Here is a 109,831-nt window from a genome sequence, read left to right on the forward strand (position 1 = left end):
GACCGCCACCGCGAGCACGGAGGCGCCGCGGCGCGCCAGTTCCGCCCCGGCCCACAGGCCGTCCCCGCCGTTGTTGCCGGTCCCGGCGAGCACCACCACGCGCGCTCCGGCGACCCGTCCGCGGCGCCCGCGCAGGCGCTGCGCGCCGACGAGGGCCAGCCCGTGGGCGGCGCGGCGCATCAGCGCGGGGCCCTCCCCTCGGTCGAGGAAGGGCGTCTCGGCGGCGCGCACCTGCTCCCCGGTCCAGGCGGCGATCATGCCGGTCCCCCGTCCCCGGTGCGCTCGGCGATGACCATGGCCATCGCGATCCCGCCGTCGTGCGTCATGGTGAGGTGCCACCGGTCGATGCCCTGCCGGCGGGCCTCCTCCGCCACCGTCCCCTCGGTGCACAGCACCGGGGCGCCGGAGGGGTCCTTCTCGATCCAGCAGTGCTGCCAGATCATGCCGGGCGGGGCCTTGAGCGCCTTCGCCGCCGCCTCCTTGGCGGCGAAGCGCGCGGCGAGCGACCGGACGTGCAGGTCCCGCTCCAGCGGGGTGAACAGCCGGGCCACGAGGCCGGGGGTGCGGGCGATCTGCTCCTCGAAGCGGGCGATGTCCACCACGTCGATGCCGGTGCCGATGATCATGCTCCCCAGCCTAACGACCGCCGGCCCGCCGCCCGGGAGGATCCGGGGCGGCGGGCCGGCGGTGGCGCGGGCGCGGACTACTCGACGGTCACCGACTTCGCGAGGTTGCGGGGCTGGTCGACGTCGTAGCCCTTGGCCGTGGCCAGCTCGCACGCGAAGATCTGCAGCGGGACGGTGGTCAGCAGCGGCTGGAGCAGCACCGGGGACTGCGGCACGCGGAAGATGTGGTTGGCGTAGTCGGCGACGGCCTCGTCCCCCTCCTCCGCGATGACGATGGTCACGGCCCCGCGGGCGCGGATCTCCTGGATGTTGGAGACGACCTTCGCGTGCAGGGAGTCCCGGCCGCGCGGGGAGGGGACGATGACGAACACCGGCTGGCCCTCCTCGATGAGGGCGATCGGCCCGTGCTTGAGCTCGCCGGCGGCGAAGCCCTCGGCGTGGATGTACGCGATCTCCTTGAGCTTGAGCGCGCCCTCGAGGGCCACCGGGAAGCCGACGTGGCGGCCCAGGAAGAGCACCGACGCGGCGTCCTTCATCGACTGCGCGAGCGCCTTGATCCCGGCCTGCGCGTCGATGACCTGCTGGATCTTGGCCGGCATGGCCTCGAGCTCAGCGAGGATCTCCCCGATCTCGTCCTTGTACTTGTTGCCGCGCAGCTGGGCCAGGTAGAGGCCCAGGAGGTAGGCGGCGGTGATCTGGGCCAGGAACGCCTTGGTCGAGGCGACCGCGATCTCGGGGCCGGCGTGCGTGTAGAGCGCGGCGTCGGCCTCGCGCGGGATCGTGGAGCCGTTCGTGTTGCAGATCGCCACGACCTTGGCCCCCTGCTCCTGGGCGTGCCGGACCGCCATGAGGGTGTCCATGGTCTCGCCGGACTGGGAGAGGGCGACCACCAGGGTGCGCTCGTTGACGATCGGGTCCCGGTAGCGGAACTCGTGCGCGAGCTCGACCTCGGTGGGGATCCGGCACCAGTGCTCGATCGCGTAGCGGGCGACCTGCCCCGCGTAGGCGGCCGTCCCGCAGGCGACGACGACGATCTTGTCCACGGCGCGGAGCACCGCCTCGTCGATCTTGAGCTCGTCGAGGATCAGGTTGCCGTCCGGGTCGGTGCGGCCCATGAGGGTCTGCTCCACCGCGGCGGGCTGCTCGTTGATCTCCTTCTCCATGAAGGACGGGAAGCCGCCCTTCTCCGCGGCGGCCGCGTCCCACAGCACCCGGAAGGGCTTGCCCTCGGCGCGGTGGCCGTGGAAGTCGGTGATCTCGTAGTCGTCGGCCGTGATGGACACGACCTGGTCCTGGCCCAGCTCCACGGCGTTGCGCGTGTAGTCGATGAACCCGGAGACGTCCGAGCCGAGGAAGTTCTCGCCCTCGCCCAGCCCGAGCACCAGCGGGGAGTTGCGCCGGGCCGCGACGACGCGCCCGGGGTGGTCGACGTGCACGGCGAGGAGCGTGAACGCGCCCTCCAGCCGGCGGCAGGCGACCTGCATGGCCGCGGTGAGGTCCTGGTCGCCGAGGTCGTTGTAGGTGTCGGCCAGGAGCACCGCGGCGACCTCGGTGTCGGTCTCCGAGACGAACGAGTGGCCCTTCTCGACGAGCTCGCGCTTGATCTCGGCGAAGTTCTCGATGATGCCGTTGTGGATCACGGCGAGCCGGCCGCCGTCCACGACGTGCGGGTGGGCGTTCACGTCCGACGGTCCGCCGTGGGTGGCCCAGCGGGTGTGCCCGATGCCGGTCGTGGAGCGGGGCAGCGGGCTGTCGCGCAGCTCCTGCTCGAGGTTCAGCAGCTTGCCGGCCTTCTTGCGGAAGCCGACGGTGCCGTCCGAGACCACGGCGACGCCCGCGGAGTCGTAGCCGCGGTACTCGAGGCGCCGGAGGCCCTCGACGAGGACGTCCAGGGCGTCGTGCCCGGAGCCGGTGCCGCGCTCGTCCGTCCGCTGGGGGGAGGGGCCCACATATCCAACAATTCCACACATGCGTTTCACAGTACCGCATGGATCTCGCCCGGCCGGGCGTGCGGGACCGGACGGGCCGGGCCGTGTTCCCGTCTCTTCTGGGGACACGGCCCGACCCGTCTGTGGGCCCTTCCGTGGGGGTCGGTCAGCCCCGCCGCTCCTGGGCGGCGTCGGCCACCAGGTCCTCGAGCGGCGGGAAGAGCGGGTGCTCGGGGCTCAGCCCCGTGATCTCCCGGACGGCGTCGGCCGCGGTCAGCGTGTCGAGGATCTCGCCCAGCCGGACGGCCTCCGGGTCCTCGGCCGGGTCGAAGCGCAGGGCGGCCGCCACGGCCGCGAGCAGCCCGTCGGTGCCCAGGCCCCGCTCGGCCAGCTCCGCGGCCGGGCCCACGAACCGCTCGTGCCGGCCGAGCTTGCGCAGCGGGGCGCGGCCGACGCGCTCGACGGTGTCCGGGAGGTGCTCGTTGGCGAAGCGGTCGAGGATCTTCGCGACGTACCGTCCGTGCTCCTGCTCGTCGAACCCGTGCTTCGCGACGAGCAGCGCCTGGGTCTCCGCGAGCGCCGCGGCGACCCGCTCCCGGATCCCGGGGTCGGCGATCGCCTCCGCGATGCGGTGCCGGCCGGCGCGGTAGCCGAAGTACGCGCACGCGGCGTGGCCGGTGTTGACCGTGAACAGCTTCCGCTCGATGTAGGGCACGAGGTCGTCGACGTACGTGGCCCCCTCGATGACCGGCTCCTGTCCCGCGAACGGGGTGCGGTCGATGACCCACTCGTGGAACTGCTCCACCACCACGTCGAGCCCGCCGCCGTCCTGCTGGGGCACGATCCGGTCGACGGCGGTGTTGGCGAACACCGCCCGCCGCTCGAGGTCCTCCCCGGCGTACTCGGCGCGGACCGCCTCGGCGAGCAGGTCCGTCGCGGACAGGGCGTTCTCGCACGCCATGACCGCCACGGGGGCGGCGCCGTCCGGGCGCGCCGCGATCCCGCGCGCCACGAGGGGCGCCACGAACCTGAGGATGTGCGCGCCCACGGCCGTGGTGACCACGTCCGCCGTGGCGATCTCCTCGACCACGGCCTCCGGGTCGTCCGCCGAGTTGACCGCCCGGTAGCCCTCGACGACCGTGTCCCGGGAGCCGGCGCCGACCTCGTGCACCGTGTAGCTGGGGGTCGACGCCAGCGCGTCGATCAGCGGGGCCGCCACGTCGGCGAACACGACCTCGTAGCCCGAGCGGTGCATGAGCAGGCCGACGAAGCCCCGGCCGATGTTGCCCGCTCCGAAGTGCACGCACTTCATCAGTCGTTCACCTTCCCCAGCAGGTCGAGCACGTCGTCGGAGGTCCTCGCCTCGTCCAGCTGGCGCACCTTCTCCTTGTTGCCGAAGATCTTCGCGACCCGGGACAGGATCGCGAGGTGCTCGTTGTCCTTGCCGGCGATGCCGATCACCCAGGTGACGGGCTTGCCGTTCCAGTCCAGGCCCTCGGGGTAGCGCACGACCGACAGGGCCGAGTGGTTGATGCTGTCCTTCGCCTGGTTGGTGCCGTGCGGGATGGCGAGACCGTTGCCCATGAACGTGGACACCGACTCCTCGCGCTCGTGCATGGAGGCCACGTACTCGTCGGTCACGGCGCCGGCCGCCACGAGCAGGCCACCGGCCTCGTCGATGGCCTGCGCGGCGTTCACCGCGCCGCCGTCCATCACGATCCGGTCCTTGGTGAGGATGGACTCCCCGGAGCTCCCGGCGTCCTCCTCCGCCACGGTGTCACCGCCCGCCGCCGCGCCGCCCGCCGCGCCACCGCCGCCCGCGGGGACGGTGGCGCTGTTGCGCTGCTGCACGGCCTCGACGATCTCGTCGTAGCGGGGGCTGCCCATGAAGTTGTCGACGGTCACCACCGAGGCGCTGGGCACCTTCGGCCTCGCCCGGGTGGCCAGGTCCTGGTGGGTGACCACGATGTCGAAGTCGTCGGTGAGGTTGGCGATCGCCGCGTTGGTGACCTTGACGTCGCCGAAGCCGGCCGCCTTGACCTTGTTCCGCAGCACCGAGGCACCCATCGCGGAGGAGCCCATGCCGGCGTCGCACGCGAACACGATGTGCTGCACCGGCCCGCCGTCGCCGAGCGCACGGGCGTCCGTCCCGCCGGTGTCCGCGCCGCCGCTGGTGCCGACGATCGCGGAGGACACGGAGGACTTCTTGCCCTTCATCCCCTCCATCCGGGAGGTCGCCTCGGTGAGGTCGCCCTCGCCCTTGTCCTTGGAGGCCTTGAGGATGATCGAGGCCACGAAGAAGGACACCGCGGTCGCGGCCGTGACCGCGATCGCCACCCCCACGTAGCTGTCCGTGGTGGCCTGGGCGAACACCGCGATGATCGAGCCCGGCGCGGCCGGGGCGCGCAGGCCGGCGTCGAACAGGGTCAGGGTGAAGATGCCGGTCATGCCGCCGGCGATCGCGGCCAGGATCAGCGCCGGCTTCATCAGCACGTACGGGAAGTAGATCTCGTGGATGCCGCCCACGAAGTGGATCAGCGCCGCGCCGGGGGCCGAGGCGCGGGCCGCGCCGCGGCCGAAGACCGTGTAGGCGAGCAGGATGCCCAGGCCGGGGCCGGGGTTGGCCTCGAGCAGGAAGAGGACGGACTTGCCCTGCTCCAGGGCCTGGGCGGTGCCCAGCGGGGTGAGGATGCCGTGGTTGATCGCGTTGTTGAGGAACAGCACCTTCGCGGGCTCGATCAGGATCGAGGTCAGCGGCAGCAGCCCCCGGTTCACCAGGAAGTCCACCGCCGAGGCGGCCGCGTTGGAGAAGGCCAGCACGGCGGGGCCGATCAGGAAGAAGCCGAAGATGGCCATGGCCGCGGCCAGGATGCCGGCCGAGAAGTTGTTCACGAGCATCTCGAAGCCGGGCTTGATCTTCCCGTCCCAGATGCTGTCGACCTTCTTCATCACCCACGCGGTGAGCGGGCCCATGAGCATCGCGCCGATGAACATGGGGATGTCGGTGCCCACGATCACCCCCATGGTGGCGATCGCCCCGACCACGCCGCCGCGCACGTCGTAGACCATCCGCCCGCCCGTGTAGGCGATGAGCAGCGGGAGCAGGTACGTGATCATCGGGCCCACCAGGCCCGTGTACGGCTCCCCCTCCGCGTTCTCGCCGAACCCGCCCAGCGGGCCGAACGGGGTGAAGCCCGCCTCGATGAAGAATGCCGTGATCAGTCCCCAGGCGATGAAGGCCCCGATGTTGGGCATGATCATCCCCGACAGGAACGTGCCGAAGCGCTGGACGTGCGCGCGGGCGGCGGTCGACCGGCCGCCCGCCGGTGCTGTGGTCTCTGAGGTCGTTGCCGTCGCCATGGTGCTGTCCTGACTCTCGAACGAGGTGGTGCTCCTCCGGCGGAGCGCCCGCGCGGCGTGCTGCTGTGATGCATGTCACAGCCGATGCCGGGTCGAGGTCAAATCTACACCCGGGTACCACGCCTGTCTCCCGTTCGCCGCGGCCGTCCGGAGGCGGTCTAGACTGTGGTCGATGACCGCATCTACGCTGAGCGACCGCGCCTCGCCCTTCGTGGAGCTCGACCGGCAGACCTGGTCGAGGCTCTCCCACGAGATCGACGTCCCCCTCACCTCCCGGGAGATCGAGAACCTGCGCGGCCTCGGCGACCGGCTCGACGTCGCGGAGGTGCGTGAGGTGTACCTCCCCCTCTCGCGGCTGCTGACCCTCTACGACGAGTCCTCGAACCGGCTCAACGCCTCGACCAACGCGTTCCTCGGCGAGGAGCACGCCCGGACCCCGTTCGTGATCGGCATCGCCGGGTCCGTGGCCGCCGGCAAGTCCACCACCGCCCGGCTCCTGCGCGAGCTGCTGTCCCGGTGGCCGTCCACCCCCCACGTGCAGCTCATCACCACGGACGGGTTCCTGTACCCCAACGCGGAGCTGCAGCGCCGCGGGCTCATGGACCGCAAGGGGTTCCCGGAGTCCTACGACCGCCGCGCCCTGCTGCGCTTCGTCGCGAAGATCAAGTCGGGCGCCCCGGAGGTGCGGGCCCCCAAGTACTCGCACCACAGCTACGACATCCTGCCCGGCGAGGAGGTCGTGGTGACCCGCCCGGACGTGGTCATCATCGAGGGGCTCAACGTCCTGGCCCCCGCCAAGGTGGGCCCCGGGGACCGGGCCGCGCTGGCGCTGAGCGACTTCTTCGACTTCTCCATCTACGTGGACGCCCGGCCCGCGGACATCGAACGGTGGTACGTGGAGCGCTTCCAGGCCCTGCGCTCCTCGGCCTTCGCCGACCCCGGGTCCTACTTCCACCGCTACGCGGACCTCTCCGACGAGGGGGCGGTGGCCACCGCCACCGGCATCTGGCGGCGGATCAACGAGCCGAACCTGATCGAGAACGTGCAGCCGACGCGCGGCCGCGCCCGGCTGATCCTCTCCAAGGACTCCGACCACTCCATCCGGCGCGTGCTGCTGCGCAAGAACTGATGGACGTCCCACGCGCCGGCGCCCTCCTGCTGGCCGCCGCGCTGCTCGTGACCGGGTGCGCGCCGGAGCCCGGGGGCGCTCCGCCGCCCTCGCCGGAGCCCGCCGGCACCACGTCGGCGCCGGCTGCGCCCCCTGCTCCGGCTCCCTCTGCTCCAGCACCTCCCTCCGCTCCGGCGCCCCCGTCCGGTCCGGCGACGACGGCACCGGGCTCCGCCCCGACCGCCGACCCGGACCCCGGCCCCGGCGCCGGCCCCGATGTGGGCCCCGACCCCGACGTGGACCTCGACGATCCCGCCTCGCCGGGCGTGGTCGTCAACAAGCAGCGTCCCCTGGACCCGGAGGACTGGGCCCCCGCCGCCCTCGTGGACGTCGAGGGGGAGCTCCTGCGCCCCGAGGCGGCCAGTGCGGTGCGCGGCATGCTCGCCGCGGCGCGGGCGGACGGCGTGCCGATCCGGATCGTGTCGGGCTACCGCTCCCACGCCGAGCAGTCCGCCACCTACGCCGGCTGGGTCGCGCAGAAGGGCCGCGAGGCCGCCGACACGGTCTCGGCCCGGCCCGGCCACTCCGAGCACCAGACGGGCCTGGCCGTGGACGTCGGCGACGGCTCCGGGTGCGACCTGCGCGTGTGCTTCGACGCGACGCCCACCGCCGCCTGGGTGGCCGAGCACGGGCCGGCGCACGGCTTCGTGGTCCGCTACCCGTGGGGCGAGCACGGCACCACCGGCTACTGGTACGAGCCGTGGCACCTGCGCTACCTCGGCCCCGAGCGGGCACAGGAGCTGGTGGACTCGGGCGCCGCGACGCTCGAGGAGTTCTCCGGGCTCCCTCCGGCCCCGGACTACGGGCCGGCAGCGGCAGGCTGACCCGGACGCTGCGGCCGGCACCGCGGCGGCGGGCGCCGGCGGCCGTGCATCCCCGGTGCTCCTGTCCATGGCCGGTCCGGCTACCCTGTGGGCATGCTCAAAGGTTTCAAGGAATTCGTTCTGAAGGGCAACGTGCTGGACCTGGCCGTCGCCGTGATCGTCGGCGCGGCCTTCGCCCAGGTCGTCAACGCCATGGTCGAGGCGGTGCTGATGCCGCTCATCTCCGCGCTGGTCGGCTCGCCCAACTTCGACTCGTTCGCCGTGCTGACCGTCAACGGCAACGACATCAGGTTCGGCGTGCTGCTCACCGCGCTCGTGAACTTCCTGCTCGTGGCCGCCGCCGTGTACTTCGCGATCGTGCTGCCCATGAACAAGATGATCGAGGCCCGCAACCGCCGCCTCGGGATCGACCCGGCCGAGGAGGAGGCCGACGCCCAGGTGCAGCTGCTCACCGAGATCCGCGACGCCCTGCGCCAGCGCACCTGACCCCCGCCCCGGCAACGGCCGGAGGCCCGCACCGTGGACACGGTGCGGGCCTCCGGCAGGGGCGGCTCAGACGGTCAGGGCCAGCTCGCGCTCCACCACGGCGGCGAGGAACTCCGTCTCGGCCCGGGCGATCTCCTCGGAGGCGGCCTCGACCATCACGCGGACCACGGGCTCGGTCCCCGAGGGCCGCAGCAGCACGCGGCCCGTCTCGCCGAGGCGCTGCTCGACCTCCGCGACGGCCGCCTGCACGCCGGGGTTGGAGCCCACCGCGGCGCGGTCCACGCCGCGCACGTTGAGCAGCACCTGCGGCAGCCGCGTCATGACGCGGGCCAGCTCCGCGAGCGGCGTCCGGGTCTGGGCCACGCGCGAGGCCAGCATCAGCCCGGTCAGCAGCCCGTCACCGGTGGTGGCGAAGTCGGACATGATGACGTGGCCGGACTGCTCACCGCCGAGGTTGTACCCGTGCTCGGTCATCGTCTCGAGGACGTAGCGGTCCCCCACGGCGGTCTCCCGCACGTCGATCCCGGCCGAGCGCAGCGCCAGCTTGAGGCCGAGGTTGCTCATCACGGTGGCCACGAGCGTGTCGTCCACGAGCCGGCCCGCGTCCTTCAGCGCCAGGGCGAGGATCGCCATGATCTGGTCCCCGTCCACCTCCCGGCCGCCGGCGTCCACGGCGAGGCAGCGGTCGGCGTCGCCGTCGTGCGCGATCCCGAGATCGGCGCCGAGCTCGACGACGGCCCGCTGGAGGGGCTCCAGGTGGGTCGAGCCGCAGCCGTCGTTGATGTTCAGGCCGTCGGGCTCCGCACCGATGACGTGCACCTCGGCGCCCGCGCCGCGGAACGCGTCCGGGGAGACCCCGCTGGCGGCGCCGTTGGCGCAGTCCAGGACCACGCGCATTCCCTCGAGCCGGTGCGGGATCGCCCCCACCAGGTGCAGGACGTAGCGGTCCTCCGCGTCCGTGAGCAGGTGGATGCGCCCGACCCCGGCGCCCGTGGGGCGCCGGAAGTCGCCGGACTCGAAGACCCGCTGGATCTCGTCCTCGACCCGGTCGGGCAGCTTCCGCCCGCCGTGGGCCAGGAACTTGATCCCGTTGTCGGGGGCCGGGTTGTGCGAGGCGGAGATCATCACGCCGAAGTCGGCGTCGAGGTCCGCCACGAGGTAGGCCAGCGCGGGGGTGGGCAGGACACCGGCGTCGTGGACGTCCACGCCCGACCCGGCCAGGCCCGCGGTGACGGCCGCGCTGATGAACTCGCCGCTGGCGCGCCCGTCCCGCGCGACGACCGCTGTGGGACGCCGCCCCTCGCGTGCGTGGCCGTGGCCGAGCACGATCGCGGCGGCCTGGGCCAGGTCCAGGGTCATGTTGGCTGTGAGGAGGTCGTTCGCGAGTCCGCGCACGCCGTCCGTTCCGAATAATCTAGACATCGCCCCCCATCCTACGTTCCCCGCGCCCCGGACAGCGGCAGGCGGGCAGTAACGAACGGACCCCGTCCGACACCGGCGTGCACCGGGTCGGACGGGGTCCGTGGGGCCGAGGGCGGGCCGGGAGGCCCCCCGATCAGCGCTTCGAGTACTGCGGAGCCTTGCGGGCCTTCTTGAGACCGGCCTTCTTGCGCTCGATGACGCGCGGGTCGCGCGTCAGGAAACCGGCCTTCTTGAGGGTCGGGCGGTTGTTCTCCAGGTCGATCTCGTTCAGCGCGCGCGCCACGCCATGGCGCAGGGCACCGGCCTGACCGGAGGGGCCACCGCCGTGGATGCGGGCGATGACGTCGTAGGCGCCCTCGAGCTCGAGCACCTTGAAGGGGTCGTTGACCTCCTGCTGGTGCAGCTTGTTCGGGAAGTAGTTCTCCAGGGTGCGGCCGTTCACGGTCCACTGGCCGGAGCCGGGGACGACGCGCACACGGGCGACGGCCTCCTTGCGGCGGCCGACGGCCTGGCCGGAGACGGTCAGGGCCGGGCGCTCGGCGGCGACCTCGGTCTCCTCGGCGGGGGCGGACTCGGAGGTGTAGCTGCTCAGCTGCTCCTCGCCGTCCACGATGTTCTGCTCTTCAGTATTCTGAGCCACGATTGTCCTCGCTAGTTTCTGTCGTAGGCCCGATTACTGGGCAACCTGGGTGAACTCGAAGGTCTGCGGCTGCTGGGCACCGTGCGGGTGCTCCGGGCCGGCGTAGACCTTGAGCTTGGACATCTGCTGGTCGGCCAGCTTGTTCTTCGGGAGCATGCCACGGATGGCCTTCTCCACGGCGCGGACCGGGTGCTTCTCCAGCAGCTCGGCGTAGGAGCTGGACTTGAGGCCGCCCGGGTAGCCGGAGTGGCGGTAGGCCCGCTTCTTCTCGAGCTTGGAGCCGGTCAGGGCCACCTTCTCGGCGTTGATGATGATGACGAAATCACCGGCGTCCACGTGGGGAGCAAAGGTCGGCTTGTGCTTTCCGCGCAGCAGCGTTGCGGTCTGGCTGGCAAGACGACCCAGGACGACGTCGGTGGCATCGATGACGTGCCACTGGCGCTGGATGTCACCGGGCTTCGGGGTGTACGTACGCACGTTAGTTTGCCTTCGTTCGGGTTATCTCGGTGGCGCTAGTTGGGATCACGCCGTTTCTCGGTGTGCCGTCCGGGGCTCGGGTGAGGGCCGAGCTGCATCCGGTGCCCGAGACCCCGGTGCACCGGACCGCCATGCGTCCTGCAACTGGACAGCGGATCCGGGTACACGTGAACCGAGGCGGGACACGCACAACAGCACCCCACGGTACCGGATGCGGCGGCCAAAGACCACTCGGGCCATACACCCGGAGGATGCGGCGGTCAATCTCCCCGCGGGCGGCCGGGGCGGTCCGCCGGCACCGGCCCGTCACCGTGGGGATCACCGCGCGGACCACCGTGGGGACCGCCGAGGGGGTCGCGCAGCGCCCGGGTGCGCGCGGCCCGCTCCCCCAGGACGGCGTCCCCGGGATAGCGGACCTCCTCGAGCACGAGGGCGTGCGCCGGGGCCATCAGCACCCGGGCGTCCCGGACCCGCTCCGCCAGCCGGCGGCCCAGCCAGTCCGGGTCCTCGCGGCCCGCGCCCACGCGCGCGGCCGCGCCCACGACCGAGCGGACCATGTGGTGGCAGAACGCGTCCGCCTCGATGCCCAGCACCACGAGCCCGTCCCGGTCCCGCTCGACGGACACGTCGAGGACCTCCCGCACCGTGGTGGCGCCCTCGCGCGGGCGGCAGAAGGACAGGAAGTCGTGCAGCCCCACGAGCTCCCGCACCGCCCCGGCCATGACGGGGACGTCGAGCACGTCCTTCGACCACCACGTCAGGTGCCGGGTCAGCGGGTCCCGGCCCGCCGCGCCGTCGTCGATCCGGTAGCTGTAGCGGCGGGAGACGGCGGAGAAGCGGGCGTCGAAGCCGCCCGGGGCGGCGCCCGCGCGGCGGACGACCACCGCGCCCGGGCACTCCGGCAGGCCCAGCTCGCGGCGGCCGCGGCCCAGGACGTGCGTCAGCGCGCCGCTCAGGCGGCGCTCGAGCGCGAGTCCCGGATCCTCGTCCCGGCCGCGGGCGAGAGCGGTCCACTCCGCCGGCGCCAGGTCCAGGTGAACCACCTGGCCGCGCGCGTGCACGCCCGTGTCCGTCCGGCCGGCCACCACGACGCGCACGTCGCGGCGGACCAGCACGGCCAGGGCGTCCTCCAGGGCCCCCTGGACGGTCGGCAGACCCGGTTGGCGGGCCCATCCGGAGAACGGCGCGCCGTCGTAGGCCAGGTCGATCCGCACGCGCACGGGGGGCTCGGACGGGCTCATGCTCAGCTCCTGGAGAGGTGTGGTCAGGGGGTCGGCGGGCACGACGACGCCGCCGGGGACCAGGTCCCCGGCGGCGTCACGGTGTCGGTCCGGACGGAGTCCGGTCAGCGCAGCTTCTGTGCGGCGGCGCCACCGGCCGGCTGGAAGCCGGCGGCCTCGGCGTTGGCCGGCGAGTCGAACCAGATCTCGGCGGTGGTCCCCGCGTACCAGCGCGAGCCGGGCACGTGGTACTTCATCGAGTTCTTGTTGCCCTTGACCTCGAAGCCCTCGGGGGCCTCGCCGGACTCGAGCGGGGCGTGCGAGCCGGGGAACTCCGCGTCGGTGTTCTCGGCGGCGACCTCGGCGGCCTGCTCGGAGCCGACCTCGGGGGCCTGCTCGTCGGCGGGGATCTCCTCGGCGGCGACGTCACCGGCGGTGGCGTCCGCCGGGGTGTCGACCGGGGCCGCGGGGGCCGGGGCGGCCTTCTCGGTGGCGCGCTCGGCCTCGGCGACGGTGGCCTTGGTCGCGACGGGCTCCATCACGAGCTCGATGACCGCCATGGGGGCGTTGTCGCCCTTGCGGTTGCCGATCTTCGTGATCCGGGTGTAGCCGCCGTTGCGGTCCTCCATCGCCGAGGCGATGGTCGTGAACAGCTCGTGCACCACGGACTTGTCGGTCAGCTGCGCCAGCACGCGACGACGGGCCGCCAGGTCACCGCGCTTGGCGAAGGTGATCAGGCGCTCGGCGTAGGGACGCATCCGCTTCGCCTTCGTCACGGTGGTGGTGATGCGCTTGTGCTCGAACAGCTGCTGCGACAGGTTCGCCAGCATCAGGCGCTCGTGCGCGGGTCCGCCTCCGAGGCGGGGTCCCTTGGTGGGAGTAGGCATGGTTGTTGATCTCCTGGAAGTCTGTCCCGGCCCGGGCGGGCACCCGTCGGGACGTCAGCGGGAAGGACTAGTGGTCGTCGTCGTCGAACGGGTTCTCGTCGTCGATCGCGGCGGCGCGAGCGGCGAGGTCGAAACCGGGGGGCGAGTCCTTGAGGGACAGCCCGAGGTCGACGAGCTTGGCCTTGACCTCGTCGATCGACTTGGCGCCGAAGTTGCGGATGTCCATCAGGTCCGCCTCGGAACGGCCCACGAGCTCACCCACGGTGTGGATGCCCTCGCGCTTGAGGCAGTTGTAGGACCGCACGGTGAGCTCGAGGTCCTCGATGGGCAGCGCCATGTCGGCGGCCATCGCGGCGTCGGTCGGCGAGGGCCCGATCTCGATGCCCTCGGCGGCCGTGTTGAGCTCCCGGGCGAGACCGAACAGCTCGACCAGGGTGGTGCCGGCGGAGGCCACGGCGTCACGCGGGGTGATGGCCTCCTTGGTCTCCACGTCCAGGACCAGCTTGTCGAAGTCGGTGCGCTGCTCCACGCGGGTGGCCTCCACGCGGAAGGTCACCTTCAGGACGGGCGAGTAGATCGAGTCGACCGGGATGCGCCCGATCTCCGCGTCCCCGGCCTTGTTCTGGGCGGCCGAGACGTACCCGCGCCCGCGCTCGATGGTCAGCTCGAGCTCGAGCTGGCCCTTCGCGTTGAGGGTCGCGATGTGCAGGTCCGGGTTGTGGATCTCCACCCCGGCCGGCGCCGTGATGTCCGCGGCGGTGACGACGCCGGGCCCCTGCTTGCGCAGGTAGGCGACGACGGGCTCGTCCTGCTCCGAGGAGACGGCGAGCTTCTTGATGTTGAGAATGACCTCGGAGACGTCCTCCTTGACGCCCTCCACGGTGGAGAACTCGTGGAGCACCCCGTCGAGCCGGATGCTGGTCACGGCCGCACCGGGGATCGAGGACAGGAGGGTGCGGCGGAGGGAGTTGCCGAGGGTGTAGCCGAAGCCGGGCTCGAGCGGTTCGATCACGAAGCGGGACCGGTTGTCGGCCACGACCTCTTCAGAGAGGGTGGGGCGCTGTGCGATGAGCACTGATGTTTCCTTTCAGCGGGCATCCGCTATATGACGCGCGCAAATGGTGGAAAACAGTTGATGGGTGCGGACCGGTGCCCGGTCCGTTGTCGGCACGCGCACCGGGACCCCGCGGGGTCCCGGTGGGCGTGCTCACATCAGACGCGGCGGCGCTTCGGCGGGCGGCAACCGTTGTGCGCGCTCGGGGTGACGTCCGAGATGGAGCCGACCTCGAGGCCGGTGGCCTGCAGGGAGCGGATGGCGGTCTCGCGCCCGGAGCCGGGGCCCTTGACGAACACGTCGACCTTGCGCATGCCGTGCTCCTGCGCGCGCTTCGCGGCGGCCTCGGCGGCCATCTGGGCCGCGAAGGGGGTGGACTTGCGAGAGCCCTTGAAACCCATCTCGCCGGCGGACGACCAGGACAGGACGGCGCCGGAGGGGTCGGTGATGGTGACGATGGTGTTGTTGAACGTCGACTTGATGTGGGCCTGGCCCTGGGTGACGTTCTTCTTGTCCTTGCGACGAGGCTTGCGGGCAGCCGTCGCTCGAGTCTTCGGGGGCATGGAGATCTCCTACAAAGTTTTGAAGAGCGGTGAAGAGTGGTGGTGGGCCGCTCGGGGGACCGTGCGGTCCTGGCGCGCGAGCGGCAGCGGGCTACTTCTTCTTGCCGGCAACCGTGCGCTTCGGACCCTTGCGGGTGCGGGCGTTGGTCTTGGTGCGCTGACCGTGCACCGGCAGGCCGCGGCGGTGCCGGATGCCCTGGTAGCTGCCGATCTCGACCTTGCGGCGGATGTCGGCGGCCACCTCGCGGCGGAGGTCACCCTCAACCTTGTAGTTGTCCTCGATGTAGTCGCGCAGCTCCACGAGCTGGGCATCGGTGAGCTCGCGCACGCGCAGGTTGCCCGAGATGCCGGTGGCGTCCAGGGTGGCCAGCGCGCGGGTGCGTCCCACGCCGTAGATGTAGGTGAGCGCGATCTCCAACCGCTTCTCACGGGGAAGGTCGACGCCTGCGAGACGAGCCATATCGGCGGTTCTCCTTGTGGTGTTCCAGAGGTCTGGAGCATCGCTGCCCGGTCGGGGACGTCATGTCCGTCCGCCGGTCCCCGGCCTCTGTACCGGGGGCACCCGCCTGGATCTCTCCGGTCGGGAGCGGTGCCTTTGTCGATCCACTTGCGTGGGGTGGTCGGGGCCTGTCAGCCCTGACGCTGTTTGTGGCGCGGGTTCTCGCAGATCACCATGACCCGCCCGTTGCGGCGGATCACCTTGCACTTGTCGCAGATCGGCTTCACGCTCGGTTGGACCTTCATCGCATTCCTTCGCGTCGTTCTCTCGAGTGGTGTGCGGCCCGGACGGCCGCCGGTCCTACTTGTAGCGGTAGACGATACGACCGCGAGTGAGGTCGTACGGGCTCAGCTCCACCACCACGCGGTCCTCGGGGAGGATCCGGATGTAGTGCTGTCGCATCTTCCCGGAGATGTGGGCGAGGACCAGGTGACCGTTGTTCAGCTCAACGCGGAACATCGCGTTGGGCAGAGCCTCGACCACAGTGCCTTCGATCTCGATGACTCCGTCTTTCTTGGCCATATCCTCCGCTAACTTCAGGTGCCCCCCGCCGGGGCGGCGGGCAGGGTTTCGGGTGTACATCGTCGTTAAACGCCGCGGCGGACCCGTACGCGTGCACCATCACCGTTCGTGGTGCACGGTGAGGGTCGGCGCGGTCCGATGAGTGCGGAATCGCTGGAGCACAGACAACCAACAGGACACTCTACGGGATCGGGGGCGCCTCCCGCAACGCGGGAGGCGCCCCCGGACCCTCGACCGGTCCGCGCGCGGTCCGGCGGACCGGGGACGACGACGCTCAGACTGTCGCGGCGAGCTGCCCGCAGGCCCCGTCGATGTCGGAGCCCCGGGTGTCCCGCACGGTGGTGGGGATGCCGTGGGCGCGCAGGCGCTCCACGAAGTTCTGCTCCACGCCGGGCCGCGAGGCGGTCCACTTGGAGCCGGGGGTCGGGTTGAGCGGGATGGGGTTCACGTGCACCCACCCCCCGCCGCGGGCGTTGAGCTTCTCCCCGAGGAGGTCGGCCCGCCACCCGTGGTCGTTGATGTCGCGGATCAGGGCGTACTCGATCGAGACCCGCCGACCGGTGGCCTGGTAGTACTCGTAGGCGGCGTCGAGGGCCTCGTCGACCTTCCAGCGGGTGTTGATCGGGATGAGCTCGTCCCGCAGCTCGTCGTCGGGGGCGTGCAGGGACAGCGCCAGGGTGACCGGCAGCTTCTCCTGCGTGAACTTCCGGATGCCGGGCACCAGGCCCACCGTGGACATGGTGATCCCGCGGGCCGAGATGCCGAGGCCCTCCGGGGACGGGTCGATGAGGCGGTGGATGGCGCCGATGGACGCCTTGTAGTTGGCCAGGGCCTCCCCCATGCCCATGAAGACGATGTTCGAGACCCGCAGGGGCTCCTGCTCGGCCCGGCCGACCCGGCCGCCGCGGAGCATCCGCGCCCCCTGCACGACCTGTTCGACCATCTCCGCGGTCGAGAGGTTGCGGGTCAGGCCCGCCTGCCCGGTGGCGCAGAAGGGGCAGTTCATGCCGCAGCCGGCCTGGGAGGAAATGCACATGGTCACCCGGTGGGTGTAGCGCATGAGCACGGACTCCACGGTGGCCCCGTCGAAGCACCGGTGGACGTTCTTGACGGTGGCGCCCTGGTCGGCCTCGAGGGTCCGCACGCTCGTCAGCAGCGGCGGCAGGGCCTGGGCCACGAGCTCCTCCCGCCCGGCCGCGGGCAGGTCGGTCATGTCCTCCGGTGCGGTGGCGAACCGGTCGAAGTAGTGCCGGGAGAGCTGGCCCGCGCGGAAGGGCTGGTGCCCGAGCTCGGCGAGGAACTGCCGGCGGCCCGCCATGTCGAAGTCGGCGAGGTGGCGCGGGGGCTTGCCGCGGCGCGGCGCGGCGAAGGTCAGCTGACCGGGCCGCGGCTTCACGGTGAGTTCGACGGGCGTCCTGGTCGTGGTGCTCTGCTGCGGCTGCTGGGCCACGGTGTTCTCCTCGCGGTGTCGCGGGTCCTGGGTGGTCGGGGGCTGCCGGCTCACGGCAGGTCCTCGGGGATCGGGACGGGGCGCACGCCGAGGGGCTCGAGCTCCGAGGCCCCGCCGTCCTCGGCCGTGAGCACCCAGACGCCGTCGGCGTGCAGCGCCACGGAGTGCTCCCACTGGCTGGAGCGGGCCCCGTCGGTGGTGACCACGGTCCACTCGTCGTCGAGCACGCGGGTGCCGATCCCGCCGCGCACGAGCATCGGCTCGATGGCCAGCGCCATCCCGGCGCGCAGGCGGGGCCCGCGGTCGGTGCTGCGGAAGTTGAGGACGTCGGGGGCCATGTGCATCTTGGAGCCGATCCCGTGGCCCACGTACTCCTCGAGGATCCCGAAGCGGTGCCCGGAGACCTTCCGCACGTAGTCCTCCACGGCCCCGCCGATGTCGCCGACGTGCGTGCCGGTGGCCGCCGCCGCGATGCCGTGCCACATGGCGTTGCGGGTGACGTCGGAGAGCTCGGCGTCGGCGGGGTGGGGGCGGCCCAGCAGCACGGTGCGCGCCGAGTCCCCGTGCCAGCCCTCGACGATCGCCCCGCCGTCCACGGAGAGGATGTCCCCCTCCTGCAGCACCTGCTCCCCGGGGATGCCGTGGACCACGACCTCGTTGACGGACACGCACACCGCGGCGGGATAGCCGAAGTAGCCGAGGAAGTTGGAGCTCGCCCCGTGCTCGTCGAGGACGGAGCGGAAGACGGCGTCGAGGGACGCGGTGGTCGCGCCGGGGACGGCGGCCGCCACGGCGGCGTCGAGGGCGCGCGAGGTCACCACCCCGGCGCGCTGCATGGCGCGCAGCTGGGCGTTGGTCTTGTACTCGATCCGGCGGCGGCCGAACATGCGGTCTTCCTTCCGAGCCGCTCCCCCGGTCGGGGAGCTCGCGGCTGTCGTGGGTTAAACGTGAGACCCCCGGGGGTGTCCGGGGGTGTCACGGCGTCGGTGGTGCGGGACGGTGCGTCAGGACAGCGCTGTCATGATCCGCTGGGAGACCTCGTCGACGGTCCCCAGGCCGTCGACCTCACGGACGATGCCGCGCCGGTCGTAGACGTCGACGACCGCGGCGGTCTCCGCGTCGTACACGTCCAGGCGGTGCCGGATGACCGCTTCCGTGTCGTCGGTGCGCCCCTCCTTCTGGGCGCGCCCGAGGAGCCGCTGCACGAGCTCGTCGCGGTCGGCGGTCAGCTTCAGCACGACGTCGAGCTCCTGTCCGAGCTCGGCGAGGATCGCGTCGAGCTCGTCCACCTGGGCGGCGTTGCGCGGGTAGCCGTCGAGCAGGAAGCCGTCGGCCGTGTCCGTCTCGGCGAGGCGGTCGCGCACCATCCGGTTGGTCACCGAGTCCGGGACGAGGTCGCCGGCGTCGATGTAGCTCTTGGCCTCCTCGCCCAGCGCGGTCCGGCCCTTGATGTTGGCCCGGAAGATGTCCCCGGTGGAGATCGCCGGGATGCCGAGCTGCTCCGAGACGCGCACGGCCTGCGTGCCCTTGCCTGCGCCGGGGGGGCCGATGATGAGCATGCGGGTCATGAAGTCTCCTTGCGGTCGGTGGTGGCTGCGGTGACAGTCTATCGGGACGGCCCCGGCGCCCCGGCGCGGGGCGCTGGACGTCAGCGCAGCAGGCCCTCGTAGTTGCGCTGCTGCAGCTGGGCCTCGATCTGCTTCACCGTGTCCAGGCCCACGCCCACCATGATCAGCAGCGACGGCCCGCCGAAGGGGAAGTTCTGGTTCGCGTCGATCAGCACGAGCGCCACGAGGGGGATCATCGACACGATGCCCAGGTACAGGGCGCCCGGGAACGTGATCCGGCTGAGCACGTACGCGAGGTACTTCTCGGTGGGCCGGCCCGCGCGGATCCCCGGGATGAAGCCGCCGTAGCGCTTCATGTTGTTGGAGACCTCCTCCGGGTTGAAGGTGATCGACACGTAGAAGTACGTGAAGAACACGATCATCAGGAAGTACATCACCATGTAGACGGGGTGGTCGCCGGTGACGAGGTAGGTGTTGATCCAGTTGACCCAGCCGGGGATGTCCGTCCCGTCGTCCGGCATCCCGAACTGGGAGAGCATGCCGGGGAGCATCAGCATCGAGGACGCGAAGATGATGGGGATGACGCCGGCCATGTTGACCTTGAGCGGGATGTAGGTGGTGGTGCCGCCGATCGTGCGCCGGCCCACCATCCGCTTCGCGTACTGCACGGGCACGCGGCGCTGGGACTGCTCCACGAACACCACGCAGGTGATCACCACGAGACCCACGGCCAGCACCGAGAGGAACACGCCCCAGCCCCGGGTGCGCAGGATCTCGCCCAGCGCGGAGGGGAAGGTCGCGGCGATGGAGGTGAAGATGAGCAGCGACATGCCGTTGCCCACGCCCTTCTCCGTGATCCGCTCCCCCAGCCACATGATGATCGCCGTGCCCGCGGTCATCGTGATGATGATGATCAGCACGGTCAGCCAGGTGTCGTCGGGGATGATCGGCAGGGGGCAGTCCCCCAGCAGCGCCCCGGACCGGGCGAGCGAGACCACCGTGGTGGCGTTGAGCAGCGCGAGGCCGATGGTGAGGTAGCGGGTGTACTGGGTCAGCTGCGTCTGTCCCTGCGCGCCCTCCTCGTGCAGCTCCTGGAAGCGCGGGATGACCACGCGCAGCAGCTGCACGATGATGCTCGCGGTGATGTACGGCATCACGCCCAGGGCGAAGACCGACAGCTGCAGCAGGGCGCCGCCGCTGAAGAGGTTCACCATGTCGTACACGCCGCCCGTGGTGGTCCCCAGGGCCAGGCACTGCTGCACGTTGCCGTAGTCGACGCCCGGCGCCGGGATGAACGTGCCCAGGCGGTAGAGCACGATGAGGGCGAGGGTGAACCCCAGCTTGCGTCGCAGGTCGGGGGTTCGCAACGCCCGTCCGAAAGCGCTGAGCACATGTCCTCCTAGAGACTGGGTCCGACCGGCATCCGGTGACGGGGGGTGGTGGGGCGGGAGCTCGGTCCTGGGTCCGCGCACAGGGGCGCGGAGGACTCCGGCAAGTCTAACGAACGCGTCGCGCCCGGGACTCACCCGGGGCGCGCGCCGACGCGGCGGGTACGCCCCGCCGACGGATCAGGCCCCGCCCACGCTCGCGTGGACGGGGCCTGATCCGTGGGTGCCGCGGGGCCGGGCGTGCGCCCGGCCCCGCGGCCCGCGCTCACAGCGCGGTGGTGCTGCCGCCGGCGGCGGCGATCTTCTCCGCGGCGGAGCCCGAGAAGGCGTGCGCCTTGACGTCGACCGCGACCGCGATCTCGCCGGAGCCCAGCACCTTGACGGGCTGGTTCTTGCGGACCGCGCCGCGGGCCACGAGCGACTCGACGGTCACCTCGCCGCCCTCCGGGAAGAGCTCGGTGAGCTTGTCCAGGTTGACGACCTGGTACTCCACGCGGAACGGGTTCTTGAACCCGCGCAGCTTGGGCAGGCGCATGTGCAGCGGCAGCTGCCCGCCCGCGAAGCCCGCCTTGACCTGGTACCGGGCACTGGTGCCCTTGGTGCCGCGGCCGGCGGTCTTGCCCTTGGAGCCCTCACCGCGACCCACGCGGGTCTTGGCGGTCTTCGCGCCCGGGGCGGGACGCAGGTGGTGCACCTTGAGGGCGTGCACCTTCTCGTTGCTCTGAGCGGTGTTCTCAGCAGTGTTCTCTGCCATGGTTACTTGGCCTCCTCGACCTTGACCAGGTGGGCGACGGTGTTGACCATGCCCGCGGTCACGCCGTCGGCCTTGCGGACCACGACGTTGCCCGGCCGCTTGAGGCCGAGGGACCGCAGGGTGTTCCGCATGTTCTGCTTCTGGCCGACCACCGACCGGACCTGCGTGATGCGCAGCTCCGTGCCGTCGGGCTGGATACGCTTGCCGGACATCAGGCACCTGCCTTCTGGATCGAGCGCAGCAACGGACCGGGGACGACCTCGTCGATCGGCAGCCCACGACGGGCCGCGACGGCCGCCGGCTCCTCGAGCTGGCGGAGCGCCTCGATGGTTGCGTGCACGATGTTGATCTGGTTCGACGAGCCGAGGGACTTCGACAGCACGTCGTGGATGCCGGCGCACTCGAGCACGGCGCGGACCGGGCCACCGGCAATCACACCGGTACCGGGGGTCGCCGGGCGCAGCATGACGACGCCGGCAGCGGCCTCGCCCTGCACGCGGTGCGGGATCGTGCGGTCCTCGATGCGCGGGACGCGGAAGAAGTTCTTCTTCGCCTCCTCGACGCCCTTCGAGATCGCCGCCGGCACCTCCTTGGCCTTGCCGTAGCCGACGCCGACCATGCCGTTGCCGTCGCCGACGACGACGAGGGCGGTGAAGCTGAAGCGACGACCGCCCTTGACGACCTTGGAGACACGGTTGATGGTCACGACGCGCTCGAGGAACTTGTCCTTCTCCTCGTCGCGGCCGCCGCGGCCACCACGGCCGCCGCGCTCACCGCGACCGCCGCGCTCACCGCGACCGCCGCGCTCGCCACGGCCGCCGCGGTCGCCGCGGGAGTCCTGGGAGCGGGTGGTCTCGGTGGTCTGCTGGGCCCCGGTCGCCTCCGTGGAGGCAGTGCTCGCTTCGCTCACCTGGGTTTCCTTCTCGTTGTTCTGCTCGCTCACAGTGCCAGACCTCCTTCGCGGGCGCCGTCGGCGACAGCCGCCACGCGACCGTGGTACTTGTTGCCGCCGCGGTCGAACACGACGGCCTCGACACCGGCGGCCTTGGCGCGCTCGGCCACGAGCTCACCCACGCGCTTGGCCTTCGCGGTCTTGTCCGCGTCGGCGCCGCGCAGGTCGGCCTCCATGGTGGACGCCGAGGCGACGGTGACACCCTGGGTGTCGTCGACGACCTGGACGAACACGTGGCGGGCCGAACGGTTGACGACCAGGCGCGGGCGCGCGGCCGTGCCGGCCAGGTGCTTGCGCACCCGGACGTGGCGGCGGGTGCGGGCGGCGGCCTTGGACTTGCCCTTGATCTTCAGAGCCATGATTACTTACCAGCCTTTCCGGCCTTGCGGCGGATCTGCTCGCCGGCGTACCGCACGCCCTTGCCCTTGTAGGGCTCGGGGGCGCGGAGCTTGCGGATCTTCGCGGCGACCTCGCCGACCTGCTGCTTGTCGATGCCGTTGACCGAGAGCTTGTTGACGCCCTCGACGGCGAACGAGATGCCCTCCGGGGCCTTGAAGGTGATCGGGTGGCTGTAGCCGAGGGCGAACTCGAGGTCCTGGCCCTTGGCCTGCACGCGGTAACCGGTGCCCACGATCTCGATGCCCTTGGAGTAGCCCTGGGTGACGCCCTGGATCATGTTGGCGATCAGGGTGCGGGTGAGGCCGTGCAGCGAGCGGGACTCGCGCTCGTCGTCGGGTCGGGTGACGGTGAGGGTGCTGTCCTCGAGCGCGACGGTGATCGGGCTGGCAACGGTGTGCTGCAGCTCGCCCTTGGCGCCCTTGACGGAGACGACGTTGCCGTCGACGTTGATCTCCACACCGGCCGGCACAGAGATGGGGAGACGTCCGATACGTGACATGTTCTCTTCCTTTCTGTTCCGGGTTACCAGACGTACGCGAGGACTTCGCCGCCCACGCCCTTCTTCGCGGCCTGCTTGTCGGTCAGCAGCCCGGAAGAGGTGGACAGGATGGCGATGCCCAGGCCGCCCAGGACCTTGGGGAGGTTGGTGGACTTGGCGTACACGCGCAGGCCCGGCTTGGAGATGCGCCGGACGCCCGCGATGGAGCGCTCCCGGTTGGGGCCGAACTTCAGGGAGAGCGTCAGGGTCTTGCCGACCTCGGCCGCCTCCTCCTTGTAGTCCGCGATGTAGCCCTCGGCCTTGAGGATGTCCGCCACGCGGGCCTTGAGCTTCGAGTACGGCATGCTCACGGAGTCGTGGTAGGCGGAGTTGGCGTTGCGCAGACGCGTCAGCATGTCCGCGACAGGATCTGTCATTGTCATTTTGGGGGCACGTGCCCTTCCTCGTCCCGGTTTCCGCAGCCGTCAGCGCCCGTGGGCGCCCGGTGCGGACCTGGAACGTAGCGAGATTAGTTGGTCTTGAAGGGGAAGCCGAGCGCCTTCAGGAGCGCGCGACCCTCGTCGTCGGTCTTCGCGGTGGTGACCACCGTGATGTCCATGCCGCGGACCCGGTCGATGCGGTCCTGGTCGATCTCGTGGAACATGGACTGCTCGGTGAGGCCGAAGGTGTAGTTGCCGTTGCCGTCGAACTGGCGGTCGGACAGACCGCGGAAGTCGCGGATGCGCGGCAGGGCCAGGGTCACCAGGCGGTCGAGGAACTCCCACATGCGGTCGCCGCGCAGCGTGGTGTGCGCGCCGATCGGCATGCCCTCGCGGAGCTTGAACTGCGCGATGGACTTCTTCGCACGGGTCACGAGCGGCTTCTGGCCCGTGATGGCGGTGAGGTCGCGGACGGCGCCGTCGATGAGCTTCGAGTCCTTCGCGGCGTCGCCGACGCCCATGTTCACGACGACCTTGACGACGCGCGGGATCTCCATGACGTTGCCGTAGCCGAACTGCTCCTGCAGCGCGGGGACGACGGTCTCCTGGTACTTGTCCTTGAAGCGCGGGGACACGCTGATCTCGGTGGTTTCGGTCATCACAGGTCCTTGCCGGTGCTCTTGGAGACGCGGACGCGGACGGTCTTCTGGCGTCCGTCGCGCTCCACGGTCTCGGTGCGGTAGCCGACGCGGGTCGGCTTCTTGGTCTCCGGGTCCACGAGCGCCACGTTGGACACGTGGATCGGGGCCTCGACCTTGTCGATGCCGCCGGCCTCACCCTGCATGGAGGCCTTGCGGTGGCGGGTGATCACGTTGATGCCCTCCACGACCACGCGGGAGGTCTCGGGGATCACGCGCAGGACCTTGCCCTGCTTGCCCTTGTTGTCCTTGCTGCCGGAGATGACCTGCACCAGGTCGCCGGTCTTGATCTTGAAATTCGCCATGGTCAGAGCACCTCCGGGGCCAGCGAGATGATCTTCATGAACTTCTTGTCGCGCAGCTCGCGGCCCACGGGGCCGAAGATGCGGGTACCACGGGGGTCACCGTCGTTCTTCAGGATCACTGCGGCGTTCTCGTCGAACTTGATGTAGGAGCCGTCCGGACGACGGCGCTCCTTCTTGGTGCGGACGATGACGGCCTTGACCACGTCGCCCTTCTTCACGTTGCCGCCCGGGATCGCGTCCTTGACGGTGGCGACGATGATGTCGCCGATGCCTGCGTAACGACGTCCGGATCCACCGAGAACACGGATGGTGAGGATTTCCTTCGCACCCGTGTTGTCGGCGACCTTCAGTCGCGACTCCTGCTGAATCACTGATTACTCCTGTCGTCTCGCCGGTTCCAACACCGATCGAGAGCACGGTGCGGGCCTTGCGGAACAGCTTGTCGGATGATGTGCCCTCCCCCGGCGTCGCACGCCGGACCGGGCCAGCCCTCCATGCCAGGAGCATCTGAACCCGCCACCAGGTGGCACGGGGGCGCCCTGCACGCGGTCATTATGCGCTGGCACGAAGAGCTGTGGGTCGTACGGGCAAAGAAATCCGCCCATACAAGCTCACCAGCCTAGCACAGCCGGGAGGCCGTCCGTGCGGGGCGGTGAACGGGCGACGGCCCGTCCCTCGCGCGGAGGGACGGGCCGTCGCGGCCGTGGCCGGCTCTAGCGAGCTCGGGTCACTTGGCCTTCTCGAGGATCTCCACGATCCGCCACCGCTTGGTGGCGGACAGCGGGCGGGTCTCGGAGATCAGGACGAGGTCGCCGACGCCGGCGGTGTTCTGCTCGTCGTGGGCCTTGACCTTCGAGGAACGGCGCATGACCTTGCCGTACAGCGAGTGTTTGACGTTGTCCTGCAGCTGGACGACGACGGTCTTGTCCATCTTGTCGGAGACCACGTAGCCGCGACGGCTCTTGCGGTCACCGCGGTCGTCGGCCTGCTCGGCCCCGTTGTTGATCTGCTCGGTCACTTGGCGTCCTCCTCGGAGGTGGTCTCGGCGGTGGTCTCGGCGGAGCCCGCCTGGGGCCGGATGCCGAGCTCGCGCTCGCGCAGCACCGTGTAGATGCGCGCGATGTCGCGCTTGACCGCCTTGAGGCGGCCGTTGTTCTCGAGCTGACCGGTTGCGGACTGGAAGCGGAGGTTGAACAGCTCCTCCTTGGCCTTGCGCAGCGCCTCACCCAGAGAGTCCTTGTCGAGGGCCGCGAGGTTCTCGATGCTCAGATCCTTGGATCCAACAGCCATTCTCATTCACCACCTTCGCGACGCACGATGCGTGCCTTCATCGGGAGCTTGTGGATCGCCAGGCGCAGGGCCTCGCGGGCGACCTCTTCGGAGACACCGGAGAGCTCGAACATCACGCGCCCGGGCTTGACGTTGGCGACCCACCATTCGGGGGAGCCCTTGCCGGAGCCCATGCGGGTCTCGGCGGGCTTCTTGGTCAGGGGGCGGTCCGGGTAGATGTTGATCCAGACCTTGCCGCCACGCTTGATGTGGCGGGTCATGGCGATACGCGCGGCCTCGATCTGACGGTTCGTCACGTAGGCCGGCGTGAGCGCCTGGATGCCCCACTCGCCGAAGGCGACGGTGGTGCCGCCCTTGGCAGCGCCCGACCGCTTCGGGTGGTGCTGCTTGCGGAACTTCACACGACGTGGGATGAGCATTTACTTACCACCCTCTGCGTTGGTCGCTCCCGCGGCCGGAGCCGGGGAGGCGGCGGAGTCGTTGCGCTCACGGCGTCCGCCACGGTCGTTACGGTCGGGACGACGACGGTCGCCGCCGCCGCCTCCACGACGCTCGCCCGGACCGCCGCGACGGTCACGGTCGCCGCCGCGGCCGCGCGAGGGAGCGGCGGCCTGCTGGGCCGCCAGTTCCTTCGCGGTCAGGTCGCCCTTGTAGATCCAGACCTTCACGCCGATGCGGCCGAAGGTGGTCTTGGCCTCGAAGAAGCCGTAGTCGATGTTCGCGCGCAGGGTGTGCAGGGGCACACGGCCTTCGCGGTAGAACTCCGAGCGGCTCATCTCGGCGCCGCCGAGGCGGCCGGCGCACTGGATGCGGATGCCCTTCGCGCCGGCGCGCTGCGCCGACTGGATGGCCTTCTTCATGGCGCGGCGGAAGGCCACGCGGGAGGCGAGCTGCTCGGCGACGCCCTGGGCGACCAGCTGGGCGTCCACCTCGGGGTTCTTGACCTCGAGGATGTTCAGCTGGATCTGCTTGCCGGTGAGCTTCTCGAGCTCGCCGCGGATGCGGTCGGCCTCGGCGCCGCGGCGGCCGATGACGATGCCGGGGCGGGCGGTGTGGATGTCCACGCGCACGCGGTCCCGGGTCCGCTCGATCTCGACCTTGGAGATGCCGGCCCGCTCCATGCCCGTGGACATGAGCTTGCGGATCTTGATGTCCTCACGGACGTAGTCCTTGTAGCGCTGGCCCTCCTTGGTGGAGTCCGCGTACCAGTGCGACACGTGGTCGGTGGTGATGCCCAGCCGGAACCCGTGCGGGTTGATCTTCTGTCCCACTTAGCGGACCTCCTCGCTGTCAGGGCTCGCCACGATCACGGTGATGTGGCTCGTGCGCTTGTTGATGCGGTAGGCGCGGCCCTGGGCGCGCGGCTGGAACCGCTTCATGGTCGGACCCTCGTCGACGAAGGCCTCGCTCACCACGAGCTCCTCCTCCTTGAACGGCAGGCCGTCGCGGTCCGCCAGCTGGCGCGCGTTGGCGACCGCCGACTGGAGGACCTTGAACACCGGCTCCGAAGCGCCCTGGGGGGCGAACTTCAGAATCGCCAGAGCCTCATTCGCCTGTTGGCCACGAATCAGGTTGACGACGCGCCGGGCCTTCATAGGCGTCACGCGGATGTAGCGCGCAGATGCCTTGGCTTCCATTGCTTTCCTTCTCTCGTCTTCTCGAAGTGCTCACGCTGCGGGATCCCGGAGGATCAGCGGCGCTTGCCCTTCTTGTCGTCCTTCACATGGCCGCGGAAGGTCCGCGTGGGGGCGAACTCGCCGAGCTTGTGCCCGACCATCGACTCGGTGATGAACACGGGGATGTGCTTGCGTCCGTCGTGCACGGCGATCGTGTGCCCGAGCATGTCGGGGACGATCATCGAGCGGCGGGACCACGTCTTGATGACGTTCTTGGTGCCCTTGTCGTTCTCCTTGGCGACCTTCAGGTAAAGGTGCTGATCGACGAAAGGGCCCTTCTTCAGGCTGCGTGGCATGTGTCAGGCTCCTTAGCGCTTGTTCTTGCCGGTACGACGACGGCGGACGATGAGCTTGTCGCTCTCCTTGTTGGGGCGGCGGGTGCGACCCTCGGGCTTGCCGTTCGGGTTGACCGGGTGACGGCCACCGGAGGTCTTGCCCTCGCCACCACCGTGCGGGTGGTCGACGGGGTTCATGACCACACCGCGGACGGTCGGGCGGACGCCCTTCCAGCGGTTGCGGCCGGCCTTGCCCCAGTTGATGTTCGACTGCTCGGCGTTGCCGACCTCGCCGACCGTCGCGCGGCAGCGCACGTCGACGTTGCGGATCTCGCCGGAGGGCAGGCGGAGCTGGCCGTACTTGCCCTCCTTGGCCACGAGCTGCACGGACGCGCCGGCGGAGCGGGCGAGCTTGGCGCCGCCGCCCGGACGGAGCTCGACGGCGTGGATCACGGTGCCGACGGGGATGTTGCGCAGCGGCAGGTTGTTGCCGGGCTTGATGTCGGCGCCGGGGCCCGACTCGACGACGTCGCCCTGGGACAGCTTGTTCGGCGCGATGATGTAGCGCTTGGAGCCGTCCACGAAGTGCAGCAGCGCGATGCGCGCCGTGCGGTTCGGGTCGTACTCGATGTGCGCGACCTTGGCGTCGACGCCGTCCTTGTCGTGGCGACGGAAGTCGATGACGCGGTACTGGCGCTTGTGCCCGCCACCCTTGTGCCGGGTGGTGATGCGGCCGGTGTTGTTCCGCCCGCCCTTCTTGGGCAGCGGCCGGACCAGCGACTTCTCGGGGGTCGTGCGCGTGATTTCTGCGAAGTCGGCAACGGAGGAGCCGCGACGGCCCGGGGTTGTCGGCTTGTGCTTACGGATAGCCATGTGTCAGTTCCTCGTTAAAGTGGTCTCCGCTCAGGCGAGCGGACCGCCGAAGATGTCGATGGTGCCTTCCTTCAGGGTCACAACGGCACGCTTGGTGCCCTTGCGCTGACCCCAGCCGAAGCGCGTGCGCTTCCGCTTCCCGGCACGGTTGATGGTGTTCACGGACTCGACCTTGACGCCGAAGATCTGCTCCACGGCGTACTTGATCTGCGTCTTGTTCGAGTCGGCCGCCACGAAGAACGTGTAGCGGCCCTCGTCGATGAGCCCGTAGGACTTCTCCGAGACGACCGGCGCGATGATGACGTCCCGGGGATCCTTGATGGTGGTCGCGCTCACTTGGCGTCCTCCTGCTTCTTCTTGCTGGCGGCCGCCACGAAGGACTCGAACGCGTCCTTCGTGAAGACCACGTCGTCGGAGACCAGCACGTCGTAGGTGTTGAGCTGGTCGGCGTAGACGGTGTGGACGTCGGCGAGGTTGCGCACCGACAGCGCGGACACGTCGTCCGAGCGGTGCAGGACGACCAGCAGGTTCTTGCGGTCGGAGAGTCCGCGCAGCGTCGCCTGGGCGGCCTTCGTGTTGGGGACGGTGCCCTCGACGACGGCCTCCACGACGTGGATGCGGTTGTTGCGCGCCCGGTCCGAGAGGGCTCCGCGCAGGGCGGCGGCCTTCATCTTCTTGGGGGTGCGCTGGCTGTAGTCGCGCGGGGTCGGGCCGTGCACCACGCCGCCACCGGTCATGTGCGGGGCGCGGATGGAGCCCTGGCGGGCGCGGCCGGTGCCCTTCTGCTTGAAGGGCTTGCGGCCGGCACCGGAGACCTCGGCGCGGTTCTTGGTCTTGTGCGTGCCCTGGCGGGCAGCGGCCAGCTGAGCGACGACGACCTGGTGCAGCAGGGGCACGTTGGTCTGGACGTCGAAGATCTCGGCGGGCAGTTCGACGTTGACGGTCTGAGTTGCCATGGTGTGATCAGGCTCCCTTCACTGCGGTGCGGACGAGGACGACCGAACCCTTGGGGCCCGGCAGGGCACCCTTGATGAGCAGCAGGGAGTTCTCGGCGTCCACGGCGTGAACGGTGAGGTTCTGCGTCGTGTGACGGACGGCGCCCATGCGGCCCGCCATGCGCATGCCCTTGAACACGCGAGCGGGGTAGGACGCGCCGCCGATGGATCCCGGCTTGCGGTGGTTCTTGTGGGCACCGTGGGAGGCGCCGACGCCGGAGAAGCCGTGGCGCTTCATGACACCGGCCGTGCCCTTGCCCTTGGTCTTGCCGATCACGTCGACCTTCTGGCCGGCCTCGAAGAGCTCGACGGAGAGCTCCTGGCCCAGCTCGTAGGTGTCGGCGTCGGCCGTGCGCAGCTCCACGACGTGGCGGCGCGGCGTCACGCCGGCCTTCTCGAAGTGGCCGGCCAGCGGCTGGGTGACCTTGCGGGGGTCGATCGCACCGAACCCGATCTGCACGGCCGAGTAGCCGTCCCGGTCCTGGTTGCGCAGCTGGGTCACGACGTTGGAGTCCGCCTTGACGACGGTCACCGGCACGAACTTCCCGTTCTCGTCCCAGACCTGGGTCATGCCGAGCTTCGTGCCCAGCAGGCCCTTCACCTGGCGTTCGAAAGTGGTAGTCATTGGGATGCGATCCTCTTTACAGCTTGATTTCGATGTTCACGTCAGCCGGCAGGTCGAGGCGCATGAGCGAGTCGACGGCCTTCGGCGTGGGGTCGATGATGTCGATCAGCCGCTTGTGCGTGCGCATCTCGAAGTGCTCACGGCTGTCCTTGTACTTGTGCGGCGAGCGGATGACGCAGTACACGTTCTTCTCCGTGGGCAGCGGCACGGGGCCGACCACCGTGGCGCCTGCGCGCGTCACCGTCTCAACGATCTTCCGGGCCGAGACGTCGATGACCTCGTGGTCGTACGACTTCAGCCGGATGCGGATTTTCTGTCCCGCCATGGCGTCGTGACTCTCTTTCTTGTACGAACTTCCCTGTGACGGAGCCTGGGGACTCCTTGTGCATGGCGCCACCTGTGTGGGCGCCCCTCCACGCAGACTGAATCCGGAAGGATCCGGGTTCCTCACCCTGCTGGAGCTCCGACCCCCGAACTCGGGCGTGTCGCCTCGTGCAGAGCACGAGGGCGCACCGGGTCCGTTCCTCGGGGTGGGCTGTATGTGGTCCGTGCGTGGCAGCTTCGGCGAGCTGCTGGCCCCCGGTTCTGCTTCGGAACCCGATGGTGTCCTGGGGTCTGCCGGTTCGAACCGTTGAGAGCACGCTTCGGCGCTTGAACAACGTCCTCCATCCTGCCAGAGATGGCGGACCGGTGCAAACGCACGGCCGCGCCCTCCGGGACCGGGTCCGTGCGGAACCGTGCCGGAACCGTGAGGCTTCCGCAACCCCGGCCGGCGCCCGCGGCCGTATCCTGGCCGCGTCCGCACACCGACGTCCGCAGGAGATGGGTCCCATGCTGTCCACCGCGAGGCTGATCGCGATCGTTCCCGTCCGGGAGCTCGACCGCGCCCGGCAGTTCTACCAGGAGACGCTGGGCCTCTCCCCCGGCCCCGAGCTCGAGGCCGACAGCGTCCTGCTCAGCGAGGACGGGCACACCGGTCTGCAGCTGCTCCTGCGTCCGGACGCCCCGGCGTCGGAGCTGACGCAGGCCAGCTTCGAGGTCGACGACGTCGAGGCCGCGGTGCGCGAGCTCGAGGGCCGGGGCGTGCACTTCGAGGACTACGACCTGCCCGGCCTGCGGACCGTGGACCACGTCGTGACCGCCGACGGGATGAAGGCGGCGTGGTTCACCGACTCCGAGGGCAACGTCCTCTGCCTGCACCAGCTCACCGGCTGAGCCCGGCCGCGCCGGGCCCGGGACGCGCGGAACCCCCCGCCGCTCGTGCGAGCGACGGGGGGTTCCGTGCAGATCGAGCAGTCCGTGGACTACTTGATGATCTTGGTGACGCGGCCGGAGCCCACGGTGCGGCCACCCTCGCGGATGGCGAAGCCGAGGCCCTCCTCCATGGCGATCGGCTGGATCAGCGCGACCGTCATCTCGGTGTTGTCGCCCGGCATGACCATCTCGGTGCCCTCGGGCAGCGTGATGACGCCGGTGACGTCGGTGGTCCGGAAGTAGAACTGCGGACGGTAGTTCGAGTAGAACGGGTTGTGACGGCCGCCCTCCTCCTTGGAGAGGATGTAGACGTTCGCCTCGAAGTCGGTGTGCGGGGTGATGGAACCCGGCTTGCACACGACCTGACCGCGCTCGACGTCGTCACGCTTGAGACCGCGCAGCAGCAGGCCGCAGTTCTCGCCCGCCATGGCCTCGTCCATCTGCTTGTGGAACATCTCGATGCCGGTGACCGTGGTCTTCTGGACCGGGCGGATGCCGACGATCTCGACCTCGGAGTTGATCGGCAGCGTGCCACGCTCGGCACGGCCGGTCACCACGGTGCCGCGGCCGGTGATGGTGAAGACGTCCTCGATCGGCATGAGGAACGGCTTGTCCATGTCGCGGATGGGGTCGGGGACGTTCTCGTCCACGGCCTCCATGAGCTCCTCGACCTTGGCGACCCACTCGGGGTCGCCCTCGAGGGCCTTCAGCGCCGAGACGCGGACGACCGGCGCGTTGTCGCCGTCGAAGCCCTGGTCGGAGAGGAGCTCGCGCACCTCCATCTCGACGAGGTCCAGCAGCTCCTCGTCGTCGACCATGTCGGACTTGTTCAGGGCCACCAGCAGGTAGGGCACGCCCACCTGGCGGGCGAGCAGCACGTGCTCGCGGGTCTGGGCCATGGGGCCGTCCGTGGCGGCGACCACGAGGATGGCGCCGTCCATCTGCGCCGCACCGGTGATCATGTTCTTGACGTAGTCGGCGTGGCCCGGGGCGTCCACGTGAGCGTAGTGACGCTTCTCCGTCTGGTACTCGATGTGCGCGATGTTGATGGTGATGCCGCGCTGCTTCTCCTCCGGGGCGGAGTCGATGGCGCCGAAGTCGCGCTGCTCGTTGAGGTCCGGGTACTTGTCGTGCAGGACCTTCGAGATGGCAGCGGTGAGCGTCGTCTTGCCGTGGTCGACGTGGCCGATGGTGCCGATGTTGACGTGCGGCTTGGTGCGCTCGAACTTGGCCTTCGCCATGGTTGTTCCTCCTAGAACATTTGTCGAAACTTGCTCAGCACTTCCCCACCGTGTGTTGTTCGGGGGGAGCTTGAGGCACTCAGCAGTACTGAAACCTCTGCAAGTCTACTTTGGCTGTACGTGTTTGATGAAATTCCCGGCCGGGGCCGAGGGGTGGTGCCTACTCGCCGCGGTTCTTCTGGACGATCTCCTCGGCGACGGCCTTGGGAACCTCCGAGTAGCTGTCGAACTGCATCGAGTACACGGCGCGGCCCTGGGTCTTGGACCGGAGGTCACCGATGTAGCCGAACATCTCGGACAGCGGGACGAGGGCCTTGACCAGCTTGACGCCGGACACGTCCTCCATGGACTGGATCTGGCCACGGCGTGAGTTCAGGTCGCCGATGACCTCGCCCATGTACTCCTCGGGCGTGCGGACCTCGACGGCCATCAGCGGCTCGAGCAGGACGGGCTGGGCCCGGCGGGCGCCCTCCTTGAAGACCATGGAGCCGGCGATCTTGAACGCCATCTCGGAGGAGTCGACGTCGTGGTAGGCGCCGTCGAGCAGCGTGGCCTTGACGCCCACCATCGGGTACCCGGCGAGGATGCCCAGGCGCATCGCGTCCTGGATGCCGGCGTCCACGGAGGGGATGTACTCGCGCGGGACGCGGCCGCCGGTGACCTTGTTGTCGAACTCGTAGAGCTCCTCGGCGTCCAGCGGGATCGGCTCGAACGCCACCTGCACCTTGGCGAACTGGCCGGAGCCGCCGGTCTGCTTCTTGTGCGTGTAGTCGACCTTGTCGACGGCCTTCTTGATGGTCTCGCGGTAGGCCACCTGGGGCTTGCCGACGTTGGCCTCGACGCGGAACTCGCGCTTCATGCGGTCCACCAGGATGTCCAGGTGGAGCTCGCCCATGCCGCCGATCTCGGTCTGGCCGGTCTCCTCGTTGAGGGACACGGTGAACGTGGGGTCCTCGGCCGAGAGCTTCTGGATCGCGGTGGAGAGCTTCTCCTGGTCGCCCTTGGTCTTCGGCTCGATGGCCACGGAGATCACGGGGGCCGGGAAGGTCATGGACTCGAGCACGATCGGCTCCTGCGGGGAGCACAGGGTGTCGCCCGTGGTGGTGTCCTTGAGCCCGATGGCCGCGTAGATGTGGCCGGCCCGGATCTCGTCGACCGGGTTCTCCTTGTTGGAGTGCATCTGGAACAGCTTGCCGATGCGCTCCTTCTTGCCCTTGGTCGAGTTGAGGACCTGCTCGCCGTTGACGGCCTTGCCGGAGTACACGCGGATGTAGGTCAGCTGCCCGTAGAACGGGTGCGAGGCGACCTTGAACGCGAGCGCCGAGAACGGGGCGCTGTAGTCGACGGGGCGGGAGAGGATCTCCTCCTCGTCGTTGAGCGCGTGGCCCTCGACGTTCGGGACGTCCAGCGGGGACGGCAGGAAGTCGATGACGGCGTCGAGCATCGGCTGCACGCCGCGGTTCTTGAACGCGGAGCCGCAGAGCACGGGGTACGCCTCGGAGTTGATGGTCAGCTTCCGGATGCCGGCCTTCAGCTCCTCGAGGGTGAGCTCCTCGCCGCCCAGGTACTTCTCCATGAGCTCGTCGTCGGCCTCGGCGACGGACTCGACCAGCTGGTTGCGGTACTCCTCCGCCCGCTCCTGCAGATCGGCGGGGATCTCCTCGATCTCGTACTTGGCGCCCAGGGAGACGTCGCCCTTGGAGTCGCCCGGCCAGACGAAGGCCTTCATGGTGAGCAGGTCGACCACGCCGGTGAACTCGGACTCGGCGCCGATCGGCAGCTGCATGACCAGCGGCTTGGCACCGAGGCGGTTGATGATGGTGTCGACGGTGAAGTAGAAGTCGGCGCCCAGCTTGTCCATCTTGTTGACGAAGCAGATGCGGGGGACGTCGTACTTGTCGGCCTGGCGCCAGACCGTCTCCGACTGGGGCTCGACGCCCTCCTTGCCGTCGAAGACCGCGACGGCGCCGTCGAGCACGCGCAGGGAGCGCTCGACCTCGACCGTGAAGTCCACGTGGCCGGGGGTGTCGATGATGTTGATCTGGTTGTCGTGCCAGTAGCAGGACGTCGCGGCGGACGTGATCGTGATGCCGCGCTCCTGCTCCTGCGCCATCCAGTCCATGGTGGAGGCACCATCGTGGGTCTCGCCGAGCTTGTGGGAGATACCGGTGTAGAACAGGATGCGTTCGGTGGTGGTGGTCTTACCGGCATCGATGTGCGCCATGATGCCGATGTTGCGGACCTTCTTGAGGTCGGTAAGCACGTCAAGTGCCACGGTGATTCCCTTTCGGAGATGGTGCCGGCGGCCTGCCGGCCCTGGTGGGGCCGACAGGCCTGGAAGATTCTACCAGCGGTAGTGGGCGAAGGCCTTGTTGGACTCCGCCATCTTGTGGGTGTCCTCGCGGCGCTTCACGGCGGCACCGAGACCGTTGGACGCGTCCAGGATCTCGTTCTGCAGACGCTCGGTCATGGTGTTCTCACGACGGATCTTCGAGTAGCCGACGAGCCAGCGCAGGGACAGCGCCTGGGCGCGGCCCGGCTTGACCTCGACGGGCACCTGGTAGGTGGCGCCGCCGACGCGGCGGGACTTCACCTCGAGGGCCGGCTTGACGTTCTCCAGGGCCTTCTTGAGGGTGGCGACGGGATCGGCACCGGACTTGGCCCGGACGCCCTCGAGGGCGCCGTAGACGATGCGCTCGGCGGTGGACTTCTTGCCGTCCTGGAGGACCTTGTTGATCAGCTGCGTGACGACCGGGGAGCTGTAGACCGGATCGACGACGAGCGGGCGCTTGGGAGCGGGACCCTTACGAGGCATTACTTCTTCTCCTTCTTGGCGCCGTAACGGGAACGGGCCTGCTGGCGGCCCTTGACACCCTGGGTGTCGAGCGCGCCGCGGACGATCTTGTAGCGGACACCGGGGAGGTCCTTCACGCGACCACCGCGGACGAGCACGATGGAGTGCTCCTGGAGGTTGTGGCCCTCACCGGGGATGTAGGCCGTGACCTCGACGCCGCCGTTGAGCTTCACGCGGGCGACCTTGCGCAGCGCGGAGTTCGGCTTCTTGGGCGTGGTGGTGTACACGCGGGTGCACACACCGCGCTTCATGGGGCTGCCCTTGAGTGCGGGCGCCTTGGTCTTGACGACCTTCGGGGTCCGGCCCTTGCGGACCAGCTGCTGGATTGTAGGCACAGTGTCTCCTGATCGGACGGGACGCGTCAGCGGCCCGCTGGGTGTTCGGCTCCCCCGCTCCCGGCCGGGGCCTGGTGCGGGTGCGGCGCCTGTCGTGGGCCCGGCGGGCGGGCACCACGGTCGCCGCGCCGAAGGTAGCTGGGCAGACGAAAAGGATGGCATTTTGGTACACACCGCGTACCAGAGGACCGAGTCCGTTCTGCCATGATTTCTTCGGCCTCCAGGGGCGGCGGGCGCCGAGGGATGACCGTTCAATTCCTCGACAGCCTATCAGACCCCGGGCGCGCGGGAAAACGCGGGCCCGGGTCCGCGTGCTCAGCGGCCGGTCGCGGCGAGGTCGGCGGAGATCCTCCGGGCGCACTCGAGCAGGGGCGGAACGACGTCGTCCACCGGGTCCCCGGCGCTCGCGCCGGGCATGCCCACGCGCATGGAGACGTTCACGGCGGCGACCACGCGGCCGGTGCCGTCGGTCACGGGGGCGGCGACCGAGCGCAGCCCGACCTCGAGCTCCTGGTCCACGAGGGCCCATCCCTGGGCGCGGACCCGCCGCAGGTCCGCCTCGAGGGCCGCACGGTCGGTGAGGGTGTGCTCGGTCAGGGCCTCGAGGCGCGCCGTGCGGAAGTACCCGGCGAGCTGCTCCGGCTCCAGCGCGGCGAGCAGGACCCGGCCCATGGAGGTGGCGTGGGCGGGGAACCGCGTGCCCACGGCGATGGCCACGGTCATGATCCGGTGCGTGGAGACGCGGGCGACGTAGACGATGTCGGAGCCGTCCAGCACGGAGGCGGAGGTCGACTCCTCGACCCGCGCCGAGAGCGTCTCGAGGTGCGGGGCGGCCAGGGCCGGCAGCGACTGCGAGGAGAGGTAGGAGTAGCCGAGCTGGAGGACCGTGGGGGTGAGCTCGAAGAGGCGTCCGTCCGTGCGGACGTAGCCCAGCTCCTCGAGCGTGAGCAGGAACCGGCGCGCGGTGGCGCGGGTGAGCCCGGTGCGCCGGGCCACGTCGCTGAGGGTCATCCGGGGGTGCCGGGCGTCGAAGGCCGTGATCACGCCGAGCCCGCGTGCCAGCGACTGCACGAACTGTCCCGGGGTGCCCCGCTCCCCCGCCGGGACGGTGGGGTCCTGCTCGGTCATCGGTGGCCTCCTGTGGGACTGGTCCGGGGGCGCGGCGGCCGGTGCCGGCCGTCGCGCCCCCGGGGGCGGTGCGGTGCTCAGCGGGCGGGCCGCAGCGGGACGTCGACGATCTGCTGGAGCTCCTCGAAGCTCGTCCCGAAGGTCTCACGCACCGAGACGCCGTCCTCCTCGATGAGGAACACGGCCTGGTCGGTGTAGATCCGGGAGACGCAGCCCACGCCGGTGAGCGGCATGGTGCACTGCTCGACGAGCTTCGACTGCCCCTTCTTGGTCTGCAGGGACATCATCACGAACGTCATCTTCGCACCCGTGGCCAGGTCCATGGCCCCGCCCACCGCGGGGATCGCGTCCGGCTTGCCCGTGTGCCAGTTGGCGAGGTTGCCCTTCCGGTCCACCTGGAACGCGCCGAGCACGCAGCAGTCGAGGTGCCCGCCGCGCATCATGGCGAAGGAGTCCGCGTGGTGGAAGTACGAGCAGCCCGGGGTCTCGAGCACGGGGATCTTGCCGGCGTTGATGAGGTCGGGGTCGACCTCGTCGCCGTGGGCCTCGGGGCCCATGCCGAGCATGCCGTTCTCGGTGTGCAGCGTGACGTCGTCCTCGGCGCTCAGATAGTTGGAGACCAGGGTCGGCTGGCCGATGCCGAGGTTGACGTAGGAGCCGGCGGGGATGTCGCGGGCCACCACGCGGGCCAGCTCCTCCGGGGCGAGCGGGGTCTCGGACGTCCTGGGCACGGTGTCCACGGTGTTCTCGCTCATCTCAGAGCTCCTCTCGGGGGTCGGTCTGGGCGGGGTCGGCGATCCGCACGACGGTGTCCACGTAGATGCCCGGGGTCACGACGGCCTCGGGATCCAGCCCGCCGCGCTCCACGACCTCCGCGACCTGCACGATGGAGGTGGTGGCGGCGGCGGCCATGACGGGGCCGAAGTTGCGAGCCGTCTTGCGGTAGACGAGGTTGCCCGCCCGGTCCGCGACGTGCGCCTTGGTCAGGGAGAAGTCGGCCTTGATGGGGTGCTCCAGGATGTAGTGGCGGCCGTCGATCTCGCGGGCCTCCTTGCCCTCGGCGAGCGGGGTGCCGTAGCCGGTGGGGGTGAAGAACGCCCCGATGCCGGCGCCGGCGGCGCGGATGCGCTCGGCGAGGTTGCCCTGCGGGACGACCTCGAGCTCGATCTGCCCGGCCCGGTACTTCTCGTCGAAGTGCCAGGAGTCGGACTGGCGCGGGAAGGAGCAGATGATCCTCCGGACGCGTCCGAGCTGGATCAGCCGGGCCAGGCCCACGTCGCCGTTGCCGGCGTTGTTGTTCACGACCGTCAGGTCGGTGGCGCCGTGGTCGATCAGCGCGTCGATGAGCTCGACGGGCTGTCCGGCCACGCCGAAGCCGCCGATCATGACGGTCGCGCCGTCGTGGATCGGGGCCACGGCCTGCGCGCAGCTGTCTGCGATGTTCAGCATGCGATGTGCCTCTCTTCGGTGGTCTGGACGGGTCTCAGGCGTTGGGGTTCTCGAGCACGACGGCGAGGCCCTGGCCCACGCCGATGCAGATGGCCGCGACGCCCCAGCGCTGCCCGGAGGCCTGCAGGGACTTCGCGAGCGTGCCGAGGATGCGGGTGCCGGAGGCCCCGAGGGGGTGGCCGATGGCGATGGCGCCGCCGTGCCGGTTGACGATCCCGGGGTCGATCCCCCAGGCGTCGACGCACGCCAGGGACTGGGCGGCGAAGGCCTCGTTGAGCTCGACGGCGGCGACGTCGTCCCAGCCGATCCCGGCGCGCCGCAGGGCGAGGTTCGCGGCCTCGACCGGGGCGAAGCCGAAGAACTGCGGCTCGTTGGCGGCGGCGCCGCGGCCGGCGATGCGGGCGAGGGGCTGCAGGCCGGTCAGTTCGGCGGCCTTCTCGGAGCCCAGCAGGGCGGCGGAGGCGCCGTCGTTGAGGGGCGAGGCGTTGCCGGCGGTGACGGTGCCGCCCTGCTCCGCCGGGCGGAAGACGGTCCTGAGCCCGCCCAGCTTCTCGACGGTCGAGGACGCGCGGACGGACTCGTCCTGGGTCAGCTCGGTGCCGGGGACCTGGACGGTGAGGTCCGTGTAGAAGCCCTCGTCCCAGGCCTGCTGGGTGAGCTGGTGGGAGCGGAACGCGAACTCGTCCATGCGGTCGCGGGTGATGCCGTGCCGCTCGGCGAGCTGCTCGGTGGCCTCCCCCAGGGAGACGGTCCACTCGGGATTCATCCTCCGGTTGACGAGGCGCCAGCCCAGCGTGGTGGAGGCCAGCGTCAGGTCGCCGGCGGGATAGGGCTTCTCCGTCTTCGGGAGCACCCAGGGGGCCCGGCTCATGGACTCGACGCCGCCGACGAGCATGAGGTCGGCCTCGCCCGCGTTGATCTGCCGGGACGCGATGATGGCGGCGTCCAGGGAGGACCCGCACAGGCGGTTGACGGTGGTGCCGGGGATCTCGACGGGCAGGCCGGCCAGCAGCGTGCCCATGCGGGCCACGTTGCGGTTCTCCTCGCCGGCGCCGTTGGCGTTGCCGAGCACGACCTCGTCGATCGCGGCGGGGTCCAGCGCGGACGCGCGCCGGACCTGCTCGCCGATCACCAGGGCGGCCAGGTCGTCGGGGCGGACGCCCGCCAGCGCGCCGCCGAAGCGGCCGAAGGGGGTCCGCACGGCGTCGTAGATGTAGGCCTCGGTCATGGTGTTCCTCACTTGCGTCGTTGCTCGTCGGTCACGGGGTCTCGGGGTCACAGGGTCTCGGGGTGTCCGGGCTGGCGGGGCGTGGGCCGTGCCGCGCGCCGGCCTCAGGCGCCCTCGGCGTCGAGGGCGTCGAGGACCTGCTTCGCGTGCTTGAAGGCGTTGTTGGCCGAGGGCACGGAGAGGTAGATCGCCGACTGCAGCAGGATCTCCTTGATCTCGTCGCGCTCCAGTCCGTTGCGCAGGGCGGCTCGCACGTGCATCTCGAACTCCTCCCAGTGCCCGGCGGCGATCAGCGCGGTCAGGGTGACGGCGCTGCGCATCCGCCGGTCCAGTCCCGGCCGGGTCCAGATCTCGCCCCACGCGTAGCGGGAGATGAAGTCCTGGAACTCGCCGGTGAAGGCGTCCTTGCCGGCCTCGGCGCGGTCCACGTGGGCGTCGGAGAGCACCTCGCGGCGCACCGCCATGCCGTCCGCGTGCGCCTCCTGCTCGGTGCGCCGGGGGTTGCTGCTCATGCTCGTGCTCCTCGGGGGTCGTGGGAGGCGTGGGGGCCGTGGGAGGCGTGGGGGCCGTGGGAGGCGTGGGGGTCCTGGGAATCGTGGGAGGGCTGCGTCCCGAAGTGCTCGTCCAGCAGCCGCGCCACCTGCTGCGGGGCCTCGGCGGGCACCAGGTGGCCGGCGTCCTGGACGACGACGAGGCGCCCGCCGGTCGCCTCCGCGAGGTCCGCCGCCGACTCCGGCGGCGTCGCGACGTCGTGCGCGCCGACCACGGCGAGCACGGGCACGGTCGCGGCGGCGAGGTCCGCACGCGTGTCGAAGGCGGCCAGGGCCTCGCACGCCCGGGCGTAGGAGAACCGGTCCGCGTCCTGGAGGTCGTGCAGCAGCTCCGTGGTGGTGACCGCGTCCCGCTCGATGAATCCCGGGGCGAACCACCGCTGGGCGGAGCCCACGACCTGGGTGGGGGTGCCGGCCGCGGCCACGAGCCGGGCGCGCTCCGCCCAGGGACCGGGCTCCCCCACCCGGGCGGCGGTGCCCAGGAGGGCGATGGCGCGGAGCCGGTCCGGGGCGTCGAAGAGCAGCTGCTGCCCCACGCACCCGCCGATCGAGCACCCCGCGTAGAAGAACGGTCGTTCGATGTCGGTCCCGGCGGCCGCTCGGTAGCGGTCCACGGCCGCCAGCACCCCCTGCGCGAGCTCGGCGACGGTGAACGGGTCGCCGGTGGGCGCGGAGGCCCCGTGCCCGGGCAGGTCCCAGCCCAGGACCCGGACGTCGCCCGCGAGCCGCCGGGCCATGCCGGACCACAGCGAGGTCACGGACGTGCCGAGCGAGGGGCCGAGCACGAGGAGCGGGGCCTGCGCGGACGGCACCGGCCGGTCGGCGAACTCGACGAGGGTGAGGACGGGGACGGTCATGCGGTGCTCCTGGCGCTGGTCCCGGCCGGTGCGCCGGTGGTGGTCGAAGGATCGTTCGCGGACCGGTGGTGGTGCTCGAGCACCCGGTCGATCAGCAGGTCGTTGGCGCCGAGGTAGCCGGCGGGGTCGAGCAGCCCGGTCACGACGCCCCGGTCCACGCGGGTGCCGTCCGCCAGCACCGTGCCCGCGGCGAGGCCCAGGAGGGCGTCGATCATGCCCTGCCGGTCGGTCGCGTGCTCGCGCACGACCGCCTGGACCCGCTGCTTGCCCGTGGCGCCGTCGGCGGCGGGCGGCAGCAGCGGCGCGAGGACCGCGCTGATCCGCTCGGCGAGCACGGCGGGCCCGGAGGCGTCCAGGTTGGCCCGCATCCGGGCGGTGTCCACGGTGAGGCCCGCCGTGAGCTCGGCCGCGTGCGACGACGCCGCGACGGCGAGCCGGGCGAGCTCCCGCAGCGCCGGCCACTCCGTGTGCCAGGCGCCGTCGGGGCGCTCGTCGACGTACTGGGAGGCGGCGAGGTGGAGCTGGGCCACGAGCTGCGGCGCGGTCAGGGCGGTGCGCCGGATCAGCACCGAGAGCACCGGGTTCTGCTTCTGCGGCATCGCGGAGGACACGCCGCGTCCCTCGGCGGCCGGTTCGCGCAGCTCGCCGAGCTCGGGACGGGAGAGCAGCAGGACGTCGTTGGCGATCCGGCCCAGGGCCGCGCAGACGGCCCCGAGGGTCTCGGCGGTGCGCAGGACCGGTCGCCTGCTGGTGTGCCACACGTGCGGCGGCATGCCCAGCCCGAGCTCGTCGGCCCAGCGGCGGGCGAGCTCGACGGCCTGCTCCGCGGCGTCGGGGGCGCCCGGGAAGAGCGCGAGGCTCCCGGCGAGGGTGCCGGCGGCCCCGCCGAAGGACACCGGCAGCCGGGCGAGCCCGGCCAGGTCCTCCTCGAGGTCCTGCAGCCCGGCGAGCCAGCCGGCGGCCTTGAGGCCGAAGGTGGTGGGCAGCGCGTGCTGCGTCAGGGTGCGGGCGGCCTGGACGGTGCCGCGGTGGGTCTGCACCAGCCGGGCCAGGGCGTCCGCGGTGCCGGACAGCTGCCGCGCCAAGGGGACGGCGGCGCGCCGGGCCACGAGCATCATGGCGGTGTCCATGACGTCCTGGCTGGTCAGACCGCGGTGCACGAAGCGCACGGCGTCGGGATCGAGCTCCCCCAGCCGGCGCCGGTAGTCGGCGAGGAGCGGGATGACCGGGTTGCCGCCGCCCTCGGCGCGCAGGGCGATGTCCGCGGCGTCGTAGTCGCCCGCCCGGGCGGCCGCACGGGCGGCCTCGGCGGCGCCGCGCGGGGCGAGCCCGGCGTCCGCCTGCGCGGCGACCCAGGCCGCCTCGACGTCGAGCAGCGCCTGGAGCACCGCGGCGTCGTCGGTGTGCGCGTCCCCCCGGTGGGCCCCGGGGCTGAGCAGCCCGGTGTCGCTCATGCGCGTCCTCCTGAGGGGTTCGTCCGGTCGTGCGTCGTGGGGTGTGGTGCGGGCGCCGTGCGGGAGCCCCGGCCGGTGCGTCCGGTGCTCCCGCACGGGCCGGTCACTGCTCGAGGTTGGGGTACGTGAGGAAGACGGTCTCGTCCTCCCCCTGCATCCGGATGTCGAAGCGCAGGGAGCCGTCGGCCTCGCGCTCGGCGATCAGCGTGCGGCGCCGGTCCTCGGGCAGGGAGCCCAGGAGCGGGTCGCCCGCCAGCGCCTCGGCGTCCTCCGGCAGGTAGATGCGGGTGAACAGCCGGTTGAGCAGGCCGCGGGCGAAGATCGTCAGCGTGATGAACGGCGCCTTGCCGGGCTCGGTCGGGCCCGGGTCGACGGTGGTGAAGGTGTAGTGGCCCTCGTTGTCGACGGACGCGCGGCCGAAGCCGGTGAAGGTGTAGCCGTCGCGCACCAGCGAGCCGGTCGCGGTGGGGACCTTCCCGTTGCCGTCGGCCTGCCAGATCTCGAGCATCGCGTCCGGCACGTGCTCGCCGTGGCCGTCGGTGACCGTGCCGTGCAGGCGCACCGCCTGCGGGTGCCCGAGCGGCACGAGCAGCTCGCCCTTGTCGTAGGGCAGCGCGTAGCCGAAGAAGGGGCCGATGGTCTGGCCGGGGGTGGCCGGGAGCGCAGGTGTAGCCGGGGTCTCAGACATTGGAGTCGCCTTCCGTCCAGGTGCGGTTCGAGCCGCTGAGCACGATGTCCCACGTGTAGCCGAGCAGCCACTCGTGCTCGGAGGCGTCGTGGTCGTACTCGGCCACGAGCCGCTGGCGGGCCTTCGGGTCCACGATGGACTGGAAGATCGGGTCCAGCGCGAACAGCGGGTCGGAGGGGAAGTACATCTGGGTGATCATCCGCTGGGTGAAGTCCGTGCCGAACAGCGAGAAGTGCACGTGCGCGGGCCGCCAGGCGTTGTGGTGGTTCTTCCAGGGGTACGGCCCGGGCTTGATGGTGACGAACTCGTAGGAGCCGTCGTCACCGGTCAGGCACCGTCCCACGCCCGTGAAGTTCGGGTCGATGGGCGCGGGGTGCTGGTCGCGCTTGTGGATGTAGCGCCCGGCCGCGTTGGCCTGCCAGATCTCCACGAGCTGGTTCCGCACGGGCCGGCCGTCGCCGTCGAGAACCCGGCCGCGGATCTTGATCCGCTCGCCGATGGGCTCCCCGCCCGACTGGATGGTCAGGTCCGACTCGAGCCGGTGCACGTCCCGCTCGCCGAAGGCGGGCGCGTGCAGCTCGATGGTCTCGGGGTCCGCGTGGTGCAGGTCCTTGGTGGGGTGCCGCAGGATCGAGCTGCGGTAGGGCGCGTAGTCCAGTCGCGGCTGCGTCTCGGTGCGCCCCGACGCCGTGTAGTCCTCACTGATCCGCGCCATCTCGCGGTCGAGGTCGGACTGCGTGTCCGCCGCGTCGTCGGGTCCCTTCGGGGTGAGGTGCACGAAGGACTCCTCCGGCCCCTGGTCCTGGTCGGTCATGGTTCAACTCCTTTGTCGCGAGGTGGCTGCCGCACCGGTGGGCGTCGCGCCCGCGGTGGTCGGTGCCTCCGCGGAGAACTCTGCCGAGGCTAGCGCAATCGGTGCAGCATTCGCACATGTGTTCGTTGTGCGAACTTATTGTGGGGTCACAGTCGGCGGACCCGGTGGTCAGCGGTCGTCGGGCCAGCCCGTGTAGGACTCCGCGAAGTAGGCGGCCCCGCGCTCGGAGCCGGTGATCGCCGTGAACTCGCCGTGCCGGCGCTTCTGGTGGAAGGGGTTCTCCCCCGGCTGGGTGTGCATGAGCTGGGTGGCCCAGTAGGAGAAGTTCTGCGCCTTCCACACGCGCTCGAGCGCCGTGGCCGAGTACCCGGCCAGCCCGGTGCCGTCGCCGGAGCGGAAGAACTCCACGAGCGCCGGGGCGAGCACGCGGACGTCGCAGAACGCGAGGTTCAGGCCCTTGGCCCCGGTCGGGGGCACGGTGTGGCCGGCGTCGCCCACGAGGAACAGGTTGCCGTGGCGCAGGGGCTCACAGACGTAGGAGCGGAACTTCAGCACCGTCTTGTCGAAGATGGGCCCCTCCTGGAGCCGGAGGCCGTCGGGGCCCTCGACGCGGCGCTGGAGCTCGGCCCAGATCCGCTCGTCGTCCCAGTCGTCGACGTCCTCCTCCGGGTCGCACTGGAAGTACATGCGCTGGACGGTGTCGCTGCGCTGGGAGACGAGGGCGAAGCCGTGCTCGGAGTTCGCGTAGATGAGCTCCGGGGCGCTCGGCGGGGCCTCGGCGAGGATCCCGAACCAGGCGAAGGGGTACTCGATGAAGTTGTCCGTGCGCTCCTGCTCGGGGATCGCGCGGCGGCAGATGCTCTGCGAACCGTCGGCGCCCACGAGCATCTCGCAGCGGATCTCGAAGTCCTCGCCCGCGGCGTCGGTGAAGCGGATCGCCGGCCGGTCGGTGGTCAGGTCCAGGACCTCCGTGTCGGTGACCGACCAGCGGACGTCCCCGCCGTCGCGCTCCCGGGCGTCGGCCAGGTCCAGGAACACCTCGTTCTGCGGATAGAGCCACACGGACTCGCCGACGAGCTTCTTGAAGTCGATGCGGTGGCTCTCGCCCTGGAAGCGCAGCACGGTGCCCTCGTGCTCGTGACCCTCCGTGAGCACCCGCCCGTCGACCCCCTCGTCGACCAGCATCCGCACGGTCGGGGCCTCGAGGATGCCGGCCCGGTGGGTCGCGTGGATGGTGTCCTTGTCGCGCTTCTCGACGACGATGCTGTCGATGCCGGCACGGCCGAGCAGGTGGGCCAGCATCAGCCCGGCCGGGCCGCCGCCGACGATGCCGACCTGTGTGCTGAGAACGGTGCGCTGTGCGCTCATGAGTGCTCCTGGTGATACGACGGGAATCGTGACCAGTCTCCCAGCGGCCTGTGGTCGGCACCACAGACGTCCCGTTGAACGGGACGGGGGCAACGGCGGGCGCGGCGTGCGGCTCAGCGGGAGGCGTCCCGCAGCGTCCGGCGGATGCCGTGCGCGGCGGTGTGCAGCGCCTGGACGATCGCCCCGGCCCGCGCGGCGGGATCGCCCGCGGGGGTGATGACGCCCAGGCCCGCCACCACCTGGTCGCCGCGCCCCCGCACGGGCACGGCGATGCCCGCCGTGCCCGCCTCGAGATAGCCGGTCTGCAGGGCGTGGCCCGCGCCGCGGATCCGCTCGAGCTCCGCGGCCAGCACCCCGGGGTCCGTCGGGGAGAGCTCGGTGAACGCGGCGAGGGGGCCCTGCAGGTACTCCTCCCGGTACTCCTGCGGGGCGTGCGCGAGCAGGACGAGACCCGTGGCCGAGAGGTGCAGGGGCAGCCGGCCCGCCACCTCCGACCGGACGGGCACCGCCCGGGGGTGCGAGAGCCGTTCCACGAGCAGCACCTCGCGGCCCTCCACGATGCCGAGCTGCACGTGCTGGCGCAGGACCGCGTGGATGTCCCCCATGAACGGGCGGGCGGCGCGCGCCAGCCCGAGCTCGCGCGAGGAGCGGTTGGCCAGCTCCCACAGCCGGGTGCCGACCACGTAGTGCCCGCCCTCCACCCGCTCGAGCCAGCCCTGGCGGGCCATGTCCCGGGCCAGCCGGTGCGCCGTGGCGGTGGGCAGGCCGGTGAGGGCGGCGATCCGGCCCCCCGTCAGCCGGGAGTTCTCGGCGGTGAACGCCGCGAGGATCCGGTCCGCCCGCTCGAGCACGGACTCCCCGGTGGGTGAGTTCGCCATGGTTCCTCCTGAGGCCCCTTCCTGGTCCCTGGTCGTGCGTCGTGGCCGCCCGTCATGGTCCTGCGTCGTGGTGGTGCTTCATGGTGCTGCGGCGTGGTGTGGTGCGGCGTGGCCGCGCGTCGTGGCCCGCCGTGGATACGGCGGCAGCCCCGCCCCGGAAGACGCGTCTTCCGGAGCGGGGCTGCCGTGGTGATCACGAGCGTGATCTCGTCCTCGGGGGACGCCGACCTCAGTTGGAGCCGAAGTCGTAGTCGTCCAGCGGGATCGCCTGGAACTCGGCGGGCGAGGAGTTCTCCTCCGCGTAGCTGAAGTCCGAGAACGAGCCCGGCTCCGTGAACAGCGAGGCCTTCGCCTCGTCCGTCGGCTCCACGTCGATGTTGTTGTACCGCGCGAGCCCGGTGCCGGCCGGGATCAGCTTGCCGATGATCACGTTCTCCTTGAGGCCCACCAGCGGGTCGGACTTGCCCTCCATGGCCGCCTGCGTGAGCACGCGGGTGGTCTCCTGGAAGGACGCGGCCGACAGCCACGAGTCGGTGGCCAGCGAGGCCTTCGTGATGCCCATCAGCTCCGGCCGGCCGGCGGCCGGACGGTTGCTCTCGGCCACGGCCCTGCGGTTGGCCTCCAGGAAGCGGACGTTCTCGACGAGCTCGCCCGGCAGCAGGTCGGTCTCGCCGGACTCGATGATCGTCACGCGCCGCAGCATCTGCCGCACGATGACCTCCACGTGCTTGTCGTGGATGCCCACGCCCTGGGAGCGGTACACGCGCTGCACCTCGTCCACGAGGTGCTTCTGCGCCTGCCGCGGACCGCGGATGCGCAGCACCTCCTTGGGGTCGACGGCGCCCGAGACCAGCTGCTGGCCGACCTCGACGTGGTCGCCCTCGGTCACGAGCAGCTTGGCGCGGCGCAGCACCGGGTACCCGATCGCCTCGTCCCCGTTGTCCGGGGTCACGACGAGCTTGAGGGCCTTCTCGGTGTCCTCGATGCTGACCCGCCCGGCGACCTCCGAGATCGGCGCGACACCCTTGGGCGTGCGGGCCTCGAAGAGCTCCTGGATACGGGGCAGACCCTGGGTGATGTCGCCGTCCGAGGACGCCACGCCACCCGTGTGGAAGGTGCGCATCGTGAGCTGCGTGCCCGGCTCGCCGATCGACTGCGCGGCGATGATGCCCACGGCCTCGCCGATGTCCACGAGCTGGTTGGAGGCCAGCGAGCGGCCGTAGCACGCCGCGCACACGCCCACCGCCGACTCGCAGGTCAGCACGGAGCGCACGCGCACCGTGTCGGCCCCGCCGGCGAAGAGGGCGCTGATGAGCTGGTCGGAGAGGTCCGTGCCGGCCTCGGCCAGGATCTCGCCGTTGGCGTCCACCACGTCCACCGCGAGCACGCGGCCGTGCACGGTGTTCTCGATGTCCTCGTGCAGCACGCGGGCACCGGTCTCCTGCACGTCGGCGAGCGGCAGGTTCAGGCCGCGCTCCGTCATGCAGTCCGCCTCCCGCACGATGACGTCCTGGGAGACGTCCACGAGACGACGGGTCAGGTAGCCCGAGTTCGCCGTGCGCAGCGCGGTGTCGGCCAGGCCCTTGCGGGCGCCGTGGGTCGCGATGAAGTACTCCAGCACCGACAGGCCCTCGCGGTAGGAGGACTTGATCGGGCGGGGCATGATCTCGCCCTTGGGGTTGGACACGAGCCCGCGGATGCCGGCGATCTGGCGGACCTGCATCCAGTTGCCTCGGGCACCGGAGGACACCATGCGGTTGATGGTGTTCAGCGGGGAGAGGTTCGCCTGCATGGCCTGGGCGACCTCGTCCGTGGCCTTGGTCCAGATGTCGATGAGCTCCGAGCGGCGCTCGTCGTCGTCGATCAGACCGCGGTCGTACTGGCCCTGGATCTTCGCGGCCTGCGCCTCGTAGCCCTCCATGATGGCGGGCTTCTCCGGCGGGGTCGCGATGTCCGAGATCGCCACGGTCACGCCCGAGCGGGCCGCCCAGTGGAACCCGGCGTCCTTGAGCTCGTCCAGCGTGTGCGCCACGGTCACCATCGGGTACCGCTCCGCGAGATCGTTGACCAGCGCGGACAGGTGCTTCTTGTCCGCGACGGCCTCGTCCCAGGGGTAGTCCTCGGGCAGCGTCTCGTTGAACAGCACGCGGCCCAGCGTGGTCTGCACGAGCACGGGCTGACCGGGCTCCCAGCCCTCGGGGGCCTCCCAGCCCTCGAACGGCACGAAGTCGTCCAGCTCGATCCGGCACAGCGCGTTCAGGTGCAGCTTCCCGGCGTCGTGGGCCATGATCGCCTCGGCCACCGAGGAGAACGAGCGGCCCTCCCCCTCCTCGCCCTCGCGGACGGTCGTGAGGTGGTACAGCCCGATGATCATGTCCTGGGAGGGCAGGGCGATCGGCTTGCCGTCCGAGGGCTTCAGGATGTTGTTCGAGGACAGCATCAGGATGCGCGCCTCGGCCTGGGCCTCCGGGGACAGGGGCAGGTGCACCGCCATCTGGTCGCCGTCGAAGTCGGCGTTGAACGCGCCGCACACGAGCGGGTGGAGCTGGATGGCCTTGCCCTCGACGAGCTGCGGCTCGAACGCCTGGATGCCCAGACGGTGCAGGGTGGGCGCACGGTTGAGCAGCACGGGGTGCTCCGTGATGACCTCCTCGAGCACGTCCCACACCTGGGGGCGGTAGCGCTCGACCATGCGCTTGGCCGACTTGATGTTCTGCGCGTGGTTGAGGTCCACGAGCCGCTTCATCACGAACGGCTTGAACAGCTCCAGCGCCATCTGCTTGGGCAGACCGCACTGGTGCAGCTTCAGCTGCGGGCCCACCACGATGACCGAGCGGCCGGAGTAGTCGACGCGCTTGCCGAGCAGGTTCTGCCGGAACCGGCCCTGCTTGCCCTTGAGCATGTCGGACAGCGACTTCAGCGCACGGTTGCCCGGCCCGGTGACCGGGCGGCCGCGGCGGCCGTTGTCGAACAGCGAGTCCACGGCCTCCTGCAGCATCCGCTTCTCGTTGTTGACGATGATCTCCGGGGCGCCCAGGTCCAGCAGGCGCTTGAGCCGGTTGTTGCGGTTGATCACGCGCCGGTAGAGGTCGTTGAGGTCCGACGTGGCGAAGCGGCCGCCGTCGAGCTGGACCATCGGCCGCAGCTCCGGCGGGATCACCGGGACGGCGTCCAGGACCATGCCCAGCGGGGAGTTGTCCGTCGTCAGGAACGCGTTGACGACCTTGAGCCGCTTCAGGGCACGGGTCTTGCGCTGGCCCTTGCCGGTGGCGATGGTCTCCCGCAGGGACTCGGCCTCGGCCTCGAGGTCGAAGGTCTCGAGGCGCTTCTTGATCGCCTCGGCGCCCATCGAGCCCTCGAAGTACATGCCGTAGCGGTCCACCATGACGCGGTAGAGCGCCTCGTCGCCCTCGAGGTCGTTGACCTTGAGGTTCTTGAAGCGGTCCCAGACCTGCTCGAGCCGGTCGATCTCCAGGTTGGCGCGCTTGCGCACGTTGGCCATCTGGCGGTCGGCGGAGTCGCGGAGCTTGCGCTTCTCCGCGGCCTTGCCGCCCTCCTCCTCGACCCGGCCGAGCTCGGTCTCCAGGTCACGGGCGATCGCGGCGATGTCGGAGTCGCGGGTGGACTCCATCTGCGCCTTCTCGCGGTCCACGGCCGCCTGCAGGTTCGGCAGGTCGTCGTGGCGAGCGTCCTCGTCCACCGACGTGATCATGTACGCCGCGAAGTAGATGACCTTCTCCAGGTCCTTCGGGGCGAGGTCCAGCAGGTAGCCCAGCCGCGAGGGGACGCCCTTGAAGTACCAGATGTGGGTCACAGGAGCGGCGAGCTCGATGTGGCCCATGCGCTCACGGCGCACCTTGGCCCGGGTGACCTCCACGCCGCAGCGCTCGCAGATGATGCCCTTGTAGCGCACGCGCTTGTACTTGCCGCAGTAGCACTCCCAGTCCCGGGTGGGACCGAAGATCTTCTCGCAGAACAGGCCGTCCTTCTCGGGCTTGAGCGTGCGGTAGTTGATGGTCTCCGGCTTCTTGACCTCGCCGTAGGACCAGGTCCGGATGTCCTCCGCGGTCGCAAGACCGATCCGCATGAGGCCTAGTGAAGATTCGTTGGACATGAGGGTCCTTTATCTCTTTCTCTGGAAAAGTTGACGTCTCGTCGGGTGGAACGAGGGGGATCAGACCTCTTCGACCGAGCTGGGCTCGGAGTGCGAGAGATCGATGCCCAGTTCCTCGGCCGCCCGGAAGACCTCGTCATCCGAATCGCGCATCTCGATGGTGTTGCCGTCCGCCGAGAGCACCTCGACGTTCAGGCACAGCGACTGCATCTCCTTGATGAGGACCTTGAAGGACTCGGGGACACCCGGCTCCGGGATGTTCTCGCCCTTCACGATGGCCTCGTAGACCTTCACGCGCCCGTGGACGTCGTCGGACTTGACCGTCAGCAGCTCCTGCAGCGTGTAGGCGGCGCCGTACGCCTCGAGCGCCCAGACCTCCATCTCGCCGAAGCGCTGACCGCCGAACTGCGCCTTACCGCCCAGCGGCTGCTGGGTGATCATGGAGTACGGACCGGTCGAGCGCGCGTGGATCTTGTCGTCCACGAGGTGGTGCAGCTTCAGGATGTACTGGTAGCCCACCGACACCGGGTCCGGGAACGGCTCGCCGGAGCGGCCGTCGAACAGCCGGGCCTTGCCGGACCGGTCGATCAGGCGCACGCCGTCGCGCGTCGGGTTGGTGTGGTCGAGGAGGTCGAAGATCTCCTCCTCGCGCGCGCCGTCGAACACCGGGGTGGCGACGTTGGTGGGGCCGGACTGCTTCGGGAAGTTCGGCAGCCGGTCGAGCCACTCGGGGTCGCCCTCGATGTTCCAGCCCTGCTTGGCGAGCCAGCCGGTGTGCACCTCGAGGACCTGCCCGAGGTTCATGCGGCCGGGCACGCCCAGCGGGTTGAGGATGATGTCCACGGGGGTCCCGTCCTCGAGGAACGGCATGTCCTCCAGCGGCAGGATCTTCGAGATGACGCCCTTGTTGCCGTGGCGGCCGGCGAGCTTGTCGCCGTCCGTGATCTTGCGCTTCTGCGCCACGTACACCCGGACCACCTGGTTGACGCCCGCGGGCAGGTCGTCGTCCTCGTCGTCGCGGTCGAAGACGCGCACGCCGATGACGGTGCCGGACTCGCCGTGGGGCACCTTCAGGGACGTGTCGCGCACCTCGCGGGACTTCTCCCCGAAGATCGCGCGCAGCAGGCGCTCCTCAGGGGTCAGCTCGGTCTCGCCCTTCGGGGTGACCTTGCCCACGAGGATGTCGCCGGCCTGGACCTCCGCGCCGATGTGGATGATGCCGCGCTCGTCGAGGGCGGACAGCACCTCCTCGGACACGTTCGGGATGTCCCGGGTGATCTCCTCGGCGCCCAGCTTCGTGTCGCGGGCGTCGATCTCGTGCTCCTCGATGTGGATCGAGGTGAGCACGTCCTCCGAGACCATGCGCTGGGAGAGGATGATCGCGTCCTCGTAGTTGAGGCCCTCCCAGGACATGTAGGCGACCAGCAGGTTCTTGCCCAGGGCCAGCTCGCCCTGGTCCGTCGAGGGGCCGTCGGCGATGACCGAGCGCTCCTCGACGCGCTCGCCCTCGGACACGATGACCCGCTGGTTGTACGTGTTGCCCGGGTTCGAGCGCGTGAACTTGTTGATCGGGTAGACCGTGGTCGTCCCGTCGTCGTTGAGCACGCGCACGAGGTTCGCCGAGACCTCCTCGACCACGCCCGCCTTGCGCGCCAGCACGGAGTCGCCGGCGTCCAGGGCCGCGTAGCGCTCCATGCCGGTGCCCACGAGCGGGGCCTCGGACTCGAGCAGCGGCACGGCCTGGCGCTGCATGTTGGCGCCCATGAGCGCACGGTTGGCGTCGTCGTGCTCGAGGTACGGGATGAGGGCGGTCGCCACGGACACCATCTGGCGCGGGGACACGTCCATGAACTGCACGGCGGTCGGGTCGACCAGCACGGCCTCGCCCGAGCCGTCGGCGGCGCGCGCGAGCACGGCGTCCTCGGCGAACCGGTTGTCCAGGTTCAGCGGGGCGTTGGCCTGGGCGATCGTGACGCCGCGCTCGTCGTCGGCGGTGAGGTACTCGACGTCGTCGGTCACGAGGCCGTCGACGACCTTGCGGTACGGCGTCTCGATGAAGCCGAACGGGTTGATCCGCCCGTAGGTCGCCAGCGAGCCGATGAGGCCGATGTTGGAGCCCTCAGGGGTCTCGATGGGGCACATGCGGCCGTAGTGCGACGGGTGGACGTCACGGACCTCCATGCCGGCGCGGTCGCGGGAGAGACCCCCGGGGCCGAGCGCGGACAGGCGGCGCTTGTGGGTCAGGCCCGCGAGCGGGTTGTTCTGGTCCATGAACTGCGAGAGCTGCGAGGTGCCGAAGAACTCCTTGATCGCCGCCACGACGGGACGGATGTTGATCAGGGTCTGCGGGGTGATCGCCTCGACGTCCTGGGTGGTCATGCGCTCGCGCACCACGCGCTCCATCCGGGACAGGCCGGTGCGGATCTGGTTCTCGATCAGCTCGCCCACCGCGCGGATGCGCCGGTTGCCGAAGTGGTCGATGTCGTCGACGTCCACGACGACCTCGCGGGGCTCGCCGTCGCGCACGCCCTTCATGGTGCCGCCGCCGGCGTGCAGGGTCACGAGGTAGCGGATCATCGCGACGATGTCGTCGACCGAGAGCACGGACGCGTCCTCGTCCTCGAACGCCTTGTCGAGGCCGAGCTTGCGGTTGATCTTGTAGCGGCCCACCTTCGCGAGGTCGTAGCGCTTGGAGTTGAAGTACATGTTGTCCAGCAGCGCCTGCGCGGCGTCGACCGTGGGCGGCTCCCCCGGGCGCAGCTTGCGGTAGATGTCCAGCAGCGCGTCCTCGCGGGACTCGACGGTGTCCTTCTCGAGGGTCGCCCGGATGGAGTCGAACTCCCCGAACTCCTCGAGGATGCGGGACTCGCTCCAGCCGAGGGCCTTGAGCAGCACGGTCACCGACTGCTTGCGCTTGCGGTCGAGGCGCACGCCCACCTGGTCGCGCTTGTCGATCTCGAGCTCGAACCAGGCGCCGCGGGACGGGATGATCTTCGCGGAGTAGATGTCCTTGTCCGAGGTGCGGTCCTGGCCGCGCTCGAAGTACGCGCCCGGCGAGCGGACGAGCTGGGAGACGACGACACGCTCGGTGCCGTTGATGACGAAGGTGCCCTTCTCGGTCATCAGCGGGAAGTCGCCCATGAACACGGTCTGCTGCTTGATCTCGCCCGTGTTGTTGTTCATGAACTCGGCCTTGACGTACAGGGGCGCCGAGTAGGTGGCGTCCCGGTCCTTGCACTCGTCCATGGTGTACTTCGGGTCGTAGAACTCCGGCTCCGAGAAGGACAGGGACATGGTGCCCTGGAAGTCCTCGATCGGGGAGATCTCCTCGAAGATGTCGGACAGGCCGGAGGTGCGGGCGATGCCCTGCTCCCCGGTCTCGATGGCCTGCTGGACGCGGGCCTGCCACCGCTCGTTGCCCACGAGACGGTCGAAGCTGTCCGTCTGGAGGGCCAGCAGGTTCGGCACGTCCAGCGGTTCATGGATCTTGGCGAAGGAGATGCGGCGCGGGACGTCCCCGTCGGCCGGTCGGTTAGCGGTTACGTTCGAATCGGTGCTCGAGGCGACCAAGATGGATTCCTTCCACAGACCTGCAGTTGAATCGCGCAGTTCCCGAATCGGGGATACGGGTGTGCGAGGGCCAGCGGACTGACGATGCTGGTTCGCTCCCCGGGGGCGCCCACCGCTATATGAAGGCACGCAGAATGAGGGACAACGCAAAGATCCAGCATAGGCCCGAACCGCGACTCTGTCCACACGAGCGGTGGACGCGGACGTCCACCGCTCGTAGGATGGGAAATTTCGTGTGCCGGGTCTCAGGGCCCCTGGGGGCGCCCGGCCCACGGACTCAGCGGCCGGCCTCCACGGTGCCGCTCGCCACGGTCTCGGCGGCGGGCTCCGGGCCGGCCGCCGCGAACGCCTCGATCGGCGGGCAGCTGCAGACGAGGTTGCGGTCACCGGCGGCGTTCTCCACCCGGCCCACGGGCGGCCAGTACTTGGCCAGGCGCAGCTCGGGCAGCGGGTAGGCGGCCCGGGACCGGGGGTAGGCCCGGTGCCACTCGTCGGCCGTGAGCACCTCCGCGGTGTGCGGGGCGTGGCGCAGGACGGAGTCCTCGAGCGCCACCTCCCCCTCCGCCACGGCGGTCATCTCCGCGTGGATCGCGCGCATCGCGGCCACGAACCGGTCCAGCTCCGCGAGGTTCTCGGACTCCGTGGGCTCGACCATCAGCGTGCCCGCGACGGGGAACGCGAGGGTGGGCGCGTGGAAGCCGTAGTCGACGAGCCGCTTGCACACGTCCTCCGCGGTCACCCCGGAGGCCTTCGTGAGCGCGCGGAGGTCGAGGATGCACTCGTGGGCCACGAACCCGCCGGGGCCGGTGTAGAGGGTCGGGAAGACGTCGGCGAGCCGGGCGGAGACGTAGTTCGCGCTGAGGATCGCGGTGCGCGACGACGCCGTGAGCCCCTCCGCGCCGGTCATGGCGATGTACATCCAGGAGATCGGCAGCACCCCGGCCGAGCCGTAGCGGGCCTGGGACACGGGGAAGGAGTCCTCCCCGCCGTCCACGTCGCCGGGGTCCCCGGGCAGGAACGGCACGAGGTGCTCCGCGACGGCCACGGGCCCCACGCCCGGCCCCCCGCCGCCGTGCGGGATGCAGAAGGTCTTGTGCAGGTTCAGGTGGGAGACGTCCCCGCCGAAGCGGCCCGGCCGGGCGAGGCCCATGAGGGCGTTGAGGTTGGCGCCGTCCACGTAGACCTGGCCCCCCGCGTCGTGCACGGCGGCGCACACGGCGGTGATCTGCTCCTCGAACACGCCGTGCGTCGAGGGGTAGGTGACCATGATGCCCGCGAGCTCCTCCCCCACGGTCCGGATCTTCGCGGCGAGGTCCTCCATGTCCACGGAGCCGTCCCCGGCGGTGGCCACGACCACGACCTTGAGGTCGGCGAGCACGGCGGAGGCGGCGTTGGTGCCGTGGGCCGAGGAGGGGATGAGGATCGTCGTGCGCTGCCGGTCGCCCCGGGAGAGGTGGTAGCGGCGGATCGCGAGCAGCCCGGCGAGCTCGCCCTGGGACCCCGCGTTGGGCTGGACAGAGACCGCGGCGTAGCCGGTGATCTCCGTGAGCCAGGACTCGAGCTGGGCGATGAGCTCGCGCCAGCCGAGGGTCTGGTCCTCGGGGGCCAGCGGGTGGACCGAGGCGAACTCGGGCCAGCTGATGGGCTCCATCTCCGCGGCGGCGTTGAGCTTCATGGTGCAGGAGCCGAGCGGGATCATGGTCCGGTCGAGGGCCAGGTCCTTGTCCGCGAGGGAGCGCAGCCAGCGCATCATCGCGGTCTCCGAGCGGTGCAGGGTGAACACCGGGTGGGTCAGGTAGGAGTCGGTGCGCAGCAGCTCGGCCGGGAGCTCCCAGGCGGCGCCCGCGCCGCCGCCCTCCGTGGCCGCCGCGCCGAAGGCGGCGAGCACGGCGTCCACGTCCCGCTCGTCGTGGGGCTCCCCCACCGACACGGACACGTGGTCGGCGTCGGCCCGGCGCACGTTGATCCCGCGCTCCGCGGCCGCCGCCACGACGGCGTCGGCGCGGCCGGGGACCTCGGCCAGCACGGTGTCGAAGAACCGGTCGTGCACCACGCGGACGCCGGCGGCGGCGAGCCCGGCGGCCAGGCGTGCCGCCAGCCCGTGCACTCGCTCGGCGATGGCGCGCAGCCCCTCCGGGCCGTGGTAGGCGGCGTAGGCCCCGGCCACGATGGCCAGCAGCGCCTGGGCGGTGCAGATGTTGGAGGTGGCCTTCTCCCGGCGGATGTGCTGCTCGCGGGTCTGCAGGGCCAGCCGGTAGGCGGGCCGGCCGGAGGAGTCGGTCGAGACGCCCACCAGGCGGCCCGGCAGGTTCCGCTCGAGACCCTTGCGGCAGGCCAGGAACGCGGCGTGGGGGCCGCCGAAGAACAGGGGCACCCCGAAGCGCTGGGCGGAGCCCACGGCGATGTCCGCCCCCTGCTCCCCGGGGGAGCGCAGCAGCGTCAGGGCCAGCAGATCGGTGGCCACGGCCACGAGCGCACCCCGCGCGTGCGCCTCCTCGGCGGTCCCGGCGAGGGGGACGACCTCCCCGTCGACGCCCACCTGGGTCAGGACGACGCCGAAGAGGTCGCCCTCGGGCAGCCCCTCGGCGAGGTCGGCGACGACCAGCTCGATGCCCACGGCGCGGCAGCGCCCGCCCAGCACGGCGAGGGTCTGCGGGAGCGTCCGGGAGTCCACGACGACGCGCCGGCTCGTGGCCTTCCGGTTGGCCCGGCGCATCATGAGCACGGCCTCGGCCACCGCCGTGGCCTCGTCCAGGAGGGAGGCGTTCGCCAGGTCGAGACCGGTGAGGTCCATGACGGCGTTCTGGAACGTCAGCAGCGCCTCGAGGCGCCCCTGGGAGATCTCGGGCTGGTACGGGGTGTAGGAGGTGTACCAGGCGGGGTTCTCGAGGATGTTGCGGCGCAGCGCCGGCGGGGTGACGGTGTCCGCGTAGCCCTGCCCGATCATCTGGGTCATCACGCGGTTCTTCGCGGCGACCCGGCGCAGGGCCGTGAGCGCCTCGTGCTCCGACATCGGGGCGGGCAGCCGCAGGGGTTCGTGCGAGGCGATGCCGGCGGGGACCGCGCGGGCGACGAGCTCGTCGAGATCGGCGGCGCCGACGGCCTGGAGCATGCTCCGGGTCTCGGCGGCGTCCGGTCCGAGGTGGCGTGGCAGGAAGGACAAGGTCAGCTCCTCGTGGTTCGAGGCCCCGTGGGGCCCGTCCGACCTCCCCGCTCTGTCCCTGACCTGAGAGTTTTCACCGGCCGCTGCGGGCCGGCCTGCACCGTCGGTGGCCTCCCGTCCGGGCCGGTGGCGGGGCCGGAGGACCTCTTCAGAGTGGCCTGCTCGCAGCGGTACTGGGGCCTGAGAGATTCCCGGGGAGGATTTGCTCCTTCGGCGCCGCCCGCCGCCCGGGACGCGGACGACGTCGGACTCTCCCGCTGCGCGTGGGCGGCCGATGTGGTTGTCCCTCCAGTCTCCCACAGACCGGCCGGGCACGGCACGAGGCCCCGGACGCCGTGCGTCCGGGGCCTCGCAGGAGCGTTCGCGGAAGGAACGCGTCCGGGGTCCTACTTGAGGGTGACGGTGGCGCCGGCGCCCTCGAGGGCCTCCTTGGCCTTGTCCGCGGCCTCCTTGTTGGCGCCCTCGAGGACGGCCTTGGGGGCCGAGTCCACGAGGTCCTTGGCCTCCTTGAGGCCGAGGGAGGTCAGCGCGCGGACCTCCTTGATGACCTGGATCTTCTTCTCGCCGGCGGCCTCGAGGACGACGTCGAATTCGGTCTGCTCCTCGGCCTCCTCGGCGGCGGCGGCCGGAGCGGCGGCACCGGCGACGGCCACGGGGGCGGCGGCGGTGACGTCGAAGGTCTCCTCGAAGGCCTTCACGAACTCGGAGAGCTCGATGAGGGAGAGCTCCTTGAACGCGTCGATCAGTTCAGCGGTGGTGAGCTTGGCCATGGTTGTGGCTCCTTTTCGATGGTGTGCCCCGGCCGGGTTCGTCGGCGCGGGACGGTCTGGTTCCGTGGTGAGAATGTGCCTCGCGGCGGGGATGCTGGTCAGGCGTCCTGCTCCTCGACCTTGGCGCGCAGCGCCTCGGCCGTGCGGACGGTCTTCGACAGCGGCGCCTGGAACAGGGCCGCGGCCTGGGACAGGGCCGCCTGGGCGGCACCGGCCACCTTGGCCAGCAGCACCTCGCGGGACTCGAGGTCCGCGAGCTGCTTGATCTCCGCGTCGCTGAGGGCCTTGCCCTCGAGGTAACCGCCCTTGACGACGAGCTGCGGGTTCGTCTTGGCGAAGTCACGCAGGCTCTTGGCGGCCTCGACGGGATCCCCCGAGATGAAGGCGATCGCGCTCGGGCCGGCGAGCTGGCCGTCGAACGCGTCGATGCCCAGCTCCTTGGCCGCGATCGCGGTCAGCGTGTTCTTCACCACGGCGTATTCGGCGTTCTCACCGAGCGCGCGGCGCAGCTCCTTGAGCTGGGCCACGGTGAGGCCGCGGTACTCAGTCAGGACAGCGGCGTCCGAGTTGGAGAAGAGTTCCTTCAACTCGGCGACCGCGGCTGCCTTTTCCGGGTTCGCCATGGTACTCCTTCCGGTCTTCGATGCCGGTCGCTGCCGGAAGGGCCCGGGCACAGAAAAAGCCCCGCGCAGATGCCCGGGGCTCGGCGTCGCGGCCCGTGCAGGACGGGACGTGCTCGCTGTGCTGGTTCACCTGCGCTGGCGGTTCCTGGCGGAACTCTTACGGCTGCTCCTCCGTGGCGCACGCTCCGAAACGGGACGAACGGGCAGGAGGGACAACGACCGGCGGTCTTTGGTACCACTTACCGTACCCGAGGGCCCGGCCGCGGCCAAATCGGGGTCGGGCCCTCGGGAGCGGCCCCGGGGGCGGCGGCTCAGGCGGCGGGGAACTCGCGGGCCCACACGCCGCTGCGCCCGGCCACGCGGAAGCCCAGCCGCGCGTTGACCCGGCTCATCCGGTCGTCGCCGCTGTGGCTCCAGGAGTAGACCGTGCGCACGCTCGGCGCGAGCCGCTCGAGCTGCTGCAGGTTCGCCAGCTTCAGCCGGGTGGCGAGCCACCGGCGGCGGTGCTCGCGCAGGACCACGGTCTCGTCCTGCATCCCGATCGGCGGCTCCTCCCCCGCCAGGACGATCTCGGTCATCCCGACGAGCCGCCCGGTGGGCTCGTGCTCGGCGACGGCCACGAGCGACAGGTTGCCCGCCTCGGCGCGCAGCTGATCGGTCCGCCGCACGCGCTCGGCGTCCCAGGGCTCGGGCTCGGCGGCGGCCACGGGGGCCAGGAAGGAGTCGGTCGCCATGCGCGAGTGCAGGGCCGCGAGCTCGTCGAGCCGGTCCTCGGGGGCCGGGCCGCTCCAGAGGTGGATCCGGTACGGCTCCGGCGCCGGCGAGGCCTCGACCTCGCGCAGCAGGGCCTCGACCCGCTCGGGCGGCAGCGGGACGTCGAGCACCCCGAAGTCGCTCACCGACTCGAGCCGGTAGCCGGCGCTGAGGGCGAAGCGGGTCTGCCGGTTGGACACGGGCAGCCGGCCCGAGCCGTCCGCGGCGTCCACCCACTCGACCATCCCGGGCGTGATCACCGGGAAGACCCCGGTGACGCTGCCGTCGCCCTGGATCTCCTCGGGCCCGGGGTGCTCGGTCTGGATCCGCAGGTGCCGGCGGGACTCCCCGACGGCGAGCTGCTCGGCGGCGGCCAGCAGCTCGGTGCCGGTGCCCTGGGAGGTGACGTCGGGGTCCACGTCGATGGTGATGTGGGCGGAGTCGGTGAGGCTGACCAGGGGCATCCGGACCTCGGCCCGTCCCGTGAGCCGGTCCTGCGCCCACGCGAGCAGCACGACCACGCGCTCGAAGGGGTCGAGCAGGTCCCGGTAGAGCTCCTGCGCGTCACCGGTGAGGTCCGAGATCCCCCACACGTGCTGCCGGGACCGGCGCACGAGCTCCGCGACACGGCCCAGCAGCTCCTGGGCGGCGTCGTCGAACTCGTCGGGGATGCGCATCTGCTCGATGCGCACTGGGGGGTGCTCGCTCACGTGGGGGATCTCCGTTCCGTGGGCGCCGGCGGACGCCCGTCGGCTGCTGGGTCGTGGGAGGGGTGGTCCCGGAGGACGGGAAGGGGCCCGGCCGCATCGGCCGGGCCCCCACACGTCGGAGCCCGCGGGCTCCGGTGCACGGCGTCAGGCGCCGACGACGACCTCGGTGGCGTTCGGGTCGACCGGGATGCCCGGTCCGAACGTGGTCGAGACGGTCGCCTTCGTGATGTAGCGGCCCTTCGACGCGGAGGGCTTCAGGCGCAGGATCTCCTCGAGGGCTGCGCCGTAGTTCTCCGCGAGCTTCTGCACGTCGAAGGACGTCTTGCCCACGATGAAGTGCAGGTTCGAGTGCTTGTCGACGCGGAAGTCGATCTTGCCGCCCTTGATGTCGTTGACGGCCTTGGTCACGTCCATGGTGACGGTGCCGGTCTTGGGGTTCGGCATCAGGTTGCGGGGACCGAGGACCTTGCCGAGCCGGCCGACCTTGCCCATCATGTCCGGGGTCGCCACGGCGGCGTCGAAGTCGGTCCAGCCGCCCTGGATGCGGGCGATCAGGTCGTCGGAGCCGACGTGGTCCGCCCCGGCCTCCTCGGCGGCGGCGGCCTTGTCGCCGGTCGCGAAGACGACGACGCGCGCGGTCTTGCCGGTGCCGTTGGGCAGGTTCACGGTGCCGCGGACCATCTGGTCGGCCTTGCGGGGGTCGACGCCGAGGCGGAGGACGACCTCCACGGTGGAGTCGGTCTTCGCGGTGTCGAGCTCCTTGGCCAGGGCCACGGCCTCGGCCGGGGCGTACAGCGTGCCCTCGTCGATCTTGGCGGCGGCCGCCTGGTATGCCTTGCTGCGCTTTGCCATCTGCTTCTTCTCCTTGTGCAGTTGTGGTCTGCGGGCCGCGCTCGGCCCTGCCACGTCAATAACGGTGGGTGGTGTCAGCCGAGGCTGATCACTCGACCTCGATGCCCATGGAGCGGGCGGTGCCGGCGATGATCTTCGCGGCGGCGTCGATGTCGTTGGCGTTGAGGTCTTCCTTCTTGGTCTCGGCGATCTCGCGGACCTGGTCCATGCTGAGCTTGCCGACCTTCTGGGTGTGCGGGACACCCGAGCCCTTGGCGATGCCGGCGGCCTTCTTGATCAGCTGCGCGGCGGGCGGGGTCTTCGTGATGAAGGTGAACGAGCGGTCCTCGTAGACCGTGATCTCCACCGGCACGATGTTGCCGCGCTGGGACTCCGTGGCCGCGTTGTAGGCCTTGCAGAATTCCATGATGTTGACGCCGTGCTGGCCGAGGGCCGGACCCACGGGGGGCGCCGGGTTGGCCGCGCCGGCCTGGATCTGCAGCTTGATCAGGCCGGAGACCTTCTTCTTCTTGGGAGCCATGTGCTGGTCCTTCTTCTGCTGGACGTACCGGCGCACAGGAGCGTACGACGGCGGGTGGCCACCGTGGCGCGGTGGCCGGGCGGCCCCGGCGGCGAAGCATGCACCGCGGAGGCCGGGAACTGGGGCGGGCCGGAGCGGCCCGCGGGGCTCAGATCTTGGAGACCTGGTTGAAGCCGAGGGTGACGGGGGTCTCGCGCTCGAAGATCGACACGAGGACGACCAGCTGCTGGGACTCCACCTTGATCTCGGAGATCGTGGCGGGGAGGGTCTCGAACGGACCCTCCTTGACGATGACGGACTCGCCGACCTCGAAGTCGACGTCGACCTGCGGCTGCGCGCTCGTCTGGGCGGCCGCCTCGCCGGCCGCGCCCTGCGGGGCCTCGAAGACCGGGTTGAGCATCTCGAAGACCTCGTCCAGGCGCAGCGGCACGGGGTTGTACGCGTCCTGGCCGACGAAGCCGGTGACGCCCGGGGTGTGGCGGACCGCGCCCCAGGAGGCGTCGGTGAGGTTCATCCGCACCAGCACGTAGCCGGGGATCCGCACCCGGCGCACGATCTTGCGCTGGGCGTTCTTGATCTCGACGACCTCCTCCATCGGCACCTCGATCTGGAAGATGTCGTCCTCCATGTTGAGGGACTGGATGCGGGTCTCGAGGTTCGTCTTCACGCGGTTCTCGTAGCCGGCGTAGGTGTGGATGACGTACCAGTCACCCTCCTGGCGGCGCAGCGTCGACTTGAACTCCTCGACGGGGTCCACGGCGGGCACCTCGTCCTCCGCCGCGGGAGCCTCCTCGGCGACCGGAGCCTCGTCGGCGGCCGGGGTCTCCTCGGCGGGAGTCTCCTCGGCCGCGGGGGCCTCGTCGACGGGCGGTCCGGCGAGAGCCTCGTCGACGGCCGGAGCCGTCGGGACGTCGTCCGGCTCGTGGGCGGCGGCGAAGTCGTCCTCCTGCACAGAGGTCTCGGCCTCCGGCAGCTCCGGAGCCTGCTGGTCGACCTCGGCCGGTGCCTCGGTGCCGTTTTCGAGCTCGTGCTCGGTCACTGGATCTCCCTCAACGTTCTTTCGTGGATGTCGTGCTCTGCTGGGTCACGGTGGCCGGCCGCGCCGGTCCGTGCGCCGCCCGGATCAGCCGGCGGCGTCCCCCTGCCCGAAGATCCACAGGGCGGCCTGCCCGAACCCGAGGTCCAGGACCGAGATGAGCACCATCATGAACGCGACGAACACGAGGACCACCAAGACGTAGTTGACCAGTTCGTGCCGGGTGGGGGTGACCACCTTCCGGAGCTCCCCCACGACCTGGCGCAGGAACAGGAACAGGCGCCCGAAGACGCCGCGGGGGCTCTCGGCCCCCTGCTCCGGGGGCTGGCCCGACGCCCGGCCGGCGGTGGTCTGCGACATCGGCTCTCCCTGTGTGGACTCGTGCGTGCCGCGCGGTGCTGCCGGCCCGCCGTGTCCGCGGCGGCTCCCGGCACCCCGGTGAGGGGGTGCCGGGGACCGTCCCGGACTGGAGCAGGGCAGACAGGACTCGAACCTGCAACCTGCGGTTTTGGAGACCGCTGCGCTACCAATTGCGCCACTGCCCTACGTGCCTCGCGAACTCGCCCGGCGTCGGAACGCCGGTCTCGATCGCTCGGACCCGGTCACCGACTCTACCACTCGGCCTCGCCGCGACGGCGCGGCCGAGCAGGCGCCGATGACACCAGTCGACCATCCTAGGCGACCCGGGCGGCGGGGTGCAATCCGGGCGGGACCGGCCACCGGCGCGCCGGGCCCGCCCGCCGGACCCCCGAGTAGCATGGGGGCGTCCGCACCGCCGCCGTCGCACCCGGCGGAAACCGTCCGTTCCCCTCCAGGAGGCCCCCGGTCATGACCACGTCCCGCATCTCCCGGCGCGTCGGCGCCATCGCAGAGTCCGCGACGCTCGCCGTGGACGCCAAGGCGAAGGCGCTCAAGGCCGCCGGCCGCCCCGTGATCGGCTTCGGCGCCGGGGAGCCCGACTTCCCCACGCCCCAGTACATCGTGGACGCCGCCGCGGCCGCCCTGCAGGACCCGGCGAACTTCCGGTACACGCCGGCGGCGGGCCTGCCCGAGCTGCGGAAGGCCGTGGCCGAGCAGACCGCCCGGGACGACGGGTACACGGTGGAGCCCTCCCAGGTGCTCATCACCAACGGCGGCAAGCAGGCCGTCTTCCAGGCCTTCGCGACGGTCGTGGACGAGGGCGACGACGTCCTGCTGCCGGCCCCGTACTGGACGACCTACCCCGAGGCCATCAAGCTCGCCGGCGGCAACCCGGTCGAGGTCTTCGCCGGGCCGGAGCTCGGCTACAAGGTCACCCCGGAGCTGCTCGAGGCGGCGTGGACCGAGCGCACCAAGGCGCTGCTGTTCTGCTCGCCGTCCAACCCCACCGGCGCCGTGTACTCCCCCGAGGAGACCGCGGCGGTGGGCCGCTGGGCGGCGGAGAAGGGGATCTTCGTGCTGACCGACGAGATCTACCAGCACCTCACCTACGACGGCGTGCCGTTCACCTCGATCGCCGCCGCCGTGCCGGAGCTGGGCGAGAACGTGGTCATCCTCAACGGCGTGGCCAAGACGTACGCGATGACCGGCTGGCGGGTGGGCTGGATGATCGGGGCCCCCGACGTCATCAAGGCGGCCACGAACCTGCAGTCCCACCTGACGTCCAACGTCAACAACGTGGCCCAGCGGGCCGCGCTCGCGGCCGTGTCCGGCCCGCTCGACGAGGCCCACCGGATGCGGGAGGCCTTCGACCGCCGCCGCCGGGTCATGGTGGACGCCCTCAACGCCATCGACGGCGTGGAGTGCCCCACCCCGACCGGCGCGTTCTACGCCTACGCGGACGTGCGGGGCCTGCTCGGCCGGCGCTTCGGCGACGCGACCCCGGAGACCTCCGCCGAGCTGGCCGAGCTGATCCTGGAGCAGGCCGAGGTCGCGGTGGTCCCCGGTGAGGCGTTCGGCCCCTCCGGCTTCCTGCGCCTCTCCTACGCGCTGGGCGACGACGACCTCGCCGAGGGCCTGCGCCGGCTCCAGGAGTACCTGGGCGGCGCCGCGTGAGCGCCGCGACGGACGTCCTCGACCCCGTCGTGGCCGCGGCGGAGTCGGTGCCCGCGGCGGCACTCGTGACCGCGGGGCTGATCGGCGGGTACGCGACCGCCCGGGCGACCGGCGTCCGCCCCCTGGGCGGGGCGGTGCTGGCCGCCGCCGGCGCCGCGGCCGCCCACTCGTGGTGGCACCGCGGCGGACCGGGGACCACGGCCGCGCTCGGCGCGCTCTACGTCCTGGGCTTCGGGCTCTCCCACCCGCTGGCCAAGCGCATCGGGGCCTGGCCCTCCGTGCTGGCCGTGACCGCCGTCAACGCCGCCGCCAACGCCGTCCTGGTGGACCGTCCCGGCCGCTGAGCCGGGACCGCCCCGCGACGGCGCCGCCCGCCCCTGCACGGGGGCGGGCGGCGCCGTCGTCCCCTGGGCGCGGGCGGCGGCTCAGTCGCCGACGGCCTCCAGACCGCGCCGGACGATCAGCGGGTCGGGGGGATAGACCACGTCGGGGTCCTTGTCCTCGTAGTCGAACTGGTCCAGGAAGAACCGCATCGCGTTGAGCCGGGCGCGCTTCTTGTCGTTGGACTTCACCGTGATCCACGGGGCGTGGTCGGTGTCGGTGCGCAGGAACATCTCCTCCTTCGCGTCCGTGTAGTCCTCCCACCGGTCCAGCGAGGCCAGGTCCATGGGGGAGAGCTTCCACCGGCGCACGGGGTCGATCTGGCGGATCGCGAACCGGGTGCGCTGCTCGTGCTGGGTGACGGAGAACCAGAACTTGGTCAGGTGGATGCCGGAGTCCACGAGCATCTTCTCGAAGACCGGCGCCTGGGCCATGAACTGCTCGTACTGCGGGTCCGTGCAGAAGCCCATGACGCGCTCGACGTTGGCGCGGTTGTACCAGGAGCGGTCGAACATCACGATCTCCCCCGCGGTGGGCAGGTGCTGGATGTAGCGCTGGAAGTACCACTGGCCCCGCTCGCGGTCCGAGGGCTTGGTGAGCGCCACGACGCGGGCCGCCCGAGGGTTGAGGTGCTCGGTGAAGCGCTTGATCGTCCCGCCCTTGCCGGCGGCGTCGCGGCCCTCGAAGACGATGACGTGCTGGAGGTCGTGGTCCTGGCCCCAGTACTGGAACTTCAGCAGCTCGATCTGCAGCTGGTACTTCTCGAGCTCGTACTCCTCCCGCGACATCCGCTCGTCGTACGGGTAGTCCTCCCGCCAGGTCTCCACCGCCGAGCCCCCGGGGTCGATGAGGTCCGGGTCCGGGGACTGCCCGTCCCGCACCGTGTACCCCTGGTCGACCAGCTTGTCGATGAACACCCGCAGGTTCTCCCGGGCCGGTTCTCTGTCCGCGCTCAACGCCACCCCTCCTTCCGGGCCCGGCGGGGCCCTCCCCGGCAGTCTAGGCCCGTGCAGGGGGCCGGCGGCGGGGCCAACACGTCCGGGCCCGGCCCTGCCGCCGGGTGCCGGACTCACTAGACTGGGCATGCCGGCGCAGGTCCGGCCACCACGCACGCCCCGCCCACCCGGAGGAGACTGTACGGATGAAGATCGGACTGCTGACCAGCGGCGGGGACTGCCCCGGACTCAACGCGGTGATCCGCGGCGCCGTGCTGCACGGGATCAAGACCTACGGCCACGAGTTCGTGGGCTTCCGCGACGGCTGGCGCGGAGTCGTGGAGGGCGACATCATGGACCTGCCCCGCACCCGGGTGCGAGGGCTGGCCCGGGAGGGCGGGACCATCCTGGGGACCTCCCGCACCAACCCCTACGACGGCCCCGGAGGCGGGCCGGAGAACATCGCCGTGATGCTCGAGCGCCACCACATCGACGCGATCGTGGCCATCGGCGGGGAGGGCACCCTGGCCGGGGCGGCGCGGCTGGCCGAGGCCGGGCTGCCGGTGATCGGGGTCCCGAAGACCATCGACAACGACCTGCAGGCCACCGACTACACCTTCGGCTTCGACACCGCGGTGCAGATCGCCACCGACGCGATGGACCGGCTGCGCACCACCGGGGAGTCCCACCACCGGTGCATGGTCGCCGAGGTCATGGGCCGCCACGTGGGCTGGATCGCGCTGCACTCGGGGATGTCCGCCGGGGCGCACGCGGTGCTGATCCCCGAGCAGCAGGTCTCCATGGAGCAGGTCTGCGCCTGGGTCACCGAGGTCCACGAGCGCGGCCGCTCCCCGCTGGTGGTCGTGGCCGAGGGCTTCATCCCCGAGGGCCACGGGGACGTGCTGGCCGGCAAGGGCACCGAGGCCTCCGGGCGGCCCCGCCTGGGCGGGGTCGGGGAGTACGTCACCGAGCAGATCGAGGCGGCCACCGGCATCGAGACCCGCAACACCATCCTGGGGCACATCCAGCGCGGCGGGGCCCCCACCGGGTTCGACCGGGTCCTGGCCACCCGGTTCGGGCTGGCCGCGGTGGACCTGGTGCACGAGAAGGGCTGGGGGCAGATGGTCGCCATCCGCGGCACCGACATGGTCCGGGTCCCCTTCAGCGAGGCGCTGGCCGGGCTCAAGACCGTCCCCCAGCACCGCTGGGACGAGGCCCGCGTCCTCTTCGGGCGCTGACGCGGACGGCGGCCTCCGCACAGCTCCGACGGGCACGGACTCCGCGGCGCCCGCCCCCGCGCAGGCCCGCGCCTACGAGCGCGCGTCGCGAGGGGTGCGGAGGAAGCCCGCCTGCCGGCCGACCACCTGGCCGGCGTCCGGCGGGACGACGACCTGCTGCGCCGCGGCCCACCGCTGCTCGCCGTCCGAGACGACGAGCTGGGCGCCGGGATCGACGGTGCGCTTGAGCACGGCCAGTGCGATGGGGCCCTGCTCGTGGTGCAGCTGCACGGAGGTGACGCGACCCACCGTGCGCTCCCCCGCGAGCACGTCGGCTCCCGCGGCGGGCAGCGTGTGCTCGGAGCCGTCGAGGTCGAGCAGCACCAGCCGACGGGGCGGGTGCCCGAGGTTGTGCACCCGCGCGACGGTCTCCTGGCCCTTGTAGCAGCCCTTGGCCAGGTGCACGGCGGTGCGCAGGAGGTCGAGCTCGTGCGGGATCGTCCGCTCGTCCGTCTCGGCGCCCCAGCGCGGGCGCCACGCGGCGATCCGCAATGCCTCCGCGGCCCAGGCGCCGGCGAGCGGGAGGTCCAGGGTCAGGGCGTCCAGCTCGTCGCGGGGCACGAGGTGCTCCCACCAGGTGCGCTCCTCGCCCGGGTGGGGGCCGTCGAGGACGGCGTAGCTCCAGCCGCCGGGGGCGACCTCGGGCCAGGGGTCCCGCCACACGACGCTGGCGGGCAGACCGGGCACGGGGCCGGTGGCGCCGAGCACGGCCCACTGCCCGGTGCGGTCCTCGATCTCGACGCGCAGCGCGAAGCGCATGGACTCCAGCCACGCCACCAGGGGGGCGGCCTCGTCGGCCTCGGTGAGCAGCCAGGTGGTGGCGCCGTCGTCCACCACGTGGGGGGCGTACTCGATCCGCCCCTGCACGGACAGGAAGAGGGTCTCGGTGCTGCGCCCGGGCTCGAGCCCGGTGAGCACCTGCGAGGAGAGCGTGGTGAGCCAGCTGAGCCGGTCGGGTCCGGTGACCGTGACGACGCCCTTGTGGGAGAGGTCCACCACGGTCCCGGGCGTTCGCACGAGGGAGCGCTGCTCCCGCAGCGGGTCGCCGTAGTGGGCGGCCACGCCGCGGTCCAGGTGCTCGGCCTCGACGGCGCCCGGGCGCAGGAGCAGGGGGGAACGGTGGTCGGTCACGGGCTTCAGCCGATCTTCCGCAGCTGCGCGGAGGCGTGGGTGGTCAGCGGCTCGCCGAGGGCCGCCATGTCCCAGGCCCAGAACAGGTCGCCGTGGACGAGGCCGTACATGCGGGTCGAGGAGCTGTACTCCTTGGCCCCGCGGCCGCGGATCACGGCGTCGGTGGCGAGGTCGATCCGCGGGCCCTTGATCTGCCCGGCGTAGAGCTCGGCGACGCCGCCGGGGTGGGTCAGGGTCACGAGGACGTCGAAGCCGCCGTCCGCGTTGCGCATCCGCTCCACGTCCTCGGCGCCCTGGAGCACGGGCACGAGGTCGGGCGGGAGCATCCCGGGCCCCACGTCACCGTCCTCGAGGGTGCGGTCGAGCTGCCAGAAGCCCTGCTCCACGGTGGCCGGTCGCATCGGCTGCCCCTCCTCGTCGAGGAGCGTGGTCTGCGCCCGGTACTCGAGGAACGGCAGTCCGTTCTGCTCGAAGATCACGCGCTGCCGGAAGGGCCGCTGCTCGACCTCTCCGTAGCCCATGAAGCCGTCGCCCTCCCAGGTGCCCAGCAACCAGGCGAACGGGACGAGCTCGGGAGTCAGATCCGAGGGGATCTCGATGGGCACGGGACTAGTGCTGTCCCTTGAACAGGCCCAGGACCACCTTGAGGGAGATCCCGGCGATGAACAGGCCGGAGATGCCGAGGAGGGCCAGGTAGAAGATTTCGAGTGCAAGCATGGTCCCTAAACTACCACGGTGCTCACCAGCCGGGCAGTGAACACGGCCCCCACCCCGAGGAACGCCACGGGGGTCACGCCGAGGGCCACGACGCCGCGCTTGGGCGAGCTCTTCGGGGCCGCCGCGATGACGCGGGCGCCCACGAGGGCCACGAGCGCGGCCAGGACCGCCCCGACCACCACGAGCAGCACGGGGTCCGAGCCCGTGGCCCGGTAGTCCCCGGCCAGGGCGATCCAGCCGGAGGAGCTGACCGCGGCGAGCACGCCGGCCGTCGAGGCGATCGCGGACTCGAGCCGGTGCTCGGCGCCCTCCCCGCGCACCAGCTCCGCGGCGAACACGGTCATCAGGGCCACTCCGACGACGGCGGGCAGCCAGACGAGCTGCTGGCCGGGCAGGAACTGCACGAGCAGGGCCGCGACGACGCCGGCGGCGCTCATGATCACGTTGTGGCGGTGCCTCGCCTCGATGCCGGTGGCCGCCGGCCAGCCGAAGCCGATGACCACGGACATCCCCAGCGCCAGGAGCAGCGGCGCCGGCCCGGCGACCGCGACCGCGGTCAGGGCCGCCACGAGGCCGACCACGCTGCACGCGGCGATCATGGCGTATCTCATGGCGATCGGGTTCCTGCACTGTCGAGGGTCGGGACGTGGGCCCGGGCGGACACGAGCAACGATAGCGGCTCGCCGCGGGGCGCGGGCGGGGCGCCGAACCGGGACGGGGCGGTCGCGGGGCGCGGGGCGGTGGCGGCGCGCGGGACGCTCCGTGCCGGAAGGGGTCGCGGGGCCGGTCGCCCGCCCGGACCTATACTGACAGCTCAGTCCGTACGCCAGAGTGGAGAAGCACGAGTGTTCCAGATCCTGATGCTGACCGACGCGGACGGACCCTCGGCATCGGTGCTCCCGGCCCTCGACCTGCTCAACCACAAGGTCTCGGTCGCCCCGACCCGGACCGTGTCCGGCAGCCTCGACGGACGGTCCCCGGACGTGGTCCTGCTGGACGGGCGCACCGACCTGATCACCGCGCGCAACCTGGCGCAGCTGCTCACGGCCAAGGGCCTGGCGGCTCCGCTGCTGATGGTCCTCACCGAGGGCGGGATGGCGGCGGTGGCCGCGAACTGGATGGTCGACGACGTCGTGCTCGACACCGCCGGCCCCGCGGAGGTCGAGGCCCGGCTGCGCCTCGCCTCGTCCCGTACGGCCGAGGTCCCCGAGGACGACACCCGCATCCGCGCGGGCTCCGTGGTCATCGACGACGCCGCCTACTCCGCGCACGTCAACGGCCAGCCCCTGAACCTGACCTACAAGGAGTTCGAGCTGCTGAAGTACCTGGCCCAGCACTCCGGGCGGGTCTTCACGCGCGCCCAGCTGCTGAGCGAGGTCTGGGGCTACGACTACTACGGCGGCACCCGCACCGTGGACGTGCACGTGCGGCGCCTGCGCGCCAAGCTGGGCGCCGACCACGAGCACCTCATCACCACGGTGCGTAACGTGGGCTACAGCTTCGCCACGACGCGGGCCCGGGAGAGCTGAGCAGCCTCCGCCCGGCCCGCCCGTCCCGCACCGTCCCGCAGGAGGTCCTCATGTCCCAGTCCGTGCCGTACGACCTCGAGCGCCCGGACGTCCCGCCGGCGGAGGAGATCGTGGAGCTCGCGTCCCGCGCCGCCGCCGCGGACGGCGACCCGCCGTTCTCCGACCAGACCCTGGTGGACCTGCGCTCGGCGCGGGACGGCCGGGTCCGCACCGTCCTGGCGCGCTCCCACGGCGGCGAGCTCCTCGGCGCGGCCGTGCGCGTGCCCGAGCCCGACGGCGCCCACCTCGTGGAGCTCGTGGTCGGCCCCGCCCACCGCGGCGGCGGGATCGGCGCGGCGCTGGCCGGAGCCGTGGCCGCGGAGACCGCCGGCACGGTCCGCGCCTGGGCGCACGGCGGCCACCCCGCCGCCGCCGCGCTCGCCGCCCGGCACGGACTGGCCCCGGTGCGCGACCTGCACCGGCTGCTGCGCCCGCTGCAGGGCGCGGCGGACCTGCCGCTCCCCGAGGAGATGCCCGCGGGCTTCCGGCTGCGGGCGTTCGAGCCCGGCCGCGACGAGCAGGAGTGGCTGCGGGTCAACGCGGCCGCGTTCGCCGAGCACCCCGAGCAGGGCCGGATGACCCTGGAGGACCTCCGGCAGCGGGAGGCCGAGCCGTGGTTCGACCCCGCCGGCTTCCTGCTCGCCGTCCGGGAGGACGAGCCGGGGACCGTGGCCGGCTTCCACTGGACCAAGGTCCACGCCGGGGACGCCGAGCGCGGCCCGCTCGGCGAGGTGTACGCCGTGGGCGTGGCACCGGGGCACCAGGGCACGGGACTGGGCCGGGCCCTGACGGCCGCCGGGGTCAACCACCTGGCACGGCAGGGCCTGGACGAGGTCATGCTCTACGTGGACGGCGACAACCCCGCCGCGCTGCGGCTGTACGAGGCCCTGGGGTTCCGGCCCTGGCACCTCGACGTGATGTACGCCGGGGCCCTCCCCTCCTGACCGCCCCGCCCGCCCCGCGCCCGGAACTGCCGGGCACGACGAGACAGGACCGTGATGACCACGCACCAGCAGGACACCCCGCAGTCCGCGCCGGCCCCGGGCGCGCCCGCCCCGCCCCCCGGGTCCGGCACCGGGCCCGGGGTCCCCGACGAGCACTCCGTCCCCGACGGGGCCGCCCGGGGCCACGGTGACCGGGACCGGATCGACGACCCCGTGCCCGCGGCCCGGCAGGTGCTGGAGGGCCGGCACGGACCCGAGCGCTTCCTGGACCGCGAGGCGAGCTGGGTCGCGTTCAACTCCCGGGTCCTGGAGCTCGCGGAGGACCCGGACCTCTTCCTCCTGGAGCGCGTGCACTTCCTGTCCATCGTGGCCTCCAACCTGGACGAGTTCTTCATGGTCCGGGTGGCGGGGCTCAAGCGGCGCATCGCCACGGGCATCGCCCGGCCGGCCGCCTCCGGGCACTCCCCCGCGGAGCAGATGGCCACGATCGCCGCACGCGCCCACGAGCTCCAGGAGCGGCACGCGCGGGCCTTCCACGACCTGGTGCGCCCCGAGCTGACCCGCCAGAACATCCACCTGATCGGGTGGGAGGACCTCGACTCCCCCACGCGGGAGCGGCTCACGCGGGACTTCCACCGCCAGGTGTTCCCCATCCTCACGCCGCTGGCCGTGGACCCGGCCCACCCGTTCCCCTACATCTCCGGGCTGAGCCTCAACCTGGCGGTGATGGTCCGCAACCCGCAGTCGGGCAAGCGGCTGTTCGCCCGTGTGAAGGTCCCGGACCAGCTGCCCCGGCTGCTCTCCGTGGACGGGACCCGCGCGTCCCGGCTGCCGCACGGCCAGGCCCGGTTCATCCCGCTCGAGGACGTCATCGCCCAGCACCTGGACGACCTCTTCCCCGGGATGGAGGTCGAGGAGCACCAGGTGTTCCGGGTGACCCGCAACGAGGACCTGGAGGTCGAGGAGGACGACGCCGAGAACCTCCTGCAGGCGCTCGAGAAGGAGCTGCTGCGCCGCCGCTTCGGCCCCGCGGTGCGCCTGGAGGTCACGGACAGCATCAGCACGGAGGTGCTCGAGCTGCTCGTCTCCGAGCTGGGCATCGACGAGTCCGAGATCTACCGCCTGCCCGCCCCGCTGGACCTGCGCGGGCTGGGGGTCATCGCCGGGATCGACCGCCCGGAGCTGCACTACGCCCGCCACGTGGCCCACACCTCCCGCTACCTCAACGCCGCGGAGACCGCCAAGGCCGCGGACGTCTTCGCCGCGACCCGGGCCCGGGACGTGCTGCTGCACCACCCCTACGACTCGTTCGCCACGAGCGTCCAGGCCTTCCTGGAGCAGGCCGCCGCGGACCCGAAGGTCCAGGCCATCAAGCAGACCCTCTACCGGACCTCGGGCGACTCCCCCATCGTGGACGCGCTCATCGACGCCGCCGAGGCCGGCAAGCAGGTGCTGGCGCTCGTGGAGATCAAGGCCCGCTTCGACGAGCAGGCCAACATCTCCTGGGCCCGCAAGCTCGAGCAGGCCGGGGTGCACGTGGTCTACGGCATCGTGGGACTGAAGACCCACTGCAAGCTCTCCCTCGTGGTGCGCCAGGAGGAGCACGGGCTGCGCCGCTACGTGCACATCGGCACCGGCAACTACCACCCCTCCACCGCGCGCTTCTACGAGGACCTGGGGCTGCTCACGTGCGACCCGGAGGTCGGGGAGGACGTCTCCCGGCTGTTCAACCAGCTCTCCGGCTACGCCCCGAAGACCACCTTCCAGCGCCTGCTCGTGGCGCCCCGCTCCGTGCGCTCCGGGCTCGTCGACCTGGTCGAGGCCGAGATCCGCCACCACCGGGCGGGCCGCCCGGCCCGGATCCAGGTCAAGTGCAACTCGATCGTGGACGAGGCCGTGATCGACGCCCTGTACCGGGCCTCGCAGGCCGGGGTGCCCGTCGACGTGGTGGTCCGGGGGATCTGCGCGCTGCGCCCCGGGGTGCCGGGGCTGAGCGAGAACATCCGGGTCCGCTCGGTGCTGGGCCGGTTCCTGGAGCACTCCCGGGTCTTCGCGTTCTGCAACGCCGGGGAGCCGCTGGTCTACATCGGCTCGGCGGACATGATGCACCGCAACCTGGACCGCCGGGTGGAGACCCTGGTGCGGATCACGGACCCCCAGCAGGCGGAGGCGCTGGTGCGGCTGCTCGCCCGCTACGTCTCGGACGCCACGGCCAGCTGGCACCTGGACGCCGAGGGCGTGTGGACCCGCCACCACCGGGACGCCGAGGGCAGCCCGCTCGTGGACATCCAGGAGCACCTGCTGCGCAGCCGGGCCCTCGGCCGGCCCACGGTCTGAGCGCCGGTACCATCGTGGGGGTGCCACCCGACGGTCCGGACCGCGGGTCCCGGCACGCCCGTGCACCACGGACAGGGGACGAAAGAGGGACCATGCCCAGGACCGCCGAGAAGGCCGCCGAGAAGGCCGCAGGGATGACCGCCGAGCAGAGCACGGACGCGAGCACCGGCCGGGCGGACGCGAGGACCGGCGCGAGGAGCGCGGCGGGGAGCAGACGGCCCGCCGACGTGCTCGCGGCCGGGTGCCTGTGCTGGCGCCGGACGGGCGGCGGCCTCGAGGTTCTGCTCATCCACCGGCCGCGCTACGACGACTGGTCCTTCCCCAAGGGCAAGCAGGACGAGGGCGAGACGCTGCCCGAGACCGCCCACCGGGAGGTCAGCGAGGAGATCGGCCTGCTCCCGCGCCTGGGGGTGCCCCTGCCCACGATCCGCTACGACGTCAAGGACGGCAGCAAGGACGTGCACTACTGGGCCGCGGAGTTCGGCCCCGGGGCACGCCCCGAGCCCGACGGCCGGGAGGTCGACGCCGTCCGTTGGGTCGGACCCGACGAGGCGCACCGGATGCTGACCAACCCCTCCGACCGGGAGCCGCTGGCGGCCCTCGTGGAGCTGCACGAGCGCGGGGACCTCGCCACGCGCCCGGCGATCGTCGTGCGCCACGCCAAGGCGAAGCCGCGCTCGTCCTGGTCCCGGGCCGAGGGCGACCGGCCGCTGGCCGCGACCGGCAAGCGCCAGGCCCTCGCCGTGACCCGGCTGCTCCGGGCGTGGTCCCCCGAGCGGGTGCTCACCTCCCCCTGGCTGCGCTGCCTGTCCACCGTGGTGCCGTACGCGCGGAAGGCCGGGGTCCCCGTGCGGGAACGTCCTCAGCTCACGGAGGCCTCGCACAAGCGTCATCCCAAGAAGGCGGCCGCCGTGGCCCAGACCATGTTCGACAAGGACACCCCCGTGGCGCTGTGCACGCACCGCCCGGTGCTGCCCACCGTCCTCAAGGTCATCGCCCGGCACGCGAGCCCCGAGCTCGCCGCGCTGCTCCCGGCCAAGGACCCGTACCTGTCCCCCGGCGAGATGATCGTGCTCCAGGTCTCCCGTCGGCACCGCCGCCGGGTGGTCTCCGTGGAGCTTGTGAAACCCTTCGACGACTGACCGGCGCACGACCCGCCACGCACCGCCCTGCCGCAGCGCGTCCCCGCCACAGAACCTGCCTGCCACGAGCATTCCCGAGGAGCCCCGCATGACCTCCCCCGCCCCCGCGCCCGCCCCGGTGCCGACTCCCTACGAGGACCTCCTGCGCGAGGTCCTCGAGCACGGCGTGCACAAGTCCGACCGCACGGGCACCGGGACGCGCAGCGTCTTCGGGCGCCAGATCCGCTTCGACCTGGCGGAGTCCTTCCCGCTGCTCACCACCAAGCGCGTGCACTTCAGGTCGCTGGCCCTCGAGCTGCTGTGGTTCCTGCGCGGGGACTCCAACGTGCGGTGGCTGCAGGAGCGGGGCGTGTCCATCTGGGACGAGTGGGCGGACCCGGACGGGGAGCTCGGACCGGTCTACGGCGTGCAGTGGCGGTCCTGGCCCACCGCCGACGGCGGGTCGATCGACCAGATCGCCAAGGTCGTGGAGCAGATCCGCACGAACCCCGACTCGCGGCGCCACGTGGTGACCGCGTGGAACCCCGCCGAGGTGGACGAGATGGCCCTGCCGCCGTGCCACGCGCTGTTCCAGTTCTACGTCGAGCCCCGGGAGGACGGGCCGGGCCGGCTGTCCTGCCAGCTCTACCAGCGCTCCGCGGACATGTTCCTGGGCGTGCCGTTCAACATCGCCTCCTACGCCCTGCTCACCGTCATGGTCGCCCAACAGACCGATCTCGTGCCCGGGGAGTTCGTCTGGACCGGCGGGGACTGCCACGTGTACGACAACCACGTGGCGCAGGTCCGTGAGCAGCTCTCGCGGGAGCCCTACCCCTATCCGCGGCTGCGGCTCGCCCGGCGGCCCGCCACCGTGTTCGACTACGAGTTCGAGGACTTCGAGGTCCTCGACTACCGCCACCACCCGGCGATCAAGGCCCCGGTGGCCGTATGACCGCCGTGCCGGGCTCGGCCGGCCCGTCCGGCCCCGCCGGGACGGTCGGGGCGATCTGGGCGCAGACCGTCGAGGGCGTCATCGGCCGTGCGGGGTCGATGCCCTGGTCGCTGCCGGAGGACCTGGCCTTCTTCCGGCGCACCACCACCGGCCACCCGGTGATCATGGGCCGGCGCACGTGGGAGTCCTTCCCGGAGCGCTTCCGGCCCCTGCCGGGACGGACCAACATCGTCATCACCTCCTCCCCCGAGCGGGTGGCCCGGGGGTCCGATCCCGGCGCGGTGCTGACCGCGGCGTCGTACGCCGAGGCCGTGCGCCTGGCGCGCACGAGTCCCGGGGCGGAGCGGATCTGGGTGATCGGCGGCGGAGAGGTCTACCGGCAGGCCCTCGCGGACGCCGAGCACCCGGTGACGGAGGCGCTCGTGACCGTCATCGACCTCGACGCCGACGGGGACACGCACGCCCCGGCGCTCGACGACGCATGGGCCACGGAGCCGGTCGTGGGCCCGTCTGTGTCCCGCACCGGCCTGGGCTACCGGATCGACCGGCGCACGCGCGGCCGGCGCGGCCCCGGCGGACGGGCGGGCGGTTCCGGCAGCGGAGCGACTCCGGTAGCGTGAGCTGCACCACGACCAGGAGGACCACCGTGACCGCTTTGCACCCCGACCCCGCGATCCGGGACGACGAGCAGCTGCACGTCGTGAAGAACACGGACCTCGACCGCTACGAGCTGTGGCGGGGGGAGCAGTTCATCGGCTTCGAGGGCTTCCAGGACCACGAGGACGGCACGGTCGAGCTCCTGCACACCATCATCGGCGAGCAGTTCGGCCGGCAGGGCTATGCGCGCACCCTCGTCACGCTGCTGCTGGACGGCTTCCGGGAGGAGGGCGTCGCAGTGCGTCCCACGTGCCCCTACGTCCAGGACTACCTCCACCGCTTCCCGCAGTACCAGCAGGTCGTGGCCCCGGGCTTCGAGCTCCCGCCGGCGCAGAAGGTGAAGGAGAAGCGGCGGCGCTGGGCCCTCCACCGCGCCCACTAGACTGGGGGCCATGACTTTTCGCTCAGGTGATTCGGTAGGGTTCGTCGGCTGGCGGGGCATGGTGGGCTCCGTGCTCATGCAGCGCATGCAGGAGGAGGGGGACTTCTCGGGGATCACCCCGGTGTTCTTCTCCACCTCCAGCGCCGGCCGGCCCGCCCCGTCGTTCGCCGGGGACGCCGGCACGCTGCAGGACGCCTACGACCTCGAGACCCTGGCCAAGCTGCCCGTGATCGTCACCGCCCAGGGCGGGGACTACACCAAGGACGTGCACGGCCGGCTCCGCGCCGCCGGGTGGGACGGGCTGTGGATTGACGCCGCCTCGACCCTGCGGATGAACGACGACGCCATCATCGTCCTGGACCCCGTCAACCGGGACGTCATCGACCGCGGTCTCGCGAGCGGCGTGAAGGACTTCGTGGGCGGCAACTGCACGGTGTCCTGCCTGCTCATGGGGCTGGGCGGGCTGTTCCGCAACGACCTGGTGGAGTGGGCCACGTCGATGACCTACCAGGCGGCCTCGGGCGGCGGCGCCCGGCACATGCGCGAGGTGCTGGCGCAGTTCGGCGCCCTCCACGGCGTCGTCGCGGACGAGCTGGCCGATCCCGCCTCCGCGATCCTGGACATCGACCGCAAGGTGCTCGAGACCCAGCGCGGCGACGCCCTGGACACCTCGATGTTCGGCGCGCCCCTGTCCGGCTCCCTCATCCCCTGGATCGACGCCGACCTCGGCAACGGGCAGTCCCGCGAGGAGTGGAAGTCCGCGGCCGAGACCAACAAGATCCTCGGCCGCACGGACCGGTTCGCCCAGGACTGGGTGCCCATGGACGGGCTGTGCGTGCGGATCGCCACGATGCGCTCGCACTCCCAGGCCCTCACGATCAAGCTGCGGGAGGACCTGCCCGTGGAGGAGATCGAGCGGATCGTCGACGCCGACAACGAGTGGGCCACCGTGGTGCCCAACACCAAGGAGGACTCGATGCGGGACCTCACCCCCGTGGCGACCTCCGGAACCTTGGACATCCCTGTGGGCCGGATCCGCAAGCTCTCCATGGGTCCGGGCTACATCAGCGCCTTCACGATCGGCGACCAGCTGCTGTGGGGCGCGGCCGAGCCGCTGCGCCGCATGCTGCGCATCGCCACCGGCACCCTGTAGCCGGTGGCGGAGACCTCGATCCCGCCGGGGCTGGCGCTCGACGCGGGCGACATCCGTCCACCGTCGGAGCAGCTCAAGCACCGGGTGCAGCAGGGGCGCACGGACGGCACCCTGCCCGCCGGCACCCGGCTCCCGCCGGTGCGCCGGCTCGCCGAGGCGCTCGGCCTGGCGGCCGGCACCGTGGCCAAGGCCTACCGCGAGCTCGAGGCCGCCGGCGTGATCGAGACCCGGGGCCGTCAGGGCAGCTTCGTGCGCGCCGCGGACCGGACCGAGGACCTGGCGGTGCAGGCCGCCCGCCGCTACGCCGCCGAGATCGCGGACCTCGGGCTCCCGGCCGAGCGGGCCCTCGAGCTGGTGGCCGCGCAGCTGGGCCGCTCCCGCTGACCGGCTGACCCGGTCCGGGCGGCTGACCGGGGCACCGGTCCTGGCTCCAGGGTCCCGGGCCCACGGGTGCGGCATGCCCGGCACATGGCGGCCCGGACCCCGGCCCGGATCCCCGGGACCGCAGGTGCCGGGGCCCTGGTTCAGGCCCCCGGGCTCCGCAGGTGCCGGGGGCCCGGCACGAGATTGCCCGGTCCGGCGAGGGCCCGGCGGTGGCGCCCCTCGGCCGTGCGGGCCAGCCACCACCGCCACCCGCGCATGACCTGCCCCTTCGCCCACTGGTTGAGCCGGTGCGCCCAGTGGAACTCGGTGCCCCAGATGCCGAGCCCCAGGAAGATGGCGAGCCACCCCGGGCCGGGCGTCACGAGCATGATCAGCCCCGCCAGGACGAAGACGCCCCCGAGGACCGTCACGAGCGTCCGGTAGGCCGCGAACAGCAGGGGGTGCCCGCGCGACCAGCGGCGCAGCCGGCCCAGGGCCTGCCGCACGCGGCTGTCGGAGCTCTCCCCCTGGGCGATCTCCTCCTCGAGGCTGCTCACGGCCGCCTCAGACCGCCGTGCCCACGATGACGGGCTCGGCGACGAGGTCCACCCCGTAGACGGACGCGACGCCGTCGCGCACCGTCCGGGCCAGGGCCATGAGGTCCTGCGCGGAGGCGCCGCCGCGGTTGGTGAGGGCCAGCGTGTGCTTGGTGGACAGCGAGGCGCGCCCCCCGGCGACCGCGGCGCCGTCGAGGTCCAGGAGCTCGTTGCGGGTTCCGGGCAGACCGAAGCCCTTGCCGAAGCCCGCGTGGTCGATGAGCCACGCGGCCGAGAGCTTGACCCGGCCCTCGAGCGGGCGCCCCGCCGCGTCCACCACGGGGAAGCGGGGGGCATCCGCGGGCAGGCGCTCCCCCAGGGCGTCCGCCGGGAGGATCGGGTTCGTGAAGAACGAGCCCGTGCTGTAGGTGTCGCGGTCGTCGGGGTCGAGGACCATGCCCTTGCCCGCGCGCAGGGACAGGACGGTCTCCCGCACCCGGCCTAGCGGGGCGCGCTCCCCCACCTGGACGCCGAGCCGGCGGGCGAGCTCGCCGTAGCGCACCGGGGCGCTGTCGGTGCCGTGCCCGAGCCGGAACCGCACCGCGAGCACCACGAAGCGCGGGGAGCCGGCCACCGTGCTGCGCTTGAGGGCGGAGTCCCGGTAGGAGAACGCCAGGTCGGCCGGGGCGAACTCCCGCACGCGCCGCTCCTGGCGGTCCCAGGCCCGCACCAGCTCGACGGTCTGGGCCACCTCCTGGCCGTAGGCCCCCACGTTCTGCACGGGGGTGGCGCCCGTGGTGCCGGGGATGCCGGACAGGGCCTCGATGCCGACCAGCCCCTCGGCCACGGCCTGTGCCACGAGCTCGTCCCACGAGTGCCCGGCCTGGACCTCCAGGAGAGCGCTCCCGGCGTCGTCGTCGAGGACCTCGACGCCGCGCGACGCCACGTGCACCACGGTCCCCGCGAACCCGGCGTCGGCCGCGATGAGGTTGGAGCCGCCCCCGACCACGAGCACGTCCCGCCCGGCGGCGTCGGCCGCCGCGACGGCGTCGACGACCTCCTGCTCGGACTCCGCCCGCACGTAGTGGCGGGCGGGCCCGCCCACGGCGGCGGTCGTGAGGTCTGCGATGCGAGGGGACGTCATGGCGACCAGTTTATCGGGCGGCCCGCGCCACCGCGGCCGTGGCTCACCCCAGCCGCACCACGGCCTGGGCCTTGACGAGCACCTTCAGCGGGGCGGCGGTCGCCGGGTCGGCGCCCTCCGCGGAGAGGTCGGGGGCCGTCACGGTGAGGTCGACGCGCACGGTGCGGGCGGCGTCGTCGAGGGCCCCGATCTTTCCGGAGACCGTGAGGGCCGTGGACGCCTCGACCGCGGTCCCGAAGCGGTTGGGGACGACCACCGGCTTGGTGAAGCGCGTCTGGTAGTCGACGACGGCGCCCGGGTCGCCGGCCCAGTCGGTCACGAGCTGCACGGCCGCACCCATCGTGAGCATCCCGTGGGCGATGACGTCGGGCAGGTCCACGGAACGGGCGAACTCCTCGTTCCAGTGGATGGGGTTGAGGTCCCCGGAGGCCCCCGCGTACCGGACCAGGTCCGCGCGGGAGAGCTCGATCCGCCGCTCCCCGATCTCCTGGCCCTTCTCGAGGCTGTCGAAGTCGATGCTCATGGTCACTGGTCCTCTCCTCGCACCAGCAGGGACGACACGGCGGTGGCGACGTGCTCGCCGTCCGCGGCGCGGATCTCGGCGCGGGACGTCACCATCGCCCCGGAGCCCATGGCCCGGACCTGGTCCACGTGCAGCTCGGCCACGAGCTCGTCGCCGGCGACGATCGGGCGGTGGTGGGTGAAGCGCTGGTCGGCGTGGACCACGCGCGAGAAGTCGATGCCGGCCTCGGGATCGGCGATCAGCGCGGCGTCGGCGCGCTGGGCCACCACGATCGCGAAGGTGGGGGGCGCGACGAGGTCGGGGTGGCCGAGGGACCGGGCCGCCTCGACGTCGTGGTGGGCGGGGTGGCCGGCCTGGACGGCGCGGGCGAAGTCACGGATCGCCTCCCGTCCGACGCTGTAGGGCTCGGCCGGCGGGTAGGTCCGCCCGACCAGATCGGGGTTCACGGGCATGGCAGCTCCTCGCTGGACGGGGCCGCGCGCAGGCGGCGGGACGCGCCCAGTCTACGGTGGCGTGCCCGGACCGACGGGTCGCCGGCCCTCCCGGGCACGTACACTCCTGCCCATGGATCTCCTGGACGTGGGCCGGATCGTCGTCGGACTGGTGCTGCTGGTCCTGGGTGGGGAGCTCCTGGTGCGGGGGGCATCCGCGCTCGCCCGGCGGGTCGGGATCTCCTCCCTGGTGGTCGGGCTCACCGTGGTCTCGGCGGCCACCTCGGCGCCGGAGCTGGCCGTCACTATCGGCGCCGTCCTGCGCGACGAGCCCGGTCTGGCCGTCGGCAACGTGGTCGGCAGCAACATCGTCAACGTCCTGCTCATCCTCGGCGCCTCCGCGGTGGTGCTCCCCCTGGCGGTCACCCAGCGCCTGGTGCGGCTGGACCTGCCCCTGGTGGTGGTGCTGTCGACCGGGCTGCTCCTGGTCTCGCTCGACGGGCGGATCGGCGCGGTGGACGGAGTCCTCCTGTTCTCCGCGGTGGTGGTGCACACGGTGCTGACGGTCGTCGTCAGCCGGCGCGAGGCGGGGGCCCGCGCTCCGGCGGGGGTCCCTCCCGGAGACCGCGGGATCGCCGGGGACGCGGAGGCTTCGGCGGCTTCCGCGGCTTCCGCGGCTTCCGCGGCTTCCGCGGCTTCCGCGGCTTCCGCGGACAATGGGGCCGCCGGGGCTTCCGGGAGCGGCGGGGAGCCGCCCCCGGCCTCGGTCCTCCGCTCCGTGCTGCTCGTGGTGCTCGGCGTCGCCCTGCTGGTGGCCGGCGCGAGCCTGCTCGTCGACGGGGCCGTCAGCATCGCCACCTCGCTGGGCGTCAGCAGCCTCGTGGTCGGGCTGACCGTCGTGGCCGTCGGGACGTCCCTGCCCGAGCTGGCGACATCGATCATCGCGGTGCGCCGGGGGGAGCGCGACCTGGCCGTGGGCAACGTGGTCGGCAGCAACCTCTTCAACATCGGGGTGGTGCTCGGTCTGCCCGCCCTGATCTCCCGCGACGGGATCCCGGTGGCGGGCGCCGCGGTCGCCCTGGACATCCCGGTGATGCTGGCCGCGTCGGTGGCCCTCCTGCCGATCGCGTTCACGGGGTTCGCGGTGGCCCGCTGGGAGGGCGCCCTGTTCGTGGGGCTGTACGCCGCCTACACCGGCTACGTGGTCCTCGCGGCCACCGAGCACGACGCCCTCGAGGGGTTCACGGGGACCATGGCGTGGTTCGTCCTGCCGCTGATCGCCCTGACGCTGGCCGTCCTCACCGCCTACGAGCTCGGGCTGCGCCGGGGACGCCGGGATCCCGGCCGCTCGCCATGAGGTCTCCAGCCGCCGGCACCCCGGACGGACCGCGTCGGGGCGGGTGCCGGCGCGGAGGTCGGCACGAGGAGTGCCCGGGCACGACAGAAGCCCGTGACCGGAGGGGTCACGGGCTTCTCGCCGTAGCGGTGGACGGGCTCGATCCGTCGACCTCACGATTATGAGTCGTGCGCTCTAACCAGCTGAGCTACACCGCCAGAGGGATGGGACACCGCGGCTGACGGCCTTGACGGCCGAGCCACGGGATCTCATCACGAGAGCCCCGACCGGGAATCGATCCCGGGACCTCCATCTTACCAAGATGGCGCTCTACCACTGAGCTATCGGGGCAACGACGAAGACTCTACCAGCAGGTTTCGGGAGAACCAAAATCGCCGGACCCCCTCCTCCGGAGACCCCGGAACCGTGCCGCAGCCCCTGGTCGCACGGGAGTTCCCGGCCCGGCGGACCACCGGCGCTCAGTCGTCCAGGCCGCCGTCCCGGTCGTCGTCCCGGTCGTCGTCCCGGTCGTCGTCCCGATCGTCGTCGAGGTCCTCGTCCCCGTCGTCGTCCGGGGCGGGCTGCACGGGCAGCGGGACCTGGGCCGGAGGGGCGGGGCCGATGGCTGCTCGGCGGGCGGGACGGGCGCGGCAGGCTCCCCTGCGTCCCCGGCGCCCGCCTCCGGGGGGCCCCCGGCCGGTCAGAAGGGGCGCGCTCGTCAGACGTCCACGGCGTGCCGGTCTAGAGCGCGGGGTCGATCATCGTCATGCCGGCGACCGTCGCCTGGTCGAACACCGGCAGCAGCGCCGCTGCTTCCTCGAGTCCGATGGTGCGCTCGACGAGCCTCTCGGGCTGCAGGGCGCCCTGCTCGATGAGCGACATCATGGCCGGATAGTCGGCCGCCGCCATGCCGTGGCTGCCGAGCAGGTCGAGCTCCCAGCCGATGACCCGGGCCATCGGCACCCGCGGGTGGCCGTCGACCGGCGGCAGCAGGCCGATCTGGACGTGGCGTCCTCGCCGGCGAAGGCTGAGGACGGCATCGGCGCAGGTTCGTTCGCTGCCCACGGCGTCGACGGAGACGTGGCTGCCGCCGCCGGTGAGGTCGGCGACGGCCCCGGGGATGTCGGTCCCGTCCGCGCACAGCGTGTGCTCGGCGCCGAGCTCACGGGCGGTGGTCAGCGCCTCCGGGTTGCGGTCGACCGCGATCACCCGCCCGCCCAGTGCCCGGGCGATCATCACCGCGCTGAGTCCGACGCCGCCGGCGCCGATCACGGTCACCCACTCTCCCGCGGTGACGTTCGCCCGGGCGGCCAGGGCCCGGTACGCCGTGGCGAACCGGCACCCGAGCGCGGCCGCGGTGGCGAGGTCCACGTGCTCGGGGACGGCGACGAGGTTCGTGTCGGCCCCGTGCAGGGCGACGTACTCCGCGAAGGAGCCCCAGTGGGTGAACCCTGGTTGTTCCTGATCGGGACAGACCTGGGCCTCGCTGGCGCGGCACCACTCGCACCGGCCGCAGCCGCAGACGAACGGGACGGTCACCCGGTCGCCGGCCCTCCACCGGTGCACCCCCGCGCCCACCGCCGCGATCACCCCGGCGAGCTCGTGCCCGGGGACGTGGGGCAGCACGATCTCGTCGTGCCCGGCCCAGGCATGCCAGTCGCTGCGGCACATCCCCGTGGCCTTCACATGGACGACCACCCCGCCGGGCGGTGCCGTGGGCACCGCCACGTCTCGGACCTCGGGCCGGACTCCGACCGCATCGACCACCACTGCGCGCATGCACCCACTCTCCCACGGCTGTGCGCCGCGGCCCCGTCACGCTCGGCGAGGACGAACCGGCCCGGCCCCATCTCCCCGGCGGTCCGGGGGCTCGTCCCCGTGGCGTCGGAGGCGGTGGTGATCAGGCGGCCTGGTAGGTGAGGCAGTCGGCCTCGTCGGCGCCGGCGCCGATCTTCACGTCGTGGGCGGTGCACATGAGGTGCGAGTTGTGCACGCACTCGGAGCGCTGGCAGGCGCCCACCTCGGCGTGGACGGTGGGCAGACCGCCGTCGGCGCCCAGCGAGATGAACGTCCCGCACTGGGCGTGCCCGGAGGATCCGGTCACGGTGATCGCGTGGGCGCTGCACTCGTGGTCGTGGTTGAACGAGCACTGCCCCACGGTGCAGTCGGAGACGGGAACGAACTCGGTGGTGGCCATGACATGTCCTCCTGGGATGTCCACGAGGCCGGGCCGGCGGCTGCGGTCTCTTCGTTCTTCCAGGATGCGCCTGACCTGGGACCATGGATAGCGCATTTTTTCGTGCCCCAATTCACCCCGCCTCGTCGCGTGGCCTTCGGCCGCGGGCGGGGTGTGGGCCGCTCAGCCGGTCGCGGAGATCCGGGCCAGGGGGATCACGTGGGGGCGGCCGGTGAGCGGTTCGGGCACGATGCGCGCGCGCAGCCCGAAGACCTCGGCGAGCAGCTCCTCGGTGACCACCTCCTCGGGTGTCCCCCGGGCGACGATGTGCCCGGCGGTCATGGCCACGATGTGGTCGGAGAACCGCGCGGCCAGGGAGACGTCGTGCAGCACCATCACCACGGTGCGGCCCAGGTCCCGGTTGAGGCGGTGGATCAGCTCGAGGATCTCCACCTGGTGGGCCAGGTCCAGATAGGTGGTGGGCTCGTCCAGCAGCACGATGTCGGTGTCCTGGACCAGGGTCATGGAGATCCAGGCCCGCTGGCTCTGGCCGCCCGAGAGCTCGTCGACCGGGGTGTCGGCGAACCCGGTGATGCCGGTGGCCTCCAGCGCCCGGTGCACGGCGTGCTCGTCGGCGTGGGAGAACTGCTGGTACCAGCGCTGCCGGGGGTGCCGGCCCCGGGAGACGAGGTCGGCCACGGTCAGGCCCTCCGGGGCGGTGTGGGCCTGGGGCAGCAGAGCCATCTGCTGGGCGACGCGCCGGGTGGGCCACCGGGTGAGGGGCACACCGTCCAGGGTGACGGCGCCGTGCAACGGGCGCAGCAGGCGGGCGAAGCCGCGCAGCAGCGTGGACTTCCCGCACCCGTTGGGACCGATGATCGTGGTGATGTCCCCGTCGGGGACCGCCAGGGACAGGTCCTCGACGACGGTGTTCCCGTCGTAGCCCAGGGACAGCTCCCGGGCCTGGAGCCGGCTGGTGCCGGTGCGGGTCGGTGAGCTCATCGGGGTCTCCGTTGGGATCGGGTCACGAGGTAGATCAGGTACGGGGCGCCCAGCACGGCGGTGGCCACCCCCACGGGCAGCGGGGTGGCCAGCAGGTTGGCGGCGGCGGTGTCGGCCACCAGCACGAACACCGCCCCGGTGAGTGCCGAGACCGTCACCGGGGGCACGGGGCTGCGGGTGAGCAGCCGGGCGATCTGCGGCGCGGCCAGGGCCACGAACACCAGCGGGCCGCCCACGACGGTGGCGACCGCGGCCAGCAGCACCGCCAGGCTCAGGGCCACCACCCGGATCAGCCCCAGGCGCAGGCCCAGCCCGATGGCGGTGTCCTCGTCCAGGGCTGCCGGCAGCAGCCACCGTCCGGACAGCACCGCAGCCCCCAGCAACAGGACCGCGACGGCAGCCATGGGGCGCACGAGAGCCCAGTCCTTGCCGTTGAGCGAGCCCATCATCCAGGTCAGCGCCTGGGCGGCACTGGTGACGTCGCCCAGGGTGAGCATCCAGGTGGTGAGCGCGGTGGCGAACCCGGAGATCCCCAGGCCCACCAGGACCAGCCGGTAGCTGTCGATCCCGTTGCGGTAGGCCAACAGGTAGGCGGCCACCCCGCTGACCAGTCCGGCGGTGAAGGCCGCCGCGGGCATCCCCACGGTTGCGGCCAGCCCGCTGAGTCCGGCGGCCCCGCCGTCGGCCAGGATCAGCACGGCCACCGCCCCGGCCGAGGCTCCGGCGGTCACCCCGAGGATGTCGGGGCTGGCCAGGGGGTTGCGGGCGACGGTCTGGGTGATGGCGCCGGCGGCGGCCAGGCAGGTTCCGACCAGGATCGCGGCGACCATGCGCGGGGCCCGGAACTCGGTGACCGCCAGGTGCACGGAGGCCTCCGTGGCGCCGCCGGTCAGGGCCGCCAGCACGTGCGAGTACGGGATGAGGGTGCCGCCGAAGGCCAGGTGGACGGCTGCGGTCGCGGCCACGGCCAGCAGCAGCAGGAACCCGACCAGCAGGGACCGGGGGTGGAACCGGATCGAGACGGGCCCGGCCCGCAGAGCCCGCACCGAGCGGAACGCGCCCGCCACCGGTGGCCCGGTGGTGGTGGGGGCGGCGTCGTCACCGGATCTGCGTCCGGTTTCGGCGAGGTGGGTGCTGGGGGTCGGGGTCATACGGTGGCCAGTTTCTTCCGCCGGGCGAGGTGGACGAAGAACGGGGCCCCCACCGCGGCCAGGACCACCCCGACCGACAGTTCGCCCGGACGAGCGATGACGCGCCCGGCGGTGTCCGCCAGAAGGAGCAGCACCGCACCGGCCAGGGCGCCGGCCGGGACGAGCCACCGGTAGTCGGCACCGACCATCGCCCGGGCCAGGTGCGGGACGAGCAGCCCGGCGAAGGCGATCGGCCCGGCCAGGGTGACCGCGGCCCCGGCCAGCAGGGTGATCGCCGCGATCCCGGTCGCCCGGCCCCCCAGCAGCGAGACGCCGAGGGAACGGGCGGTGTCCTCCCCCAGGGACAGGGCGTTCAGGGCCCCGATGTTGAGCACGGCCAGCACCAGCCCCAGCGCGAGGAAGGGGCCGAGGATCTCCAGGGAGCCGTTGCGGACGGCCACCGAGCCGACCTGCCAGAAGCGCAGGGTGTCCAGGGCCTGGTCGTCGAGCAGCACGATCCCCGACACGAGCCCCGTGCACAGGGCGCTGACGGCGGCGCCGGCCAGGACCAGGGTGATCGGGGTGGCCCCGTGGCGGGCGGCGGAGCCGATGAGGAAGACCACCACCACCGCTGCCAGCGCTCCGGCGAAGGCCAGCAGCGCCTGGGTCAGCGGGGCTCCGGTCCCCACCAGGGCGGTGACGGCGACGATCGCCAGGGCCGCCCCCTGGTTGATGCCCAGCAGACCCGGATCGGCGATCGGATTGCGGGTGTGGCCTTGGACCAGCACCCCGGCCACCCCCAGGGACACCCCGACCACCACCGCGGTGACCGTGCGCGGCCACCGCAGTTCCCGGATGGTCACGTCCATCACCGTTCCCGAGGGAGTGACCATGGCATGCCACGCCTCGGCAAGGGTGGAGGGCCGCCCGCCGATGCACACGCTCAGGGCCGCCGCCACCAGCACGGCCACGAGGCCGAGCACCAGCCACCGCGTCCGTCCCGGGCGCCGTGCCGGAGGTGGAACGGATGCAGGGGCCGGCGAAGGCGCCAGGGAGTGGGCCATGCCACCTCCATCGGATCGATCGGGATTAGAACAGGGAAGTGTTCGCTAATGTCCATGGGACTGCTACAGTCTGCCACAGCGAGGTGAGGTAAGCCTCACCTCACCTGCTCTCCCACGATCCGCTCGACCGAAAGCCAGCCACCCATGACCTGCGCGAAGACTCTCTCCGCGGCCGCCCTTGGCCTGTCCCTGTTCGCCCTCACCGCCTGTGGCCCCACGGCCGGGTCCGGCCCCGGTGCGACCTCCGCCTCCGCCCCGGCCGCTTCCGGGGAAGCCGCCGGATACCCCCTGACGATGACCCACGCCATGGGCGGGACGACCATCGAGTCCCAGCCCCAGCGCGTGGTCGCACTGGATCCCAGCTACGTCGATGCCGCCCTGCTGCTGGATGCCGAACTGGTCGGCTACGCCGAGTACCGCCAGAACCCGGAGGACCCGTTCGCCGACTACCTGGGTGACGTGTCCGAGCAGACGGCCGAGGCCGTGAACGTCGGCACCATCGCCGAACCGAACCTGGAGCAGATCGCCGGGCTGGAACCGGACCTCATCGTCTCGGCCAAGGTCCGCCAGGAGGCCCTCTACCCGCAGCTGGAGAAGATCGCCCCCACGGTGTTCTCCGAGTCCACCGGGCCCACCTGGAAGGAGAACGTGGTCCTCCTCGGGGAGGCGCTGGGCAAGCAGGAGCAGGCGGAGCAGGAGGTCGCCGACTACGAGGCCCGCGCCGCCGCGGTGGGCGAGGCGATCCTGGCGCAGGACCCCGAGGCCACCTGCTCCTTGCTGCGCTTCGCCGGGGAGGACACCGCGCGCCTGTACTCCTCGGACTCCTTCATCGGCGAGATCATGGCCGACATGGGCATCCCCCGCCCCGACGGTGCACCCGACACCACCGAGAGCATCTTCGTGCCCCTGTCCCAGGAGCAGATCCTGGAGGCGGACGCGAACCTGGTCATGGTCAGCACCTGGGCCCCGGACGGCGCCGAGGGCGAGGCCTCCCGGGAGCAGGAGGAACGCTTCACCACCAACCCGCTCTGGGACCGGCTCGAGGGCGAGGTCCTGCCGGTCGACGACGAGACCTTCGTGGCCTCCGTGAGCATCCAGGGCGCCCATGCCGTGATCACGCAGCTGGCCGAGCACTACGGGGTCGACCCGCAGCTGTCCTGATCCTGTCCGCCCGGATGCGGCTGAGCGGCAGCCGGGGTGCGCCGGCCCTCGCCACCCGGCGCGCCCTCGCTGTCGTTCAGCCGCGGCTGCGGCCGCCAAGAGGCCTACCGAAGGGAGCCACCGTGGGATCGCCGAAGATTTCTGTGGTCGCGGCCATCGACCTGGACGGCACGCACGTGCGCCTGGTCGTCACCGGCCCGCTCACCGTGGAGACCCAGTCCGCCCTGCACCCCCTGATCCGCCTGGCACGGGTCCTGACCCCGGTCACCCGGGTGATCGTGGATCTCACCGACGCCCGGATCACCGAGGCAACGGCCGTGGAGGCCCTCACCCGGCACACCGGGGAGGGGCACCCCGGTCACCCTTCCCACCAGGTGCGGTTCGCCCTGCCCGATCCCGCGCTGCCGGCCGATGCGGACGAGCTGCAGCGGCTGCGCGCCGAGCAGCGGTCCTGGACGACCTCCAGCCCGGAGGAGGATCCGCACAGCACCGTGCGGACCATCGGCACCGCCTCGGGACCGCGGCCCGGATCGGAGAGTCCGTCCGGGTGGTGGCCGACCACCACCCGCGCCGTGCCCGCCGCGTGCGGCAGAAGCCCGTTCATCCGTCACAGCCCACCCTGTTCGTCCGACACAGAAGGAAGCGATGATCATGTCCTCGTACCGACCGATCGCCGTCACCGCGGTCCTCGCCGCCCTGCTCCTGGCCGGCTGCGGCACCGACGAAGCCCAGGCCCCGGCAACCGGCCCCACCGGGACCGCAGCCGCCACCCCGGAAGCCACCCCGGGAGCCACAGCCACCCCCTCGACCGACGCGGTGCCCGAAGGGGTCGCCGCCCAGTACGCCACCCTGGCCGCAGAGGTCGAGGCCGAGGGCGGGCGCACCGCCGCCGGGGACTGGGAGGTCGCCTACATCGTCGAACCCGCCGAGCCCTGGTTCGAGACCACCGACGGGGACCCGACCCGACGCGAACCCGCCGCCGGGGAGACCCACCACCTGGAGATCATCCCGATCGAAGCGGCCACCGGCCGCATCGTGCCCGAGGTGCCGATCCGTCTGGAGGTCCTCGACGACACCGGAGAGGTCGTCGACGAGCAGGAGCTGATGTTCTTCAACGCCGAGTTCTTCCACTACGCCAACAACTTCAGCGTCCCGGACGAGGGCGACTACACCCTGCGGGCCACCCTGGAGCCGCCGGAGTTCACCCGGCACGGGGAGAGCCTCGAGGAGCTCACCCTGCTGGAGCCGGTGACCGTCACCTTCGAGGACGTCCGCCTGGAGCCCGCGCCCTGACGCCCTGGGACGGTCTCGGGGCCCGGTGGCATGTCTGCCGGGGTCAGACGGCTCCGCCGGCGGCCTCCGGCGCCCCGGAGCCATGGCCGCCGCCGTGCCCGTGCCCGCCGTCGCCGACGTGCTCCCGGGCCACGAAGTTCTCGAGGTCGAAGAGGTTCTCGGCACGGGCCGCGACGTTCACCAGGGTGGTCATCGATGCCACCTCCTCGACCTGTTCCTGGAGGAACCAGAGCATGAACTGCTCCCCCAGCGCGTCTCCCTCGGCCCGGGCGGCGGCGAACAGCGTCTTGATCTGCTCGGTGACCTCCTGCTCCTGGGACAGCGCCAGCGCCAGCGGCTCGTGGACATCGGTGAAGTCGTTTCGCACCTCCCCGACCCCGGGGATGGTCAGGGACAGGTCCCGGTCCAGGATGTACTGGACGATCATCATGGCGTGGTTGCGCTCCTCCAGGGACTGCCGGTAGAAGTGCCGGGCCAGCTGGGGGAGATCCTGGCTGTCGAACCAGACTGCCACGGCGATGTACTGGTGGGAGGCGGCGAACTCGTTGCCGACCTGACGGGTGAGCAGCTCGTCAAAGGTCTCGGGGGCCATCGGATCCTCCTGGGGTTGGGGCCTCCCGGACGGAGATCGACGCTGCGTGCCGGCCCCCGCAGTCGTCACCGACCGGAATCGGGTCTGGACACTTGCTGGCCGACGACACCGGAGGACCGCGCAGTCACACCCGGTGTGGAGCTCGATTCTAGTCCCCGGACTTCGCCTCGGGCAGGAGGATCAGCGCCTCCGGGCATTCCGCATGTCTGCGCCCACCGGGGGTGCACCTCAGCCTCATCGGAGGGCGAAGCTCCTCCGATAGGCCGAGGGCGTGGTCGCGTAGGCCGCGGCGAAGTTCTGCCGGAGGGTGACCGCGCTGCCGAAGCCGCAAGCCAGCGCGATCCGGTCGATCCCCCAGTTCGTGGTCTCGAGCAGGCTGCGGGCCTCGTCGAGGCGTCGCGCGAGGACCCAGCGGGCGGGGGTGGTGCCGGTGGTGCCGCGGAAGCGGCGCACGAAGGTCCGGCGGCTCATCCGGGCATGGGAGGCGAGTTCGTCGATGGACAGGGGTTCGTGCAGCCGGCCCATCGCCCAGTCCAGCGTGGCGGCCAGGGGATCCCCGTGGTCGGGGCGGGCGACCGGACGCTCGATGTACTGGGCCTGACCGCCCTCCCGGTGCGGTGCCACGACCAGGCCGCGGGCGACCCGGTTGGCAGCAGCAGCACCCAGGTGCTTGCGGACCAGGTGGAGGCAGGCGTCGAGCGAGGACGCCGTGCCGGCGGAGGTCATGACGTCGTCGTGGTCGATGTAGAGCACCGAGTCGTCGACAGCCAGCTCCGGGTGACGGGTCGCCAGTTCCTGCATGCCCTGCCAGTGGGTGACCGCGGGTCGGCCGTTCAGCAGGCCGGCTTCGGCCACCGCGAAGGCGCCCAGGCACATCCCGACCACACCGGCACCACGGGCATGCGCGCCGAGGAGCGCGGTGCGCAGTGACTCGGCGATGGTCACCGGCGGGTACGGCCAGGACGGGATCACCACCATGTCGGCGTCCTCCGCGGCTTCTGGTCCGGCGAGGTTGCCGAGCGGGTTTCCCTCGGCCGTCGTGATCGTGTCCGTGTCCGTGCTCCACAGCACGGTGCTCCAGTCCTCCGCCAGGCCCAGCCGGGTGACCTCGCCGAACACCATCTGCGGAACGGCCAGGTGGAACATCGTCACGCCCTCGAACGCATAGATCGCGATCCGCATCAGACCTCCCTGACCGCTCGTACGGGCGCGCAGAACTTGTGGCCCGATCTCATCGTCATTGTGCCCGCGGGCCGATCGCCGCGGCGATCGGCCCGGCGCGAGCATGGAGACGGACCGAGCATCTCTGCCGGTCCGACACCCACATTCCTGAGGAGACCCAGTGACCGTCCCCCGCCGTGCCCTGATCGTCGTCGACGCCCAGATGGAGTACTTCGACGGCCCGATGGCCATCCAGCACCCGCCCCGCGAGGAGTCGCTGGCCCACATCACCCGTGCTCTCCAGGTCGCCGCCGAGCAGGACATTCCGGTCGTCATGGTCCAGCACGAACTGGGTGAGGGTGCACCCGTCTTCGCGCCCGGCTCGACGGGATACCCGCTCCACCCGGAGCTCGAGCAGCTCGACAACCGGCAGTGGAAGCAGGTCGTGAAGGGGTACGGCAGCGTCTTCGCCGGCACCGATGTGGCCGACTGGCTGCGGGAGCGCGGAGTCGACACGGTCACGATCGTCGGCTACATGACCAACAACTGCGACCTGGCGACGGCGGTCGAGGCCGAGGGGCTCGGTTTCGCGGCCGAGATCCTCTCCGACGCCACCGGGGCGATCCACCTCGCCAACGAGGCCGGCCAGGTCTCGGCCTAGGACCTCCACCGCACCCTGATGGTGCTGCTGCAGTCGAACTTCGCCGCGGTCACCACCACGGCCGGTTGGGCCGATGCGGTGGCCGACGACGAGGCGCTGGTCCGCAGCAACCTCGTCGTCTCGGCGATGAGCGGAGCGGAAGCGTTCGCCGGCCGCTCCTAGTTCCTCCTCGATCGGGTCGGTGCTGATCGACGCCGCGGACCCGTCCGGCCCCGTCTGTCAACGGCACGTGAGAGGAAGATGAAGGAGGGGACGGGCCGTGCGGCCCGTCCCCTCCTCCCGTCGCGGGGGTCCTGCCCCCGCGCTCAGAACTTCTTGTGGCGCGGCTTGCGGAACGGCTTCTCGCCGTCCCGGTCGCCCGCGGAGTACCCGGACCTCTTGCCCTGGTAGCCGCCGCGGGAGTCGTCGCCCCGGGCACCGCCGCCGCGGCGGGGGCGGTCCTGGTAGGAGGAGGTGCTGCGCGGCCGGGCCCGGCCGCCACCGCCGCCCGGGCCGCGATCGGCCTCGAGCTGGATGAGCTCCCCGTTGATGCGCGTGCGGGAGAGCCGGTCCAGGGTCGAGGCGGGCAGGTTCTCAGGCAGGCCCACGAGGGTGTGGGTGGAGCGGATGTCGATCGCCCCGATCTGCTCGCCGCTCAGGCCGCCCTCGTTGGTGAGGGCCCCGACCACGGAGCCCGGCGAGACGCGGTGCCGGTGGCCGACGGACAGCCGGTAGGTGGCCATGCCCTTCTCGGTGCGCGGCTCGCGGCGCGGCCGGTCGTCGCCGTCCCGTCCCGGACGGTCCCGGTCGCGGGTGCGCTGCACCGGCTCGGGCAGCTCCTCCACGAAGAAGGGCCGGCCGTCCTGGGCCATCACGGCGATCGCGGCGGCGATCTCCACCGCGTCGACGTCGTGCTCGGCCTGGTACTGCTCCACGAGCTCACGGAACTGGGCGAGGTCCTCGGACTCCATGGTGTCCGTGATCTGCTGGGCGAACCGGTCCTTGCGGGTCTGGTTCACGTCCTCCGTGGAGGGCATGCGCATGAGCTCCACCGGCTGGCGGGTGGCCTTCTCGATGGCCCGCAGCAGGTACTTCTCCCGCGGGGTCATGAAGAGGATCGCCTCGCCGGAGCGCCCGGCGCGGCCGGTGCGGCCGATCCGGTGCACGTAGGACTCGGTGTCGTGCGGGATGTCGTAGTTGACCACGAGGGAGATGCGCTCGACGTCGAGCCCGCGGGCCGCGACGTCCGTGGCCACGAGGACGTCGATCTTGCCCTCGCGCAGGGCCTCGACCGTGCGCTCGCGCATGTTCTGCGGGATGTCGCCGTTGATCGCGGCGGCAGCGTAGCCGCGGGCCTTGAGCCGGTCGGCGACCTCCTCGGTGGCGGCCTTGGTGCGCACGAAGACGATGACGCCGTCGTAGTCCCCGACCTCGAGGATCCGGGTCATGGCCTCCATCTTGTGGGAGCCCATGACCTGCAGGTACCGCTGGCGGGTGTTGGTGCCCGTGGTGGTCTTGCCCTTGACGGCGATCTCCTGCGGGTCCCGCAGGTACTTCTTGGCGATCTTGCGGATGGCCGGGGGCATGGTCGCGGAGAACAGCGCGACCTGCTTCTCGACGGGCGTCTGGGAGAGGATCTCCTCGACGTCCTCGGCGAAGCCCATGCGCAGCATCTCGTCGGCCTCGTCGAGGACCACGTACTGCAGGTGGGACAGGTCCAGAGACCCCTTCTTGAGGTGGTCGATCACGCGGCCGGGGGTGCCGACGACCACCTGGGCGCCGCGGCGCAGCCCGGCCAGCTGCGGGCCGTAGGGCGAGCCGCCGTAGACCGGCAGGACGGTGAAGTCCTCGAGGTGGGTGGCGTAGGAGGAGAACGCCTCGCCGACCTGGAGGGCGAGCTCGCGGGTCGGGGCGAGCACCAGGACCTGGGTGTCGCGGGAGACGCCGTTGACGTCGGAGAGCTCGGCGAGCCGGGACAGCGCGGGCACGGCGAAGGCCGCGGTCTTGCCGGTGCCGGTCTGGGCCAGGCCCACCACGTCCTGGCCCTGCAGCAGCACCGGGATGGTGGCGGCCTGGATGGGCGTGGGGTTCTCGTAGCCGACCTCGTCCAGGGTGGCGAGCACCCGGGAGTCGATGCCGAGCTCGGCGAAGGTGGTGGTGTGCTCCTCGGCGGTGCCGGGGGTGCTGGGGGTGTCGACGGTCATGGAGAAGTGCCTCGTTATCTGTGCGGGTGGCGGCCCGGGAGCAGGTCCGGGGGCGTCGGCCACGGTCGTGGGTGTCCGGACGTCCCTGCCAACCACTTGGAGCCCCGTTCGGGAACGGGAGCGTCGGACACGGCGCGGCACGGGCCGCGGCCGAACACGATGCGCGGGCGGCATCGCGTTGCACGAGAAAGTGAGGGAGTGACCGGATTCGGTCCGACCAGTCTAGCGCACCCGGCGGCGCCGTCATCCCCGGCGACGCACCACCACGAGGTGCTTCTCGTCACGCACCACCGCGTAGTCGGCGCCGTAGCGCTGCCCGGCCCAGTCGGCGACGTCCTCCGGCGGGTTCCCGCCCCACGCGGCGCCGAGCTGGTCGACCACCACGTACTCCGGGGCCGGATCGCCCTCGGACCCCAGCCAGTGCACCTGCGCGCGGGGCACGAGGTGGTGCATCAGCGTCAGGTCCGTGGCCACGCTCGCCCCCTCGGGGACGGCCGCCACGGTCGCGGTCTTGGCGTCCGCCCGGGGGTCCGGCCGGTAGGCGGCGGGGTCCACGAGGTCGGCCAGCGGGCGCCCCGGGACCAGCAGGAGCGCGACGACGAGCGCCAGTGCCGGCGCGGCCCGGGCGAGCCGCCGCAGCCGCCCGCCGCGCAGCCGCAGCACGGCGTCGAGCAGCGCAAGGAGGACGATGGGCATGAGGACGGCGCTGTAGTGCCAGCCCGTGCCCCAGTAGCCGTGGTTGGGCGAGAGCATCCGCCAGACCAGCGTGGGCAGCGCCACGAGCGCCAGCGGGGAGCGCACCACGACCAGCACGCCCACGGCCAGCAGGGTCAGCCAGGTGAGCGCCTTCTGGCCCGGCACCACCAGGGAGACGAGCGCCCCGAGGGGGTCGGCCGCCGCCGCCGCGAGGTCCAGCCGGTCCGCGTACGCGAACCGGCCGTCCGGGCTGAGGGCGGGCAGCACCACGGTCACCGCGAGCACCGACCAGGCCGCGCCCCACGCGGCGAGCGCGAGCCCCAGCGCCACCGGGCGGCGGTCCCCGTCCGCCTCGCGGTGCGCGCGCAGGGCGAGCACCAGGCCGAGCACCGCGACCGTGACGCCCAGGTCCTCCTTGACGAACGCGACGGGGGCGGCCCACAGCGCGGCCGCCGTCCACCGCCGCTCCACGAGGCTGCCGAGGGCGAGGACCAGCAGCGGCAGGGCAAAGGCCACCTCGTGGAACTGCACCGACACGGCGGCCTGCAGCCCGAAGCTCAGCCCGTAGGCCAGTCCCAGGGCCGCCCCCGGGGCCGCCCCGAGCGCCCGGACCGCGAACCGCGTCAGCGCCCACGCAGAGACCGCCACGAGCAGGTCCTGGACCACGAGCAGGGTCAGCGCGGAGGGGAACAGCGCGTAGACCGGCCCCAGCAGCACCAGGATCGGGTGGAAGTGGTCGCCCAGCAGGTTGGCGCCGTGGCCCTTGATGTGCACGACCGGGCCGTCCCCGGCGGCGTAGGACTTGGCGAGCTGGGTGAAGATCCCCAGGTCCCAGGACGGGACCTCCCAGCGGTGCCACTGGAGCAGGGACCACCACAGGTACAGGACGAGCACCAGCAGCCCCACGCCCAGCGGCACCAGCCGCGCCCGCCCGGTCAGGGGGGCCGGCGGGGTGGCAGGGGCTGCGGGGCGCCGGAGCGCGGTGGCGGGCATGGCCTCCTCGGTGGCTGGGCGGCCCGCCCGGACCGGCGCGGCGCCGTCGGACAGGACTGTCATCATGGTCTCATGGCCGTCACCGCTCCCCCGCCCGCCCGCCGGCACCCGGCCGGCCCGGACGCCGAGCTCGTGTGGGACCCGGAGGGCGCCCTGCACCTGGGCCAGACGCTCGGGGTGCTGGCCCGGGGCAGCGCCGATCCCCTGGTCCGGGTCGCGGCGCCCGACGTCGTGTGGGTCACCGCCCGGACCGCCGCGGGCCCGGTCACGGCCCGCTTCTCCCGCACCGGCGGCGGCCGTCCCCTCCAGCGGCCCGTGCACGTGCGCGCGTGGGGGCCGGGGGCCGGGGAGTTCCTCGGCGAGGCCCCGCGCTGGGCGGGCGCGGAGGACGCGTGGGACCGGTTCGAGGCCTCGGACGCCTACCGCGCCCTGCCGCACCGGCTGACCGCGGCCCGGCACCACCACCCGGGGCTGCGCCTGCCCTCGACCGGCCGGGTGCTGGACCGTGCCGTGCTCTCGGTGCTGGAGCAGCGCGTGACCGTGCGCGAGGCCGTGGCCGCCCATCGGCAGCTCGTGCGGCGTCACGGCGAGCCCGCGCCGGGCCCGGCCCCGGAGGGGATGCGGATCGCCCCGACCGCCGAGGCGTGGCTCCGGGTGCCCGTGTGGGAGTGGCACCGGGCGGGGGTCGACGGCGCCCGGGCCGCCACCGTCCGGCGCGTGGCCGAGCGGGCCGCCGCCCTCGAGCGGCTGGGCCGCGGCCCCCTGGACGCCGAGCTGCACCGGGGGCTGCGCTCGATCCCCGGTCTCGGGCCCTGGACGGTCGCGGAGATCGTCCAGTGCACCCACGGGGACCCGGACTCGGTCAGCGTCTTCGACTTCCACCTCGCGGACACGGTGTGCTGGTTCTTCGACCGGCGCCCCGGCGACGACCGCCGGATGCTCGAGCTGCTGGAGCCGTGGCGGGGCGACCGGCAGCGGGTGGTGCGCCTGCTGCGGGCCTCGGGGTTCCGCAAGCCCTCGTTCGCGCCGCGCCTGCACCCGGAGGACCACCGGCGCCGGTGAGGACATCCTGTCCTTGCTGGCACGGCGGGGCCCGCGGGCGTTGAATGGGGTCATGACGACCGAACACGTGATCGAGGAGCCGCACGGGGCGGGCTACACCGAGCGGATGAACAAGCTGCGGGCCGGGGTGCTGGGTGCCAATGACGGGATCGTCTCGGTGGCCGCGGTCGTGGTCGGCGTGGCCGGCGCCACGACGAGCACCAGCGCGATCCTCCTGGCAGGGGGCGCGGCCCTGGTCGGCGGGGCCCTGTCCATGGCCCAGGGCGAGTACGTGTCCGTGTCCAGCCAGGCGGACTCCCACCGGGCCCTGATCGAGAAGGAGAAGCAGGAGCTGATCGACATGCCCGAGGCCGAGCTCCAGGAGCTCGCCGAGATCTACGAGACCAAGGGTCTGTCCACCGGGACGGCCCGGCTGGTGGCGCTGGAGCTCACCGAGCACGACGCCCTGGCCGCGCACCTCGACGCGGAGCTCAACATCGACGCGGACGACATCGTCAGCCCGTGGGGCGCGGCGGTCGCCTCCGCGCTGGCCTTCCTCGTGGGAGCACTGCTGCCCATGCTCGCGATCCTGCTGCCGCCGGAGGCCTGGCGGATCCCGGTGACCTTCGTCGCGGTGCTCGCGGCGCTCGCGCTCACCGGCTGGCTCGGGGCCCGCCTCGGGGACACGCCGCAGCGGGGCCGCGCGGTGCTGCGCGTGGTGGTGGGCGGGGCGCTGGCCCTGCTGGCCACCTTCGCGCTCGGCTGGCTGTTCGGCGTCACCGGCGTCGTCTGAGCCGCTGCCGTGCGGGTCCGCGTCGCGGGCACGACGACGTCGGGCCCCGTCTCCTCGGAGACGGGGCCCGACGTGGTCGTGTCCGGCGTGCTCGTGCGGAAGCGGTTCCGCGCTCAGGCGTTGGGCGCGTCCTGGGACTGCTTCGCGACCTCGGCGCGGACCTCTTCCATGTCGAGGCCCTTGACGGCGTCGATGACCTGGTCGAGGGCGGAGGCGGGCAGGGCGCCCGGCTGGGAGAACACGAGGATGCCCTCGCGGAAGGCCATGAGCGTGGGGATCGACGAGATCTGGGCCGACGCGGCGAGCATCTGCTGCTCCTCCGTGTCGACCTTCCCGAAGACGATGTCCTCGTGCTTCTCCGAGGCGGCCTCGTAGGTCGGCGCGAACTGCTTGCAGGGGCCGCACCACTCGGCCCACCAGTCGAGCAGGACGATGTCGTTCTCGGCGATGGTCTGGCCCAGGGTGTCCTGGGTGATGTCAACGGTAGCCATGCCCTCCAGCGTAGAGGCCGGGCCGCCCGAGGGCACAGGATTTCACTGCTGGCTCAAGACCGGTCGGCGCGCCCGGACTAGACTGGGCGCCCGGGCCGGTCCTCCGGCCCGGGCTTCCGGCCCGGGCTTCCGGACCGGAGCCAGGCCCCGTGCACGCCGAGGTGCGCCATGAACTTCGAGATCGGCATCTTCTCCCTGGGCGAGGTGGTCCCGGACCCCGTCACGGGCACCCGCCCCGACAGCCGTCAGCGCCTGCGGGACATCATCGAGCTGGCCGAGGCCGCGGAGCGCGCCGGGCTCACCGTGATGGGCGTCGGGGAGAACCACGGCACGGACGTGGTGGCGGCCTCCCCCGTGGTGCTGCTGTCCGCGATCGCCGGTCGCACCCACCTCCTGCGGCTCACCACCGCCGTCTCCGTGCTCACGGCCGGGGACCCCGTGCGGCTCTACGAGCAGATCGCCATGCTGGACAACATCTCGGGTGGCCGGGCGGAGATGATCGTGGGCCGCGGCGCCTCCCAGGGCGTGCTGGACGCCCTGGGCCTGGGGCAGGAGGACCACGACGCCATCTTCGAGGAGAAGCTGCGCCAGCTGCTCCGGGTGCGCGAGACGGACCCGGTGACCCTCGTCGGCCCGCTCCCCCAGCACGGCGTGGACTTCGACCTCGAGCCCCGTCCGCTGCAGCCGTGCCTGCCGATCTGGCTGGGCACCTCGGGCACGCCGGCCTCCGTGGCCCGCGCGGGGGCGCTCGGGCTGCCCCTCGCCCTGCTGCGCACGCACGGTCCGTTCGCCGGGGCCGTGCCCGTCGTCGCGGCCTACCGGCGGGCCCTCGAGTCGTCCTGCCGGGACGCCGGGACCCCGGTGGGTCTCAACGTGCCGGGCTTCGTGGCGCGCACCCCGGCGCAGGCGCGGGAGCTCAGCCACCCCTACTTCGCTGCCGGGGCCCGCAGCCACGGGCCGGTCCGGCCGGGCGATCCCCGCTGGTCCCGGGAGGAGTACGACCGGGAGTGCGCCCCGGAGGGGACCCTCGTGGTGGGGGACGTGGACGAGGTCGTCGCCAAGATCGTGGCGCAGCAGCGCGCGATGGGCCACGAGCGCCTCCTGCTGCGGATGGACGCGGGCGGCGTCCCGCACCACCTGGCGCTGGAGTCGATCACGCTGCTCGGCGCCGAGGTGGTGCCACGGGTGCGCGCCGCCCTGGGCTGAGGCCCGGGGTCAGTCCTGCGCGGGGGACGCCGTGAGCACGACGTTCTTGCCCCACAGGTCCTCGGTGTAGCAGCTGACGATGACCAGCCGGTCCGGCACGATCCGCCAGATGTCGCTGTCCTTCAGGGTGTTCTTGTCGTGGGTGACCACGGAGTCCACCACGTACTCCAGGGTCCCGGTCCCGGTCTCGACCTCGATCTCGCTGCCCACCAGGCCGGGGTCGCTCAGCCGGTTGAACGGGGCGTCCCGGTCCTCCCAGCTGTGGCCGGTGATGTAGGTGGTGTTCTCCGACCCCTCCCCCGGCATCCCGTACGGGGTGAGCCAGTAGCCGTCCAGGGTGTCCGGCGGGACCAGCAGCTCCGTGGCCAGCTCCTGCTCGCTGGGCGTCAGCGGCAGGACGGTCACGTCGAACCCGGCGTCCTCGACGGCCAGCCGCACGGGCGCCGCCGCCGCCGGCCGGTCGGAGGAGGCCGTGGCGGACGCCGCGGTGGTGGGTGCCGCCGGGGTGGCCTCCCCCGGGGCGGCCGCCGTCGCGGCCGGGGAGCCGGCGTCGGTGCCCTCCGCGCCCCACGGGTCCGTCAGCAGCACCGTGGACAGGACCGCCACGGCGCCGAGACCGCCGGCGGCGGCCCAGCGCGTGCTGGCACTGCGGCGCGGCGCGGCCTTCTGCTCGGGGGCGTCCATGCTGGGGTCCTCACGGGTCGGCTCGGGAAATGGCTGCGCCCTGGTGCCGCGCGAGCGCGGCACCAGGGCGGTCAGCGGTGCTGGATCAGGCGCGCCCGCGGCGCATCCGGAAGGCCACGGCCCCCGACACGGCCGCACCGGCGGCCAGCAGGCCGGCCAGCACACCCGTGCTGAGCCCGCCCTCCTCAGCAGTCTGCATGTTGATGCCCTGGTTCACACCGGTGTCGGTGCCCGCGCCGGCCCAGTCCTCGGAGTCGCTCCAGTCGTCCCCGCCGGTCCCGGTGCCCAGGACCTCGCAGTTGTTCTGGAACAGCGCCACGAGATCGGCGCCGTCCTCCATGAAGACCTCGCCCTGCGCACGGGCCTCCGTGGCGGCGGTCCGGAAGTTCGCCGCGGCCGCGGAGCTGGCCGCGTAGGCCTCGTCCACGGCGGGGTCGTCCGTCGACGCGGCGTAGGACTCCTGCAGGTTCAGGATCTCGGTCCAGGCGCCGCGGGCACGGTCCATGGTGGCGTCGTTCACGATGGCGTCCTCCAGCACGGCCTGCTGGGTCTGGAGCTGGGCCAGGACGGCCTGGTCCGTGACGAGGGAGTTGAAGTGCGCGCCCGTGTCGTAGAGGTGGTCGGCCGCGGTGACCAGGTTGGTCACCGTGGTGCTGGCGGCGGGGGCCACACAGGTGTCGGCGTGGGCCGCGGGGGCGCCCAGGAACAGGCCTCCGGCCAGGACGGCAGCCGACGAGCCCGCGGCCACCCACTTCTTCACAGCAGTCATATCGGTCTGTCTCCTCAAATCATTCAGAACCCCGGGCCTGCCCCTGGGGTACCAGCGCGCGGCACAGTCCTTCCCAGCGCCCTCGGCGTCGCGCACCGGCGGGAGCACTGCAGGGTCGGTCGTGCTGCTGGTCATCCGGTGTAGGGGGTCCCGACGTGCCGGCTCGGGGAGTGCGGGCACGTGGCCGGATGATGCTGTCGCCTCAAGATACAAGGGTATTCATGTTCTTAGCAATTGTTAAGGCTGTCACGGCGCGGCGCGCGTCCCGGCGTGTCCCCGGATCGGGGGATCCGGCCCCATGATTCCGCGCCGGCGCGGGAGCTCCCGTTCCGAGGTCCTGCACCGGCCCAGGGGGCGCTCGCGGCGGCCAGGAGAGTGGCGCGCGTCCCGGCGGCGAGGGACCGCGCGCCGGGTCGTGACCGGCAACGACGAAGGCCCCGGTCCTCGGACCGGGGCCTTGCGTGGTGTCGCTCGTGGCAGATGAGGGATTCGAACCCCCGTAGGCATTGCCAGCTGATTTACAGTCAGCCCCCTTTGGCCGCTCGGGTAATCTGCCGGGGTGCTGCCCCCGGTCCGTCCGGACCGGCGGTGGCGGCCCCCGCGTGCGGGAGCAGTTCAACAGTACAGAACATCCGCCGCGATGCGAAATTGCCGGGACCGGCTCAGGGAGCGAGCCGCTCGCAGACCTGCTGGAGGAACTTCTTGGCCTGCTCGGCGGTGATCTCGCCGTGGGTCACGGCCTCCGCGAGGTCCTGGGCGACGCCGACCAGTCGCTGGGCCACCTCGGGGTCGATCCGCTCGGGGGCCGCGGCCCCCGTGCCCGGGTGCGGCCGCGGCGCCGTCTCGGCCGCGGTGGCCGCCGCCGGGCCCAGCCCGATGCCCATCAGCAGGACCGCCGCCAGCGCGGTGGCCGCCACGGCGCTGCCGCGCCGGGTCCGGCCCGGGACGGGCACCACGTCGTCGTGGCCCTGGGATGTGCTCATGCCGCCATCCTGGGAGACCGACCTGAACAGTTCCTTGGGCGCAGGTCACGAAACGGTGACGAGGCCGCCCGGTAGGCTGGGCCACAGTCCCACGGGCCGCACACCGCCCGTCCACCGTCCCAGCACAGGAGGCAGCATGGCCAGCGATTCCTCGTTCGACGTCGTCAGCAAGGTCGACAAGCAGGAGGTGTCCAACGCCCTGAACCAGGCGCAGAAGGAGATCGCGCAGCGCTACGACTTCAAGGGCGTGGGCGCCGAGATCGACTTCTCCGGCGAGAAGATCCTCATGAAGGCGAATTCCGAGGAGCGCGTCAACGCCGTCCTCGACGTCTTCCAGTCGAAGCTGGTCAAGCGCGGCATCTCCCTGAAGTCCCTCGACGCCGGGGAGCCCTTCGCCTCCGGCAAGGAGTACCGGATCGAGGCCTCCGTGAAGGAGGGCATCGCCCAGGACCAGGCGAAGAAGATCACCAAGCTCATCCGCGACGAGGGCCCCAAGGGCGTCAAGGCCACCATCCAGGGCGACGAGCTCCGGGTGTCCTCCAAGTCCCGCGACGACCTCCAGGACGTCATCACGCTGCTCAAGGGCTCGGAGCTCGACGTGGACCTGCAGTTCATCAACTACCGCTGAGTCCCGGCACGCAGCTCGCCCCGCACGACGACGGAGCCGCCCACCTCGCGAGGTGGGCGGCTCCGTCGTCGTCGGTGGGTGCGGTCAGCGGCGGCCGATCCCGGCCATGCCCTCGAGCCGGGCCACGCGGTCGGCGGTCGGCGGGTGGGTGCGGAACAGGCTCGCCGCGCCGCCGCCCCGGAACGGGTTGGCGATCATCAGGTGCGAGGTGTTGACGAGTTTCTGGTCGGCGGGGTTCAGCGGCCGCGCGTTCGTGCCCGTCTCGATCTTGCGCAGGGCCGAGGCCAGCGCCAGCGGGTCCCCTGTGAGCTGCGCGCCGTCCTCGTCGGCGTCGTACTCGCGCGTGCGGGAGACCGCGAGCTGGATGACGGTCGCGGCGAGGGGCGCCAGGAAGGCCAGGAGCAGCCCCACCAGGGGGTTGCCGCGGTCGCCGCCCCGCCCGCCGCCGAAGATGGCCGTGAACTGGAGGAACTGCGCGGCCGCGGTGATGATGCCGGCCACGGCCGCGGCGATCGAGGACGTGAGGATGTCCCGGTTGTAGACGTGCATCAGCTCGTGGCCGAGCACGCCCCGCAGCTCGCGCTCGTCGAGCAGCTGGAGGATGCCCTCCGTCACGCAGACCGCGGAGTTCTCCGGGTTCCGCCCGGTGGCGAACGCGTTGGGGCTCATCGTCGGCGCGATGAACAGGCGGGGCATCGGCTGGTTCGCCCGCTGCGACAGCTCCCGCACGATCCGGTAGTACCCCGGCGCCTGCTCCTCCGTGACGGGGATGGCACGCATGGAGCGCAGTGCGAGCTTGTCGCTGTTCCAGTAGCTGTACGCCGTGGACGCCAGGCCGATCAGCGCGAAGATCCAGATGAAGACGCTGCTGCCCGTCCCGCTCGCCACGAACCACCCGATGGCCAGCAGCACCGCCCACAAGCCGCCGAGGAGCAGGACGGTCTTGAGCCCGTTGTTGTGGTGGTGCATCGCGGGTGCGGCTCCTTCATCGGGGGCATGGGTCTTCCGCTGAGCACAACCGCGCCGGCGGCTCAGGTCTTCCCCGGTCGGGCGACGCCCAGAGATCTCCCAGCGGGCTCCTGGCGTCCTTCCGCTCGCCCCCGGAGCGGGCCGCGGTCACACGCCGGGGGTGGGGCCGGCGACGGCGGTCTCGCCGGGCGCAGGGGGCGTGCTCCCGGGCGCCGGTGCCGCGCTCCCGGGCGCCGGGGCACCGGCTGCCGGGGGCTGGGACGCCAGGACGTCGGGGACGGGGACCTCCGCGGCGGGAGGCTCGGACGCCGGGGGCTGCTCCAGCGGGGCCTGCGGCACCGGTGCTTCGGACACCGGTGCTCCGGGCTCGGGGGTCTCGGCCGCCGGGGTCTCGGTCGCCGGTGACTCCGCCACGGGGGTCCCACCGGCCGGCACCTCGGGCGCGGGCCTCCCGGGCGCTGGTGCCTCGGGAGCCGGCGGCTGCTCGTCGCCGGCGCCCCCGGTCGACGTGCCTCCGTCGTCCCCGGACGACGCCGGAGCGCCGCCCCCGCCACCGGCGGCGGCGCCGTCCGCCGATGACGCCCCCGGGGACCCTGCACCCGAGGACCCGGCGCCCGGGCCCTCTGCGCGCGACGCCGCGGACCGGGGCGCACGGCCGTCGTCCAGGGCGCTCTTCTGCGTGTGGGGCGCCTCCCCCGTCCCGCGGCCGGTCGACGCGCCGGAGCCGGCGCCGGTCCCCCCGGCGCCTGCGGCCGACCCCTCCTCCGTGGCGGCGGTGATGAGCGTGGCGCTGCCGGCACGCGCGGTACGCGCCTCGGCGGCGGCCTCGGTCAGGGGGCCGGGAGACGGTTCGGTGGTCGGCAGCGACAGCAGCCCGCCGGCCCGGCCGGGCACCGCGGCACCGGGGCCGCGTGCCACCGTCGCCGCGGCGTCGTCGGTCCCGGAGGACGTGGGAGGCGCGGCGGCGGAGGACGGCGTCGTGCCGGAGCCGCCGACCCGCCCGGAGGCCTGGGTTGTCCCGTCGCCGAGACCGCCGGAGCCCGTCACGGCGACTCCGGCGAGCGCCGCGGCGGCTGCCAGGGCGCCGGCGCCGAGCAGCACCTTCCGGCCCCGGCGTGAGACGTGGACGGCGGCGAGGGCCCCGCCTGCCACGTCGGTGCCCGGAGCCGCGCCCAGGCGTCCGGCGCTCATCCGTCCGGCGGTCCGGATCAGCTCCCCGAGCTCGTCGGTCCGGGTGTCCCACAGCGGCACCCCGGCGAGCACGGGCAGCAGCCAGCCGCGCAGGCCGGCCTCGGTGTCCTGGAGGTACAGGTGGTCGGCGGTGCAGCGGGGGCACTCGTCGAGGTGGGACCGCACGGCCTGCGTCCGCTCGGCCGTCAGGCCGTCGTCCCCGAAGGCGCCGAGGTCGGCCGCGCAGTCCGCGCACCCGGGGAGGGTGGTAAGATCCAGCCGGGCCTGGCGGTAGGCGGCCCGCAGCCCGGCGCGCGCCTCGAGGTGCAGCGCGGTGGTGGCCGCCGGGCTCAGCCCGAGCACCGCGGCCGTCCGCTCGAGCTCGAGGGCCTCGATCTCGAGGTGCCACAGCACGGCCTGCCAGGACGCCGGAAGGCCGAGATAGACGCCGGTGACGGTCTCGGCCGCGTGCCCTCGCTCCACGCCTGCCCGGCCGACGACGGAGACCAGCCGGGCCCGCAGGAAGACGCCCGGTCCGTCCTCGGCCTCGCCCTTCCCGCCCTCGTCGCCGAGCTCGGCGAGGAGCTGGTCGAAGGAGGTGCCCGCCAGCTGCTCCGCGTCCTGGCGGCTCGGCGTGTGGAGCCGGGCCACGACCACGGCGGTGTGCCAGTGCCGGTCCCGCAGGTCCGGGAAGGCGTCGGGGCGCTGCGCCCGCACCGCGGCGAGCAGCTCCTCGTCGGTGCGAGGGGTGCGCCCCTGGGCGAGCGCCTCGGTCGTGCGCGTCATGGGATCTCCGTGGGTCTCGGGAACGCTCGGCCACCTTTCGGTGCGGGCGACCCGGGAGCGGTGCCGCAGGGTCGCGGCCCCCCGGCGATCACGATGACGACGCGCGCGCCGACGGCGTGCGGTTCCTGACTGTGGACCCCCCGGTCCCCCGGTCCCATCGTAGAGCGCGGCGGCGGAGGGCCGCACGCCACCCCGTCACGACTCGTTCCCGTTCGTAACACTGGACCGCCGGGGGCGACGGCGGGGACCTGCGCTCAGCGGCGCGCGCGCTCCTCGCCTGCGCCGCCGTCGCCGTGGCCGGGGGACGTGCCGTGCCGTCCCCGCTCGTGGTCGCCGCCCCGGCGGCCGGCGTCCCGCCGCGCGCCGGACCGGTCCTCGTGCCGGCTCTGCTCGCGGTGCCACGACCGGCGCTCGTCCTGCCGCGCTCCGCGGGCGCCCGCGTGCGGGTGCTCTCGTCCGGCCCCGGGAGCGGTGCCCGTGCGCGCGGGGTCGGTCGGCGGTGCGGTCGTCCGGGCCGGAGGCGCCGGCGCCTTGAGCGGCGCGGGGCTGGCGTCCACGGTCGGCAGGGAGGTCGGCACCGGGGGTACCGGTGCGGGCGGGCCCGCCTTCCGCGCCGGTGCGGGAGCGGTCGAGGGAGCCTCCGGTTGCCGGGTCGACGGCGCGCTCGTCGGGGAGCCCTGGGACGATGTGTCCCGCGCGGAGCCACCGGCGGACGCGGCACCGGGGGTCCCGGCCTCCGCGGCCGGGGCCCCACCGCGCTCGGGTGCCGGCCCCTCCGCGACGGCTCCCGGCCGGGTGGCCCCGTCGACCGCAGAGGGACCCGACGTGTCCGCGGAGGCGCCGCCGTCCTCGGCCGCCGCGGCGCCCGTCCCGACGGACCCGCGGTCGGCCACGGCCACCAGGGCGGCGACCTCCTGCGGTGCACCGTCCCCGGGCGCTCCGGCCGGGGCGTCACCGGGACCGGCCTCCTCCGGGCGGGCCGAGTCCTGCTCACCGTCCGGACCGGCGTCCCCGCCGCCGGCCTCGTCGCCGTCCGTCCGCGCCGCGCCCGAGTCGTCCGCGCTCGACCTCTCCAGGTCCTGGGCGGTGCGCGGCGCCTGCTCGGCGGCCAGGCTGTCCGCGGCGGGGACGGGGTCCCCGCCGCCGGAGACTCCCACGGCGGCGACGGCCACGGCGGTCGCCAGGGCACCGGCGCCCAGCAGGACCTTCGCCGTGCGGCCCGACCACGCGGAGGTGCTCGCCGCCTCGTCCGGACGGGCACCGGCGGCGCCCGCACCGGCGGCCGCCGCCCCCGCACCGACGCCGCCCGCCCCCGCACGGGCACCGGCCGTCCCCGCACGGGCACCGGCTGCCCCCGTACCTGCGCCGACGGCAGCGACCCCCGCACCGGCCGCGGCGGCACCCGTTCCGGCCCCTGCCGCCGTGGCGGTGCCGGCCCCGGCGATGAGGCCGGCGAGCTCGAGGGCCTCGGTGCCCCACAGCGGCAGGCCGGCCAGCACGGGCAGCGTCCAGGTCCTCAGGCCCGTCCCGATGTCCTGACGGCTCAGGTACTCGGCGGTGCAGCGGGCGCACCCGTCCAGGTGGGTCTTGACGTCCCGCCGGCTCCGCTGGCCGCGGGTGCCCCGGACGAAGTGGGCGAGCTCGCCGGAGAACTCCGCGCACTCCGGTCCCGCCGTGCGGTCCGCCGCCGCCTGGCCGTAGAGCCCCCGGAGCCCCCGGACCATGTCGCGGTGCAGGCCGGCGGCCGCGACCGCGCCGAGTCCCAGGGCGGCCGCGGCGCGGCGCGCGCTGTGGCCCAGCACCTCGGTGCGCCAGAGGACGCCCTGCCACTCGGCGGGCAGGCCGCTGAAGACCCTGACCAGGGACGTGGGGTCGGAGGGGTCGTCCGGCAGCGCGACCGGCCGCGTGCCGCCGTCGGCCTCCCGCCCGACCATCCACACGACGAAGGCGCCGAGGAACGCACGGGGCCCGCCGCCCTCGCCGACGATCTGCTCGATCCGCCCGAAGGCTGCCCCGGCGAGGCGCTCCGACTCCTCCGCGCTGCCCGTCCGCGACCGCGCCACGGCGAGGGCCGTGCCGTGGTACCGCTCCCGCAGCATCCCGAAGGCCTCGGTGTCCCCGGAGTGGGCGGCGTCGAGGAGGACGTCGTCGAGGGGAGCCTCCGACTCGCCGGTGGGGCCGTTCGAGCGGGCGTGGGCAGGACGCGTCATGTCTGTCTCCGTGGTGGTCGCGGTCGTTCGGGAAGAAAGAGCTTCGGGAACGTCCCGTCCGGCCCGCGGGCGCGCGCGCCCCGAGACAGTGCCGGACCCCCATCCCCCGGGCACATCGTAAGCCCAGGTCAGAGGCGGGCAAAGGCGGGAGGGAGCCGGTGCGACCAGAATGGTCACGAGGGGTTGACCATCGCGAACAGCCCTGGGGGCGGACCCATCCCGCTATTGTGAGTCCATCGTGATAACGCTACTGTGGAGGGATGCAGACAACGGAACGCCCCGCACCGGACGCCGCCCGGGCCGCCGCGTGGTCGGACCTGTTGCGCTCCCACGGCCGCCGGGTCACCAAGCAGCGGCTGGCCGTCCTCGACGCGGTGGACCGCCGCCCGCACTCCACCGCCGAGGAGGTCCTCGCGGACGTCCGCACGGTGCTGCCGGCGATCACGCTCCAGTCGGTCTACGTGGTCCTCTCCGATCTCACGGCCGTCGGCATGCTGCGCAAGTTCGAGCCGCCCGCGTCGCCGGCCCTGTACGAGACCCGCACCGGGGACAACCACCACCACGCGTACTGCGTGCGCTGCGGCACGGTCGCCGACGTCGACTGCGCCGTCGGCCACACCCCGTGCCTCACGCCCTCCGAGCACCACGGCATGCAGCTGCTCACCGCCGACGTCGTCTACCAGGGCATCTGCGCCGACTGCCTCGCGGCAGGTGCGGCCCCCGTGCACACCTCCCCCGAGCAGCCCTCCCCCACCGCGGGCTGACCGGCCCGCGCGGCGCTCAGCTCCCGGCCGGGCCCTGCACGGCCTCCCCGCCGGAGGAGCCGCCGGTCCCCGCCCCCTGCTCCTTCTCCGTCCCCTGGTCCTTTTCCGTCCCCTGGTCCTTCTCCGTCCCCTGGTCCTTCGTCACGAGGGCCAGGAGTTCCCGGAGCTGGTCGGCGGTCAGCGTGGCCACCGGAGGGTGCGCGTTGATGCTGACCTTCCGCGCCCCGGCGTCGAGGGCGAAGCGCAGGGCCTGGCGGGCCGGCGCGGAGCGGACCTCGAGGGTGCTGTCCAGCACGGCGATCTCGGCCGCCGAGGTGAACAGCAGGAGGGTGTCCGGTGTGGCGCCCTCCTCCTGCGGCTTCGCGTAGACGGGCACGGCCCGCCCGTCCTGCACGCGCGCCCCCAGCAGCAGCACCGCGTCCGGGGCCAGGAGGCCGGCGAGCAGCTGCGACATGTTGTTCTCGAGCATCGCGGTCTTCACGGCGTCGTTGCGCGGCGCGCGCATGGCCCACTCGACCTGGGGGCGGCTGATCCGGCACCCCTGGCGGGCGGGGTCGATGACCAGGTGGTCGTACTGCGGATCGTCCGCGAGCATCTTCAGCACCTTCACGGCGGACTCGCGCAGCAGCACGGGCTTCCCGCCGTCCGGGTGGTGGCGGTCGAACATGGCCTGGGCCTCGGCCGCCGAGGTGTAGACGGCCAGCGACCGCGTGCCGTCGGGCTCCCCCAGGGTCTGGACGCGCAGGGTCGACTCCGGCCCCACGGCCTCCCCGCCCGGCCCCGCCACGAGGTCGCTCGCGGTGACGTCCAGGAGCAGGGAGCCCGCCATGCACTGACGGATGACGTCGATCATCGCCTTGTTGTCCGGGGCGTTCGCGAACCGGTCGACGGCCGCCCGCACCAGGGGGTGGACGACGCCGTCGGTGTCGGCCTGCTGCTCGGCATCCGGCGCGAGGGCCGGCAGCTCGACGCCGTCCCGCTCGGCGAGCTCGGCGGCCCACACGGGGATCCGGGCACGGGTGCGGGGGAAGCGCTCGAGGTGCTCCAGGACGTCCTGGGCCGTGAACGGCCCCTCGGTCCCCCACTGGCGGGGCTCGCCGTCGAGGTCGTAGGTCCCTGCGATCCGGTGGGTCGGCTCGGGCCAGCCCTCGGCGAGGATCACGACGGTGGCGGTGAACCACGTCCCGCGCCCCGGGACGTGGACGCTCTCCCGCAGCTGCTCGACGGCGGGGATGACGGCGCTGTCCTCCT

At 72.1% G+C, this 109,831-nt stretch carries 116 protein-coding genes, 4 tRNA genes and 1 riboswitch (1 of these 121 cut by a window edge); of the genes, 26 read left to right on the forward strand and 94 right to left on the reverse strand.

All coding sequences use genetic code 11. From position 1 onward, the window contains the following. The 5 genes from Q0817_RS08995 to Q0817_RS09015 form a co-directional block, all read right to left on the reverse strand. On the reverse strand, positions 1–258 hold a 258-nt coding region (locus tag Q0817_RS08995; RefSeq protein WP_298586006.1), incomplete at its 3' end, for an NAD(P)H-hydrate epimerase. Further along, the gene (locus Q0817_RS09000; protein WP_298586007.1) at positions 255–626 is read right to left on the reverse strand and encodes a holo-ACP synthase; all 372 of its coding nucleotides are present in this window, start codon (positions 624–626) and stop codon (positions 255–257) included. The genes Q0817_RS08995 and Q0817_RS09000, both read right to left, overlap by 4 nt. Before the next feature lie 77 nt (positions 627–703). After that, positions 704–2,596: a glutamine--fructose-6-phosphate transaminase (isomerizing) gene (gene glmS, locus Q0817_RS09005; protein ID WP_298586010.1), complete on the reverse strand. Its 1,893-nt coding sequence runs from the start codon at positions 2,594–2,596 to the stop codon at positions 704–706. Positions 2,597–2,720: 124 nt separating this feature from the next. Next, positions 2,721–3,866 (reverse strand): mannitol-1-phosphate 5-dehydrogenase, encoded by a 1,146-nt coding sequence (locus Q0817_RS09010; protein WP_298586013.1) that lies wholly within the window; start codon positions 3,864–3,866, stop codon positions 2,721–2,723. Continuing rightward, positions 3,866–5,914 (reverse strand): PTS mannitol transporter subunit IICBA, encoded by a 2,049-nt coding sequence (locus Q0817_RS09015; protein WP_298586016.1) that lies wholly within the window; start codon positions 5,912–5,914, stop codon positions 3,866–3,868. Before Q0817_RS09015 ends, Q0817_RS09010 begins: the two co-directional genes overlap by 1 nt. Positions 5,915–6,086: 172 nt before the next feature. On the opposite strand from Q0817_RS09015, the gene coaA reads away from it, so the two are divergent. From coaA to mscL, 3 genes are all read left to right on the forward strand, one after another. Continuing rightward, positions 6,087–7,043, forward strand: coding sequence for a type I pantothenate kinase (gene coaA, locus Q0817_RS09020; protein ID WP_298586019.1), 957 nt, complete (start codon positions 6,087–6,089; stop codon positions 7,041–7,043). Then, a complete protein-coding gene (locus Q0817_RS09025; protein WP_298586022.1) occupies positions 7,043–7,906 on the forward strand; it encodes a M15 family metallopeptidase in 864 nt (287 codons plus the stop codon). The genes coaA and Q0817_RS09025 overlap by 1 nt, the downstream gene beginning before the upstream one ends. A gap of 93 nt (positions 7,907–7,999) precedes the next feature. Then, positions 8,000–8,392, forward strand: a complete 393-nt coding sequence (gene mscL, locus Q0817_RS09030) for a large conductance mechanosensitive channel protein MscL (protein WP_298586025.1) — start codon at positions 8,000–8,002, stop codon at positions 8,390–8,392. A gap of 66 nt (positions 8,393–8,458) precedes the next feature. Here mscL and glmM read toward each other — a convergent pair whose 3' ends face one another. The 34 genes from glmM to rpsJ form a co-directional block, all read right to left on the reverse strand. Next, complete coding sequence (glmM, locus tag Q0817_RS09035; protein ID WP_298586028.1) at positions 8,459–9,814, reverse strand: phosphoglucosamine mutase; 1,356 nt, start codon at positions 9,812–9,814, stop codon at positions 8,459–8,461. Between the two features lie 133 nt (positions 9,815–9,947). After that, positions 9,948–10,454 (reverse strand): 30S ribosomal protein S9, encoded by a 507-nt coding sequence (rpsI, locus tag Q0817_RS09040; protein WP_298586031.1) that lies wholly within the window; start codon positions 10,452–10,454, stop codon positions 9,948–9,950. A 33-nt stretch (positions 10,455–10,487) separates the two neighbouring features. Then, on the reverse strand, positions 10,488–10,931 hold the full coding sequence (gene rplM, locus Q0817_RS09045) for a 50S ribosomal protein L13 (RefSeq protein WP_298586035.1): 444 nt from the start codon (positions 10,929–10,931) through the stop codon (positions 10,488–10,490). Positions 10,932–11,191: 260 nt separating this feature from the next. Further along, a complete protein-coding gene (truA, locus tag Q0817_RS09050) occupies positions 11,192–12,172 on the reverse strand; it encodes a tRNA pseudouridine(38-40) synthase TruA (protein WP_298586039.1) in 981 nt (326 codons plus the stop codon). 104 nt (positions 12,173–12,276) lie between these two features. Beyond that, on the reverse strand, positions 12,277–13,038 hold the full coding sequence (gene rplQ / locus Q0817_RS09055) for a 50S ribosomal protein L17 (RefSeq protein WP_298586042.1): 762 nt from the start codon (positions 13,036–13,038) through the stop codon (positions 12,277–12,279). A 67-nt stretch (positions 13,039–13,105) separates the two neighbouring features. Continuing rightward, positions 13,106–14,113, reverse strand: a complete 1,008-nt coding sequence (locus Q0817_RS09060) for a DNA-directed RNA polymerase subunit alpha (protein ID WP_017833323.1) — start codon at positions 14,111–14,113, stop codon at positions 13,106–13,108. A gap of 137 nt (positions 14,114–14,250) precedes the next feature. Beyond that, the gene (gene rpsK, locus Q0817_RS09065; protein WP_058872541.1) at positions 14,251–14,655 is read right to left on the reverse strand and encodes a 30S ribosomal protein S11; all 405 of its coding nucleotides are present in this window, start codon (positions 14,653–14,655) and stop codon (positions 14,251–14,253) included. Positions 14,656–14,746: 91 nt separating this feature from the next. Beyond that, complete coding sequence (rpsM, locus tag Q0817_RS09070) at positions 14,747–15,115, reverse strand: 30S ribosomal protein S13 (RefSeq protein ID WP_298586054.1); 369 nt, start codon at positions 15,113–15,115, stop codon at positions 14,747–14,749. 170 nt (positions 15,116–15,285) lie between these two features. Further along, complete coding sequence (rpmJ, locus tag Q0817_RS09075; protein ID WP_017833320.1) at positions 15,286–15,399, reverse strand: 50S ribosomal protein L36; 114 nt, start codon at positions 15,397–15,399, stop codon at positions 15,286–15,288. A 55-nt stretch (positions 15,400–15,454) separates the two neighbouring features. Continuing rightward, positions 15,455–15,676, reverse strand: a complete 222-nt coding sequence (infA, locus tag Q0817_RS09080; protein WP_017833319.1) for a translation initiation factor IF-1 — start codon at positions 15,674–15,676, stop codon at positions 15,455–15,457. A 274-nt stretch (positions 15,677–15,950) separates the two neighbouring features. After that, a complete protein-coding gene (rlmN, locus tag Q0817_RS09085) occupies positions 15,951–17,126 on the reverse strand; it encodes a 23S rRNA (adenine(2503)-C(2))-methyltransferase RlmN (protein ID WP_298586371.1) in 1,176 nt (391 codons plus the stop codon). A gap of 50 nt (positions 17,127–17,176) precedes the next feature. Further along, complete coding sequence (gene map / locus Q0817_RS09090) at positions 17,177–18,013, reverse strand: type I methionyl aminopeptidase (protein WP_298586060.1); 837 nt, start codon at positions 18,011–18,013, stop codon at positions 17,177–17,179. A 117-nt stretch (positions 18,014–18,130) separates the two neighbouring features. Further along, positions 18,131–18,694, reverse strand: coding sequence for an adenylate kinase (locus tag Q0817_RS09095; protein ID WP_298586063.1), 564 nt, complete (start codon positions 18,692–18,694; stop codon positions 18,131–18,133). Positions 18,695–18,774: 80 nt separating this feature from the next. Further along, a complete protein-coding gene (gene secY / locus Q0817_RS09100) occupies positions 18,775–20,085 on the reverse strand; it encodes a preprotein translocase subunit SecY (RefSeq protein WP_298586066.1) in 1,311 nt (436 codons plus the stop codon). A 262-nt stretch (positions 20,086–20,347) separates the two neighbouring features. Beyond that, a complete protein-coding gene (gene rplO, locus Q0817_RS09105) occupies positions 20,348–20,836 on the reverse strand; it encodes a 50S ribosomal protein L15 (protein WP_133409341.1) in 489 nt (162 codons plus the stop codon). A 2-nt stretch (positions 20,837–20,838) separates the two neighbouring features. After that, positions 20,839–21,048 (reverse strand): 50S ribosomal protein L30, encoded by a 210-nt coding sequence (gene rpmD / locus Q0817_RS09110; RefSeq protein ID WP_017833313.1) that lies wholly within the window; start codon positions 21,046–21,048, stop codon positions 20,839–20,841. Then, positions 21,048–21,779: a 30S ribosomal protein S5 gene (gene rpsE, locus Q0817_RS09115; RefSeq protein WP_298586072.1), complete on the reverse strand. Its 732-nt coding sequence runs from the start codon at positions 21,777–21,779 to the stop codon at positions 21,048–21,050. Before rpsE ends, rpmD begins: the two co-directional genes overlap by 1 nt. Next, complete coding sequence (gene rplR / locus Q0817_RS09120; RefSeq protein ID WP_298586077.1) at positions 21,776–22,147, reverse strand: 50S ribosomal protein L18; 372 nt, start codon at positions 22,145–22,147, stop codon at positions 21,776–21,778. Before rplR ends, rpsE begins: the two co-directional genes overlap by 4 nt. Positions 22,148–22,149: 2 nt before the next feature. Then, positions 22,150–22,686, reverse strand: a complete 537-nt coding sequence (rplF, locus tag Q0817_RS09125) for a 50S ribosomal protein L6 (RefSeq protein ID WP_298586079.1) — start codon at positions 22,684–22,686, stop codon at positions 22,150–22,152. Positions 22,687–22,709: 23 nt separating this feature from the next. After that, entirely contained in the window at positions 22,710–23,108 is a 399-nt protein-coding gene (gene rpsH / locus Q0817_RS09130; RefSeq protein ID WP_017833309.1) for a 30S ribosomal protein S8, read from the reverse strand. An 86-nt stretch (positions 23,109–23,194) separates the two neighbouring features. Beyond that, positions 23,195–23,764 (reverse strand): 50S ribosomal protein L5, encoded by a 570-nt coding sequence (rplE, locus tag Q0817_RS09135; RefSeq protein WP_017833308.1) that lies wholly within the window; start codon positions 23,762–23,764, stop codon positions 23,195–23,197. Further along, positions 23,764–24,108, reverse strand: a complete 345-nt coding sequence (gene rplX / locus Q0817_RS09140; RefSeq protein ID WP_298586084.1) for a 50S ribosomal protein L24 — start codon at positions 24,106–24,108, stop codon at positions 23,764–23,766. Before rplX ends, rplE begins: the two co-directional genes overlap by 1 nt. 2 nt (positions 24,109–24,110) lie before the next feature. After that, the gene (gene rplN / locus Q0817_RS09145; protein WP_017833306.1) at positions 24,111–24,479 is read right to left on the reverse strand and encodes a 50S ribosomal protein L14; all 369 of its coding nucleotides are present in this window, start codon (positions 24,477–24,479) and stop codon (positions 24,111–24,113) included. Between the two features lie 356 nt (positions 24,480–24,835). Further along, entirely contained in the window at positions 24,836–25,126 is a 291-nt protein-coding gene (gene rpsQ / locus Q0817_RS09150) for a 30S ribosomal protein S17 (RefSeq protein ID WP_298586089.1), read from the reverse strand. Then, the gene (rpmC, locus tag Q0817_RS09155) at positions 25,123–25,398 is read right to left on the reverse strand and encodes a 50S ribosomal protein L29 (protein WP_017833304.1); all 276 of its coding nucleotides are present in this window, start codon (positions 25,396–25,398) and stop codon (positions 25,123–25,125) included. Before rpmC ends, rpsQ begins: the two co-directional genes overlap by 4 nt. A gap of 2 nt (positions 25,399–25,400) precedes the next feature. Next, entirely contained in the window at positions 25,401–25,817 is a 417-nt protein-coding gene (rplP, locus tag Q0817_RS09160; RefSeq protein WP_017833303.1) for a 50S ribosomal protein L16, read from the reverse strand. Continuing rightward, entirely contained in the window at positions 25,818–26,669 is an 852-nt protein-coding gene (gene rpsC, locus Q0817_RS09165) for a 30S ribosomal protein S3 (protein WP_017833302.1), read from the reverse strand. Then, positions 26,670–27,035: a 50S ribosomal protein L22 gene (gene rplV / locus Q0817_RS09170; RefSeq protein ID WP_017833301.1), complete on the reverse strand. Its 366-nt coding sequence runs from the start codon at positions 27,033–27,035 to the stop codon at positions 26,670–26,672. It lies immediately after the preceding gene. Between the two features lie 53 nt (positions 27,036–27,088). Beyond that, positions 27,089–27,370 carry a 30S ribosomal protein S19 gene (gene rpsS, locus Q0817_RS09175; RefSeq protein WP_058859361.1) on the reverse strand — a complete coding sequence of 94 codons (282 nt, stop codon included), beginning with the start codon at positions 27,368–27,370 and terminating at the stop codon, positions 27,089–27,091. A gap of 12 nt (positions 27,371–27,382) precedes the next feature. Next, positions 27,383–28,222 (reverse strand): 50S ribosomal protein L2, encoded by an 840-nt coding sequence (gene rplB, locus Q0817_RS09180; protein WP_017833299.1) that lies wholly within the window; start codon positions 28,220–28,222, stop codon positions 27,383–27,385. Positions 28,223–28,252: 30 nt separating this feature from the next. Next, positions 28,253–28,558, reverse strand: a complete 306-nt coding sequence (rplW, locus tag Q0817_RS09185) for a 50S ribosomal protein L23 (protein WP_298586104.1) — start codon at positions 28,556–28,558, stop codon at positions 28,253–28,255. Beyond that, positions 28,555–29,178: a 50S ribosomal protein L4 gene (rplD, locus tag Q0817_RS09190; RefSeq protein WP_298586107.1), complete on the reverse strand. Its 624-nt coding sequence runs from the start codon at positions 29,176–29,178 to the stop codon at positions 28,555–28,557. Before rplD ends, rplW begins: the two co-directional genes overlap by 4 nt. Before the next feature lie 7 nt (positions 29,179–29,185). Then, on the reverse strand, positions 29,186–29,842 hold the full coding sequence (gene rplC, locus Q0817_RS09195) for a 50S ribosomal protein L3 (protein WP_017833296.1): 657 nt from the start codon (positions 29,840–29,842) through the stop codon (positions 29,186–29,188). Between the two features lie 16 nt (positions 29,843–29,858). Further along, the gene (gene rpsJ / locus Q0817_RS09200) at positions 29,859–30,167 is read right to left on the reverse strand and encodes a 30S ribosomal protein S10 (RefSeq protein ID WP_003803825.1); all 309 of its coding nucleotides are present in this window, start codon (positions 30,165–30,167) and stop codon (positions 29,859–29,861) included. A gap of 506 nt (positions 30,168–30,673) precedes the next feature. On the opposite strand from rpsJ, the gene Q0817_RS09205 reads away from it, so the two are divergent. Further along, positions 30,674–31,057 (forward strand): VOC family protein, encoded by a 384-nt coding sequence (locus Q0817_RS09205; protein ID WP_298586118.1) that lies wholly within the window; start codon positions 30,674–30,676, stop codon positions 31,055–31,057. An 89-nt stretch (positions 31,058–31,146) separates the two neighbouring features. Here Q0817_RS09205 and tuf read toward each other — a convergent pair whose 3' ends face one another. From tuf to Q0817_RS09335, 26 genes are all read right to left on the reverse strand, one after another. Next, a complete protein-coding gene (gene tuf / locus Q0817_RS09210) occupies positions 31,147–32,337 on the reverse strand; it encodes an elongation factor Tu (protein WP_298586124.1) in 1,191 nt (396 codons plus the stop codon). A gap of 160 nt (positions 32,338–32,497) precedes the next feature. Next, the gene (fusA, locus tag Q0817_RS09215) at positions 32,498–34,612 is read right to left on the reverse strand and encodes an elongation factor G (RefSeq protein ID WP_298586127.1); all 2,115 of its coding nucleotides are present in this window, start codon (positions 34,610–34,612) and stop codon (positions 32,498–32,500) included. A 69-nt stretch (positions 34,613–34,681) separates the two neighbouring features. Beyond that, positions 34,682–35,152 (reverse strand): 30S ribosomal protein S7, encoded by a 471-nt coding sequence (rpsG, locus tag Q0817_RS09220; RefSeq protein WP_017833292.1) that lies wholly within the window; start codon positions 35,150–35,152, stop codon positions 34,682–34,684. After that, entirely contained in the window at positions 35,152–35,526 is a 375-nt protein-coding gene (rpsL, locus tag Q0817_RS09225) for a 30S ribosomal protein S12 (protein WP_017833291.1), read from the reverse strand. Before rpsL ends, rpsG begins: the two co-directional genes overlap by 1 nt. Positions 35,527–35,841: 315 nt before the next feature. Continuing rightward, complete coding sequence (locus tag Q0817_RS09230; protein WP_298586133.1) at positions 35,842–36,654, reverse strand: IclR family transcriptional regulator C-terminal domain-containing protein; 813 nt, start codon at positions 36,652–36,654, stop codon at positions 35,842–35,844. A gap of 77 nt (positions 36,655–36,731) precedes the next feature. After that, a complete protein-coding gene (locus Q0817_RS09235) occupies positions 36,732–37,409 on the reverse strand; it encodes a 3-oxoacid CoA-transferase subunit B (protein WP_298586136.1) in 678 nt (225 codons plus the stop codon). A gap of 1 nt (position 37,410) precedes the next feature. Then, complete coding sequence (locus tag Q0817_RS09240; protein WP_298586139.1) at positions 37,411–38,103, reverse strand: 3-oxoacid CoA-transferase subunit A; 693 nt, start codon at positions 38,101–38,103, stop codon at positions 37,411–37,413. A gap of 34 nt (positions 38,104–38,137) precedes the next feature. Further along, positions 38,138–39,331, reverse strand: coding sequence for a thiolase family protein (locus tag Q0817_RS09245; RefSeq protein ID WP_298586142.1), 1,194 nt, complete (start codon positions 39,329–39,331; stop codon positions 38,138–38,140). A 104-nt stretch (positions 39,332–39,435) separates the two neighbouring features. After that, the gene (gene pcaC, locus Q0817_RS09250; RefSeq protein ID WP_298586146.1) at positions 39,436–39,843 is read right to left on the reverse strand and encodes a 4-carboxymuconolactone decarboxylase; all 408 of its coding nucleotides are present in this window, start codon (positions 39,841–39,843) and stop codon (positions 39,436–39,438) included. After that, positions 39,840–40,739, reverse strand: coding sequence for an alpha/beta fold hydrolase (locus Q0817_RS09255; RefSeq protein ID WP_298586149.1), 900 nt, complete (start codon positions 40,737–40,739; stop codon positions 39,840–39,842). The genes pcaC and Q0817_RS09255 overlap by 4 nt, the downstream gene beginning before the upstream one ends. Continuing rightward, positions 40,736–42,193 (reverse strand): lyase family protein, encoded by a 1,458-nt coding sequence (locus tag Q0817_RS09260; protein ID WP_298586152.1) that lies wholly within the window; start codon positions 42,191–42,193, stop codon positions 40,736–40,738. The genes Q0817_RS09255 and Q0817_RS09260 overlap by 4 nt, the downstream gene beginning before the upstream one ends. A gap of 103 nt (positions 42,194–42,296) precedes the next feature. Further along, positions 42,297–42,881: a protocatechuate 3,4-dioxygenase subunit alpha gene (gene pcaG / locus Q0817_RS09265; protein WP_298586155.1), complete on the reverse strand. Its 585-nt coding sequence runs from the start codon at positions 42,879–42,881 to the stop codon at positions 42,297–42,299. Next, positions 42,874–43,695 (reverse strand): protocatechuate 3,4-dioxygenase subunit beta, encoded by an 822-nt coding sequence (gene pcaH, locus Q0817_RS09270; RefSeq protein ID WP_298586158.1) that lies wholly within the window; start codon positions 43,693–43,695, stop codon positions 42,874–42,876. The genes pcaG and pcaH overlap by 8 nt, the downstream gene beginning before the upstream one ends. Positions 43,696–43,863: 168 nt before the next feature. After that, positions 43,864–45,063 carry a 4-hydroxybenzoate 3-monooxygenase gene (locus Q0817_RS09275; protein ID WP_298586160.1) on the reverse strand — a complete coding sequence of 400 codons (1,200 nt, stop codon included), beginning with the start codon at positions 45,061–45,063 and terminating at the stop codon, positions 43,864–43,866. 113 nt (positions 45,064–45,176) lie between these two features. Continuing rightward, positions 45,177–45,941, reverse strand: coding sequence for an IclR family transcriptional regulator (locus Q0817_RS09280; protein WP_298586163.1), 765 nt, complete (start codon positions 45,939–45,941; stop codon positions 45,177–45,179). 229 nt (positions 45,942–46,170) lie between these two features. Next, positions 46,171–50,055 (reverse strand): DNA-directed RNA polymerase subunit beta', encoded by a 3,885-nt coding sequence (locus Q0817_RS09285; protein WP_298586166.1) that lies wholly within the window; start codon positions 50,053–50,055, stop codon positions 46,171–46,173. Positions 50,056–50,115: 60 nt separating this feature from the next. Continuing rightward, complete coding sequence (locus Q0817_RS09290) at positions 50,116–53,625, reverse strand: DNA-directed RNA polymerase subunit beta (protein WP_298586169.1); 3,510 nt, start codon at positions 53,623–53,625, stop codon at positions 50,116–50,118. 277 nt (positions 53,626–53,902) lie between these two features. Beyond that, positions 53,903–56,788 (reverse strand): aminomethyl-transferring glycine dehydrogenase, encoded by a 2,886-nt coding sequence (gene gcvP / locus Q0817_RS09295; protein WP_298586171.1) that lies wholly within the window; start codon positions 56,786–56,788, stop codon positions 53,903–53,905. Between the two features lie 158 nt (positions 56,789–56,946). Next, positions 56,947–57,055: riboswitch (glycine riboswitch) on the reverse strand. 119 nt (positions 57,056–57,174) lie between these two features. Then, positions 57,175–57,558 carry a 50S ribosomal protein L7/L12 gene (gene rplL / locus Q0817_RS09300; protein WP_058872512.1) on the reverse strand — a complete coding sequence of 128 codons (384 nt, stop codon included), beginning with the start codon at positions 57,556–57,558 and terminating at the stop codon, positions 57,175–57,177. A 98-nt stretch (positions 57,559–57,656) separates the two neighbouring features. Then, the gene (rplJ, locus tag Q0817_RS09305) at positions 57,657–58,181 is read right to left on the reverse strand and encodes a 50S ribosomal protein L10 (protein WP_298586177.1); all 525 of its coding nucleotides are present in this window, start codon (positions 58,179–58,181) and stop codon (positions 57,657–57,659) included. 311 nt (positions 58,182–58,492) lie between these two features. After that, positions 58,493–59,644, reverse strand: a complete 1,152-nt coding sequence (locus tag Q0817_RS09310; protein WP_298586180.1) for a GNAT family N-acetyltransferase — start codon at positions 59,642–59,644, stop codon at positions 58,493–58,495. Positions 59,645–59,788: 144 nt separating this feature from the next. Further along, positions 59,789–60,496, reverse strand: a complete 708-nt coding sequence (gene rplA / locus Q0817_RS09315) for a 50S ribosomal protein L1 (protein WP_298586183.1) — start codon at positions 60,494–60,496, stop codon at positions 59,789–59,791. Between the two features lie 88 nt (positions 60,497–60,584). Continuing rightward, the gene (rplK, locus tag Q0817_RS09320; RefSeq protein ID WP_298586186.1) at positions 60,585–61,016 is read right to left on the reverse strand and encodes a 50S ribosomal protein L11; all 432 of its coding nucleotides are present in this window, start codon (positions 61,014–61,016) and stop codon (positions 60,585–60,587) included. A 148-nt stretch (positions 61,017–61,164) separates the two neighbouring features. Beyond that, positions 61,165–62,055, reverse strand: coding sequence for a transcription termination/antitermination protein NusG (gene nusG, locus Q0817_RS09325; protein WP_298586189.1), 891 nt, complete (start codon positions 62,053–62,055; stop codon positions 61,165–61,167). An 84-nt stretch (positions 62,056–62,139) separates the two neighbouring features. Next, entirely contained in the window at positions 62,140–62,412 is a 273-nt protein-coding gene (gene secE / locus Q0817_RS09330) for a preprotein translocase subunit SecE (RefSeq protein WP_298586192.1), read from the reverse strand. Between the two features lie 112 nt (positions 62,413–62,524). Next, a tRNA-Trp gene (locus Q0817_RS09335) sits at positions 62,525–62,597 on the reverse strand. 283 nt (positions 62,598–62,880) lie between these two features. Between Q0817_RS09335 and Q0817_RS09340 the strand changes: the two genes are divergently transcribed. After that, entirely contained in the window at positions 62,881–64,086 is a 1,206-nt protein-coding gene (locus tag Q0817_RS09340) for a pyridoxal phosphate-dependent aminotransferase (protein WP_298586195.1), read from the forward strand. Continuing rightward, complete coding sequence (locus Q0817_RS09345) at positions 64,083–64,430, forward strand: hypothetical protein (RefSeq protein WP_298586199.1); 348 nt, start codon at positions 64,083–64,085, stop codon at positions 64,428–64,430. The genes Q0817_RS09340 and Q0817_RS09345 overlap by 4 nt, the downstream gene beginning before the upstream one ends. Positions 64,431–64,511: 81 nt before the next feature. Here Q0817_RS09345 and ppk2 read toward each other — a convergent pair whose 3' ends face one another. Next, positions 64,512–65,423, reverse strand: a complete 912-nt coding sequence (ppk2, locus tag Q0817_RS09350) for a polyphosphate kinase 2 (RefSeq protein WP_298586202.1) — start codon at positions 65,421–65,423, stop codon at positions 64,512–64,514. Positions 65,424–65,608: 185 nt separating this feature from the next. Here ppk2 and Q0817_RS09355 point away from each other — a divergent pair, with 185 nt between their 5' ends. Then, positions 65,609–66,640, forward strand: a complete 1,032-nt coding sequence (locus tag Q0817_RS09355) for a 6-phosphofructokinase (protein WP_298586205.1) — start codon at positions 65,609–65,611, stop codon at positions 66,638–66,640. Between the two features lie 72 nt (positions 66,641–66,712). Here Q0817_RS09355 and Q0817_RS09360 read toward each other — a convergent pair whose 3' ends face one another. The 3 genes from Q0817_RS09360 to Q0817_RS09370 all read right to left on the reverse strand — a co-directional run bounded on the left by Q0817_RS09360 (position 66,713) and on the right by Q0817_RS09370 (position 69,138). After that, a complete protein-coding gene (locus Q0817_RS09360) occupies positions 66,713–67,810 on the reverse strand; it encodes a folate-binding protein YgfZ (RefSeq protein ID WP_298586208.1) in 1,098 nt (365 codons plus the stop codon). Between the two features lie 5 nt (positions 67,811–67,815). After that, positions 67,816–68,415 carry an FABP family protein gene (locus tag Q0817_RS09365; RefSeq protein ID WP_298586211.1) on the reverse strand — a complete coding sequence of 200 codons (600 nt, stop codon included), beginning with the start codon at positions 68,413–68,415 and terminating at the stop codon, positions 67,816–67,818. Between the two features lie 117 nt (positions 68,416–68,532). Continuing rightward, a complete protein-coding gene (locus tag Q0817_RS09370) occupies positions 68,533–69,138 on the reverse strand; it encodes a hypothetical protein (RefSeq protein WP_298586214.1) in 606 nt (201 codons plus the stop codon). A gap of 234 nt (positions 69,139–69,372) precedes the next feature. On the opposite strand from Q0817_RS09370, the gene Q0817_RS09375 reads away from it, so the two are divergent. The 9 genes from Q0817_RS09375 (at position 69,373) to Q0817_RS09415 (ending at position 78,025) form a co-directional block, all read left to right on the forward strand. Continuing rightward, complete coding sequence (locus Q0817_RS09375; RefSeq protein WP_298586217.1) at positions 69,373–70,056, forward strand: response regulator transcription factor; 684 nt, start codon at positions 69,373–69,375, stop codon at positions 70,054–70,056. Between the two features lie 50 nt (positions 70,057–70,106). After that, positions 70,107–71,039: a mycothiol synthase gene (gene mshD / locus Q0817_RS09380; RefSeq protein WP_298586220.1), complete on the forward strand. Its 933-nt coding sequence runs from the start codon at positions 70,107–70,109 to the stop codon at positions 71,037–71,039. Between the two features lie 54 nt (positions 71,040–71,093). Next, the gene (locus Q0817_RS09385; RefSeq protein WP_298586223.1) at positions 71,094–73,376 is read left to right on the forward strand and encodes an RNA degradosome polyphosphate kinase; all 2,283 of its coding nucleotides are present in this window, start codon (positions 71,094–71,096) and stop codon (positions 73,374–73,376) included. 92 nt (positions 73,377–73,468) lie between these two features. Then, the gene (locus Q0817_RS09390) at positions 73,469–74,518 is read left to right on the forward strand and encodes an NUDIX hydrolase (protein WP_298586226.1); all 1,050 of its coding nucleotides are present in this window, start codon (positions 73,469–73,471) and stop codon (positions 74,516–74,518) included. 88 nt (positions 74,519–74,606) lie between these two features. Next, a complete protein-coding gene (locus Q0817_RS09395; RefSeq protein ID WP_298586229.1) occupies positions 74,607–75,449 on the forward strand; it encodes a thymidylate synthase in 843 nt (280 codons plus the stop codon). Continuing rightward, entirely contained in the window at positions 75,446–76,069 is a 624-nt protein-coding gene (locus tag Q0817_RS09400; RefSeq protein WP_298586232.1) for a dihydrofolate reductase, read from the forward strand. The genes Q0817_RS09395 and Q0817_RS09400 overlap by 4 nt, the downstream gene beginning before the upstream one ends. Before the next feature lie 26 nt (positions 76,070–76,095). After that, positions 76,096–76,488, forward strand: a complete 393-nt coding sequence (locus Q0817_RS09405) for a GNAT family N-acetyltransferase (RefSeq protein ID WP_366139865.1) — start codon at positions 76,096–76,098, stop codon at positions 76,486–76,488. Between the two features lie 10 nt (positions 76,489–76,498). Beyond that, complete coding sequence (gene asd / locus Q0817_RS09410; RefSeq protein ID WP_298586235.1) at positions 76,499–77,641, forward strand: aspartate-semialdehyde dehydrogenase; 1,143 nt, start codon at positions 76,499–76,501, stop codon at positions 77,639–77,641. 3 nt (positions 77,642–77,644) lie between these two features. After that, positions 77,645–78,025 carry a GntR family transcriptional regulator gene (locus Q0817_RS09415; RefSeq protein ID WP_298586238.1) on the forward strand — a complete coding sequence of 127 codons (381 nt, stop codon included), beginning with the start codon at positions 77,645–77,647 and terminating at the stop codon, positions 78,023–78,025. 140 nt (positions 78,026–78,165) lie between these two features. Here the strand turns inward: Q0817_RS09415 and Q0817_RS09420 are convergent, their stop codons facing one another. Genes Q0817_RS09420 through Q0817_RS09435 form a run of 4 tightly spaced genes read right to left on the reverse strand, consistent with a single transcriptional unit; the run spans position 78,166 to position 80,659 of the window. Beyond that, complete coding sequence (locus Q0817_RS09420; protein WP_298586241.1) at positions 78,166–78,561, reverse strand: PGPGW domain-containing protein; 396 nt, start codon at positions 78,559–78,561, stop codon at positions 78,166–78,168. A 7-nt stretch (positions 78,562–78,568) separates the two neighbouring features. Continuing rightward, the gene (locus Q0817_RS09425; protein WP_298586243.1) at positions 78,569–79,684 is read right to left on the reverse strand and encodes a UDP-N-acetylmuramate dehydrogenase; all 1,116 of its coding nucleotides are present in this window, start codon (positions 79,682–79,684) and stop codon (positions 78,569–78,571) included. A 43-nt stretch (positions 79,685–79,727) separates the two neighbouring features. Further along, the gene (locus tag Q0817_RS09430) at positions 79,728–80,207 is read right to left on the reverse strand and encodes a MaoC family dehydratase (protein ID WP_298586246.1); all 480 of its coding nucleotides are present in this window, start codon (positions 80,205–80,207) and stop codon (positions 79,728–79,730) included. Between the two features lie 2 nt (positions 80,208–80,209). Then, positions 80,210–80,659: a MaoC family dehydratase N-terminal domain-containing protein gene (locus tag Q0817_RS09435; RefSeq protein ID WP_298586249.1), complete on the reverse strand. Its 450-nt coding sequence runs from the start codon at positions 80,657–80,659 to the stop codon at positions 80,210–80,212. A gap of 112 nt (positions 80,660–80,771) precedes the next feature. Here Q0817_RS09435 and Q0817_RS09440 point away from each other — a divergent pair, with 112 nt between their 5' ends. Beyond that, positions 80,772–81,995, forward strand: coding sequence for a calcium/sodium antiporter (locus Q0817_RS09440; protein WP_298586252.1), 1,224 nt, complete (start codon positions 80,772–80,774; stop codon positions 81,993–81,995). Between the two features lie 123 nt (positions 81,996–82,118). Here Q0817_RS09440 and Q0817_RS09445 read toward each other — a convergent pair. The 7 genes from Q0817_RS09445 to Q0817_RS09475 all read right to left on the reverse strand — a co-directional run bounded on the left by Q0817_RS09445 (position 82,119) and on the right by Q0817_RS09475 (position 87,346). Further along, a tRNA-Met gene (locus Q0817_RS09445) sits at positions 82,119–82,192 on the reverse strand. A 61-nt stretch (positions 82,193–82,253) separates the two neighbouring features. Continuing rightward, positions 82,254–82,325, reverse strand: a tRNA-Thr gene (locus Q0817_RS09450). Positions 82,326–82,715: 390 nt separating this feature from the next. Then, positions 82,716–83,753, reverse strand: a complete 1,038-nt coding sequence (locus tag Q0817_RS09455) for a zinc-dependent alcohol dehydrogenase family protein (RefSeq protein WP_298586255.1) — start codon at positions 83,751–83,753, stop codon at positions 82,716–82,718. A gap of 121 nt (positions 83,754–83,874) precedes the next feature. Beyond that, positions 83,875–84,171, reverse strand: a complete 297-nt coding sequence (locus Q0817_RS09460) for a DUF1540 domain-containing protein (protein ID WP_298586258.1) — start codon at positions 84,169–84,171, stop codon at positions 83,875–83,877. Between the two features lie 162 nt (positions 84,172–84,333). After that, on the reverse strand, positions 84,334–85,152 hold the full coding sequence (locus Q0817_RS09465) for an ABC transporter ATP-binding protein (protein ID WP_298586261.1): 819 nt from the start codon (positions 85,150–85,152) through the stop codon (positions 84,334–84,336). Beyond that, the gene (locus Q0817_RS09470) at positions 85,149–86,303 is read right to left on the reverse strand and encodes an iron chelate uptake ABC transporter family permease subunit (protein ID WP_298586265.1); all 1,155 of its coding nucleotides are present in this window, start codon (positions 86,301–86,303) and stop codon (positions 85,149–85,151) included. Before Q0817_RS09470 ends, Q0817_RS09465 begins: the two co-directional genes overlap by 4 nt. After that, a complete protein-coding gene (locus tag Q0817_RS09475; protein ID WP_298586268.1) occupies positions 86,300–87,346 on the reverse strand; it encodes an iron ABC transporter permease in 1,047 nt (348 codons plus the stop codon). The genes Q0817_RS09470 and Q0817_RS09475 overlap by 4 nt, the downstream gene beginning before the upstream one ends. Before the next feature lie 144 nt (positions 87,347–87,490). Between Q0817_RS09475 and Q0817_RS09480 the strand changes: the two genes are divergently transcribed. Further along, positions 87,491–88,507 (forward strand): ABC transporter substrate-binding protein, encoded by a 1,017-nt coding sequence (locus Q0817_RS09480; RefSeq protein ID WP_298586270.1) that lies wholly within the window; start codon positions 87,491–87,493, stop codon positions 88,505–88,507. Positions 88,508–88,865: 358 nt separating this feature from the next. Here Q0817_RS09480 and Q0817_RS09485 read toward each other — a convergent pair whose 3' ends face one another. Beyond that, entirely contained in the window at positions 88,866–89,111 is a 246-nt protein-coding gene (locus Q0817_RS09485; protein WP_298586273.1) for a hypothetical protein, read from the reverse strand. 47 nt (positions 89,112–89,158) lie between these two features. Here Q0817_RS09485 and Q0817_RS09490 point away from each other — a divergent pair, with 47 nt between their 5' ends. Continuing rightward, a complete protein-coding gene (locus tag Q0817_RS09490; RefSeq protein ID WP_298586276.1) occupies positions 89,159–89,800 on the forward strand; it encodes an iron transporter in 642 nt (213 codons plus the stop codon). Between the two features lie 43 nt (positions 89,801–89,843). Here Q0817_RS09490 and Q0817_RS09495 read toward each other — a convergent pair whose 3' ends face one another. Continuing rightward, the gene (locus Q0817_RS09495; protein ID WP_298586279.1) at positions 89,844–90,392 is read right to left on the reverse strand and encodes a ferritin; all 549 of its coding nucleotides are present in this window, start codon (positions 90,390–90,392) and stop codon (positions 89,844–89,846) included. Between the two features lie 234 nt (positions 90,393–90,626). After that, positions 90,627–91,574, reverse strand: a complete 948-nt coding sequence (locus tag Q0817_RS09500; RefSeq protein WP_298586284.1) for a GlxA family transcriptional regulator — start codon at positions 91,572–91,574, stop codon at positions 90,627–90,629. A 160-nt stretch (positions 91,575–91,734) separates the two neighbouring features. On the opposite strand from Q0817_RS09500, the gene Q0817_RS09505 reads away from it, so the two are divergent. Together Q0817_RS09505 and Q0817_RS20070 are read left to right on the forward strand one after the other, a co-directional pair. Beyond that, positions 91,735–92,214: an isochorismatase family protein gene (locus tag Q0817_RS09505; RefSeq protein ID WP_366139866.1), complete on the forward strand. Its 480-nt coding sequence runs from the start codon at positions 91,735–91,737 to the stop codon at positions 92,212–92,214. Between the two features lie 18 nt (positions 92,215–92,232). Then, entirely contained in the window at positions 92,233–92,376 is a 144-nt protein-coding gene (locus tag Q0817_RS20070) for a hypothetical protein (RefSeq protein ID WP_366139867.1), read from the forward strand. Positions 92,377–92,519: 143 nt separating this feature from the next. Here the strand turns inward: Q0817_RS20070 and Q0817_RS09510 are convergent, their stop codons facing one another. Both Q0817_RS09510 and Q0817_RS09515 read right to left on the reverse strand, forming a co-directional pair. After that, positions 92,520–94,397 carry a DEAD/DEAH box helicase gene (locus Q0817_RS09510; RefSeq protein ID WP_298586287.1) on the reverse strand — a complete coding sequence of 626 codons (1,878 nt, stop codon included), beginning with the start codon at positions 94,395–94,397 and terminating at the stop codon, positions 92,520–92,522. A gap of 243 nt (positions 94,398–94,640) precedes the next feature. Further along, positions 94,641–96,149, reverse strand: coding sequence for a DUF2079 domain-containing protein (locus Q0817_RS09515; protein WP_298586290.1), 1,509 nt, complete (start codon positions 96,147–96,149; stop codon positions 94,641–94,643). A 9-nt stretch (positions 96,150–96,158) separates the two neighbouring features. Here Q0817_RS09515 and Q0817_RS09520 point away from each other — a divergent pair, with 9 nt between their 5' ends. Then, positions 96,159–97,148: a DNA-3-methyladenine glycosylase gene (locus tag Q0817_RS09520; protein WP_298586293.1), complete on the forward strand. Its 990-nt coding sequence runs from the start codon at positions 96,159–96,161 to the stop codon at positions 97,146–97,148. Between the two features lie 52 nt (positions 97,149–97,200). Next, positions 97,201–97,920 carry a VIT family protein gene (locus Q0817_RS09525; protein ID WP_298586296.1) on the forward strand — a complete coding sequence of 240 codons (720 nt, stop codon included), beginning with the start codon at positions 97,201–97,203 and terminating at the stop codon, positions 97,918–97,920. 113 nt (positions 97,921–98,033) lie between these two features. Here Q0817_RS09525 and trxA read toward each other — a convergent pair whose 3' ends face one another. Beyond that, positions 98,034–98,411, reverse strand: a complete 378-nt coding sequence (trxA, locus tag Q0817_RS09530; protein WP_035924949.1) for a thioredoxin — start codon at positions 98,409–98,411, stop codon at positions 98,034–98,036. Positions 98,412–98,579: 168 nt separating this feature from the next. Between trxA and Q0817_RS09535 the strand changes: the two genes are divergently transcribed. Continuing rightward, the gene (locus Q0817_RS09535) at positions 98,580–99,617 is read left to right on the forward strand and encodes an LLM class flavin-dependent oxidoreductase (RefSeq protein WP_298586302.1); all 1,038 of its coding nucleotides are present in this window, start codon (positions 98,580–98,582) and stop codon (positions 99,615–99,617) included. Positions 99,618–99,626: 9 nt separating this feature from the next. On the opposite strand, the gene Q0817_RS09540 is transcribed toward Q0817_RS09535, so the two are convergent. From Q0817_RS09540 to Q0817_RS09555, 4 genes are all read right to left on the reverse strand, one after another. Beyond that, positions 99,627–100,301, reverse strand: a complete 675-nt coding sequence (locus Q0817_RS09540; protein WP_298586305.1) for a class F sortase — start codon at positions 100,299–100,301, stop codon at positions 99,627–99,629. Positions 100,302–100,386: 85 nt separating this feature from the next. After that, positions 100,387–101,070: a hypothetical protein gene (locus tag Q0817_RS09545; RefSeq protein WP_298586308.1), complete on the reverse strand. Its 684-nt coding sequence runs from the start codon at positions 101,068–101,070 to the stop codon at positions 100,387–100,389. 474 nt (positions 101,071–101,544) lie between these two features. Beyond that, positions 101,545–101,626 (reverse strand) — tRNA-Tyr (locus tag Q0817_RS09550). Between the two features lie 106 nt (positions 101,627–101,732). Then, a complete protein-coding gene (locus Q0817_RS09555) occupies positions 101,733–102,053 on the reverse strand; it encodes a hypothetical protein (RefSeq protein WP_298586310.1) in 321 nt (106 codons plus the stop codon). A 136-nt stretch (positions 102,054–102,189) separates the two neighbouring features. On the opposite strand from Q0817_RS09555, the gene Q0817_RS09560 reads away from it, so the two are divergent. Beyond that, the gene (locus Q0817_RS09560) at positions 102,190–102,681 is read left to right on the forward strand and encodes a YajQ family cyclic di-GMP-binding protein (RefSeq protein ID WP_298586313.1); all 492 of its coding nucleotides are present in this window, start codon (positions 102,190–102,192) and stop codon (positions 102,679–102,681) included. An 84-nt stretch (positions 102,682–102,765) separates the two neighbouring features. On the opposite strand, the gene htpX is transcribed toward Q0817_RS09560, so the two are convergent. From htpX to Q0817_RS09575, 3 genes are all read right to left on the reverse strand, one after another. Further along, positions 102,766–103,650, reverse strand: coding sequence for a zinc metalloprotease HtpX (gene htpX / locus Q0817_RS09565; RefSeq protein ID WP_298586316.1), 885 nt, complete (start codon positions 103,648–103,650; stop codon positions 102,766–102,768). A 147-nt stretch (positions 103,651–103,797) separates the two neighbouring features. After that, the gene (locus Q0817_RS09570; RefSeq protein ID WP_298586319.1) at positions 103,798–105,606 is read right to left on the reverse strand and encodes a zf-HC2 domain-containing protein; all 1,809 of its coding nucleotides are present in this window, start codon (positions 105,604–105,606) and stop codon (positions 103,798–103,800) included. Between the two features lie 254 nt (positions 105,607–105,860). Continuing rightward, a complete protein-coding gene (locus Q0817_RS09575; RefSeq protein ID WP_298586322.1) occupies positions 105,861–107,816 on the reverse strand; it encodes a hypothetical protein in 1,956 nt (651 codons plus the stop codon). A 260-nt stretch (positions 107,817–108,076) separates the two neighbouring features. Here Q0817_RS09575 and Q0817_RS09580 point away from each other — a divergent pair, with 260 nt between their 5' ends. Further along, positions 108,077–108,580, forward strand: coding sequence for a Fur family transcriptional regulator (locus tag Q0817_RS09580; protein ID WP_298586325.1), 504 nt, complete (start codon positions 108,077–108,079; stop codon positions 108,578–108,580). 16 nt (positions 108,581–108,596) lie between these two features. Here Q0817_RS09580 and Q0817_RS09585 read toward each other — a convergent pair whose 3' ends face one another. Further along, on the reverse strand, positions 108,597–109,831 hold the 3' portion of the coding sequence (locus tag Q0817_RS09585; RefSeq protein WP_298586327.1) for an SseB family protein. Its footprint extends 208 nt past the window's final position; the window shows 1,235 of its 1,443 coding nt (coding positions 209–1,443); its start codon lies beyond the right edge, outside the window; the stop codon is at positions 108,597–108,599.

This window comes from uncultured Kocuria sp. (assembly GCF_947500125.1).
In the GTDB taxonomy this organism is placed as follows: domain Bacteria; phylum Actinomycetota; class Actinomycetes; order Actinomycetales; family Micrococcaceae; genus Kocuria.

What these genes read in the sequence shown, in the direction of transcription:
- Q0817_RS09025 (WP_298586022.1), top strand. Translation starts at nt 7,043, where the DNA reads ATGGACGTCCCACGCGCCGGCGCCCTCCTGCTGGCCGCCGCGCTGCTC.
- Q0817_RS09580 (WP_298586325.1), top strand. Translation starts at nt 108,077, where the DNA reads ATGCAGACAACGGAACGCCCCGCACCGGACGCCGCCCGGGCCGCCGCG.
- secE (WP_298586192.1), bottom strand. Translation starts at nt 62,412, where the DNA reads ATGTCGCAGACCACCGCCGGCCGGGCGTCGGGCCAGCCCCCGGAGCAG.
- tuf (WP_298586124.1), bottom strand. Translation starts at nt 32,337, where the DNA reads ATGGCGAAGGCCAAGTTCGAGCGCACCAAGCCGCACGTCAACATCGGC.
- rplP (WP_017833303.1), bottom strand. Translation starts at nt 25,817, where the DNA reads ATGCTCATCCCACGTCGTGTGAAGTTCCGCAAGCAGCACCACCCGAAG.
- rplA (WP_298586183.1), bottom strand. Translation starts at nt 60,496, where the DNA reads ATGGCAAAGCGCAGCAAGGCATACCAGGCGGCCGCCGCCAAGATCGAC.
- rpmC (WP_017833304.1), bottom strand. Translation starts at nt 25,398, where the DNA reads ATGGCTGTTGGATCCAAGGATCTGAGCATCGAGAACCTCGCGGCCCTC.
- Q0817_RS09540 (WP_298586305.1), bottom strand. Translation starts at nt 100,301, where the DNA reads ATGGACGCCCCCGAGCAGAAGGCCGCGCCGCGCCGCAGTGCCAGCACG.
- rpmJ (WP_017833320.1), bottom strand. Translation starts at nt 15,399, where the DNA reads ATGAAGGTCCAACCGAGCGTGAAGCCGATCTGCGACAAGTGCAAGGTG.
- Q0817_RS09500 (WP_298586284.1), bottom strand. Translation starts at nt 91,574, where the DNA reads ATGCGGATCGCGATCTATGCGTTCGAGGGCGTGACGATGTTCCACCTG.
- Q0817_RS09545 (WP_298586308.1), bottom strand. Translation starts at nt 101,070, where the DNA reads ATGACTGCTGTGAAGAAGTGGGTGGCCGCGGGCTCGTCGGCTGCCGTC.
- Q0817_RS09475 (WP_298586268.1), bottom strand. Translation starts at nt 87,346, where the DNA reads ATGGCCCACTCCCTGGCGCCTTCGCCGGCCCCTGCATCCGTTCCACCT.
- Q0817_RS09015 (WP_298586016.1), bottom strand. Translation starts at nt 5,914, where the DNA reads ATGGCGACGGCAACGACCTCAGAGACCACAGCACCGGCGGGCGGCCGG.
- Q0817_RS09240 (WP_298586139.1), bottom strand. Translation starts at nt 38,103, where the DNA reads ATGCTGAACATCGCAGACAGCTGCGCGCAGGCCGTGGCCCCGATCCAC.
- Q0817_RS09495 (WP_298586279.1), bottom strand. Translation starts at nt 90,392, where the DNA reads ATGGCCCCCGAGACCTTTGACGAGCTGCTCACCCGTCAGGTCGGCAAC.
- rplO (WP_133409341.1), bottom strand. Translation starts at nt 20,836, where the DNA reads ATGGCAGAGAACACTGCTGAGAACACCGCTCAGAGCAACGAGAAGGTG.
- rplV (WP_017833301.1), bottom strand. Translation starts at nt 27,035, where the DNA reads ATGGAAGCCAAGGCATCTGCGCGCTACATCCGCGTGACGCCTATGAAG.
- rpsG (WP_017833292.1), bottom strand. Translation starts at nt 35,152, where the DNA reads ATGCCTCGTAAGGGTCCCGCTCCCAAGCGCCCGCTCGTCGTCGATCCG.
- Q0817_RS09275 (WP_298586160.1), bottom strand. Translation starts at nt 45,063, where the DNA reads ATGAGCGCACAGCGCACCGTTCTCAGCACACAGGTCGGCATCGTCGGC.
- glmM (WP_298586028.1), bottom strand. Translation starts at nt 9,814, where the DNA reads ATGTCTAGATTATTCGGAACGGACGGCGTGCGCGGACTCGCGAACGAC.
- Q0817_RS09230 (WP_298586133.1), bottom strand. Translation starts at nt 36,654, where the DNA reads ATGACCGAGCAGGACCCCACCGTCCCGGCGGGGGAGCGGGGCACCCCG.
- Q0817_RS09370 (WP_298586214.1), bottom strand. Translation starts at nt 69,138, where the DNA reads ATGAGATACGCCATGATCGCCGCGTGCAGCGTGGTCGGCCTCGTGGCG.
- Q0817_RS09340 (WP_298586195.1), top strand. Translation starts at nt 62,881, where the DNA reads ATGACCACGTCCCGCATCTCCCGGCGCGTCGGCGCCATCGCAGAGTCC.
- Q0817_RS09430 (WP_298586246.1), bottom strand. Translation starts at nt 80,207, where the DNA reads ATGAGCATCGACTTCGACAGCCTCGAGAAGGGCCAGGAGATCGGGGAG.
- rplQ (WP_298586042.1), bottom strand. Translation starts at nt 13,038, where the DNA reads ATGCCTACTCCCACCAAGGGACCCCGCCTCGGAGGCGGACCCGCGCAC.
- coaA (WP_298586019.1), top strand. Translation starts at nt 6,087, where the DNA reads ATGACCGCATCTACGCTGAGCGACCGCGCCTCGCCCTTCGTGGAGCTC.
- Q0817_RS09510 (WP_298586287.1), bottom strand. Translation starts at nt 94,397, where the DNA reads ATGACCGTCGACACCCCCAGCACCCCCGGCACCGCCGAGGAGCACACC.
- asd (WP_298586235.1), top strand. Translation starts at nt 76,499, where the DNA reads ATGACTTTTCGCTCAGGTGATTCGGTAGGGTTCGTCGGCTGGCGGGGC.
- Q0817_RS20070 (WP_366139867.1), top strand. Translation starts at nt 92,233, where the DNA reads ATGGTGCTGCTGCAGTCGAACTTCGCCGCGGTCACCACCACGGCCGGT.
- Q0817_RS09480 (WP_298586270.1), top strand. Translation starts at nt 87,491, where the DNA reads ATGACCTGCGCGAAGACTCTCTCCGCGGCCGCCCTTGGCCTGTCCCTG.
- Q0817_RS09235 (WP_298586136.1), bottom strand. Translation starts at nt 37,409, where the DNA reads ATGAGCGAGAACACCGTGGACACCGTGCCCAGGACGTCCGAGACCCCG.
- Q0817_RS09485 (WP_298586273.1), bottom strand. Translation starts at nt 89,111, where the DNA reads ATGAACGGGCTTCTGCCGCACGCGGCGGGCACGGCGCGGGTGGTGGTC.
- Q0817_RS09205 (WP_298586118.1), top strand. Translation starts at nt 30,674, where the DNA reads ATGCTGTCCACCGCGAGGCTGATCGCGATCGTTCCCGTCCGGGAGCTC.
- Q0817_RS09570 (WP_298586319.1), bottom strand. Translation starts at nt 105,606, where the DNA reads ATGACGCGCACGACCGAGGCGCTCGCCCAGGGGCGCACCCCTCGCACC.
- mscL (WP_298586025.1), top strand. Translation starts at nt 8,000, where the DNA reads ATGCTCAAAGGTTTCAAGGAATTCGTTCTGAAGGGCAACGTGCTGGAC.
- Q0817_RS09000 (WP_298586007.1), bottom strand. Translation starts at nt 626, where the DNA reads ATGATCATCGGCACCGGCATCGACGTGGTGGACATCGCCCGCTTCGAG.
- htpX (WP_298586316.1), bottom strand. Translation starts at nt 103,650, where the DNA reads ATGCACCACCACAACAACGGGCTCAAGACCGTCCTGCTCCTCGGCGGC.
- Q0817_RS09515 (WP_298586290.1), bottom strand. Translation starts at nt 96,149, where the DNA reads ATGACAGTCCTGTCCGACGGCGCCGCGCCGGTCCGGGCGGGCCGCCCA.
- Q0817_RS09385 (WP_298586223.1), top strand. Translation starts at nt 71,094, where the DNA reads ATGACCACGCACCAGCAGGACACCCCGCAGTCCGCGCCGGCCCCGGGC.
- Q0817_RS09460 (WP_298586258.1), bottom strand. Translation starts at nt 84,171, where the DNA reads ATGGCCACCACCGAGTTCGTTCCCGTCTCCGACTGCACCGTGGGGCAG.
- Q0817_RS09465 (WP_298586261.1), bottom strand. Translation starts at nt 85,152, where the DNA reads ATGAGCTCACCGACCCGCACCGGCACCAGCCGGCTCCAGGCCCGGGAG.
- rplR (WP_298586077.1), bottom strand. Translation starts at nt 22,147, where the DNA reads ATGGCTCTGAAGATCAAGGGCAAGTCCAAGGCCGCCGCCCGCACCCGC.
- rplC (WP_017833296.1), bottom strand. Translation starts at nt 29,842, where the DNA reads ATGACTACCACTTTCGAACGCCAGGTGAAGGGCCTGCTGGGCACGAAG.
- Q0817_RS09575 (WP_298586322.1), bottom strand. Translation starts at nt 107,816, where the DNA reads ATGACGCGTCCTGCCCACGCCCGCTCGAACGGCCCCACCGGCGAGTCG.
- Q0817_RS09095 (WP_298586063.1), bottom strand. Translation starts at nt 18,694, where the DNA reads ATGACCCGCATGCTCATCATCGGCCCCCCCGGCGCAGGCAAGGGCACG.
- rpsS (WP_058859361.1), bottom strand. Translation starts at nt 27,370, where the DNA reads ATGCCACGCAGCCTGAAGAAGGGCCCTTTCGTCGATCAGCACCTTTAC.
- Q0817_RS09525 (WP_298586296.1), top strand. Translation starts at nt 97,201, where the DNA reads ATGACGACCGAACACGTGATCGAGGAGCCGCACGGGGCGGGCTACACC.
- Q0817_RS09455 (WP_298586255.1), bottom strand. Translation starts at nt 83,753, where the DNA reads ATGCGCGCAGTGGTGGTCGATGCGGTCGGAGTCCGGCCCGAGGTCCGA.
- Q0817_RS09555 (WP_298586310.1), bottom strand. Translation starts at nt 102,053, where the DNA reads ATGAGCACATCCCAGGGCCACGACGACGTGGTGCCCGTCCCGGGCCGG.
- rpmD (WP_017833313.1), bottom strand. Translation starts at nt 21,048, where the DNA reads ATGTCCGGCAAGCGTATCCAGCCCGACGGCACGGAGCTGCGCATCACG.
- rplK (WP_298586186.1), bottom strand. Translation starts at nt 61,016, where the DNA reads ATGGCTCCCAAGAAGAAGAAGGTCTCCGGCCTGATCAAGCTGCAGATC.
- pcaH (WP_298586158.1), bottom strand. Translation starts at nt 43,695, where the DNA reads ATGACCGACCAGGACCAGGGGCCGGAGGAGTCCTTCGTGCACCTCACC.
- pcaG (WP_298586155.1), bottom strand. Translation starts at nt 42,881, where the DNA reads ATGTCTGAGACCCCGGCTACACCTGCGCTCCCGGCCACCCCCGGCCAG.
- Q0817_RS09490 (WP_298586276.1), top strand. Translation starts at nt 89,159, where the DNA reads ATGTCCTCGTACCGACCGATCGCCGTCACCGCGGTCCTCGCCGCCCTG.
- rplB (WP_017833299.1), bottom strand. Translation starts at nt 28,222, where the DNA reads ATGGCTATCCGTAAGCACAAGCCGACAACCCCGGGCCGTCGCGGCTCC.
- rplJ (WP_298586177.1), bottom strand. Translation starts at nt 58,181, where the DNA reads ATGGCGAACCCGGAAAAGGCAGCCGCGGTCGCCGAGTTGAAGGAACTC.
- rplF (WP_298586079.1), bottom strand. Translation starts at nt 22,686, where the DNA reads ATGTCACGTATCGGACGTCTCCCCATCTCTGTGCCGGCCGGTGTGGAG.
- rpsM (WP_298586054.1), bottom strand. Translation starts at nt 15,115, where the DNA reads ATGGCTCGTCTCGCAGGCGTCGACCTTCCCCGTGAGAAGCGGTTGGAG.
- Q0817_RS09390 (WP_298586226.1), top strand. Translation starts at nt 73,469, where the DNA reads ATGCCCAGGACCGCCGAGAAGGCCGCCGAGAAGGCCGCAGGGATGACC.
- Q0817_RS09435 (WP_298586249.1), bottom strand. Translation starts at nt 80,659, where the DNA reads ATGCCCGTGAACCCCGATCTGGTCGGGCGGACCTACCCGCCGGCCGAG.
- Q0817_RS09260 (WP_298586152.1), bottom strand. Translation starts at nt 42,193, where the DNA reads ATGAGCGACACCGGGCTGCTCAGCCCCGGGGCCCACCGGGGGGACGCG.
- Q0817_RS09245 (WP_298586142.1), bottom strand. Translation starts at nt 39,331, where the DNA reads ATGACCGAGGCCTACATCTACGACGCCGTGCGGACCCCCTTCGGCCGC.
- rpsH (WP_017833309.1), bottom strand. Translation starts at nt 23,108, where the DNA reads ATGACAATGACAGATCCTGTCGCGGACATGCTGACGCGTCTGCGCAAC.
- Q0817_RS09285 (WP_298586166.1), bottom strand. Translation starts at nt 50,055, where the DNA reads ATGTCCAACGAATCTTCACTAGGCCTCATGCGGATCGGTCTTGCGACC.
- pcaC (WP_298586146.1), bottom strand. Translation starts at nt 39,843, where the DNA reads ATGAGCAGCAACCCCCGGCGCACCGAGCAGGAGGCGCACGCGGACGGC.
- rplL (WP_058872512.1), bottom strand. Translation starts at nt 57,558, where the DNA reads ATGGCCAAGCTCACCACCGCTGAACTGATCGACGCGTTCAAGGAGCTC.
- Q0817_RS09280 (WP_298586163.1), bottom strand. Translation starts at nt 45,941, where the DNA reads ATGGCGAACTCACCCACCGGGGAGTCCGTGCTCGAGCGGGCGGACCGG.
- Q0817_RS09400 (WP_298586232.1), top strand. Translation starts at nt 75,446, where the DNA reads ATGACCGCCGTGCCGGGCTCGGCCGGCCCGTCCGGCCCCGCCGGGACG.
- rplX (WP_298586084.1), bottom strand. Translation starts at nt 24,108, where the DNA reads ATGGCGAATTTCAAGATCAAGACCGGCGACCTGGTGCAGGTCATCTCC.
- infA (WP_017833319.1), bottom strand. Translation starts at nt 15,676, where the DNA reads ATGGCCAAGAAAGACGGAGTCATCGAGATCGAAGGCACTGTGGTCGAG.
- Q0817_RS09470 (WP_298586265.1), bottom strand. Translation starts at nt 86,303, where the DNA reads ATGACCCCGACCCCCAGCACCCACCTCGCCGAAACCGGACGCAGATCC.
- mshD (WP_298586220.1), top strand. Translation starts at nt 70,107, where the DNA reads ATGTCCCAGTCCGTGCCGTACGACCTCGAGCGCCCGGACGTCCCGCCG.
- Q0817_RS09520 (WP_298586293.1), top strand. Translation starts at nt 96,159, where the DNA reads ATGGCCGTCACCGCTCCCCCGCCCGCCCGCCGGCACCCGGCCGGCCCG.
- map (WP_298586060.1), bottom strand. Translation starts at nt 18,013, where the DNA reads ATGTTCGGCCGCCGCCGGATCGAGTACAAGACCAACGCCCAGCTGCGC.
- rpsK (WP_058872541.1), bottom strand. Translation starts at nt 14,655, where the DNA reads ATGCCCCCGAAGACTCGAGCGACGGCTGCCCGCAAGCCTCGTCGCAAG.
- Q0817_RS09440 (WP_298586252.1), top strand. Translation starts at nt 80,772, where the DNA reads ATGGATCTCCTGGACGTGGGCCGGATCGTCGTCGGACTGGTGCTGCTG.
- glmS (WP_298586010.1), bottom strand. Translation starts at nt 2,596, where the DNA reads ATGTGTGGAATTGTTGGATATGTGGGCCCCTCCCCCCAGCGGACGGAC.
- rplE (WP_017833308.1), bottom strand. Translation starts at nt 23,764, where the DNA reads ATGACCGAAACCACCGAGATCAGCGTGTCCCCGCGCTTCAAGGACAAG.
- truA (WP_298586039.1), bottom strand. Translation starts at nt 12,172, where the DNA reads ATGAGCCCGTCCGAGCCCCCCGTGCGCGTGCGGATCGACCTGGCCTAC.
- Q0817_RS09010 (WP_298586013.1), bottom strand. Translation starts at nt 3,866, where the DNA reads ATGAAGTGCGTGCACTTCGGAGCGGGCAACATCGGCCGGGGCTTCGTC.
- Q0817_RS09355 (WP_298586205.1), top strand. Translation starts at nt 65,609, where the DNA reads ATGAAGATCGGACTGCTGACCAGCGGCGGGGACTGCCCCGGACTCAAC.
- Q0817_RS09255 (WP_298586149.1), bottom strand. Translation starts at nt 40,739, where the DNA reads ATGACCGTCCCCGTCCTCACCCTCGTCGAGTTCGCCGACCGGCCGGTG.
- rpsJ (WP_003803825.1), bottom strand. Translation starts at nt 30,167, where the DNA reads ATGGCGGGACAGAAAATCCGCATCCGGCTGAAGTCGTACGACCACGAG.
- trxA (WP_035924949.1), bottom strand. Translation starts at nt 98,411, where the DNA reads ATGGCTACCGTTGACATCACCCAGGACACCCTGGGCCAGACCATCGCC.
- Q0817_RS09395 (WP_298586229.1), top strand. Translation starts at nt 74,607, where the DNA reads ATGACCTCCCCCGCCCCCGCGCCCGCCCCGGTGCCGACTCCCTACGAG.
- Q0817_RS09535 (WP_298586302.1), top strand. Translation starts at nt 98,580, where the DNA reads ATGAACTTCGAGATCGGCATCTTCTCCCTGGGCGAGGTGGTCCCGGAC.
- Q0817_RS09560 (WP_298586313.1), top strand. Translation starts at nt 102,190, where the DNA reads ATGGCCAGCGATTCCTCGTTCGACGTCGTCAGCAAGGTCGACAAGCAG.
- Q0817_RS09425 (WP_298586243.1), bottom strand. Translation starts at nt 79,684, where the DNA reads ATGACGTCCCCTCGCATCGCAGACCTCACGACCGCCGCCGTGGGCGGG.
- rplD (WP_298586107.1), bottom strand. Translation starts at nt 29,178, where the DNA reads ATGGCAACTCAGACCGTCAACGTCGAACTGCCCGCCGAGATCTTCGAC.